This window comes from Leptobacterium flavescens, assembly GCF_010671605.1.
Taxonomy (GTDB): domain Bacteria; phylum Bacteroidota; class Bacteroidia; order Flavobacteriales; family Flavobacteriaceae; genus Leptobacterium; species Leptobacterium flavescens.
Genome location: NZ_JAABOO010000002.1, coordinates 57,672 through 173,014, shown reverse-complemented (window position 1 = coordinate 173,014; position 115,343 = coordinate 57,672). Strand labels below are relative to the sequence as shown.

Sequence of the window (115,343 nt, the reverse complement as noted above, 5' to 3'; positions counted from 1 at the left end):
TCCTTCAAAAATTACGTCTGGAAGGCGAAATTATTACATGGCGCGAGATGCTATGTGAAGGAAAAACTGTTACAGACGTGGGAAGTGAAACCTTCTGGAAAGTACGTTACGATTACCTTAGTAAAGCCTATAAGGTTACTAAAAGAAAGTTTGTAGACTTCACTCTGAAAGAGTATAGAGATCTTTGTAATCACAAAAAACAACAGGAGATCATCCTGTGGTTTGAATACGATCTCTTTTGTCAGATCAATATGATTGCCGTATTAAGCTGGTTAAAAAAGCACCGGAAAGATGTTAAAGTGTCTTTGGTAAGCAGCGGGAAAGAAGATGATACCGATAAATTATACGGTCTTTCGGAACTCAGCGAGGAAAAACTCCTGGAATTATACAAAAACCGATTGGTTCTGAGCCAGGATGATATAGAATATGCAGATTATATATGGCAGTTGTACTGCAGTGATAATCCGCTTAGATTAGAAACTTTCACCAAATTCAATGCTTCTCAGCTTAAATATCTTCCAAATGCTATAGAAGCGCACATACAAAGATTCCCTACCGTTAAAAACGGACTCAATTACCTCGAGAACAAGGCACTTGATGTTGCGGCAGCACACAAATTCGAATCCAAAGAGAAACTTGTGGGCCATATGCTGAGAGATCAGGGATATTACGGTTTGGGAGATCTGCAGTTCTTTAAGATGTTATACGATATGAAACCTCTTTTCAGGACTTTTAATCCCGTAAACCTCAGTAAACTCGGAAAACGGGTACTGGATAAAAGCGAAAATTTCTATTCACAGATTAAAGACGATACGATGTATTTGGGCGGCACCCAGAAATACGGATTCTTATACCATGAAGAATCGGCCCGCCTGTTAAAACTCTAAAATGAAGATAGCAGAATCTGAATTAATTATAAATCCCGATGGGAGTATTTATCATTTGAATCTACTCCCCGAGGATATAGCAGAAACAATAATATTTGTAGGAGACCCGGACAGGGTCTCTCATGTTTCTAAGCACTTCGATACCATAGAAGTTCAAAAATCCAAGAGAGAATTTGTTACCCATACGGGAACACTGAAAGGAAAACGATTAACGGTCATCTCTACCGGGATCGGAACCGATAATATTGATATTGTCCTCAATGAACTGGATGCCCTGGTAAATATCGACCTGAAAAGCAGAAAGGTCAAGGATCAGTTAACCAGCCTGGAAATTATCAGGATCGGGACTTCCGGATCCCTGCACTCCGATATTAAAGTAGATGAATTCCTGATTAGTGAGTTGGCGGTTGGTTTTGATAACCTCCCCCACTTTTACAAAGATCAATTCACTGAAAACAAAGAGATTGAGGTTTATTTCAAAAAGCATACCGACTGGTATTCTGAAAAATCCTCTCCCTATATCGTCAATGCAGATCCCGGCCTGGTTGAGCGTTTAAGATCGGACGAGACCCATATGGGCTTTACGGCTACTTCCATTGGTTTTTACGGGCCACAGTCCAGAATACTTCGTTTGGAACCTCAGGACAGAGAACTGAACGACAAGCTGGCTTCCTTTAACTATGAGGGTCGGAGAATTACCAATCTGGAAATGGAAACTGCAGGTATTTATGTTATGAGTAAACTCCTGGGGCATAAAGCCATCTCTATGAACTGTATCCTGGCCAACAGGCCGGACGGAGAGTTTTCTAAAACACCGGCTTCCTCGGTTAACCGCCTTATCCGGTATACTCTGGAAAAAATAACGGCTTAAAGCTTATTTAACAGTAATTTAAATTCCCGGAGTACATCTATTAGTATTTTTGAAAAAACGCAAGAAGTGTTATCGGAAAAAGAATTATTTGTTTCAAGAGACCTGAGTTGGCTTTCGTTTAATGAAAGAGTGCTTCAGGAAGCCAAAGATCACAGAAATCCATTATTTGAACGTATAAAGTTCCTGGCCATCTATTCTTCCAATCTGGATGAATTCTTCAAGGTAAAGGTATCTCAGCTCAGGCAGATCAGAAAGATCAGGAAGCCGCTTCGCAAGCGCCTTGTTCTTCAGCCCAACAAAAAACTCAAAGAGATCCACCGGGTAGTAAAAAAGCAACAGGAGGAGTTCGGAAATATCTTTTTTAAGGAGATCATTCCCGAGCTGGTAAAGAACAATATCCATTTAATAGATAAGGATCAGTTCTCTCCTGAGCACAAAGCATTCAGTTCTGAGTTTTTTAAAGAAAAGCTCGCTGCCAAAGTTACCTTGCTAAAGCCTATGAGCAAGGAAAATGTTTTTCTGGAAGACGGTAAACTGTACTTTGCTCTTCTCCTCAGGAATGAAGAAGTCGTATTTGTATCCATTCCCACCGAAGAACCGGGGCGTTTTATAGAGCTTCCGGCATATAATGGCACCTATTATTCCACTTTTGTGGATGAGATCATCAAAGACAATATTTCCGCTATAGTAGCTTCAGAAGAAATATCGGAGGTTTACAGCGTAAAGCTATCCAGGGACGCGGAGCTTTATCTGGACGATGAATATGACGGCGTTCTGGCGCAACAGATATACGAAAGCCTTCCCCAGAGGAAAACAGGGCAGGCAACACGGCTTTTATATGATACCGCAATGCCCAAGCCCATGAGAAAAAAGGTAAAAGAAGCCCTGGGCCTCGGGAAAGTCGATATGGTTCCCGGAGGGAAATACCATAATTTCAGCGATTTCTTTGCTTTTCAGGATCCAACGGCCAATAAGGATCTGCATTTTGAATCTCAGGAACCGGTTACGCATCAAGGATTAAACAGTGCGGAAGACTATTTTAAAATTATAGCGGGGAAAGATCAGCTGGTACATTTTCCCTATCAGTCCTTTGAATATGTACAACAATTTATAGAACTGGCAGCCAATGATCCGAAGGTAAAGACCATTAAGATCTCCTTATACCGGGTAGCCAGGCAATCTCATCTTACGGATGCCCTGCTAAGAGCCGTTGAAAACGGGAAGGAAGTGGTCATTTTTATTGAAGCCCAGGCTCGTTTTGATGAAGAGAATAATATTATATGGGGGCGTACCTTTGAAGAAAAAGGGGCAAGGGTATATTACAGTATCCCCAATATTAAGGTTCATTCCAAAATACTGCTGATAGAACGGGAGGAAGAAAAGAAATTAAAAGCCTACGCCTATATCGGGACCGGGAACTTCAATGCAAAAACCGCCAAAATATATTGCGATCACGGGCTCTTTACGGCAAATAAAGACATTACCAATGATCTGAAAAGCGTTTTTGATTTCCTGGAGCGAAAAGCAGATCATCCGGACACCAAAACACTTCTGGTATCTCCTTTAAACAGCAGGAAGCGGTTTACAGCTCTTATTGACAATGAGATTGAAAATGCTTCTAAAGGTCTCAGAGCAAGGATCACAGCCAAAATGAACTCCCTTCAGGACAAGGAGATGATCTTAAAGCTTTATGAAGCCTCTCAGGCCGGAGTGGAGATCCGTTTGCTTATCAGGGGATTCTGTTGTCTGCGTCCGGGAGTTAAGGATCTCAGTGATAATATTGAGGTCAGCAGTATTGTAGACCGTTATCTGGAACATGGCCGGATCTTTCTTTTTGAAAATAACGGAAATGAGAAAATGTATATGGGATCCGCCGACTGGATGACCCGGAACCTGGATCGCAGGATCGAAGTGATCACCCCTATTCTTGACAAGGATGTCTTTACAGAACTGAGGGGTATCCTTTTTATACAGCTTAACGACACATTTAAATCGCGTATCATTGATGATGAGCAAAGCAATCTGTATATTAGTCCGCTTAAAAAATCACAGGCTTTGCGGTCTCAATACAAGATATTCGATTACCTGAAAGCCCTTTAACAGAACTATATCCAGATGAAGACAGTTAAAATAGCCGGTGTTCCGGAGCATTTTAATTTACCCTGGCATCTTGCCATAGAAGAAGCAGCATTTGAATCCCGTGGAATACAACTGGAATGGACAGATGTCCCGGAAGGAACGGGAAGGATGTGTAATATGCTCAGAGAAGGTGAAACAGATATTGCCATCATCCTCACCGAAGGGATTACAAGGGATATCATTGCCGGGAATCCATCTAAAATAGTACAGGTATACGTAAAATCCCCTCTGGTATGGGGTATCCATGTCGGAGCAGCTTCCCCCTATCAAAGACTGGAGGATGTCGAGGGTCGGAAAGCGGCCATCAGCCGTTTTGGCAGCGGAAGTCACCTTATGGCCTATGTAAATGCCGATAAGCAGAACTGGGATATCGAAAAACTGCAGTTTGAGGTGATCAATAACCTGGATGGTGCAGTAGAAGCCCTTAGTCAGGGAACTGCCGATTACTTTATGTGGGAGCGTTTTACAACCAAGCCTTTGGTCGATGAGGGAGTCTTTCGAAGAATAGCGGATTGCCCTACCCCATGGCCCTGTTTTGTCATTGCGGTTCGTGAAGAGTTTATCCGTAAAGAAAAGGGAAGTCTGAAGCATATATTGGAAATAATCAACACCTATACCTCAGAATTTAAATACATCCCCAGTATAGACCGTTCTCTGGCCAATCGTTACAATCAAAAGCTCGAAGACATCAAAGAATGGCTCGCGATGACCCACTGGTCTCAGGAAAATCTTTCAACGTCAACAATATCAATGGTTCAGCAATATTTAAGTCAGTTAAATCTGATAGAAAAAACAGTAAATTTTGAAGCTATTGTTACCGAATTGTAAGCTCTGTGTTAAAAATTTTAATAAGTAATACCTTTAACGGAAAAACAGTCTCCTTTGTCGAGTATTTTCTTCCGTTCTCGGCTATTTTTTTAGTTTTACCTCGCTATTAATCAATGTACTTATACGAAATAGTGCGAAGTTACCTAACCAATAAAGTAACCAAGCACTATTTTTTTTTACCAACTGATCTCCTTTTTATCCTGTTTTCTTAGAATTTCATTGCACTGGCTAAAGTGTTTATTTCCAAACCACAACCCCCTGTTTGCACTTAAAGGTGACGGATGTCCTGATGTAAGTACATGGTGCTTATTCTTATCTATAACACTCCCTTTCTTTTTGGCATAACCACCCCACAACATAAAGACCACTCCTTCTTTTTGGGTCGAGACCGTTCTGATAACCGCGTCAGTAAAAGTTTCCCATCCTTTATTCTGATGGCTTCCTGCCGTATGTGCCCTCACGGTCAGGGTAGCATTAAGCAAAAGCACTCCCTGGTCTGCCCAGCGCTCCAGATTCCCGCTGCGGGGATACGGAATACTCATGTCACTCTCTATCTCCTTAAAAATATTGATAAGGGAAGGCGGATGCGCTATTCCGTCATTTACAGAAAAACAAAGTCCGTTAGCCTGCCCCGGGCCATGATAAGGGTCCTGCCCTATCACCACAACTTTCAGATCATTAAAATGACAATGATCAAAAGCCGAAAAGATCTGCTTCCCCTTTGGATAGCATTGATACTGTGTGTATTCCTGCCTGACAAAAGCAGCAAGAGATTGAAAATAAGGCTTGTCGAATTCGGTATTCAGATGACTTTTCCAGCTTTCATTTATATTTACATTCATCGGCTCCGGTTATTTCTTTCGTTCTACGTGATTTTATTGAGCAGCGGCAATCAAAAGTTGCTTATTTTTGCATTGCTTAAAACAGATGAGTGACGCTTTATGCGTATAAAGATGAAGCAAAAAATTAGAATGAACAAGATACACGAAAAAACTTTAAACGATCTCGAATTTGCAACGGTCCTCCAGCAGGTTTCGGAGCTGTGCACAACCGAAATGGGAAAGGAAAAGGCATTGGCCATTACTCCTTTTCTCAAGGAGGAGGACATGCATGCATCTCTGAAACAGACCTTCGAGTACCTTTCTTCATTCGAAAATAATAATGCCATCCCCAATCACGGTTTCGACAGTATTGCCAATGAAATTAAACTGCTTAAGGTAGAGAATACTCTCATTGAGGTAAGCGGGTTCCGGAAAATGGCTGCTATCTCAGCCACGGTAAACACGCATATTCTCTTTTACAGGAAGTTCAAAGAATATTATGAGGAATTGCACAAGGCGGCAGATGAAATAGAATTTACCAAAGAGATCATAGAAGCCACCAATAAGATCATAGACCGTTTCGGAGAGATCAAAGACGATGCGTCGGATGTTCTTTCCTCTGTCAGGAGGTCCATAGGTCAGGTAAAGGCAAAGATCAATCAGAGCTTCGGATCTGCCCTTCAGCAGGCACATAGTGCAGGCTATCTGGATGATATCAGGGAGAGTGTAGTGGAGAATCGCAGGGTCCTTGCCGTAAAGGCCATGTACAGGCGTAAAGTAAAAGGAAGCCTGATGGGCAGCTCCAAAACGGGAAGTATCGTTTATATAGAGCCTGAGGCTACGAGACAATACAGCAGGGAGCTCAACAATCTGGAGTTTGAGGAAAAGGAAGAGATCAATCGCATTTTAAAGGAACTGACCAACTTTATGCGCCCCTTTACCCCTCTGCTTACTGATTATCAATCTTTTTTAAGCCTGATCGACACCATTGCTGCCAAGGCAAAGTATGCCGATAAAATGAATGCCGTACTTCCGGAGATCACCGAAGAACGCAAACTGGAGCTTAAAGAAGCTTATCATCCCCTTCTCTATCTGACTAACAAGGAGAAGAAAGAAAAAACATATCCTCAGGACATTGTACTTCATGAAGAGAATCGCATTATTGTGATCTCAGGGCCCAATGCCGGAGGAAAAAGTATTACGCTTAAGACCATCGGTCTTTTACAGCTTATGCTACAGAGCGGAATGCTCATTCCGGTACATCCGAGAAGCAGTTTATGTGTTTTTGACCGGGTGCTGACCGATATAGGTGATAATCAATCTATAGAAAACCACCTGAGTACTTACAGTTACCGGCTTAAGAACATGAATTATTTTCTCAGGAAGTGTAACGACAGGACATTGTTCCTGATAGATGAGTTCGGTACGGGGAGTGACCCTGAACTTGGAGGCGCTCTTGCCGAGACTTTCCTCGAAGAGTTTTATAACAGGCATGCTTTCGGGATCATCACCACTCATTATGCCAACCTGAAAATGCTGGCCAATGAATTACCGCATGCCACCAATGCCAATATGCTGTTCGACAGCAAGACCCTGGAGCCGGTCTTTCAGCTGGTATTAGGCCAGGCAGGTAGTTCCTTTACTTTTGAGGTGGCCCAGAAAAACGGGATCCCATACAGTCTTATCAACAGGGCTAAGAAAAAGATAGAAAGAGGAAAGGTTCGTTTTGATGCTACTATTGCCAAGCTGCAGAAGGAACGCAGTAAGATGGAAAAGACCACTTCGGCCCTTAAGGACAATGAAACAAAGGCTAAAGAAGAAGCCACCCGCCTGGAAGCTCTTAACGAACGGATCAAGAAGAAACTGGAAAATTACCAGCAACTCTTCGATCACAATCAACGTATGATCTACCTCGGAAATAAGATCAACGATATTGCCGAGCGCTATTTTATCGACAAGAAGAAAAGACCTCTTGTTTCGGAATTCCTTCGCATTGTGGAAACCGAGAACAGCAAGCGCAAAAAGAAAACCCCTAAGGAAAGGAAAGAAGAAAAAGCTGTAAAAAAACAGACTTCTCAGGAGGTAGAGAAAAAGGTGGCCGTGATCCGCAGGGAAAAGAAGAAAGAAAAGAAGAAGGCCGAGATCGTCGAGAAGAACAAGCCAAGACCTGTTCTGAAGATCGGAGATCGTGTGCGTATGCTGGACGGAAGAGCGGTCGGGAGTATCGACAGCCTGGAAAAAAACAAAGCTGTGGTTAATTACGGTCTGTTTACGACTAATGTTAGTGTAGAACAACTGGAATTGGTGGAAGCCAAAAAATAAGCCGTATTTTTGTACTACCTATGGAAGAGTTAGAAGAAGGAAAAAAATTAATCTTATTTGACGGAGTGTGCAACCTCTGTAATGGCGCCGTGCAATATATCATTAAACGCGACAGGAAGGATGTATTCCGCTTTGCAGCTCTTCAAAGTGACATAGGGAGGCAGTTTATCGAAGAACGCAATATAGATACTACCAAAGTAGATTCCATAGTACTTGTAGAACCCGGAGTTGCTTATTTTGTAAAATCGACTGCTGCTCTGTATATAGCCTACGAATTCGGAGGTCTGTGGAAAGGCCTGAAATTCTTTGAATGGGTCCTGCCGGTCAGTATCCGTGACGGGATTTACAACTTTGTAGCCAAAAACCGCTATAAGTGGTTTGGGAAAAAGGAATTCTGTATGATCCCCACTCCCGAGCTTAAGGCCAAGTTTATGGATTAGCTCACCCGTAAGCCCTTATAACTCTCTTTACAAGCCCGTTCACTCATTCGTTCTTTATTTTCATTACTGGAGGCCCTAGGTTTGTGCTAAACACATAAAACCTCTATTATGAAAAAGCTAATACTTCTTTTGTTCCTAGTATGTTCAGCCACTTATGCCAACGAAAGGAAAACCGATTCGAAGATAACCGAAGTAACCGTATACCTTCAGGGAGCCAGGATAAGCCGTGAAGCGGTTATAACCCTTAAAAGCGGGATTAACGAAGTGCTTTTAGGAGGGCTTTCTACCCTGATCGATGAGAACAGTATCCAGTTAAACGGGCTCAACACGGTCTCCGTACTGGCAATTAATCACCAGATCAATTATCTCAGTTTAAAACCGGATTCCGAAGAATTCCTGCTTCTGGAAAAGAAGATCAAGGCCCTTGAAAGAGAAATAGCATTGCATAACAACCTGATAAAAGGGCTGCAGGAGGAAGAGTCATTACTTAACAATAACCGCAAACTGGGTACGGAAACCGAAGGGACCACCCTGGAAAAGGTAAAAGAGTTTGCCACTTATTACGGCAACAGGATCCGGCTGATCGGAGATGAGATCTTCGATACAAAACTAAAAATAGAACAGTTTAAGGAGGAAATGAACAGGTATTCAGCAGAGATCCGTAAGCTGAGGAGTTCATCAGAAAAAGAAACAGGAGAGATCGTACTGAAGCTGGAAGCTGCTGAAGCTACCCAGATCAGATTGCAAATAAGCTATAATGTTTCCAATGCGGGCTGGTTTCCCGTCTATGATATTAAAGCCGAAAACACCGATAGTGCTTTATCCCTTCATTACAAAGCTCATGTATATCAGCAAACCGGAGTAAACTGGAACAATTCGAAGATCACGCTTTCCACCGACGATCCTACTATCGATAACAGCAAACCCGACCTGACCTCTTACTATCTGAATTATGTAAATCCTGCCACTTACCGAAACAGAACACAAGCGACAAAGAAGCATAAATTCAAATACAATCCGCTGATAAAAAAGGTCTCCGGTGTTGTTCTGGATAGTTACGGGCAGCCACTACCGGGTGTAAATGTAGTAGTAAAAGGAACTGCGCATGGTGTTCAAACCGATTTTGACGGAAGATATACACTTGATATAACAGAAGGGCAAAACCTGTCTTTTTCCTTCGTTGGCCAGCAAACAAAGGAGGTTCCTATCTATTCCCCCAATATTAATGTTCGCCTGGAGGAAGATGTTGCCAGGCTTGAGGAGGTAGTCGTATCGGCTTATGGAGAAGAAAGCTCTTCCCATAAGGTTAAAATAAGAGGTAATTCGTCTGTCAGAGCCGATCAGGCACCTTTGTATATCGTTGATGGCGTGCCTCAGGAAGATATAGGCCATATTGATCAAAGTGAGATCAAAAGCACACAGATCCTGAAAGGCTCGGACGCAACAACACTCTATGGAAGCAGAGCTGCCAGCGGAGTGGTCCTGATAACCACAAAAGCCTACAAAGAGAAGGAACTGGCCACTACCAAAGAATTCAGTATAAAAAAGAAGTACAGTATTGCTTCTGTAGATGATATTACGGTGATCTATATAGACGATTTTAAGGTAAAGACAGAATATGAGTATTTCAGTGCTCCCGTATTGAATGAAAATGTCTTCCTGACGGCCAAACTCACAGAATGGGAACAATTCGATCTTCTCCCGGGAGAAGCCAATGTATACTTTGGGGGAAGTTATTCAGGGAAAAGCTTTATCGATCCTTATCAGGTGGAAAAGGAATTAACGGTTTCCTTAGGTGTTGACCCTAATATTGTTGTGGAAAGAAAACAGCTTAACAATTTTAAAAGCACCACTTTTATCGGCGGAAGTAAAGTAGTGAATAAAACCTATGAGATAAGCCTTAAGAGCAACAAATCTCAGGATATACAACTGACTCTGATGGACAGGATCCCGATCTCTCAGAATAAAGGAATTAAAGTAGATGATGTGGAGTACGGAGATGCTGAATTCGACAAAAAGAAGAGCCTGCTAAGCTGGAAGATCGATTTGTCTCCGCAAAAGCCGGTTAAAAAGGAATTATCCTATACGATCAAATTCCCCAAATACAAACATATTAACCTTTAAAACATCAACAGGGTATGTCAGTTCTGCGGCATGCCCTGTTCTTTTATAATTTCGTCCAAAGCCTGGTAATAAGCCTCAAATCCCCTGAGGTTGTTATGCCCTCCTCCATCTACAGTATATATTTTTTTGTTCTTTGCCGGAGAAGCTTCAAAGAGTTCTTTACTCATGTCATACGGGATCAGATCATCCTTGTTGCCGTGTAATATAAAAGTATCCGTATTGATGCTTCCGATGTTCTTATCACTCTGAAACGGATATTTTAAAAGAACGCTCGTCGGAAGGAACCAGTATTTCCTATTGATGACTTCTTCAATATTGGTAAAGGTCGATTCGAGTATCAGGCCTCCTACTGTATTTTGTTTTGCCACATGTGTTGCAAAAGCACCTCCGAGAGAACGGCCAAAGACTATAATTTTATCTTCGCTCATCTTACTTTTTGCATAGTCATAAAATAAAAGTCCGTCATCCAACATCTGCTCAAATTCTCTTTTTCCATTACTCTTTCCATAGCCGCGATAATCCCATATGATCACATCGTAATTGTAGCGGGTAGACAATTCTTCGGCCCAACTCCCCCAGTAATTCAGGCTCCTTGCATTTCCGTGAAAATACAAAATTATACCATTTGGTTTATTTTGTTTAAAATGCAATCCATGTAGTTTGGAGTCATCATTTGAGGTTAAAAACAACTCTTCATATTTTTCTTCAAATGAAAACTTATAATTAACTGGTAATGAATCACTTTTAAATAATAATTTTTCTTGAAATCCAAACATAAAAACAGTTATTAAAATCCAGATAAACGCCAGTACGCCTAATACTTTTTTGACCTGTTTCATCTCTTTTTATTTCTTCTGAAATTAAGGCTTGTCGTATCGGGGTCTATCTTTTTTGGCAATCTTGCATGCAGGATCTCATCCAGAAAACGGTGGTACTGGGGAAAGGTATGAAGGTTGTTATGCCCTCCATCGATTACCGGATACAAGCGGGTAAGATCTGCATTTATTTTTGAAAGTTTAATACTCGACTTAAGTGGAATAAGTTTATCGTTGGTACCGTGAATGATCTTAATAGGGCATTCCACATACTTGATCCATTTATAAGTTTTTATCGGAAAACGAAGCACCAGAGACATGGGCATTATAGGCAAATATCTTTTGGTAATATGCTTTAAACTGTAATAGGGAGCATCGAGAATAAGCATACGGGGAGCATTGTTTGAAGCCAGTTTAGTGGCAAATCCGGAACCTAAAGACCTTCCGTATAAAACGATATACTTTTCATCTACCTGTTCCTTAAGCCTGTTATAAACATATTGCAGGTCCTTTTTGATCCCCTCCTCTGTCCTTCGGCCTGTGCTTTTTCCGAAGCCTCTGTAATCTATCATCAGTACATCAAAACCCAGGCGGGTAAAATCGATGGCAAATTTTCCCCATCCCTTAATACTCCTGGAGTTACCTTTAAGATAAAGCACCACTCCCTTGGGTCTTCTTACTTTAAAATGAACCCCATTAATATTGACGCCTTCATCAACCTCTATATTGTACTCGTCGAATACCTGGTTGTCATAAGTAAATTCGAAATCTTCCGGGAGTTTCTCCGGTTTGAAAATAAAGCGTTCCTGCAAAAAATATACCGCTACATTGAGCAGAATGTAGATGATCAGAGCAAAAAGTACGAAGAAGCTCCAATGCATAGCTTTTTACTTTAGATGCCTCAAAATAAAGTCGAGTTTTTCGTTTGTGTTATTATTTTGAGTAAAACTATCTGTAAAATACTTAGAATCTTCTGCCAATCCTAATTTTTGAAGTCTTTCTATAATGTTTTTGTGCTCCAGGGTAACCTTTCCGGTGAGCAATTTGCTGAGATCCTGTCCCGAATGGAAATAGTCGTATACTTTTTTAAGTCCTGTGAGATACAAATGGTCTTTGGTAAAGCCTCCACCTCTGTGCACCCTCATGGTAATCGTAAAAGCATCATCCCTGTTGAGCTTATACTGCCCGTGGATCAGGTTAAAGGTATCGGAAAAGCTGTAACCTTTAATTAAACTGTCAACCGCAATTACCCTATACGCCAGTTCTTTGAGTCTTTTTAAGGTAAGCGCACCACTCATATACTCGCTAAAAACAGCAAGGCCTTCCTGGGTTTCCACATTTTTGGGGAATCCGTTAGAGAATATCTTTAAGGGCTGCGAGAGCCCGTTATAAGTAGTTACCAGATGCACCCCTATCTCATGGTTCGCAAGTGTTTTTAACTGGTTCTGGCTAAACATGCAGTTCTTTTTGATAAGCAGGGACTGAGTGCTGTTGCTCACCATGGCTTCTGCCGCAATATTGTTAGAGAATTTAATATTTAGCGGAAAACCGTATCTGTCTACAAAGTCCACAAAATAATCCCTGGCATCCTCAGCCGTTCTCGTTTTCATCATATCCTCTCCCAGGGGCTCATCTTCCATATGAAGGATAAACTGTGCGTTCTGAACGTCTTTCTCCCTCGGGGTTCCGTAAACACGAAGACTGTTATAATAGAACTCCTTTCCTTCCCCAATCGTCTCTATACACTGGATCATATTGGAGTAGAAGTAAATAATATCCTGGAAAAAGCACCTTATTTCCTCATCCTCGATCCGTTCCAGGCGCTGTGAATAAAAAAGCCGATGAAGTTTATAGGGATCGAATTTCAGTTTTGGATATTTAAACTGCGGATCTTCTGTATATTTTGAAGCAAAAAAGCGTTGTTTCTGCTTTTCAATATTCAATGGGTTTACATAGGCTAAAAGTTCTATTTTCTTTATCAGCCTGTTGAGATTAGCATCAATTTCAAATATCCCTGCATATTGAGATATACTATCTTCTACGATCATTTGCTCAATCTTTTATAAAATTTTAAGGCGTGTTCCTCAATTCTAACCGCCAATTCATTCTTTACCGCCCGTACTACTTCCGGGTAGATTACATAGTCGTATTCGTCGCAATAAACTTTTGCTATTTCGGTAGCCAGGACCAGGGTATTTTTAAAATTTGACGTAATATACTTTAAAAAGTAGCCATTTCCCTGGAAAGTATCGTTGATCTTAGAGGTGGAAACGATCCCGTTGGGCAATTTCATCGCCCCCAGACTCCTGCTCCAATCCTCTACGGCTTCTCCGAAGCGTTCATTATCTATATTGGCAGTTCCCAGGTTCCAGACGGGTACTTCCCTTTCCCATCGTTTCCAGTTATAACTATGCATATCATATACAATGACCTGCCCGAAATCTTTTTCGAGTTTCCCGATAAGGGCATGTACAAGTCTGTAGAAATTGGAGTGCTTGTTTAAACTCTCCTGTTTTTCTTTATCGCTTAGTGGCTTTTTCCACAATTGCTTTCCCCAGGCATCTTCATAAATTGCATTTTCCGGGCCCCTGTTCAGATCGTATTCAAAACGGGAATCACAACCGGCAATTATAATAGGGTATCCGGCTACCATTTCCTTTGTACAGGGATCTTCCTCATACCAGCGATCGTATTCGGAATGAAGGCAGTTCTCCCAAAGGGATTTCCTGAACTGATGCCCGTCGTGAACCGCTCCGCAGACATAAGGAACGTACTTATCTATTTTCAGCGTAAAAGAATAATCATCGGCCACAGCTTCAAAGCTTTCCCCGTTCTCAATAAGGGAAATCATATCGTCTACAGCCAGTTTACGCATCTTCTACTGTTTTTCTGAGTTTAGCTATCCTGTCGAAAGCCCTGGTCTTTTCATGTACCTGGCTCTCTACAAAATCGATTACCTTTTCCTGTAACCTGACCTTGTTTACCTTGTTGATATAGGTAATTCCTCCCGGGCTCATCACATTTACCTCTATGAGCTTTCCGCCTATTACATCTATTCCCACAAAATAAAGGCCGTCCTTTACCAGTTTCGGTCCGATATGTTTACAAAGTTCTTTTTCTTTCCTGGTAAGCGTATGGCGCTGTACCGATCCTCCGGCTGTTACATTCGACCTGTGATCATCATTGCCCGGAACTCTTTTCATGGCCCCAATAGGCTTCCCGTTAAGGATCAGGATACGCACATCGCCCATATCTGCCCCTTCAATATACTCCTGAAGGATCACATAATTGGAAGTACCGTCGGCATTAGCGATATAAAAATCCAGCAGGGAGTTAATACTCGACATAGCCGATTTTTCTATCAGGATCACCCCCGAACCTCCAAAACCGTTTAAAGGTTTCAGGATCATCCGGTCTGATGAAGATTCCTTGATCTGCCTGATAAGATATCTTTTGTTCTTGGAAACATGAGTTACCGGAATAATATCATTATTCGGATCCTCAAAGGCAGCTGTATACAATTTGTTATTTGCTTCCCGCACTCCCTGTAAAGAATTAACAATAAAGACATCATCTTTAACGGAATCCAGGAAATTAAGCATCAACGGATCCAGAGGAGGATTGGCTCGCATAAAGATCACGTCAAAACCTGCCAGAGGAAGCATTTCTTCTCTTAGGGTAGCTTTTTTGTAAAAGGATTTTAACGAACTGGGAACCTTATCCATCTTATTTACAACCGTACAGAATGCATTGGTTATACTGTTTCTGATAGTCAGGTTTGAGGGAGTACATAAAACTACTCCGTGGCCCCGTTTGGCACATTCGTGTATCAGTGCTAATGAAGTATCATTTTCAGGGTCGATCTCCTCCCAGGGATACATTAAAAAACAAATGTTCATTACAAAAAAAGTTTGGTTGGTAATACTTTTTTAAAGTAATACAAAAAATAATATAACTGCAAGTTTATTTTAGCTCTGAGCTATTATTTTACCTCATCGTAGTGATCATCCCATTCTTTTACGTTGGGCTTCCCTAATTTTCCAACACTTTTAGCCACAAGCATAGACACAGTAGCATCTCCCGTAACATTAATAGTGGTCCTCAGCATGTCTAAAGGACGATCTACCGCAAAGATAAGTGCAAGACCTATGGCGAGTTTATCACTTGGAAAACCAACGGCATCCAATACAATAACCAGCATTACCATTCCCGCACCGGGAACCGCTGCAGAACCGATAGATGCAAGTAAAGCAGTAAGGATAATAGTGAGCTGATTACTGAACACCAGACCCTCAGGCCACAATACCTGCATAATAAACACGGCTGCAACTGCCTGATATAAACTGGTACCATCCATATTTATGGTAGCTCCTACGGGTAATACAAAACTGGAAACTTCCTTATCCACACCAATATGCTCTTCTACTCTTTCCATAGTCACCGGAAGCGTAGCTGCACTTGAACTGGTAGAAAAGGCCAGTAATTGAGCAGGGCTTAGTTTTTTAAGGAACCAGAACGGGTTTTTCTTCACCATGGTAGAAACAATAATACTGTAGAATACTACCATCAACAGAAGCCCCAGTACAACATTCAGTGCGTACTTCAATAAAGCCAGAAGAATATCCGGGTCGTCCGAAGACACCACTACATTTGCCAGTAAAGCAAAAACGGCTACAGGTGCAGTAAGCATGATAAGGTCTACCATTTTAAGTACTACATCATTAAGCGAATCGAAAAAACCTTTTAAGGGCTTGGCGTTCTTCTCTCCTATTAAAAGAAGGGAAATACCAAAGATGATGGTAAAGAAGATCACCTGAAGCATATTCCTGTTCTCGGAAGCTGCTGCAAAGAAGTTACTCGGAACCATATCTACCAGGAACTGAAGTGGTCCGCTACTCTGTTGCTGTGAAGCCTGATCCATACGCTCGGCAATTTTCTCATTCCCGGCATAGGTGTCTGTTAATTTCTCAATAGTATCGGGTGAGATCCCGTTACCCGGTTGAAGTGTATTTACGATAAGAAGTCCGATGGAAATGGCTACTACAGTGGTTACGATATAAGTTACAATAGTACGGCCACCTATGGCTTTGAATTTGGATATGTCTTTCAGATCTGAGATCCCTTTGATCAGGGAAGCGATGATAAGAGGAATTGCGATAAGTTTAAGAAGGTTGACAAAAATGTCTCCGAACGGTTTTATCCAATCGATAACAAAACCTTTTCCCCCATCTACATACGTCATGCCAAATCCAAAGAAAAGACCTAACAACATTCCAATAATGATCTGCCAGTGTAGTGCCAGTTTTTTCATAAATACTTTTTTAGTTTATAGTCTGATTACGGGATCTTAATTTACATAGTAGTAGTTCAAATTCCCTTTTATTAACTCAATTTTACAAAATTTCCCTGAGATGACTTTTATTTTTTCCTTTTTAACAGTCAAATAGCCTTTATCATCGATATGCACAAAGCAATAGCCGTTTAATTTGTGGTCATCCGGAAACTCGTAATTCAGCGTACCGTTGTACCATTGTATGTTTGTATTCTTGTTGTTCTCATTTACTTTCATAATATGTGTTGCAAAAGCTTCTTTCCAGTAGAGGAACATAAAGAACAACAGAAAAAGTCCGCCCGGAAGAAAAAAACGGTTCAGGGTCGTCCATCTCCGTATCCGGGTCTCAAAATAGTTAAAAAGCAGGATGGCAATAACACAGGTAACGAATATTCCCAGGGCTACAAAAGTTGCATGCCTGTTTATATTGACAATCTCGTGATCAGGATATCTGCTGATCTCGGTGTCGGGCTGATAAAAAAGTGTCAGTAACCCAAAGGGTACCAAAAGAAACAACCAATATATTCTTTTGAATTTTATGCTTTTAAATCTCATGCGTAAACCGTGGTTTCTACTGCTTGGCCACTTTGTCCAGGAGATGATAGTCTGCCAGTACAAGAGCTGCCATTGCTTCTACTATAGGCACAGCTCTGGGTACCACACAGGGATCATGACGTCCTTTCCCCTGCATTTGCACATATTCTCCTTCTTTATTTATAGTGGTTTGTTCCTGAATTAAAGTAGCTACGGGTTTAAATGCAACATTAAAGTAAATATCCATCCCGTTGCTGATACCTCCCTGGATCCCGCCGGAGTAATTGGTCTTTGTGGTCCCGTCGGCATTATAAAGGTCGTTATGCTCACTTCCTTTCATAGCAGCTCCTTCAAATCCGCTGCCGTATTCAAATCCTTTAACCGCATTAATGGAAAGCATGGCTTTCCCCAATTCTGCATGCAGCTTATCAAAAACCGGCTCTCCCAGGCCTATGGGTACATTTTTAATTACACAGCTCACCACACCACCAACCGTATCTCCCTGCTTGCGGATCTCCTTGATATATTGCTCCATTTTTGCTGCGGTCCCGGTATCCGGGCAACGCACAATATTGCTTTCTATATTCTGAAGGTCGATCTCATTATGGTCCTTATCCAGACTGATCTCTCCCACGGCAGAAACATAAGCCTTTATTTCTATGGTATTGAGTAATTGTTTGGCAATTGCACCGGCTACTACCCTGCTGGCTGTTTCTCTGGCAGAACTTCTTCCGCCACCTCTGTAATCCCTGAAGCCGTATTTCTGATCGTATACATAGTCGGCGTGACTGGGCCTGTAGCTGTTCTCTATATGGGAATAATCTTTGGATTTCTGGTCCTCATTGTGGATTATAAAACCAATCGGGGTTCCCGTGGTCTTTCCTTCGAAGATCCCGCTGAGGAACTGTACGGTATCACTCTCCTTTCGTTGAGTTACTATGGCTGACTGCCCGGGCTTTCTGCGATCCAGGTCCTGTTGCACGGCATCCAGGTCTAACTGAAGGCCTGCAGGACATCCATCTATGATCCCGCCTATTGCTTTCCCGTGGGATTCACCAAAGGTGGTGAGTTTAAAAAGCTTACCAAAAGAATTTCCTGCCATAGTATTTGTTTACATTAAGTCGGGTTTCGAATCACTGGCGAAGGTAAAAAACTTCTTTTAACCTGAAAAGCAAAGCCTTAATTTATATAGCATTTACATCTATGAAAATGCAGGTAGAAAAGTCCGGTTGATGTTTTTTTAACACTCAACTGACACATATTTAATCTGTTCTTAATTATCCGATAATCTTGGCTTATTTATTTTGTAAAAACCTTAATAGTTTGAAAAAACGCAAAATAGAAACGGTTGTAATTTCGGATGTGCATTTGGGTACCTACGGATGTCATGCAGACGAGCTGCTATCCTATCTCAGTAGCATCAATCCGAAAAAACTGATCCTCAACGGCGATATCATCGATATCTGGCAATTCAGAAAAAGGTATTTCCCGAAATCCCATCTCAGGGTCATTAAAAAGATCATAGATCTGTCAACCAAAGGAACGGAAGTGTTCTATATTACCGGGAACCACGATGAGATGCTCCGCAAGTTCAGCGATATTACCATGGGGAATATTCATGTACTTGACAAGCTGGTACTGGAGATGGATGGGAAGAAAGCCTGGTTTTTTCACGGAGATGTTTTTGATGCCTCTGTTCATCATACCAAGTGGATCGCCAAACTGGGCGGATGGGGCTACGACTTTCTGATCCTTCTGAACCGGCTTATTAACTGGTGGCTGGTAAAACTCGGCCGGGAAAAGTATTCTCTTTCCAAAAAAATAAAGAACAGTGTTAAAAAAGCAGTCAAGTACATTAATGATTTTGAAAAAGTAGCGGCCGACCTGGCCATAGAGAATGGTTATAAATATGTGGTCTGCGGACATATTCATCAACCGGAAATGGTACGTAAGGTCAATAAGAACGGAACCTGCTTATATCTGAATAGCGGAGATTGGGTGGAAAACCTCACCTCCCTGGAATATCATAACAAACGCTGGGAACTCTATCATTACAGTGAGGATAAACTAAGTCCTTTCTATTCCGACGAAGACCTGAAGGTAATGGATTATAAAGAATTGCTTGCCGCGATCACCATTACCGGAAAAAAATAACACTCTATTTCAGGGCTTCCTTTAAAATACTTACCGGATGCAGAGCCTTCCTCTTTGTACCATCTTCGATCTGATGCCTGCAACTCGTACCATTGGCAGCAATTACCGTTTCTTCAGATGACTTACGGATTGCAGGAAACAATCGGGTTTCCCCTATCTTCATGCTCACCTCGTAGTGTTCTTTTTCATATCCGAAGGAGCCCGCCATTCCACAGCAGCCCGAATTAATAATAGAAACTTTAAAATTCTCCGGGATATTAAGCATATCGAAAGTGTGCTTCTGATGTGAAAGTGCCTTCTGGTGACAGTGATTATGGATCTTGACTGTTTTGGAACTACTGCTGAACTGAGAAGCAGAAATAACTCCTTTTTCGAATTCCGAAGCCAGGAACTCTTCTATCAGAAGGCTGTGTCCGGCAATATGATTCGCCTCCTCCTTATCTTTACACAGGCGTAAATACTCATCCCTGAAACTCAAAATAGCAGAAGGCTCTATTCCAATTAACGGCCTGTTCTCATCTATCTTTATACTGAGTGCTTCAACATTTTTATCGGCAATTGCTTTTGCTTTATCCAGAAAACCCTTGGAAATAAGGCTACGTCCGCTGTCACCGTAAAAGATCTCCACTTCATAGCCAAGGCCATTGAGCAATTCTATAGCGTCCTTACCTATATCTGTATCCAGATAACGGGTAAATTCATCGATAAATAATATTGGCTTTACTTTAGCGGGATCTGATGGACTTACATTCTTCACCAAAGCTTTAAAATCCGTTTTATTCACTGCAGGAAGCCTCCTTTTCGGGTGGATCCCAAAAGTTTTTTTGATCAGCTTAGAGGTAAGTTCGTTAGTAAAGAGTGCATTGCTTAGGGCCCGAAAGCCGGAAGCTCTTGCATTCCACTTACTGTTATCTGCAAAAAAACGATCCCTGAAAGGAGCTTTATTCGATTTGTGGTACTGATAGAGAAACTCTGCCTTTATGGTAGCCATATCAACATTACTGGGACATTCACTTCCACAGGCTTTACAACTGATACAAAGATCCAATACTTCTTTAAGCTCCGGATGATCAAACCTGTTGCTGCGATCGGAATTCGTCAGGAATTCCCTGAGGGCATTTGCCCTTGCCCGGGTGGTATCTTTTTCATCCTTGGTAGCGTGATAACTGGGACACATGGCTCCGGCAGACACTTCTGTCTTTCGGCAATCCCCGCTTCCGTTACACTTTTCAGCAGCTCTCAGTATTCCCTCGGAATCAGAAAAATCCATTAAGGTCTCTATTTCCGGCTCTTCCCTGTCGGCTTCATATCTCAGAGAAGTATCCATCGGGGCCGTATCGGTAATTTTTCCCCGGTTAAAGATCGCATCCGGATCAAATACGTTCTTGATCTTTTTGAGGATATTGTAATTCTCCTCACCTATCATCATTTCCACAAATTCTCCCCGCACAATACCATCGCCATGCTCTCCGCTCAGAGATCCTTTGTATTTCTTAACCAGTCCGGCTACTTCCGTGGTTATTTTCCTGAAGAGTTGTATATCTTCTTTCTTTTTAAGATTGAGGATAGGTCGTAAATGAAGTTCTCCTGCTCCGGCGTGGGCGTAATAAACGGCTTGTTGATCGTACCTCTCCATCAGGGCACTAAACTCATCGATATAAGGTGACAGGTCTTCCAGGGCCACAGCCGTATCCTCAATACAAGCCACTGCTTTTCTGTCTCCCACTATATTTCCCAGCAAGCCGAGACCGGCTTTGCGCAGCTCCATGGCTTTATTGATATCTTCTCCATATAATGAAGGCCATGCGTAGCTTAGTTCCGACTCTTCCAGGGTCTTTATCAGCGCATCCCGTTTTTCCTCCAGTTCTTTTACACTATCAGCCCTTAATTCCAGCATAAGGATCGCCATGGGATCTCCCTGAATAAAAAAGCGATTGGGTAGTTGAGTCTTGTTGTTTTTAGTACAATCGAGAATTACCTTGTCCATCATCTCGCAGGTGCTCAGATGGTGCTTCATAACCGGAACCACTGCTTTACAGCAATTACTTATACTGTCGAAATGTGCGGCAACCATCACACTGTGCTCCGGAGGTAGGAGGTCCAGTTGCAATTTGATCTTTGTGGTAAACGCCAGGGTTCCTTCACTTCCCGCAAGCAGGGAACAAAGGTTAAGATCCTGACCATCCTGAGAAAAAGGCTGCATCTCCATCAGGCTGTCTAAGGCATAACCCGTGTTTCTCCTGTGGATCCCGCTTTTAGGAAAATGATCTTCTATCTGTTCTCTGACTCCCGTAGCCGATAGTTCTCCGTAAAGTGTTCTGTAAATATCTCCTTCCAACCCCTGTTGCTCCAGCTTTCGGGAAAACTCATCCTGCTTTAGTGATTTAAACAAAACTGTCGAGCCATCACTCAGAACAGCTTCTATTTCCTTTACCTTATCTCTTGTTACCCCGTATTGAATAGAGGTGGTTCCACTGGAATTGTTCCCTACCATCCCTCCTATCATACATCTGTTAGAGGTAGAAGTATTCGGTCCGAAGAACAGGCCAAAGGCTTTGAGATATTGATTGAGTTCATCCCGTATCACTCCCGGTTCTACGGTAATGGTCCTTTCTTTTTCATCGAGATGCAGAATACGGTTAAAGTGTTTGGAGACATCAACTATTATTCCTTCGCCCACACATTGCCCCGCCAGGGATGTTCCTGCGGTTCTCGGAATTATTGAAGTTTTATTCTCCTTTGCAAAGGCGATGATCTTCGCTATATCCTCTGTTGTTTTAGGGTATATAACAGCTGCAGGTATTTTCCTGTAAACCGATGCGTCTGTGGCGTATATGCTTTTATGAAGTGAATCGAAGTATACTTTTCCTTCAATATCCGAGTTTAATTCTATCAGGGACCTTTCGGAAATCATCCAATTATTTTTTGTAAAAATAGCAATTAAATAGCAGGGCATTCGTTATACTCATAATTAAACAGCTTATCATATGAAAAAACTATTTTTATTTATTGTATTAGCGATTGGGGTAACATTTTCTGTTTCAGCACAACAGATATCAAAAAATGCATTGGGACTTCGTCTAGGAGATAGCGATGGCTTCGGTGCAGAGATATCATATCAAAGAGGATTAACCGACAACAACAGGTTGGAATTCGGCCTTGGCTGGAGGGATGGCGATGATTTTAACGCTTTCCGTCTAAGCGGTTTATACCAATGGGTATTTCCTCTGGATGGCAATTTTAACTGGTACGTTGGTGCCGGTGGAGGTATTGGAAACGTTGACTTCGACGACGATTTTATCGGTTCGGACGACAGTGAGACCTTCGTTTTTATTGCCGGAGATATTGGAATAGAATACAATTTTGAAATCCCCTTGTTAATATCGCTGGATTTTAGGCCTGAAATTGGTTTTAGTGACTTTAATGACGATCTCGATTTCGATATTGCATTAGGGATCAGGTATCAATTCTAAGTAAAAATATGGTTGACTAAAAGACCTCCGCTTACCGGCGGGGGTCTTTTTGTTTTGTTAAATCTTGTTATTGTTTGTTATGAATAATTACCTTTGCAGACATTATTACGTAATAAAACATATTTAATGAAACGTTTAGGACTTGTATTAGTTATTTTATCAATACTTATTGGCTGTCAGTCAGAAAAAGGTAACGAGTTTAAGATTTCTGCTTCCTTTGAAGGGGTGGAAAACGGTAATAAAGTTTTTCTTAAGAAAATTGGCGCTAACAATCAGCCGGAAGATATTGATACTACCGAAGTAAACAACGGAAAATTCGCGTTTAGCGGTGTGAGTGAAGCACCGGAACTTCACTATATATTTGTTGAAGGTGTAAGAGGAAGCATTGGTGTTGTATTGGAATCCGGGAATATAAAAGTTAAAGGATATAAAGACAGTATTTCTGCTTCTAAGGTAAGCGGGACGATCTCTAATGATGAGTTCGGGAAATTCCTGGACGGTTCCAGAGAGATCAACAAAAAGATCAATGAGATCAGAAATGAATTCAGACAGGCCGCATCCGAAAATGATACGATAACTGCTAACACATTAAGAGAGGTTTATACAGAAGCTGTTGAGGAGGCACGAAATTTTGAGCCTACATTCGTAGAAGAGAATCCCTCTTCCTATATTTCCCTGCTAATCCTGGAAAGAATGTTCTTTACCAAGGTTAAAACTGCTGAGGAAACTCAGACGTTAATGGCAAATTTCTCTGAAGAAGTTAAAAATACCAAGGCCGGTAAAAATATTACTCAGGCTCTTGAAGATGCTGTCAGAGCTGAAAAAACCCTTTCTGTTGGGAAAATAGCTCCCGATTTTACTGCGCCTACTCCCGATGGAAGAATGGCTCAGTTGGACAAGATAAAAGGAAAAGTAACTATCATCGATTTCTGGGCTTCCTGGTGTAAGCCTTGTAGAGTGGAAAACCCGAGAGTAGTTGCACTTTATAATAAATACCACGAAAAAGGACTTACCATCCTGGGAGTGTCTCTGGACAGAAGAATGGAAGACTGGATGAATGCGGTTCAGCAGGACGGGTTACCTTGGTTACAGGTTTCCAGCTTAAAGCACTGGCAGGAACCGGTTGCTAAGCTTTATAATGTAAATGAGATCCCTGCTACTTATATTCTGGATGAGAACAGGAGAATTGTTGCAAAGAACCTTAGAGGTCCGGAGCTTGAAGCTAAAATAGCAGAGCTTTTAAACTAGTATTACCAAAACACAAACGATATAAAAAAAGATCTTCGAAAGAAGGTCTTTTTTATTTAATTACGGTTCAGGGAGTTATTGCTTAAGCTGTATTTTTTAGCTTTTTTTGACTTGCACAGAAGCAAAACTGTATTATATTTGCATCCGCTTGCCACGGCAAGACGTTCTTTAAAATGGGGAGATACTCAAGCGGCCAACGAGGACAGACTGTAAATCTGTTGGTTTTTACCTTCGCAGGTTCGAATCCTGCTCTCCCCACATAAAAAAGTTTTGAGGACAAACCGTCAAAAGCGAGCTTTTGTAAGGTTTGGACGAAAAACTTTGATGTTCGGGGCCACCCGAACGGATCACGAAGCGTAGCGGAGTAATCCTTTTTTTTATTGAAAAAGGGTAGCCGAATGCAACGAGGTAATCCTGACATTAGAATGATTTTTATCATTTTGGATGTAGGATCACGAAGCGTGCAGCTTGCACAACGAAGCAAATGCGAAGGTGTGAAGTAATCCTGACACTAGAATGATTTTTATCATTTTGGATGTGGGATCACGAAGCGCAGCGGAGTAATCCTTGACAGCAATTAAACTATTTTGTTTATTAAATGGAAAGGATGACTCAGTGCAACGAAGATGCAAGGTGATTTAAAAAAATTAATGCGGGAGTAGCTCAGTTGGTAGAGCGTCAGCCTTCCAAGCTGAATGTCGCGAGTTCGAATCTCGTCTCCCGCTCAAAAAGAAATCCTGACAGTTTTGTCAGGATTTTTTGTTTTTGGTATTATGTGAATTATCTTCTAAACTAGTTCAGTTCAAAAACAATATTTACGGTAGCACTTACGCTCATCTCTCCAATAGCAATTGTCTCCGAAGGCCCCCTAAAATCGGCGGTAGCTTTTAATTCTGCATATTGCGGCCTGGGATAACTCACAGCGCTATTTTCTGAAATGGTAATTGCTTTTCCCACTCCCTGCCCCAGGACACCGGCATAGGCAACTGCTTTTTCCTTGGCATTTTTAACAGCTCTTATACGGGCTTCCGCCTGATGTTTTTCCATTTCCGAAGAAAGGAACTGTATCCCATCTATTCTGTTTATTCCGGAATCGAGCAGCCCCTGCAGCAAGGCTTCGTATTTCTCCAGGTCCTTTAAATGTATATTCAAAGCCTGGTTGGCTGCGTAATTGTACTCTTTTTTCTGATAATCGTAGTTCTTATTAAGATTGATGCGTTCTGTAACCACATCTTTCTTATCTATCTTCATCTGCCTGCAAAACTTAAGCACCTGATCTATTACTTCATCATTTTGTCTTTTTACTTCAATTGCCGACTTACCCGTATGCTCTACTCTGACCCGGATGGAAACTTCATCGGGAACAACTCTTACTACTCCTTTTCCCGTTACGGAAACAGTAGGCTCTATCTTGTTTTGTTGTGCGTGTACAGTACTCATGGCTGTCATTAAAAGAATTAGGATTGTTTTTTTCATCTATTATTTTTTAAAGTTGTTTGACTTTATTCAATAGCTGTGCCAAACTAGATCTTTCCGGCCTTTTCCAAAATAAATAATACCACGATCGGAATGGCAAGCAAAAGCACCATTAGTGTATGGTCCCAAATCAGTGAGGGCCTTAACAGCAGGGTGGCAAAATATCCACCAACCGCACCCCCGAAATGCGCCGTATGTCCAATATTTCCCAATTTGTTCTTCATCCCGTAAATAGAATAAAGTAAATACCCTATTCCGAAAACATATCCGGGAATACCAACAGTCGGAAGGAAAATAAAGTAAAGGTTATTCTCCGGGTGAAGGAGGATAGCCGAATATATGACTCCCATGATCGCCCCGCTGGCTCCAACGGCACTGTAGTGATATTCTTCCTTGTGAAAAAACAGGGCCAGCAGACTTCCTGCGAGAAGACTGATCAGATAGATGATAACAAAATTCTTGGTCCCCATATAATCCACAACCACATCGGCAAAGAGGTAAAGGGAAAACATATTTAACACCAGATGTCCCATATCTACATGGAGAAAACCTGAGGTTACTAATCTGAGTTGTTCCCCTCTTCGGATACTTCCGATATGGAACTTATATTTTTCAAAAAAAGAGAAATCATTAAACCCTTTGAGGGAGATAAGAATATTGGCTACAATAATAACAATAACAACGATGCTTAAATTCATGGTGATCTATAAGGTTTCGTATCAAATATAGCTATATTTGACCAAATTTTGAGATTTAATGCAACTTCTGATTTTCATTTTAGCATACCCTTTTTTATGGTTGGTTTCCAAACTTCCGTTCCGGCTCCTGTACATGGTTTCGGATGCAGTAAGAATACTGGTTTACCACATTTTCGGGTATCGTAAAAAAGTGGTCAGAACTAACTTAAAACTGGCATTTCCGGAGAAGAGTGCATCCGAGCTCAAAGCTATTGAAAAAGAGTTCTATAAGCATATGTGTGATATGTTCCTGGAGATGATCAAAACCATGTCTATTTCCGAAAAGGAGATGCAAAAGCGTTTTAGTTTTACCAACCTCGATCTGATCCTCCAACTGGAAAAAGAAAAGAGCATCCTGCTCATGTTTCCTCATTACGCCAGTTGGGAATGGGTAATTGCCCTCAACAAACATATCGAGTCCAAGGGATATGCAGTCTATAAAAAGATCAGTAATGTTCATTTCGACCGGTTGATGAGAAGTATTCGCGAAAAATTCGGCACTACGCTGATAGAAACCAAAGAAACTCCTGCTACCATTATTTCCAATAAACGGAAAAAGATAAAAAGTATGTACGGCTTTCTAAGCGATCAGTCTCCTTTACCCAGTCGCACGAATTACTGGAGCGATTTTATGAAGATCAAAGTACCTGTACATACGGGCGCGGAAACCCTGGCTAAACGACTGGACCTGGCGGTTGTATTCCTGAAGGTCGAAAAACTTAAAAGAGGGTACTATTCTGCCAGTTTTGAAGTACTTGCAGAACACCCCAAGGAACTTGAGGGTTTTCAGATAACAGATCTGTTCCTCCGCGAAACGGAGAAACAGATAGAAGAAGATCCGGCCTATTATTTCTGGACTCACAGACGATGGAAGCACAGAAATAAAGTGCCGGAAAAGTTCAGGGATTAGATCCCCGCTATTTCTTGTATTTGAGCGATAAAGCTGTCGGCCAGCTTATCTGCTTCCTCCTGAGACGGAGCTTCCGTATAGATCCTGATAATAGGCTCTGTATTCGATTTTCTGAGGTGTACCCAGTTTTCCGGGAAATCTATTTTAACTCCATCTACGGTGCTGATCTGCTCTCCCGCATATTTGTTTTCCATAGATTTCAGTATTCCGTCTACATCCAGCTCCGGAGTAAGTGTTATTTTCTTTTTGCTCATAAAGTAAGAAGGGTAACTATCCCTCAGTTCCCTGGTACTCATTCCTGTTTCCGCAAGATGGGTCAGGAAAAGGGCCACTCCTACAAGAGCATCTCTTCCGTAATGGCTGGCAGGGTAAATAATTCCTCCGTTACCTTCGCCACCGATAATAGCCTCATTCTTTTTCATCAGTTCCACTACATTCACCTCTCCCACGGCACTGGCTTCATAAGTACCGTTATGCTTTACCGCAATATCTCTTAAGGCTCTTGATGAGGACAGGTTAGAAACCGTATTTCCCGGGGTTTTTCCCAGAACATAGTCTGCACAGGCCACCAGGGTGTATTCTTCTCCAAACATCTCTCCGTCATTACAGATAAAAGCCAGTCGGTCTACATCCGGATCCACAACAATCCCCATATCTGCATTTTCCTTTACCACCAATTCCGAAATATCGGTCAAATGTTCTTTAAGAGGCTCCGGGTTATGCGGAAAGTGCCCGGTCGGGTCGCAATACAATTCTATGGCCTCTACTCCCAGCTTCTCCAGCAGTCGCGGAATAGCGATCCCTCCGGTTGAATTCACACCATCTACAACTACCTTAAAACCGGCAGCCTTTATCTTTTCTGCATCTACCAGAGGTAAATTAAGTACCTCCTCGATATGTTTATCGATATAAGTATCGTTTTTGGTAATTTTTCCAAGATCATCAACTTCGGCAAAAGTATAATCGTCGTTCTCGGCGATCTTCAGTATTTCAGCTCCGTCCTTCCCGCTGAGGAACTCTCCTTTGGCGTTAAGGAGCTTAAGGGCGTTCCATTGCTTGGGGTTATGACTTGCCGTTAAAATAATACCTCCGTCTGCCTTTTCAATAGGTACGGCCACCTCTACGGTCGGGGTAGTTGAAAGTCCGAGGTCTATCACATCAATTCCAAGGCCAATCAGACTGGAAGCAACCAGGTTTTGGATCATCTCTCCCGATAATCTGGCATCCCTACCGATAACTACTCTTAGTTTTTGGTTTTCGCTTTGCCCTTTTAGCCAGCTTCCGTAGGCGGAAGCAAATTTTACGGCATCTATGGGAGTAAGATTATCTGATGGCTTCCCTCCTATAGTACCTCGTATTCCTGAAATTGATTTTATTAACGTCATGATTATTTTTTAGATTCCGACAAATATACAACGACAAAATTGTATTTGTTAGTTATGAATTTGTAAATTCGGAAAATGAATTTTTTAGCCCATATCTATCTTTCCGGAGATGACCCACAAATAAAGATCGGCAACTTTATTGCCGACGGAATTCGGGGCAAAAAATATCTTGATTATCCCGAAAAAATAAGAACGGGAATTCTCCTGCACCGGGAGATCGACACCTTTACCGACGCGCATCAGACCGTTAAAAAAAGTACCAAAAGATTACACGAGAATTACGGGCACTATAGCGGAGTGATCGTCGATATTTTTTACGATCACTTCCTGGCCAGGAATTGGTCGTCCTATTCCAACATTCCTCTTGATGAGTATGTAAAAGATTTTTATGAGATCCTGAACGATCATTATGAGATCCTTCCGGACAGGTATAAAAAAATGAGACCCTACCTGATCAGGGAAAACTGGCTCTACAGCTACAGGACACTGGATGGGATCTCGAAAGTGCTGGATGGAATGAACCGAAGAACACAGAACCGTTCTAAAATGAATTTTGCTATTTTAGAACTCGAAAAATACAATAGTGAATTTGAAAAAGAATTCAGTTCGTTTTTTGATGAACTGATCACTTTTTCCAAACATAAATTAAAATCCTTGCTTCATGAATAGAACTTCATTTTCAAAAGCTGCTCTTTTTTCTTTACTGTTATCATTTGTCCTTCTATCCTGTAAAACGAATTCTCCGGAACCCGTAAAGGGGTTGATCACGGAAAAAGCCATGGTGGTCTCTGCCAGGGTGGAAGCTTCCAGAATAGGTAGTGAGATCCTGGAACAGGGCGGAAATGCTTTTGATGCCATGGCAGCTACAGAACTGGCCCTGGCAGTAGCATACCCCTATGCCGGGAATCTTGGTGGTGGTGGTTTTATGGTATATCGCAAAGCAAACGGAGAGATCGGGGCTCTGGACTACAGGGAAAAGGCTCCTTTAAGTGCCGACAGGGACATGTATCTGGATTCGCTGGGGAATATTATTCCGGGAAAAAGCACAGAAGGTGCTACCGCCGTAGGTATTCCGGGAACCATTGCAGGTATTTTTGAAGCTCATCGCAAATTCGGAAGCCTTCCTATATCCGCTATTATCGAGCCTTCTATAAAGCTGGCAAAGCGAGGAGTTATTGTTACAAAGAAACAGGAACAACGCCTTAATACACACCGAAAGAAGATTACGGCTGTAAGCGGGGATAACACTTTATTTTCCAAAGCCTTCGTGGAAGGAGATACCGTTAAGTATAATGCACTGGCAGAAACCCTTCAGCGTATCAAAGACAACGGGAGAGATGAATTTTACAAAGGAGAAACCGCTCAGAAGCTGGTCGATTTCATCCAGGCCAAAGGCGGATACTTCACCATGGAAGATATGGAGAAATACGAAGCGAAATGGAGAGAACCGGTTGTTTTTAATTATAAGGATGTAAAGATCGTTTCCATGAGCCCGCCCTCAAGTGGCGGGATCTGCCTGGCGCAGATAATGACCATGATAGAACCCTACGAACTTTCGTCTTTCGGACATAATACCGCAAAAAGTATCCAACTGATCACTGAAGCAGAACGCAGGGCCTATGCAGACCGAAGCTATTTCCTGGGAGATCCCGATTTTGTACAGATCCCGCAGGAAGAACTTATCAGTGAAAACTACCTGAAAGAAAGAATGGATGACTTTTCTTTTGAACAGGCTTCTTCTTCCGATAATGTAGGATACGGTTCTGTAGAATTTGTCGAGAGCAGTGAGACCACTCACTATTCTATTGTAGATCAGTTCGGAAATGCAGTTTCGGTTACCACTACCCTGAACGGGGCTTACGGTTCCAAACTGTACAGCGATGAACTCGGTTTCTTCCTGAACAACGAAATGGATGACTTCAGTTCCAAACCAGGAGTTCCCAATTCATACGGGCTTATCGGAGCCGAGGCCAACAGTATAGCACCGGAAAAACGTATGCTGAGTTCAATGACTCCAACGATCGTGGAAAAGGACGGTAAATTATGGATGGTTGTGGGTACTCCCGGAGGTTCTACTATTATCACAACCGTACTCCAGACGATCCTTAACGTTCATGAATTTGGTATGGGAATGCAGGAGGCTGTAGATGCACCTCGCTTCCATCATCAGTGGAAACCGGATACTATTACTTTTGAACCGGGGGCTTTTTCTCCCGAGTTATTGGAAAATCTTAAGGCAAAAGGATATAAGATCAACGAAAACACTACCCCTATCATCGGGAAAGTAAGCGCTATTCTGATTACGGAAGATGGTAAACTGGAAGGAGGAGCAGATAAACGGGGAGATGAAACTGCGGTAGGTTTCTAAGTTTTGAAAAAGGGTTCATCAATGAAAAAATATGATATTATCATTCTTACCGACAGAAGGTATTTGGATTTCTCCAATCCGGCTCCTTATGTACAGAATGTATTAAAGGAAGACACCTATATACGGGAAGCCCTGGAAGAAGAAGGTTTAAAAACCGGAAGGTTGTCCTGGGACGATGCAAACTTCGACTGGTCGCAAACCAAAGCCGTACTGTTCAGGACCACCTGGGATTATTTTGATCGCTTTGATGAGTTCTCTGCCTGGCTGGACAAGGTAAGCAAACAGACACGCCTGCTCAATTCAGAGACCATTATTCGCTGGAACCTGGATAAACGCTATTTCCTGGATCTGGAGGCTAAAGGAATTTACTGCACCCCTACCCGCTTTATAGAAAAGAACGAAAAAACCAGCCTGAAAGAATTACATTCTCAGACAGGTTGGGAAGAAACAGTACTTAAGCCTTGTGTTTCGGGGAGTTCAAGAGATACTTTTAAGCTCAATCCGTCTATTATTGAAGATCATGAGGCTGTTTTTAAAGAGCTTATTCAGAAAAAAGCCATGATGCTTCAGCCCTTCCAGCAAAATATCGTTTTAAAAGGCGAGATTTCTATTATGGTAATGGGCGGAGAATTTTCCCATGCGGTGCTTAAGGTAGCAAAAGCCGGGGATTTCAGGGTTCAGGACGATTTTGGCGGAAGTGTTCAGCTCTATCATCCGACTGAGGAAGAGATCGCTTTTGCTGAAAACACCGTAAAGGTTTGTTCTGATGAGCTTCCCTCCTATGCCCGTGTAGATATCTTTACCGACAACGACGGAAACCTGGCCCTTGCAGAGCTCGAGCTCATAGAACCCGAATTGTGGTTTCGTATCTGCCCGAATGCGGCAAAGCTGTTGGCGGCCTATATCAAAAAGACACATTTCTAAAAAAACATAGCCAAAATTCCCGGCTTTGTCATTTTAACATATTATCTAAATCTCTGTAGCAGATCGCTTTACTCTGATCTTAACTTATTTAATGTTTTTTCTTCAATTAATAAGTGAGTTTTCTAACATTTCCCGAGAAGGCTTTTCACTACCTTTAATATCTATTTAGCTAGTTATTAACATCTTAACAAATCAGAGATCATGAAAACACTGCGTAATGTGCGTAATGCATTGCTATTACCTTTTTTGTTTGTATTTGCCATTCAGCTTAATGCGGCAAATAGCGAAGGTTATTTTAAAAGTAACTCTCTTTTAAAAGTAACCGCAAAAGACCTTTCGGGTATTTCCCTGAGTGAAGAACAGAATACGGTTAGCGGAAAGGTCCTGGACGAGAACGGGGCTCCGCTGGCGGGAGCATCTGTAGTCCTTAAGGGAACCACCACGGGAACAACTACCGATTTTGACGGGAATTTCACAATTGAAGCCCCTCGCGGAGCCGTACTGGTCATCTCCTATATCGGTTACGAAACAAAAGAAGTAACCATTAATTCCGATACACTCAGGATCCAGTTAAACGCCGGAGTGGAACTATCGGAAGTGGTTATTGTAGGTTCCCGTAACGCCAACAGGACCCAGACCGAAAGTACGGTTCCTATAGATGTTATTGATATTAAAGAGATCAATGATGTTGCCCCACAGGTAAATCTTAACCAGATCCTGAATTTTGTCGCCCCTTCTTTTACTTCAAACACTCAATCTATTTCTGATGGAACCGATCATATCGATCCTGCCTCCCTTAGAGGCCTGGGACCGGATCAGGTTTTGGTGTTGATCAATGGAAAGAGAAGACATACATCTTCTCTTGTAAACGTTAACGGGACCTTCGGAAGAGGAAATGTGGGGACCGACCTGAATGCAATTCCTGCAGCCGCTATCGAGCGCATTGAAGTTCTAAGGGATGGTGCTGCCGCCCAATACGGGTCGGATGCCATTGCCGGGGTCATCAATATTGTTCTGAACAATAGTGTAAACGAGTTGAACCTCAGGGTGACTTCGGGAGCATTTTTCTCCAAGAACTCCAACAGCCAGACCGGAGGCAGTGACGGAGAGACCACGAATATATCAGCCAACTACGGACTTCCTCTGGGAGATAAAGGCGGATTCCTGACCTTTTCCGGGGATTTCGATGTACGGGAAGATTACAACCGGGCTCGAGAGTTTGAAGGCGATATCTTTAATCTCTATAATACGGTAGAGAGAGTGGCCAGTGAAAGTGGCTTCGACATTACGAATTTACTGGACAGCGATGTTTCCGATGTGATCCAGTTTGCCAATCAGGCGGGAATTAACCTGAACGGAGCCACCACCCAGGATGAATTACGTACCATTCTTTCGGCAGACAATACCGAGGCCGAACTGGCAGCCAGAGGCCTGGAAAGAAGCGATTTTAATATTCGTTTCGGACAATCTGCCTTAAGAGGAGGGCGCTTTTTTGTAAACTTCTCCCTCCCTCTGGATGAAGAAGGCACTGAAATATATTCCTTTGCGGGTATAAGTTCCAGAACGGGAAATTCTGCCGGTTTTTACAGGCTTCCCAACCAGAGCAGGACCTTTACCCCTGCTTTTATCAATGGTTTCCTCCCGGAGATCAATTCCAATATTAACGATCAGTCCGTGTCTCTTGGAATAAAAGGGAAACTGGGCGACTGGAATGTGGATTTCAGTAATACCTACGGAAGGAACTCCTTCGATTTTACCATAGGGAATTCTTCCAATGCGTCTTTACAGAATGCATCACCCAATACCTTTGATGCCGGAGGATTCTCTTTCTCGCAAAACACCACCAATTTTGATGTTACTCAGTACTTTGATGATATCCTCTCCGGGATCCATATTGCTTTCGGGGCAGAATACAGGGTAGAGAATTACGAGATCGTGGCCGGAGAAGAAGAATCCTATGCACAGTACACTGCAGACGGTCAGGTTATTACGCTGGCTTCTCAGCTTCCTGCAGAAGATTTCTTCGGAAATGCCAGGCCCGGAGGATCCCAGGTGTTCCCTGGTTTCAGCCCGGACAATGAGCTTTCGAGAAGTCGCAGCAGTGTTGCGGGTTATTTTGATATAGAGGTGGATTTTTCGGAGAGACTCCTTACTAGTTTTGCCACCCGTTATGAGAACTACAGCGATTTTGGCGGGACCATCAACTTTAAACTGGCCTCCCGTTATAAAGTAAACGACAACTTTAATATAAGAGGTGCATTGAATACCGGTTTCAGGGCTCCTTCCCTGCATCAGATCAACTTTAATTCGACCTCTACTATTTTCGATCAGGATGGAAATCCGCAGGAGGTTGGAACTTTTGCCAACGACAGTCGCCCGGCCCAGTTATTGGGGATCCCTCAGCTTCAGGAAGAGACTTCCAGGAGTGCCAGTCTTGGTTTTACCACACAGATTCCCGGGATCAATCTTACGGTAACCGTAGATGGCTATTTTGTGGCAATCGATGACAGGGTGGTCTTTACCGGGCAGTTTAGCGGCCCCGGAACGGGAACAGAACTCGATAATCTCTTACGCCAGGCCAATGCCACAAGGGCAGCCTTCTTTGCAAATGCCATAGATACCGAATCCAAAGGGTTGGATATTGTACTGACCCACCGTACAGGGCTGTGGGAAAACTGGAGATTAAAATCAGATCTGGCAGCAACCTTTTCGAATACCAGGCAAGTGGGAGATATCAATGCTTCCCAGGTATTGAGAGATGCAGGCCTTGTAGACACTTATTTCCCGGAAGACAGCAGGGTTTATCTGGAAGAAGCCGTGCCGAGAACCAAGATCAACCTGTCTAACAGCTTAAGTTCTGAGAAGTTCGTATTCTTCCTCAGGAATGTTTTCTTTGGGGAAGTAACAGAGGCTACCACTATTGTGGAAAGACAACAGGTTTTCGGATCTAAGATCATCACCGATCTGTCGGTGACCTATAAAATTGCCGAGGCTTTGAGCCTGACGATAGGTGCCAACAATCTTTTTGATATTTTCCCGGACAGGGCTATCGATGATTTCGATCCGGTTACACCGGGAGCTCAGACCAACAGGAGTTCGGGAAGGTTTGATTTTTCAAGGAGATCGGTGCAGTTCGGTTTGGGAGGGCGTTTCCTCTTTGCGAGGGCCAGCTTTAGCCTGAACTGATCTAGGATGCATCATCGGGGGTTTCTTCACGCTGTTCTATATGAGATCTGGTATCGTTAACCATACGATCCTCCTCATAGATCACATTGGAGATCCCTATCATCCAGGCACTTAAGATTATATAGATAAAACGCCTTAACTTCTTTGTAAAGTTCTGGCGTTTTTTTCTGTTTTTCTTTAAATCCGGCATGTTTTTCCGGTATCAATCATCATACCTTCCATAAAAAGAATGTACAATTGTCTTGTTTATCAGCTTATTACGGAATTCCATGACAATATTTCACAATTTTTTATGCTTCTTTTCAAATCCTGCCCTCCTGATAATGCGTAAAATAAAAATGTAAGAGTGTAAAAAATCGGGGCTTTAACGGCTTCATTTTTAAGCTTCAAAATTGTACATTTGTGATTTTGCGCTGTTATGACAAACTACGAAGAAAACATTGAGGTTCGCGGTGCGCGTGTCCACAATCTTAAGAATATAGATGTTACCATTCCCCGCGAAAAACTGGTGGTTGTTACCGGTTTATCGGGTAGTGGAAAATCTTCCCTGGCCTTCGATACTATCTATGCCGAAGGGCAACGAAGATATATAGAGACTTTTTCGGCTTATGCCCGTCAGTTCCTTGGAGGACTGGAGCGTCCGGATGTCGATAAGATAGACGGTTTATCTCCGGTGATCGCCATCGAGCAGAAAACCACTTCCAAGTCGCCGAGATCTACAGTAGGTACGATTACAGAGATCTACGATTTTCTAAGGCTCCTGTATGCCAGGGCCAGTGATGCCTTTAGTTTTAATACGGGCGAAAAGATGGTCAGCTACAGTGATGAGCAGATAAAGGATCTTATCATCAAGGATTTTAATGAAAAAAGGGTAAATATCCTCGCTCCCATAATCAGGTCCAGAAAAGGGCATTACAGGGAGTTGTTCGAACAGATCGCAAAGCAAGGGTTTATCAAGGTAAGGGTAGACGGTGAGATCATGGATATCCAGAAGGGAATGAAACTCGACAGGTATAAGACCCACGATATAGAGATCGTTATTGATCGCCTTAGGGTATCGGAAGATGAGGATAGCGTAAAACGCCTGATGGAAACGATCAATACGGCCATGTACCACGGAGATGACGTTCTGATGGTGATCGAACATGAAAAGGAAGCCACACGCTTCTTTAGCCGGAACCTGATGTGTCCCTCTTCGGGAATATCATATCCCAACCCCGAACCCAATACTTTTTCCTTTAACTCTCCCAAGGGAATGTGCCATGTGTGCAACGGGCTGGGGAGTATTCATCAGGTAAACATAGAAAAGATCATCCCGAATCCCGATATTTCTATCAGGAACGGAGGGATTGCGCCCCTGGGCGAATATAAAAAATCATGGATCTTTAAACAGATAGAGGTCATTGCCGAACGCTATGACTTTAAACTGAACGATCCTATCAAGGTCATTCCTGAAGAAGCCATGCAGGTGATCCTGCACGGGGGGAATGAAAAATTCTCCGTAGCCTCCAAGACCATAGGAGTGACCAGAGATTACAAGATAGATTTTGAAGGGATCATTAATTTTATCAGTAATCAGTTCAAGGAGAACGGTTCTACTTCCATCCGCAGATGGGCAAAAGATTTTATGGATAAGATCAAATGCCCCGAGTGCGGAGGTTCCCGTTTAAAGAGGGAATCCCTTTATTTTAAACTGAACGGTAAGAATATTGCCGAACTGGCCGATCTTGATATTGTGGAGCTGGCAGCCTTATTTAAGGACCTGCCTTCTCAGCTTTCCGAAAAGCAATTCAGAATAGCCGAAGAGATCCTAAAAGAGATCAATGCACGGTTGAGCTTCCTGCTGGATGTAGGTCTGGATTACCTTTCGCTTAACCGCAGTTCCAAATCCCTTTCGGGGGGAGAAGCGCAGCGTATTCGTCTGGCCACCCAGATAGGTTCTCAGCTGGTGGGTGTGCTCTATATCCTTGATGAACCCAGTATCGGTCTTCATCAGCGGGATAATGAACGCCTTATCAGGTCTTTGGAATCTCTCAGGGATATAGGGAATTCTGTTATCGTGGTAGAGCACGATAAGGATATGATAGAACATGCAGATCATGTAATAGATATAGGCCCCAGAGCCGGAAGACATGGGGGAGAGATCATATCGGAGGGGCATCCCGAAACAGTAAGGGAGCATCATACCCTGACCGCAGATTACCTGAACGGCACCAAAAAGATTGAAGTTCCCGGAGAACGTAGAAAAGGAACAGGCAAATCTATCGTGCTTAAAGGATGCTCGGGAAATAACCTGAAAAATGTAGATGCGGAATTCCCGCTCGGAAAGATGATCGGGGTTACAGGAGTTTCCGGAAGCGGAAAATCCACGCTTATTAATGAGACCCTCTATCCTATTCTCAATAAGCACTTTTTTAAAGCCGTTAAAAAACCCATGCCTTATAAGAGCATTAAAGGCCTGGAACATATAGATAAGGTGATCGACATTAACCAGTCGCCTATCGGGAGGACCCCAAGGTCCAATCCTGCCACTTATACGGGAGTATTCAGTGAGATACGCTCGTTATTTACGAAAACCCCGGAAGCCATGATCAGGGGTTATAAACCGGGGCGTTTTAGCTTTAATGTGGTGGGCGGCCGATGTGAGACCTGCCAGGGAGGCGGTCTTCGGGTAATTGAAATGAATTTCCTTCCCGATGTATATGTCGAATGTGAGACCTGCCATGGAAAACGTTTTAACCGGGAAACCCTGGAGATACGCTACAAAGGGAAATCTATTGCCGATGTTTTGAATATGACCATCAATGAAGCCGTGGAATTCTTCGAGAATATCCCGAAAATATACCGTAAGCTCAAGACCATTAAAGATGTAGGGCTCGGATATATTACGCTCGGGCAACAGTCCACTACCCTTTCGGGAGGTGAGGCCCAGCGTATAAAACTGGCTACGGAGCTTTCCAAAAAAGACACGGGAAATACCTTTTATATTCTTGATGAACCGACCACCGGCCTTCATTTTGAAGACATAAGGGTACTAATGGATGTACTCAACACCCTGGTGAACAAAGGAAATACCGTTCTGATCATAGAACACAATATGGATGTGATAAAAGCGGTAGACCATATCATAGACATAGGGTATGAAGGCGGAAAAGGCGGAGGCCAGGTAGTTGCTACCGGGAGCCCGGAAGAGATCGCAAAAGATAAAAAAAGTTATACGGCAAGGTTTCTTAAAAAAGAACTACATTAGCATTTGCTCTAAATTAAATAAACAACTGAAACAATGAGAAAAGAACAGCATGTAAAGGGGTGGAATGAAATAAAGACCAATGATTCGTGGGCAATATTCAAGATCATGGGAGAATTCGTTAACGGATTCGAAAAGATGAGTCAGATAGGTCCCTGTGTATCTATTTTCGGATCGGCACGAACCGGGGAAGATCACGAATACTATAAACTGACGGAGCGGGTGGCTCAGAAGATCGTCGAAGCCGGATACGGAGTTATTACCGGAGGTGGCCCCGGAATTATGGAGGCCGGAAACAAAGGTGCACATACCGGAGGAGGTACTTCGGTAGGGCTGAATATCGATCTTCCCTTTGAGCAACATGACAATCCATATATAGATAAGGACAAGAACCTGAACTTCGATTATTTCTTTGTGAGAAAGGTAATGTTCGTAAAATATTCTCAGGGATTTGTAGTAATGCCCGGAGGATTCGGAACCCTGGATGAGCTTTTCGAAGCGATTACCCTTATCCAGACCAAAAAGATCGCCAAGTTCCCTATTATCCTGGTTGGAAAGGAATTCTGGGGAGGGCTTTTCGATTGGGTTAAACAGACCCTTTTAGGCAGATTTGGTAACATAAGTCCGGAGGATCTCGACCTAATCAAAATCGTAGATAATGAAGAAGAAGTGATAACTGTCTTGGATAGTTTCTATAAAAAATATAATTTGAGTCCCAATTTTTAACCGACTTTGATATGGTCAGTAAATTTTGCGCTTAGGTTTTCCTGATCTCGGCAGGATTTTAAAGATAGTTTAACATTGCTGAGATGATTTTGAATGAAAGTGGCAATATTATTGATTAATGAATACAGCTTCTAATAAATAAACTATTTGGCTAAATCGGAGTCAAAATACCGGATCATCAATTATAACGGCAACAAAACAAATAAAAAAAGAAAGAAAAGATAAGTCTGGATGTGTTCATCCGCACTTTTCAGGTTTTGCAATGAAAATTGATAGAGATTAATTTTGAAGCTATACATTAAACATATTCTGTATTCTGCATTTTTATGCCTGTGCTGTACCCTCGGGGCGCAGAACAGTCATAAGATCAATGCTACGCTGCATCAGGAAACCAATTCCATCAACATTCAGCAGGAAGTGGTGTTCTTTAACAGCAGTAAGGATACTTTAAACTCTATCTATCTCACCGACTGGAATAATGCCTATGCAAGTAAGAAGACGGCTTTAGCAAGGCGCTTTGCCGAAGAGTTCGATAAATCCCTTCACCTTGCAAAAGACAAGGAAAGAGGATATACCAATGTTATTTCTATTACCGATCGCAATTTTAATTTCCTGAAATGGGAACGTTTACCGGCCGGCGACCTGATAAGGGTTCAGCTTAATTTCCCTATCTATCCCGGGCAGGAATATACCTTTAAACTCTCTTATACCGTTCAGCTTCCTAGAAGTAAGTTTACCCGCTACGGGCATACCCCGCAGGGGAATTACAATCTGCGCTACTGGTATATCAGCCCTGCGGTATACAGGGACGGGGAATGGAAATTATACAGCAATACCGACCTGGATGATCAGTATACCTATGCATCGGATTATGAACTGGTCTTTAACTATCCTAAAGGTTATAAATTGCATTCCGACCTGAATGTAGCTTCGGGCCAGGAAGTGGAAAACTATATGCAAATTATCCTCAACGGGAAAGACCGGGGCGATCTTAAACTGTTCCTCGAAAGAGACAGGACTTTCGAATACTTCCAGAACGAAAAGCTAACCCTTATTACCAATATTGAAGCCAGGGGGATGCAGGATGTCTTTAAGGCTATCTCGGTAGATAAGGTCATTAATTTTATTCACAGGAACCTGGGAAGTTATCCGCATGAACGTTTGCTGGTTTCCGATCTGGACTATAAAAAGAACCCGCTTTACGGCCTTAACCAGTTGCCTTCTTTTCTCAGGCCCTTTCCGGAGGAGTTCCAGTATGAGCTCAAGCTGCTGAAAACATCACTAAAAAATTGGCTGGAGAATACGGTATATGTAGATCCGAGGGGAGAACGCTGGACCACCGATGCTATTCAGAACTATTTGATGATCAAATATGTGGATGAGTATTATCCGGATATGAAACTCCTGGGGAAGGTGTCCAACCTCTTTATCGTAAGGAGTTTTCATCTGGCCAAACTCAACTTTAACGATCAGTATCCTTTTCTTTCCATGTTGATGGCGAGAAGGAATCAGGATCAGCCTTTATCGACCCCGGCAGATTCGCTGGTAAAGTTTAACGAGAAGATCTCCAATAAATACAAGGCAGGTCTGGGGCTTGTGTACCTGGATAATTACCTTATGCAAAACCATATAGACAACCGTATAAGGACATTTTATAAAGAACAAAGCCTGAAAGACATTAACGCTTCCTATTTTGAAGATTACCTGAAAGAAGGAAGCCCGAAAGATATTGACTGGTTCTTTGACTTTTATATACGTAGCCGGGATCAGATAGATTTTAAGATCAAAAAGGCTAAAAAAGTGGGAGATTCGGTCTATGTGACCATAAAGAACAAAAGCGGGACCAATGTTCCTATCACCCTCTTCGGTTTAAAGAAAGATAGTGTGGTCTCCAAACAGTGGTTTACGGATATTAAGGAAGAAGAGACCTTTAAAATTGCAAGGAATGGCGCCGAACGCCTGGTGCTTAATTACGACAAGACCATTCCGGAGTTTAACCAGCGGGATAACTGGAAATCATTGAACGGTTTCTTTTCCAGCAACAAAAAACTGCAGTTCAAGTTCTTTAAGGATGCGGAGAATCCTTATTACAATCAGATCTTCTTTGTTCCGACCGTTACCTTTAATGTATATGACAAATTAACCCCGGGACTCAGGCTCCATAACAAGACTTTCCTGAGAAGGCCTTTTGTTTTTGACCTGCAGCCGGCATATTCGTCGGGAGAAAGGACACTGGTAGGAAGCGGTTCCATAGCCTATATCCGGGATCTGAGAAAAGACGATCAGAACCTGTTCAGGATCAGTTATTCCCTGAGGGCAAGTACCTTTCATTTTGCACCGGCTTCCCGTTTTATATCGATCACCCCTTCGGTTTCGCTGAGTTTCAGGACCAATGATTTCAGGTCCAATAAACTGGAGCGTTTCCAGGCGCGTTATGTGAATATCATCAGGAACCGTTCTATAGATGTGGAGACCGATCCCGATTACAGTGTGTTTAATGCGCGCTATCGTTATTCGGATAACGGTATCGTTCGTTTCCTGTCCTATTTTGCTGATGTACAGGTAGCTCAGGATTTTGCCAAGATCGCCTTTAGCCTGAACTACAGGAAGCTGTTCCAGAACAACAGGCAGCTTAACCTGAGGTTATTTGCAGGGAAGTTTATATATAACAGCACCAATTCCGATTTCTTTAGCTTTGCGCTCGACAGACCTACGGATTATCTCTTCGACTTTAATTATCTGGGACGTTCTGAAGATTCGGGTATCTTTAGCCAGCAGATCATTATTGCGGAAGGTGGATTTAAATCGCAGTTGGAAGATCCTTTCTCCAACAACTGGCTGGTAACGGGAAATGCGAGTTTTAACCTGTGGAAATGGGTAGAGTTATACGGAGATGTGGGACTGCTGAAGAACCAGACAGGAAACCCCAGGTTTGTATACGATTCGGGGATACGCTTAAATCTGGTAACCGACTATTTTGAGCTTTACTTCCCCCTCTACTCCAACAAAGGTTTTGAGCCTTCACAACCCAATTACGATCAGCAGATACGATTTGTGGTTACCCTTAGCCCAAGAACCCTGCTCGGGCTCTTTACGAGAAAATGGTTCTAATCGATCAGATTTCGTTTAAAAAGTATTTTTATTTTATTGAAGATTTGTCAAAGAAAAATGGATTTTCCTGAAATAATTCAATATTAGACAAAAAAACCTCCTTTTATTTAACATATTATCATTTTTATAACACTTACTAAGGTTGCTAAAATGGAATCTTTTAGCTATTTTTGTGATCCTTACAAAGTACGACTATGCAAACGAAGACGAAAGCCAAAAAAGATATTTCATTCGAAGATTTTAAAAATCAGGTAATAAGCGATTATAAAATTGCGGTGACCAGCCGTGAATGTAGCTTATTAGGACGACGTGAAGTACTGACCGGAAAGGCTAAATTCGGGATCTTCGGAGACGGGAAAGAAGTTCCTCAGCTTGCAATGGCCCGTGCTTTTCAAAACGGTGACTTCAGAAGCGGATACTACAGAGATCAGACCTTTATGATGGCGATCGGAGAAATGACACCTGTTCATTTCTTTGCCGGACTCTATGCACATACCGATATTAAGGAAGAGCCTATGTCTGCCGGAAGACAGATGGGAGGACACTTTGTAACCCACAGTTTAAATGAAGACGGAAGCTGGAAGAACCTTACCCAGCAAAAGAACAGTAGTGCCGATATCTCCCCTACTGCGGGTCAGATGCCGAGACTGCTCGGATTGGCTCAGGCTTCCAAGATATACAGGAATGTAGAGGGAATAGATGCGGAGAAGTTTTCGGTAAACGGGAACGAAGTTGCCTGGGGTACCATCGGTAACGCCAGTACCAGTGAAGGGATCTTTTTTGAGACCATCAATGCAGCCGGAGTTTTACAGGTACCCATGGTAATCAGTGTATGGGATGACGAATACGGGATCTCGGTACACGCCAAATATCAGACCACCAAAGAAAATATATCGGAGATCCTTAAAGGTTTCCAGAGAGATGAGAACGGGAACGGATATGAGATCATCGTTGTAAAAGGATGGAACTATCCGGAACTGGTAGAAGCTTACGAACGTGCTTCGGTAATAGCCAGAGAGGAACACGTACCCGTGTTTATTCATGTGGTGGAGCTGACTCAGCCACAGGGACACTCTACTTCAGGTTCTCACGAAAGATATAAGAATGAAGAGCGCCTTAACTGGGAAAGGGAGAATGACTGTAACCTGAAGATGAGGGAATGGATCATTACCAACGGATTTGCCACGGAAGAGGAACTCGTTGCGCTTGAAAAAGCCATCAAAAAAGAAATAAGGGATGCCAAGAAACAAGCCTGGAATGCTTTTCTTGCCCCGATAAAAGAGAATAAGACCAAAGTTGTTTCCTTACTTGATGCTCTTGCTGCATCCAGCGGAAACAAAACTTTTATCAATAAGCTTAAGAACGATCTTATCTCCATAGAGGAGCCGATCAAAAAGGATATTATTTCCGTAGCACGAAAGGCCCTCAGATATGTGGTGAAGGAATCCTCTCCTGCCAAGCAGGAATTAATTGCCTGGATAGATCAGTACTATGCCGAAGTTCAGCCTAAATTCAGTTCGCACCTGCACAGTGAGACCGAAAGCAAGGCTACCAGTATTAAAGAAGTTTTACCACAGTTTGATGAAAGCGCAGAGCAGGTAGACGGACGTGTGGTACTAAGAGATAATTTTAACGCCATTTTCGAAAAGTACCCGGAATCCCTGGTATTTGGTGAGGATAGCGGAAATATAGGAGATGTTAACCAGGGGCTGGAAGGCCTGCAGGAAAAATACGGAGAGCTAAGGGTATCTGATACCGGGATCCGTGAAGCTACCATTCTCGGACAGGGAATAGGAATGGCCCTGAGAGGTCTGCGCCCGATTGCAGAGATCCAATACCTGGATTATCTGTTGTACGCCCTTCAGATCATGAGTGATGACCTGGCTACCCTTCACTACAGAACGGTAGGAAAGCAAAAGGCGCCACTTATCGTAAGGACCAGAGGGCATCGCCTGGAAGGTATCTGGCACAGTGGTTCCCAGATGGGTGGAATTATCCATCTGTTAAGAGGAATGTATGTACTGGTACCGAGAAACATGACCAAAGCTGCAGGTTTCTACAATACCCTCCTGGAAAGCGATGAACCCGGACTGATCGTAGAAAGCCTGAACGGTTATCGTCTTAAAGAAAAATTACCGACCAACCTGGGAGAGCTTAAAACTCCTATAGGTGTGGTGGAAACAGTAAAAGAAGGAAAAGATATTACCCTGGTTTCTTACGGTTCTACCTTAAGGATCGTAGAGCAGGTAGCCAGAGAGCTTCAGGAAGTCAATATTGATGCTGAAGTGATCGACTGTCAGAGTTTATTGCCTTTCGATATTAATAATGATGTGGCGAAAAGTGTTCAGAAAACCAATCGCCTTCTGGTAATAGATGAAGATGTTCCGGGTGGAGCGTCGGCTTATCTGTTACAGGAGATCGTAGAGAAGCAAGGCGCTTATCAGTATCTGGACAGTGCACCACAAACCCTGGCGGCACAACCTCACCGTCCTGCATACGGTACGGACGGGGATTATTTCTCAAAACCAAATGCAGAGGATATTTTTGAAAAGGTGTACGAGATCATGAGCGAAGCAGATCCGGTAAACTATCCTGTACTTAAATAATATCATCAAGCCGTATGATACCCTCTAAACAAGATGTAGCGGCAGCCCTGGAAAGGGTATCTCCCTATGTCCATAAAACTCCTGTTCTCTCTTCAACCTTGTTAAATGAGATAAGCGGGGCTTCTGTCTTTTTTAAATGCGATAACCTTCAGCGTGGGGGTTCCTTTAAAATACGCGGAGCCACCAATGCTATCCTTCAGCTTAGCGAAGAACAAAGAACCAAAGGTGTGGTGACCCATTCCTCGGGTAACTTTGCACAGGCACTCTCCCTGGCGGCCCGATCGCTTGGAGTAAAGGCCTATATCGTAATGCCCGATACGGCTCCTGAGGTAAAAAAGGCAGCGGTAAGAGATTACGGAGGAGAGATCGTAGAATGCGAAACTGTCCTGAGTGTACGTGAAGCAACAGCAGCCAGGATACAGGAAGAAAAAGGAGCTACTTTTGTACACCCTTCGGATGATACCCAGGTAATTCTCGGGCAGGGAACGGCAGCAATGGAGCTATTGGAAGAACAACCCGACCTGGATTATGTGGTGACTCCCGTGGGTGGCGGCGGACTCGTAGCCGGATCGGCACTTTCGGCTCACTATTTCGGAAAGGATTGCAAAACCATAGCCGGAGAACCCCTGGAAGTTGATGATGCATACCGCTCTATGAAGAGTGGAAAAATAGAAAGCAATATTACGATCAATACTATTGCCGACGGGCTTAAGACACAATTGGGTGAAATGAATTTCCCCATCATCATGAAGCATGTAGATCAGATCATCCGGGTAACGGAAGACGAGATCATCAGTGCCATGAAACTGGTGTATGAGCGTATGAAGATCATCATAGAACCTTCATCGGCAGTAGCATTTGCTGCGGTTTTAAACAAAAAGGACTTATTTAAAGGCAAAAAGGTTGGGATCGTTATTTCCGGTGGAAATGTAGACCTCAGCAAGCTTCCTTTTTAGAGCGCCTACCTCCTTCTCCCCATTATCAGAACATCTATTACGTCGGGACGCGGATTTACATAATCGAGTTTTACCTCTCCCTTTTCCGTAAGGCTGATCCTTGCCGGAATCGTATTCAAAGTTAAATACCAGCCTTCTGGCATAATAACCGTATTGCGGTTCCTTCCGAAGGAGCGGTCCCATACCAGTTCTTCACCATACAGCAAATACCTGTTCGGATCGGTATAGGTCTCTTCAATACGCAGTCTTTTGGAAGCTCCCTGAGTAACGGGGTCAAACCAGATCACCACGGCTTCGGTGGCATCTGTTACATTGTTTATTTCAATCCCTTTGGCGGTTATCTCCTTCCCTCTCAGGGTTTCTACCTTTAGTTCCTCCCCGGTATCCAGGATCTTAGCCGATGGCTTACTGGCCTTGCTTCCCGGCCGTACGATATTTACATACTTATCTATGCCCGGGCGTTTCTCGGTATAGTCGTGGTATAAACGAAAGGAATGGGTTTCCGGCTGCTGCAGGAAATAAACGATCTCCCGGTCCTGGAAAGCCCTTTCGTTAAAAGTGTAATTCAACCGGGCTTTGCTCTTGTCTCTTCCCTGGGGGCTGGGTTTATAGTCCGGCCAGGGGTTCTGCCCCTTTCTGGAGGTTGTTACTCCGTTCTTAAGCGGACGTGCTTTGATCTCCAGCGGAACGGCACCTACCCCATCGTTCAGAAAACTGATCTTGATACGTCCCGAAGCTTCGGTGTTTATCTGCGAAGGATGGTTACAACCGATCACTTCATAGTTCTCCGGCAGTACAATGGCATTCCTTTTTATTCCGAGGGAGCGGTTAAAAACGATCACATCGCCTTCCTTATAGTAACTCTTGGTATCCTTATAGGTCTTGTCTATACGGATGCGGGCCTCACCTCCCTGCGGTACCGGCCTTGCCAGTTCTATCTGAAGATAATCGGTGTCATCACTGGCGTATACATGGCCGTTGGCTTTGGCCGTTTTTCCTTCTACGATCTCCCATTTCAGGGCCTTTCCCGAATAAAGGTCGTAAACGGCATCTACCGTATGTTCGCTTCCTTTTCTCAGGGTATTCCAGTAGTATTTACTTCCAGCCTGGGTGGCACTTACATCGTACACAATGCGGAAGCTCTGGCTTTCCGGCGACAGCAGTTCGTAACGGGTATAGGAATCGGCCTGGGTTTGTTGTGCCCATAAAGGCAGGCTGCATATCGTAAAGACACACAGCCATAAAGTTCTTTTTAAAAGCATTTTATTAAGGTCTATTTTCTTTGTCCGGGATGATAGGTCTCTTCTGCCCTCTTCTCTACATCTTCCTTATAGAAAGCCACATCTTTAAACTCTATATCGGCATAGCGCTGTGCCTGGTCATTAAAGTGAGGAGAGTTTATATCTCCGCTCTGTCCACCGGCCAGCATACTCTTGGCTTTTACCTTATCTCCAAACTCCACTACGGCCACAAAGGAATTCCCCCTGGTTCCGTAGATCTTTTTGGTTTGCTGACGCGAACGCATTCCGTAAGCTGCCAGAGCTCCCCATCTACCGGTGGTTAACCCAACAGGGATACTTGGCTTGTCGTCATCGAATTGCAGGTCTATATCCCCGCTCAGGCGCTGGTATCTGTTGATCTCTCCCCAAGGAGTGTTCCAGCTTCCGAAATCAGTTTCAATTTTATCAAGGGCCTTTGCAAACATTCTCAGGCGCTCATCGGCCGGAGAAGAAGTCCCGAAATAGTTGATCCGTTGCATATCGGTCAGTCCTTCCGGTCTTTCGCCTTCTCTTAAATAACTCATCGCATAGAAATGTGCCAGCGACATTCCCACAGAAGCTACTCCGGTTTTCATATCCCAGTTACGTAGCACTTCTATGGCATCTTTCATGGCCGGGTCCTTAGCCGGGCTTTTATCATAAGCTTCCACCAATCCGGGGATCAGCTTTTCAAAGGCAGGAAGATATGGATCATAAGCGGTCTCTATCAACTTGTCCAGCGTATATCCCTTGCGCTCTGATAACAATTTAATGGCGTGTACCCCTCTGAAGTTCTCGCGGTCTATCGACATATAACGGGGGTAATCTTCTTTTTTCGGGCTGTTCTCTGCTGCCGAAGTAAAGGGTGTGGAATTACAGTTCTGTATCCATCCGTTAGGCGGGTTTACCACTACAATACTTTCTTCTACCGTATGCAGGCCGTTCCAGTCGGTATCCGGATTGCTTCCGTCTACCGGTTTGGTATAATCGTAAGCTACATTTCTCTTCGGGATAAAGTTTCCGTGGTAGTAAGCAATATTCCCTCCGGCATCGGCATAGACCGTATTATTGGAAGAGTTGGTACGTATGTTCATCATCTCCCTGAACTCCTTGTGTCCGTTAAGCTTGGTGCGGGTATAGGACTGCTCCAGTGCCTGAACCGGTTGCCACATCAGGGCAGTAGACACCCACTGATCGTCTATCATATGGGTAACAGGCCCGTGATGGGTCCTGTACATCGGAAAGGTCTTTTCGCTCATTCCGTCACCGTCCTTGTATTTCAGGGTAACTTCCGAAACTTCTACATCTCTCAGTTCCTCTCCGTACTTATATTTTAGCTGATCGCCTTCTTCAACGATCGTCTCCTTAAATTCATCAATTACATCGGTATAGGTAGATGTGTGCATCCATCCGGTCTTTTCGTTAAAGCCCTGATATACGAAAAACTGTCCCCAGGTAACCGCTCCATAGGCATTTAAGCCTTCTTCGCTTACTACATGCACTTCCCCCCTGAAGAAAAAGGAGGTATGTGGATTGATAAGCAACATGGCATTCCCGGATTCGGTAAGATCTCCGGAAATAGCAAATCCGTTAGATCCTTTAGGCTCCTCAAACGGATCCGGATGTGTAAGTCCGTCTTCATAGGCCGTGAGTTTCAGGGCCTCTTCATTCTCGTAAAATGCTTTTATCCTGCGGGTGGAAACACGCTCAATATCCCCACCAATAGATCCCTCACTGAAGTACATGGGCATCCAGGGTTCAAAACGGGTCAGCAGACTGGGTTTTACCTCCGGATGAGTGTATAAATAGTAGTTGACCCCATCAGCAAAGGCAACACATAGTTCCTTGAGCCAGTCGGGAGCTTTTTCGTAATTGGCGATAGCTTCTTCCTTGGTCATAAACAAACGGGCACGCAGATCGCTGTAGATAGCATCTTCTCCCTCAACCTCCGCCAGGCGGCCAATAGCCCAGACATAATTGCGTTCTACTCTTTTAAAATCGTCTTCGCACTGCGCATAGAGCAGACCGAAAACCGCATCGGCATCTGTCTTTCCGTAAATATGCGGAACCCCGAAATCATCACGGATGATGGTGGTATTCTCGGCACGGCTTTCCCATCGGGCCAGTTCTGTATTGGTGTCTTGGTTTTTACAGGCTACAAAAGCTATAAAAAGAAGGAAGAATATTCGTTTCATAAAAGATATGGTTATGATTAGTTATGATCTTTAAAAGACCAAAGCTAAAATAAGAAATTAAGTCAAGTGACTTTGAATCAGTCTTAAAAAACACATAAAAGAAAGTTGCTGTTAAAAATTGATCCCGCACCGAACGCAGAATGACAATTGAATTCTATATTTTTATGATGGTTGATTTATATGGCCCTTCTTTTCCTTCGACTGCGCTCAGGATGACGGAAGGGTACTAAAGTTCCGCCCGTAATGTCATTCCTGCGCAGGCAGGAATCCATTAAGGTAGGTTGGTTGAATATTTGAGAAAGAGATCATCATATAATAACCCCTTCTCCCCGTGGGAGAAGGTCGGCCTACCGACAGGTAGGTTGGGATGAGGGCCGCCCTCACCTTAGTCCTCTCCCAGCGGGAGAGGAGACTTTAGAAACAACATTAAAAAAACACTACCATGTCAGATAAAAACAACAACAGAAGAAACTTTTTAAAGAACTGCGGACTTGCTTCCCTCCCACTGCTGGTACCGGGAGTGGCACTGGCAAATGAGCCGGAAAAGGAAAAGCGGGAAGTAGCCAGGGCCTCGAGGAGTTCGTTTGTAAACTTTGTTAGCGACGGCCTCTTCTTTTCTCCGCAGGATTATATTGAAAAGCTGTCGGATATCAACAGCAATCAGGAGATCCAGCAGGATTTTTACGGGAATGGCGGAGCCACCAAAGAATTGGAACAGGAATTTGCCAAAATAACCGGAAAAGAGAAAGCCATCTTTGTGCCTACGGGAACCATGGCCAATCAGCTAGCTATAAAACTGCTTAACGGGCATAATACCAAGGTCATTGTTCCGGAGAACAGCCATATTTTCCGGGATGAAGCCGATGCCGCCCAGAGTGTTCATGCACAACGGTTGATCCCGGCCGGAAAGGACAAGGCCTATTTTGATCTGCAGGAACTAAAAGACACCATTGCCTATTACGATAAGGGCGAGGTCTTTAAAAGTGGCCTGGGCGTGGTAGCTATCGAAAATCCGATACGCCGTGCCGACGGGACTTCCATTCCCCTGCAAACCTTAAAAGAGATCAGTGCCTATTGTCGTCAGCAGGGCTATAAACTGCATCTGGACGGGGCCAGGATACATCTGGCAGCTGCCTATACGGGTGTTTCCATTGCCGAATATTCCGCGCTTTTCGATACGGTCTATATTTCTCTATATAAATACCTCAACGCGCCTACCGGGGCTATTCTCTGCGGAGATGCCGAGTTGATCGATCAGATGGCGCACCAGATCAAGATATTGGGTGGGACCACCTATCAGACCTGGGGTTCTGCTGCGCTCGCCCTTCATTATTTAAAGGGATTGGATGAACGCTGGAAAGCGACGGTCAATACCGGCAACCAGATCATTTCCGATCTGAATAAAATGAAAGAGATCAGCATTACCAAGATCAAGGAAGGTACTAATATCTATAACCTAAGGTTGGATGCTTCCGTCGATTTTAAAAAACTGGACGACCGCCTGTACGATGAGTTTAAGATCTGGCTAAATAATCCCGATGGTGAGGGGAACATCCGCTTTAGCATCAACGAAAGCCTAAACAGAAAGAAGCCCGAAGCTATTGTCGAGGCTTTTAAAAAAGCGATCCGGTCTGCACGTGCCTAAGGTTTTTACAGGAAATACTGTAACAACTTTGCTTTCCGTACTACCTATAATTTAGAGGCAGTGGTTTTAGCTGCCTTCTTTAATTCTTTAGTATGCACGGAGGTTTAAGTCAGTTTAAGGCATTGGTGGCACGGAGAAAGGAACTTCCTTCTTCCGGGAAAAAGCGTTTTGACTCTTCTAAAGTAAAGCGAACTACCAAAACCGGTATCCAGGAGCCGGTGATTTCTGATTTTGAACTTAAAAAGATAAAGGACCGGATACAAGCCGAATCCCGTACTGAACGTTTACGATATTATACCATAGCCACCCTGGCTCTCCTGCTTTTTTGCGGGATCCTGTACTTCCTTTTGTTTTAAGTATATCCTTTATCTATAGGGTTAGATCTTTATCAAAAGAAACACAAACTTCTGTTTTTCTGATATTTACATGAAAAATCCTTATCTTTAGTAGCCTGAATGGCCTCCTTTCTCTTTTCCGGAATTTAGTCTGCCGTGTTATGCGAATTGATACCCCCGTCGTTATAGTCAATTTCAATACAACCATTTAACCAGCACACGATGAAAACAAGACTAAACTTCGTATTAATTACCCTTGCATTATTATTACTCGCATTTTTGCTGACATACAGATCCGACCGAAGCAATTCGGATGCCTATCCTAAAATGGCGGCCAACTTTATAAAATGTACCTCTCCCAAATTCCTGCTAGAGGATATAGATACCACCCGCCAGATATCTCCGCTTTTCGAAAACCTGGGGAACCATAATTTCAACATAAAAACGAACAGTAAAAAGTCGCAGACCTTCTTTAACCAGGGGTTACGGCTTACCTATGCCTTTAACCATGCCGAGGCCCACCGTTCCTTTATGGAGGCTTCGAGGCTCGATCCGAATTCGGCCATGACCTATTGGGGACAGGCCTATGCCCTGGGGCCGAATATTAACGATCCGTTTCCGGATGACGAACGTAAAAAGAAAGCCTATCAGGCTGGGCAAAAGGCTAAAAAACTGGCTGCGGGATCCTCTGCCAGAGAGCAGGCCCTGATCGGAGCGCTAAGCAAACGTTACCACGCCGATCCGGCTACCGATATTGCCGAGCTCAACACCGCCTATATGGAGGCCATGGCCGAGGTAGCAGCCAACTATCCCAACGATGCCGATATACAGACCCTCTATGCCGCAGCGGTTATGAATACCATGCCGTGGAACTACTGGGACAATGAAGGGAATCCCGCACCCAATACCCCGGCGGCCAAAAAGGCCCTGGAAAAAGCTATCAGCTTAAATCCCGATCATCCGGGGGCGCATCATTACTATATACATATGGTAGAGCTTCCCAAACCCGACCTGGCTGTACCCAGTGCCGAAAGACTGGGAGGGCTTATGCCGGCGGCAGGACACCTGGTGCATATGCCATCGCATATCTTTATCAGGGTGGGGCGCTATAAAGATGCCGTAAAAGCCAATCAGGATGCTATTCTGGCCGATGAGGATTATATCTCTCAATGCTATTCGCAGGGTATGTACCCGTTGGGTTATTATCCGCATAATATACATTTCCTCTGGTCTGCCAGCAGTTTGCTGGGCGACAGTAAGACCGCAATAGAAGCCGCTAAAAAGACGGCAGAAAAGGTACCGATCTCCGAACTGGACGAGCTGCATTTCCTTCAGGATTTTGCTTCCACACCCATGCTGGCCTATACCCGCTTCGGAAAATGGAACCAGATCCTCACTATTCCTTATCCCGGCGATGAGCTAAAGCACCTTAAGCTTATCTGGCACTATGCCCGGGGCATTGCCTTTTTACGGAAAGACAACCTCAAGGAAGCCGAGGAAGAACTAGCGGCCATTATTCAGATGAAAAGCGATCCCGAACTCGAAAATATTATTGCCAATTATACCAACCCCTCCTCCTCTATTGCCAAAGTGGCCCATGAGGTCCTGGCCGGGGAAATAGAAGCCTATAACGGTAACCTGACCACAGCTATTTCCCATCTGGAAAAAGCCATTGCTGCCGAAGACCAGCTCGTATACAGCGAACCAGCAGCATGGCATATTCCGGCCAGACAGACCCTGGGGGCAGTGCTCCTTAAGGCCAAAAAGTTTAAAGAGGCCGAAAAGGTGTATAAGGAGGACCTGGCCGTGATACGCCAGAACGGATGGTCCTTAATGGGCTTGTACCATAGCCTTATGGGGCAGGGAAAGACCGAAGAGGCCAAAAAGATAAAAGCAGAATTTAAAGAAGCCTGGAAACATGCAGATATGGAAATAAACGGCTCTGTCCTCTAAATAAACGTTTATGAGTTTCTATCATTTAAAAAGACCCGTCCTTCTGGGCGGGTTATTCATTCTCCTAATTACAGGTATCCTTTTAAGCCTGTATTTAAACGCATCTCCTACGGAGGACCTGCCTGTTTATAACCCCACAGATCTCGATCCCAGCCTGGTAGATGCCAGCCTGCTCGATAAGAACAAAAACCATACGGTAGCCGACTTTAAACTGGTTAACCAGAATGGCGAGACCATTACTCAGGAAGATTATAAGGACAAGATCTATATTGCCGATTTTATCTTTACCCGCTGCCTGAGTATCTGCCCGGTTATGACCAACAATATGGCACAGTTGCAGGAAGAGTTTAAAACCGAACAGGATATAGCCTTCCTGTCTATGTCGGTCACTCCCGAGATAGACAGCGTTTCGGTGCTACGAGCCTATGCAGACCGGCACGGGGCCATAGACCGTAAATGGAATATTACTACCGGAAACAAAAAGCATATCTACAGCCTGGCTCGGAAAAGCTATTTTGCGGCCCTGGATGAAGGCGATGGCGGCCTGCAGGATTTTATACATACTACCAATTTTGTACTGATCGATAAAAAAAAGCAGATACGCGGTATCTATAACGGTACCGATGATACCGAGATACAACGGTTAATACGGGATATCAGGGTTCTGCAAAATTAGGTAGTTTCTTTATTTTGTATCTTTAAAGCTCAAAATTAAAATTATGGATTCAGCAAAATTAGTTGAGCAATTGGAGGAAAAAGTTACTGAAGGAAAGCTTAAAAAAATAAACGAGCGTAATAGTAATAATGTTGGAGTATTAGATGGTACCAGGAGCTTTAATTGTGCGATTATTATTGATATATACAAAGATCTAGAAGGTAATGACCTTTTTCGTATCGAACATAATATCGATCAAAAAAATAATTATCATACAATTCGTGTTGAAGAATTTAATAATGGCTTCTTTTAATAATGCGTATTAATGAGAAAAGCTTCCCTAAGGAAGCTTTTCATATGCGGAGAGGGTGGGATTCGAACCCACGGAACCCTTTTAAAGGTTCGGCTGTTTATAAGACAGCTGCATTAAGCCACTCTGCCACCTCCGGAAAAAATATTATTTTTTTCGGAAGTGTAGATTGATGCATTAATTCTACTCACTAATTCGTAATTCGTCTTTTTTAAACCCTCCACGTCTTAATTCATTACCATCGAACCAATTACAAGCTACATCATTACGACTAATGTTATAAACCGTCATTTTAGGTCCTCCTGCCTTTGAGACAACTACGTCTCCAATTTTCAATTCATTCATTGACTAAAATTTAATAATTATAACCCTAAAATGTCAAAAGCTGTGCCATACCGAAAAATGAATAATTATAGTGCCATAATGGCATTTTCTTACTTTACAATTACACTTTTTCAACCATTCATCCATTTCTGAACACTCTCCTGGAGTGTGCCTCCCTACACGGCAAATTCCCATAAAAATCGCCCAAAATACAGGCGCTTCCGGTGCATAACCCGCTATTTTTTTAAATGAAAATATGTGTTTAGTTTTAGAAAACAGCGAGTGTTTTTCTTATGCCCCTACAGCTTGATTTTCTGGAAAGAAGAACTCCCGCTTTTTATGTATAACCGGGTTTTCTGCAGAAGGCCCATAAACATTTTTCGTTATGAATATTCCATATTACTTACAGGATCTGCCAATTGGTCCGGAACCCGATCATAAGATCGGGAGGATACAGGTAAGAGGTTCTTTTAGCGAACAGAACCTTTTAGACAGGATGACCCAAAGAGGCACTGGAATTAGCCGCGAAGATATGCAGGCCACTCTGGACCTGTTTACCAAGGTAGTTGTTGATTCCCTGACAGAAGGATGGGCCATTAATACCCGTCTGGCCAATTACAAACCCGGTATTAAAGGGATCTTTAACGGAGCTACCGATCCGTTTGATCCCGGGCGACACCATTTCAGGGCTACCCTAAGCGAAGGTGTAGAGCTTAAAAACAAAATGCGCGTAGCTTCGGGAGAACGGGTAACCGTGCCCCTGCCCGCTCCTTTCCTTATTCAGTACACCGACTACGGCAGCCATACGGTAGATTCTACTCTTACACCTGGTAATATTGGCGAAATAAACGGGCAGGCCTTAAAGTACAACCCGGAAAATGAAAATGAAGGTGTTTTTCTTATCCCCGAAGCCGGTGGCGATGCCACCCGGGTTGAGAGTGTTTCCATACTTACCGAAGGCAGGCTTATGTTTATGGTACCCACTTCCCTGGCTGCTGGCGAGTATATCATGGAAGTAAGAAAGGCCTATACCAATGAAGCAAGTATTCGTACCGGAACGCTTCATCATACCCTTGTAGTGCTCTAAACACCATTATCCCGCCGGGGTTTTAAAAAAATGTCGGCGGGTTATAAAAAAAACACCGACGGTGTCCAACTCTTATCCCGACGATATCCAACTCATACATCGACGGTATTCAACTTTTATATCAACGGTATTTAAAAAATATATCGGCGATAAAATAAAAATATGTCGGCGATGTTTAAAAAAAGTATCGCCGGGATTTTAAAAAAGTCCCGTTATTCCCGGCTTAAACAACCCTTCTTTTTAAGCCAAAAATTTTCTTACGGCCCAATATTTCAATTCGTATATTTGAAACTATGAACGTACGCTTGACCAAAGAACAAAAAATACAGATCCTGAACGGCCAGGATGTATATACGATCATGCAGCAGGTATTGCTGCGGGAAAACAAAATAGGTCGTAACCAGGAGCATTTCTGGGTGGTCGGGCTAAATAACGATAACAAAGTACTCTTTGCAGAGCTTATTGGCCTGGGAGCCGTTAACCGTGTAGATGCCAACCCGCCCGATGTATTTAGGATGGCTATCTATAAACTGGCCGTAAAGCTTATTATGGTACATAACCACCCCAGCGGAAACCTTACCCCCTCTAAAGCTGATAAAGATTTTACAGACCGTATGCTTAAAGTAGGTAAGCTTATTGGTATTGAGGTAATAGACCATTTAATTATCTCCGAAGAAAGCTATACCAGCTTTGCCACCGAAGGCATTATAGAAGAGCTTAAACAGTCCGGCCTTTATGAAGTGGTAGAACGCGAACGTAAAGAAATACAGGAATGGAAATTACGTATGGAACGTGAACGGGCGGAAAAAGAGAAAGCTTTGGAAATCGCTCAGAGGATGAAAGACAAAGGTTTTGATTCCGATACCATAAAAGAAATTACCGGGCTTCGTAGCAAGGATGTAGAGGGGCTGTAGAGGTATTTGAGTATAATTTTCTTTATCTTTTTGGTTTTAATTATTTTATACATCCAAGTTTATAATAAGGTCTAAATAATTCTTCATTACTTGATGACCTTTTAGAACTCTAAATCCGAAATTTACATATAAAAACTATATTTAATTTGAGGTTTTTGTTCATCTTTGATATATTTTAATATCTCTCCAACTTTTCTACTACAATCTATTGTTATTGGGTAACGCCTATCAAATTGTGTATTGTTCCAATTCATTTTGGTAAGAGCTAAAATTTCTTTACAAATTTGCTCTGGGGATTCATCAAAAGTAAAAAGTCTAACTTCAATTGGGTTTGGTATATACCTTCCAGGGTAGGTCCCATAGTAATCAACGAATCCTCTAGTGTATAGTAAATGTGTTGATTCATTTAATGAAAACATTGTTCCTCTTTTTGGAGGATAAAGACCTTCATTGTAAAGTCTCAAGTTGGTAGGCATTATGGTAACTAAATCTAATGAATTAATGTTCATTTCTTTCGTTGCCCTTGTTAAACCATCAATTTCTCCATCTGAATAATTTGAACTTTTGTGAATAACTAAGCGTTGTGGAAAGATTTTCATAGCCTCATAATATTCTTTTAGAGATTTAATCATTAATTCATATGCTTGCTCTTCACTCAAATGAGGTTCTTTATCATTCTTATTTTGCTCAATAGGAGATCCTCTTAATATTACTCCTTTCCCATTTTCATTAAAAATTTGTGTTACACTTGTCTGAATTGTTTTTCTATCTCTACTTCTATAAAAACTAATCCCTGCAAAACATGTTAAAAATTCCGTGTTTTTTTTAACAGACCATGGTACTCCAGCCGCTTTATAGTACAGTGCTGTATAAAAATTCCATCCAATAGTAGCTTCATCTTGCATTTCACCTGAAGGTTTTACTATTCTATCTCTAACGATTTGAATAGGTATATTATACTCCATAGATCGTGCCTTCAACAATCTGCGAAAATTTGTCTCAATATCATCAATTAGGTCATCTGACTTTTCTTCATCGTCATCATTTTCCGTTTTCCTAATAAATTCTTCATTACCATAAATTATTTTAGTGAACTTTTCATCAAGCACACATAAGATAACATCAGGTTTTTTATTTTTAGATAAATATTTGATTTCCGCAATGTATAAATCTACAGCCTTTTCAATCAAATCCTCAATACTAACGGCTGTTTTCATTATTTCTTCAAATGTTGAATTATTTATTTTTCTGATATAAGATTCATCATATTTTATTTCACATTTGAAAGCCAATTTAGGATTAAACCCTGGAAAAGAGGGAAATAAATTTTTCAACTCCAATTTCTTTTTTGGACCTACTACTTTCGTTTGATATCTGTTTAACCAAGTTATTATTTTGCCTATACTTTCACTTTTTCCAATAAAACCAGTTACTATTCTTTCAGGTCTTACTTCACTTAGATCTGAAGTACCATGCAAAAGAATCCCTTGCCTTGGATCAATATGTTCTCCATTTCCAAATTGTAAAACCGGTTCTTCTATTAATCGTATATTCATTTTAAAAATTCTTCTTAAACGTTAAATTCAACTTTATAGCTTTATCAACATTTATGTAAGGATAATCTTTTTCATCTTCTTTTATTTTATTTCTTAAACAATATGTTATGAATTTGAAATGATTATAGACAGTTTGATTTTTATCTAATCTTTTTTGACTATCAATAAATTTACCTGCCTTTCCATGAGTTCTTTTTCCATCATAGGTAATACTATATGTTGGTTTTACTGATAAAAACCAAGTACCATCAATGTAAAAAACATTTAGAGCAAATGCTTGATGCTGGAAAGCAAGTATTCTGTTCTTTTCTTTATTCCAAAGCTCTTTTACAACTGTTCTAGTGGCTGTCTTTTTATTTTTCCATGTAATTTTCCTTGTTACTGATGAACTAAAACGATAAATTTTATCCTTTGGAAGCCAAGCAATATTTTTTAATTTGAGAAGCTCAGTAAATGAAAGATTAACTAATCTTGCAAAAGCAGTTTTATAGTTTTCCCCACTATCAAAAAACTCCTTTACTGTAAAAACTTCAACTGAACCTAATTCGACAAGTTTACTCAACGGTTCTGAAACATCATTTAAATTTTTAAATGTTATTAGGTTATTTTCAAACTCATGCCAATCTACAGATGGCTCTATTCCCAAGTAGTGCATATGACTTTTTATTATCTTTCTTAAGCTTGCAGTAAATTTGAGTTTAAAATCAGTTTCCCAGGAGCGTTTAACAATTTCTTCTCTATTTATATTTAATTTACCTACATAAATGTTCTTGGGTAAAATAATTTTTAAAATATTTGGGTAAATAATTTGAGAGTCTAAAGTGTCTTTATTTTCTAAATAATATTTCCTTCCTTCCTGTGCGTCTGAAGAAAACTGTTCTTCCAATAAATCCTTAAAATCAATAGCTCTTGGGATGGATATCCAGGATTTTATTTCGTTTATAACATCTGAACTGTCTATAATATTTTTGGAAGATTCAAATTCAAATTTTCCATCAATTATATTTTTAAATGTTTTATCACTATATTTCTTTTGCTTTGCAGTGAGTATATATATAAGAACATTATCAAAATCCTCGTAACGTCTATCCTTGAGGTATGTTTTAAGTGTATGCTTAATTTTTTCTCCTGAGGCCGTTGAGGTTACTTGTATTGCAACCCTATTTTCTTTATCAATTAAATCTACTGCTGAAAAATTCTTCTCTTCAAAATTTGCATCCTTCAAATTTAGCCCATAAATAGCATTTAGAAGAGGTATTAAAACTGTTTCCGAATATATATTAATATCAAACAGATTAGCTTTATTATACGTTTCTACTTCAACTCTGAAGTGTGTGTACAATTCAATTATTCTATCAATTATACGTTTTTTATTCATTTTCTATAGCCTAGTGATCAATTACTAATTTTTAGATCGTTTATTAGTTCGAGGAATGAATGCTCTGTAGAAAGTCAATAATTTTTTGTTTTCATTATTCGAATGAGAAGCTAAAAATATTTAAGTATTAAAAGTAATTCTCTACTTTTACTTTTCTTTCTTTACTAGTTTTTCAAAATATCTTTTTCCATTATCCGGAATCTCTGAAATAAATGAAGGAGTAGATAATGGATCATAGAAATTTGCCTCAAGCATCAAAAAATCACTCCTTATTGCATGCCCATCAATAATAATACTAAAACTACCGCCTCCCTTATCAACTATTTCTAATTTTCCTTCTGAAAAAGTAGTTGTATTTGGTAGCTCCTTCTTCCATAAAGTAGCCATTCCCTTGCCACTTACATGAAAAACAATTATCCCATGGTCGTTACCTACGCATCCATGAAATTCTTTTGTTTCCCATGTACCTATAAAATCTTTAACTCCTAACATTTTGTTTATAAATTAGTAAATTCTATATAGGTTAAATATAACTAAATGCAATAAGTATTTTTTGAGGAAAACCCACAATTCCATATAAAGTTTTTAACCGTTTTTCCACTCCCTTACTACCCGTAAAAGAAAAAGCCCGTATCCTAAATTGAATACGAGTTTTATAAAGTGTTAACTTCCTTTCGGTCTTAACCTAAGAGTAATTCTATCTTTTGATTGATAATCAAATAAATGATGATAATTCCCATTAGCTAATTCAGTACGTTGCATGATTTGATAACCCGGAACAGGTTCTCCGTCCTTCCGTATATACAATCTTCTCTCATTAATTTCCCGAGCTATTTCTTCCTGGGATGCCGTATAATTTTCTTTGTTTAAAAGAACCACAGCTATGGCTTCGTGTAAGGTTAATTTCATTTTTACTTTTTTAGATGTGACACAAAGGAAAGAGATTATGGAAAGTATTCTTTACGGGAAACCTTCAATTCTATATACATTTTTTAATCCTTTTCATTCTTCTTCTCACCTGTAAAAATAAAAAGCCCGCATTCTAAAATAAATACGGGCTTCCTTTCGAGTTGACTCAACCAAAAACCACCTGTGGTTGCCTGGAAAAATAGTTAGTTACTTCCGGGTTTATTTTAATAATGAATTAAGCCATTTTTCAAATTTTGGTTTGTCGTAAGGTGTCGTAAAGATAGCATCTGGTTCATAATTATTTGTAAACATTAAAGCATCGATACCTCTTGAACTAATTATAACAACTAAAACTATTGAGCTTTGCCCAAGATTGTTTTTAAGTGCAAAAACAGTTAACTCCTTAATCTCATTTATGTTCTCCCAGCTTTCAGAATCTTCATCATATCTATCTAACATTTTAAAAAAATCTCTTTTGCTGTATCCCGTCTCGTCATAGTAAAGTTCATAAAAGTCATAAAGGTCCAATATTTTACGAGTAGCCTTTTCGATTGACACATATTCAATAGAAGTGCTTTCGAAGTCGATATCCGTTGCTGTTGTCCAAAGGACTTGTTGAGCATTTAATATCTGATTCAGAAATAATAAGCAGGAAACTAAAATTAATTTATTCATAAACTTTTTATTTGCGAGGATTTCCTTTATTACGTCTAGCATAATGTGAATACCGTTTAATAGCCTGTAACTTATTAGTGTACTCGTAGAACATATTGGCTGTCTAATTTCTCCTGGGCACAAAAAAGCGAAGGAGTGACTACACGGAGGTCATTCCTTTTTGATATAAAATAACATTAGACCTCCTATTAAGCATGTTATCACATATAGTATAAACATTATCCTTTTTATTATCGGGCCATCTTTCATTTCTGATTCGATCCATTTTAAAACTGCTTCAATTACCGACCATATTAAAAAGAATACAACGATTGCCGTTATTAGAAAAAATATCCATGCTATTATAGTTACGACAACCATCTTAAATCATAAAATATGTTTTACTCTTATTCATCCAGAGATTTAAAATTAATATCTATAAAACTCCTTTCAGACAATGTTTCATCAAATAAGAATTAATTTCATAAAATACACGCTTAATTATTTAGTTTTAAGAAAGTTAGATAGTTACTAGCGTATTTTTTATTCATAAAAACACAGAAAGTTTTCATAAAATCTACCTATAAAGAGCGGCTTGAAGTAAGGGCCAAATAAAAACTATTTCTTATTTTTAGGCATTAACCAAACTCCCGTAAATTATGAATAACTCCAATCGTATAAACCTGGGCCTGGCCATTCTGCGTATTAGTTTTGCCGTCTTATTACTTACCCACGGTATTCCAAAAGCACAATTATTATTTTCCGGCGGAGAGATCAACTTTCCCGACCCTCTAAGCATTGGCGCTACCTTCTCCCTGATCCTTGCGGTTATTGGCGAGGTGGTTTGTCCTATCCTCCTTATTATTGGCTTTAAGGTTCGCTGGGCAGCCATCCCCCCGGCTATTGTTATGCTGGTAGCAACATTAATTGTTCATGCAGACGATCCTTTTCGTAAAAAGGAATTTGCAATGGTATACCTGTTTGCCTTCATTACCATGGCACTTTTAGGGGCCGGTAAATGGAGTCTGGATGCTATGAGAGGTAAAAAGGCCTGATCTGCATGCTGCTGTCCCCCAAATTTAAACGCAATTTCAGAAGGGTACTTCCGGTAGCCCTTATCTGGCTTATTTTCGGTGCCGTATTTGTACTGATAGAAAAGGGCCTCCTGGCAGATTCTACAGAATATCCCGCCACAGGAACCACCTATGATTTCTGGGCTTCCTTTCCGCGTGTGGTTATAGGAAGTTTTATAGGCGGCCTGCTTATAGGCAGTATAGAGGTGTTCTTTCTGAACCGCCTGTTCAGAAGGCAGCGCTTTGGCGTAAAGCTTATTTTTAAGACCTTTATTTATGTCATTCTTATCTGTACCTTCCTTATATTTCTGGGGCTGGCCATAAACAGTGCTATCCTGGGGCTGCCCATGAACGACCCCAGTGTTAAAAAGAATGTGGCCTATTTTGTTATAGATTTTGCCTTCTGGAGCACCGCTATCTATATCGGGATCATCGTCCTGGTCTCCCTCTTTGTCCTGGAAATGGGCGATAACCTCGGGCAGGGTGTACTTAAGAACTTTATTACCGGTAAATACCATAACCCTATAGAAGAGACCCGTATTTTTATGTTCCTGGATATGAAATCGTCTACCACCATTGCCGAACACCTGGGGCATGTAAAATACTTTAAGCTCCTCCGGGCCTATTATGCCACCATGACCAATGCCGTGGTGCGTTCTTCCGGAGAGGTGTACCAGTATGTGGGCGATGAGATCGTCCTGTCGTGGACCCTCAGGAATGGGCTTCGTAACCAGAATTGTATTCGCTGTTTTTTTAATATTAAAAAGCAGTTCCGTAAACGGGCCGCCTGGTTTGAAAAGAACTTTGGCGTGGTTCCCGATTTTAAGGCAGGCTATCATTTTGGCGATGTGACCACCGGCGAGATAGGCGAGGTAAAAAAGGAGATCCTCTTTACCGGAGATGTGCTGAACACTACCGCCCGTATACAGAGCCTGTGCAATACCTACAATGCAGACCTGCTTATTTCGGAAAAACTCTTATCGCCATTAAAACTTCCGGAAAACCGCTATACGGTTACCAATATGGGAGAGCAGGAATTAAGGGGGAAGGATCTTAAGGTAAGACTCTTCAGCATAGAAGAAAAACGCTCCTGATAGCTTTCGGAATACCTGACAACTTCTGATTTTCTTTTCGTCCACTCCTTCCTTTTAAAGAGAAAAAAACACCGTTCCCCGATTTTAACAAACATGGCTATGTTAAAATTTATTTTATGACGTTAAATTTTAGTTTTGGTAACATTTTTTTCGCCATAAATTGTTTTTTTTTGCATGCTGTGAATAAAGTACACTCCCCCGGTGCTTTTTAAAAAACCGTATTCATTTTATGTTATTGCTGGATAGACCCAATATCTCAAATTTTTTAAAAGACACCATCAAAGAGCACTATCTTCCGGTTATTGCTACCCAGGAGGCCTGGAAACAGATAGACGATATTTCACTGAACTGGGTATCCGAAGCCGATGCCATTAAGGAACTAAAGAGCGGCGACAGCCCTTTACTGTATACCAATTCTGAGAACACCATAAAATGGATACAACAGCACCTTAAGGGAACGGAGCTGCTGCGCAAAGTGCGTTTGTTTAAGAATAAGATCCGTTTTCGGGAGCTGATACGCGATATCTACCCTTTCTATTATTTCCGCGGAATTGATTTTGAGGACCTGGAGCGTATATCGCCTACAGAACTTAAATTTCCGCTGGTATTAAAACCGGCAGTGGGTTCGCTGAGTATGGGGGTTCGCAAGGTGCATACCGCCGGGCAATGGACAGCGGCTGTTAAGGCCGTAAAGGAAGAGATCAATACTTATAAAGGCAGCTTTCCCGATGTGGTGATGAACACCAGTAACTTTATGGTAGAGGAGTTTATTGACGGCGAGGAATACTCTATAGATTGTTATTTTGATGCCGACGGAGAGCCGGTTATCCTGAATATCCTGCAGCATATTTTCCCTTCGGGCGAAGACCGGGGCGAAAGGGTATACACCACTTCCAAAGAGATCATTGCCGGACTTAAGGACCGTATAGAAGCTTTCCTGAGAATACTGGGGCAAAAGACCGCTTTGGCTAATTTTCCGCTTCACCTGGACGTGCGCATTAACGAAAAAGACAATATTATTCCTATTGAAGGGAATCCGCTGCGCTTCGGTGGCCTGTGTACCTCGGCAGACCTGGCACATCACGCCTACGGCTTTAACTCTTATGACTACTATTTAAGAGGAAAGAGACCGGACTGGAACAGCATCCTGAAAGACAGTGACGGACGGAAATACAGTGTAGTGGCCCTGGGTAATAATTCGGGTGTGAAGGGTGAAAACGTCCTCTATTTTGATTACGATTCCCTCCTAAGCGATTTTAGAAGGCCGTTATGCCTGCGGAAGATAGATATTGAAGAATATCCCTTCTTCGGAATGCTTTTCGTAGAGACACGCAAAGGACAGGAAGATGAACTGGAACAGATACTCACCTCCAACTTACTGGAATACATCCGGGAAAAAGACGCTTCCTCTATAAATAATAATTAAGCCATCACCTTTACCAGGAGTTCTTTAAGCAGATCGCCCTGCGGAAGATTGGACGCTCCCACCCCTTTACTTTTTACATCGGCATCGCGCAGAAAGGAAATGACCTTGCTTACCTTTTTCATGGGATAGTTACGTGCCGCCGACTGGTACTCCCCCACAAAATACGGGTTGATCTTTAATGCAGAGGCCACACTTTTCTGGCTGTGGTCTGTCAGGCCGTGATACTGCAACAGTTGGGAAAAGAAATTATGTAAAAGCGCAATGGTTACCACCATAGGATTATCTCTGGGGTTCTGCGCAAAGTAATTAATGATACGCGTGGCCTTGGTCATATCGCGCTCCCCTATGGCCTTTCTCAACTCAAAATTATTGTAATCCTTACTGATCCCAATATTCTCTTCTATAAGCTCGGGAGTGATCTGGCTTCCCTGCGGCAGGATAAGCTGTAGTTTTTCCAGTTCGTTATTTATCTTGCTCAGATCGGTACCCAGGAATTCCACCAGCATCTGGCTGGCCTTGGGAGAAATGCTATATTTCTTTCCGGCCAGTACCCTGCGTATCCACTCTCCTACCTGGTTCTCGTACAGTTTTTTACTCTCATAGATAACTCCGGATCTCTGAACGGCCTTATAGAGTTTCTTACGCTTGTCTATGGTCTTGTATTTATAGCAGAGAACAAGAATGGTTGTTGGCTGAGGGTTCTCGGCATAGGATGCCAGGTTCTCGATGGTTCGGGAAAGCTCCTGTGCTTCCTTTACGATCACCACCTGGTGTTCGGCCATCATAGGATAACGCTTGGCATTGCTTATAATATCGTCTACACTTACATCACGCCCGTAAAGTACCATCTGGTTAAAGCCTTTCTCTTCTTCGGAGAGGATATTCCCCTCAATATAATCGGCTATTCTGTCTATATAGTAAGGCTCGGCCCCCATTAAAAAATAGATGGGTTTCAGGGTGCCATTTCTAATGTCGGTTACCAGCTGTTTTACTTCGTCCATTGAAAAAAAATCCTCATTTTTGTGTGATGCAGCAATTGAACTTTCCTACATATCAGTTCCGTTTCAAAAATAGCGAAAATAAACTCCATATTTTTGATGTTGTCCGTAAAAAATTTGTGTTGCTACAACCGGAAGAATGGGTACGCCAGCATGTGGTTCATTACCTGGTTGAAGAGAAAAAATTTCCGCTCTCCCTCATCAATGTGGAAAAGGAAATTAAGGTAAACGGACTTAATAAACGTTACGACATTGTTGTTTTCCGGCCGGACGGCAGTATCTATATTATTGTAGAATGCAAGGCGCCTTCGGTTGCTATAGATCAGAAAACCTTCGATCAGATAGCACGGTACAACAGCACGGTAAACGCAGAATATCTGATGCTGACCAACGGACTCCGCCATGTGTACTGCAAAATGGATTACAAACTCGAAAAGTATATTTTTTTAGAGGAAATTCCATCCTATATCCGTTAATTTGCAACTTCTATCATGAGATTTGCAATTGTCATATTAAACTGGAACGGAAAGCAATTACTGGAGCAGTTCCTGCCCTCGGTCATAGCGCATTCTGAAGGCGCCGATATTTATGTGGCCGACAATGCCTCTACCGACGATTCTGTGGCATTCATCCGGGAGCAGTATCCGCAGGTAAAAATTGTGCAGAACAAAGAAAACGGAGGTTATGCCAAGGGTTATAACGATGCCCTTCAGCATATAGATACCGATGTGTACTGCCTGCTGAATTCTGATGTGGAAGTTACCGAAGGCTGGCTGGACCCGATAAATACCGCTTTCGAGTCGAATCGTAATATTGCAATTATACAGCCTAAAATATTAGACTATAAAAGAAAGGAGTACTTTGAGTATGCCGGAGCAGCCGGAGGTTTTATAGACCTCTTTGGTTATCCCTTCTGCAGGGGCCGCGTATTCCAGTCGCTGGAAAAGGACGAAGGGCAGTACGACGATACCATCGATATTTTCTGGGCCTCCGGAGCCTGCCTCTTTGTAAGGAGCATTGTTTTCTGGGAATTATGTGGCTTTGATGAGGAATACTTTGCCCATCAGGAAGAAATAGACTTCTGCTGGAGGGTAAAGAACCAGGATTACAAGATCCTTTATGTGGGGAGCTCCAAAGTTTATCATGTGGGCGGGGCCACCCTCAGCAATATGAACCCTCAGAAAACTTTCCTCAATTTCAGGAACTCTTTATTCTCCATAACCAAGAACCTACCGAAGCGGAAAGTGTTCCCTATTCTCTTTGCCAGGCTTGTCCTGGACGGGATAGCCGGACTCCGTTTTATTCTTCAGTTTAAGTTTGGACATTTTTTTGCTATCTTGAAGGCTCATTTCAGCTTCTACCTCAGGCTGAAGAGGATTTTTAAGAAGAGAGGTGTCATCCCCAAACGAAAAAAATATTTCAGTAAAACATCTATAGTCTGGTCCTACTTCGTACTTAATGAAAAGAAATTTAACAATTTAATAAAAGATTAACTCTAAGCGCATAAGCAGAACCTAACATTTTAATAATTTTGAATTATACATTTTAAAAAAACCATTTTAAAGAATTATGAAGAAAATTGTTTTACTCGGTGCCAGTGCCGCCATTTTTTTAACATCATGTGTTTCACAAAAGAAATTCGCTGATTTGGAGGCCAAACAAAAAGAAACACAGGATTTATTAAATTCTGCGACCGTTAAACTAAATTCTTGCGAGACTGAAAAGGCATCATTAGCCGCTACAAATGCAAGTTTGAGAGATCAGGTTGGAGTGCTTAAAGCAAACAACCAGGAACTGATAAATAATGTAGGAAATCTTACCACTTTGACTCAAAAAGGTGCGGAAAACCTTGAAAAATCTTTGGAAAGCCTTCAGGAAAAAGATTTAAGAATTACGCGTTTACAAGACGCTATTACCAGAAAAGATTCTGTAACCCTTGCCTTGGTAACAAGTTTAAAAGGAGTATTAGGAAACTTATCTGACGAAGATATTGAAGTAAATGTTGAAAAAGGAGTGGTATACGTTTCTATTTCAGACAAACTTCTGTTTAAGAGCGGTAGCTACACAGTTACGGCAAGAGCAAAAGAAGTATTAGGTAAAGTTGCAACTGTTGTTAAGAACAAGCCTGACTTCGAATTCTTAGTAGAAGGTCATACAGATAATGTACCGATCAAAAATGACGTATTGTTAGACAACTGGGATCTTAGTGTAAAGAGAGCTACTTCGGTTGTTAGAGTACTTCAAAAAGACTTTGGGGTAAGCCCTCAGCGTATGACTGCTGCCGGAAGAAGTTACTATGTACCTGTTGCATCTAACGACGATGCAGGCGGAAGATCTAAGAACAGAAGAACAAGGATCGTTGTACTTCCTAAACTGGATCAGTTCTATAACCTGATCGATGAAGGAATGAAAGAAGCTGCTGAAAAAGGAAAGTAAAACACCTTATATAATATTAAAAAGTCCTGACCTATTGTCGGGACTTTTTTTATGCCGTATGTTTTAGTTTAAGATATCGGTATCTCCCTTCCCTTCCCTGATAACAATGGGTTCGTCTTCGGAAAGATCGATGACTGTAGAAGCCACATTATCTCCGTACCCCCCGTCGATCACCACATCTACCAGGTTATCCCATTTTTCCAGGATCAGTTCCGGATCTGTAGTATATTCCAGGAGTTCGTCCTCATCGTAGATAGAGGTCGATACGATAGGATTACCCAACTGCTCTACCAGCAGCCTGGCAATGTTGTTATCGGGCACCCTGATCCCCACCGTCTTTTTCTTTTTAAAGTGCTTGGGCAAATTGTTGTTCCCGGGAAGGACAAAAGTATAGGGTCCCGGTAGCGCCCGTTTTAATATTTTAAAGGTAGAAGTGTCTATCTGACGGATATAATCAGACAGATTGCTCAGATCTGCACATACAAAGGAAAAATTGGCTTTGTCGAGCTTTACCCCCTTTATCCTGGCAATTTTCTCCAGGGCCTTGGTATTGGAGATATCACAGCCCAGACCGTAAACCGTATCGGTAGGATAAATGACCAGTCCCCCTTTGCGGAGTACCGCTACCACCTTCTCTATTTCCCTCGGATTAGGGTTCTCTTCATAAATTTTAATCAACTGCGCCATAGGGTCTGATCTGTTTAATTGAGCTCGATGCGATTTGAAAGCACTAAATTAATACTTTTCGTACTGAAAACAGTTAATTTTAGTGCCTTTTGGGGATTATCCGACATATTTAATTCTTTTCCATATCTATATCATAATATTATCTAAAAGTGTGTAACATTTCCCTGTGGTAGAAGTCTATTTTAACATGGGGCCTAAGCATGCTTTTATATTGTTATTTATGATCTTCTCCCGGGGGCTTTTTGCCAATCCTTCGGAGTCTATTGTCTTTACCAAAGCTGAGATCATTAACGAACATACGGCCAGGATCCCCTTTAAGCTTGTAGACCACCTTATTGTGGTAGAGGCCGAACTCTACGATAAAAAGGGCAACTTTATCATAGATACCGGCAGTGAGACCCTTATTCTTAACAAGGTACATTTTCCGGTGTATTCCGAGCTGCAGACCTCCTCCAGAAAAACAAGCGGGGTCATGGAGATCGTAGACAATCCCGTAGAGCGGACCCTGAACAGTTTTTTACTGCATAACCTCAGCCTGAACCGGGTACATTCCAATATCATAAACCTTTCCCATATAGAGAAAAGCAAAAAGATGCACCTGCTTGGGATCATCGGTTTTAGTGTGTTGAAGGATTACGAGGTATTTATAGATCTTTTCCTGAATCAGATCACCTTAACTAAAGTCGATAAAGACGGGAAAAAACTGGATTCTAAAGTATATTTGGAGAAAATTACCGACAGTCTTGATTTCAGATTGGTAAAACATACCATCGTGGTGAACGGCTGGATCGGGGAGCAAAAGGTTAAATTCGGCCTGGACAGCGGAGCGGAGTTCAACCAGATAAATAAGAGCGTCGGTAAAAAGGCCCTGAAGCATTTTACGCCCGAACGAAGGCTGAAACTAATGGGGGCCGGAAACCGGAAGATCGAGGTTCTGGCAGGGAAATTGAGAAGGGTAAAACTAAGTGAGACCGTGTATGTGGGTCCCATGAGGACCATCCTTACCAACCTCCGGAAAATGAATGAAGCGTACGGAACCTCCCTGGACGGGGTTCTGGGATATGAGTTCCTCAAATACAAGAGGACGATCATTAATTATAAAAAGGAAAAACTGTATTTTGTCAAATATCCGATAACGGGACAATGAAAAAGTTAATCGTACATAGCATCTCTGTGATCCTCCTGATCCTTTCGTCTTACGCTTATGCGCAGGACAAAAAGATGAAGGGCTACCGCATTGAAGGAAATGAGGTGGTCTTTGTTTTCGATAAGAGGGATTATACAGAGGTTACCCGCGACCGCCGCAGGGAAAAACGGGATTTTGACGATCTGGATATAGAGAATGTAGTGGTTTCGGGAGAGTTCAACAACTGGTCCAGGGATAAATGGAGAATGGTTAAAATAGATGAGAACCGTTATGAGCTAAGAAAGAGCCTTCACGATTTTAACGATGATTTCTCCTGGGAGTTTAAATTTATCATCAACAATCAGTTCTGGGCAGAGCCGTCCGGGAATATGAATAATGCGGTTCCGGCTACATCCGAAAGCGGGCATCCCCTCTATGTATACAACTTAAAGATGTTTGCTGCTTATCCGGATAAGGACGGGAATGCTACCTTCAGGCTCAGCGGGCACGAAGACGCCCGTAAAGTGGTTTTAAGCGGCTCCTTTAATAAATGGGATGAAAAGTTCTTTGCGATGGATAAGGTTGAAGGCGGATGGGAATTAAAACTTCAGATAAAACCCGGAACCTATGAGTACAAGTTTATTGTAGATGGGGAGTGGATGGAAGACCAGGCCAACCCGCAAAAAGTACGTAACCAATACGGGAGCTACAATTCGGTGATCGATATTAAAAAGGAAGTGACCTTCCATCTTCAGGGCTACGCGGATGCTGAAAAGATCATTCTTTCAGGTTCGTTTAACAACTGGTCTGAAGACGAATGCAGGATGGAAAGAACCGATGACGGATGGAAATATACCATCTGGCTCTCAGCAGGCAAACACCACTATAAGTTTATTGTAGACGACCAATGGATCCTCGATCCTGTAAATCCGGTTAAGGAATACGACAAGGACCACAACGTGAATTCGGTCTGTATGGTCAGGAAATAATTTAGCCTATTATATTCAGCTTGGCAAAGCGCAGCAGCAGCTTTTTAATACCGCCGTTCTCGAACTTGATCTCGGCCTTTTTATCATTACCCACTCCTTCCATTCGCACTATTTCTCCCTTTCCGAAACGGGTGTGTGACACCAGGGTACCCACCGTAAGGTCGCCATCAAACAGGTTGGTGTTCCCCACCGGCTGATCGAGCTCCGGTTTTAGTTTGCGCAGTTTTCTTAACTGGGATTCGGTAGGGCCCTTTTTGCCTGGAGGTGTGCTCGAAACGGGTTTTTTAAGCCTTAGCTTACTCTTATCGACCTCTCCGAAGATATCGGAATCTATCATGGGTTTAAAACGGTAATTCGTCTCTACCGGGGTGATATATTCCAGATACTGATCGTCTATCTCTTCTATAAAGCGACTAGGTTCGGCATCTATCAGTTTCCCCCATCGGTATCTGCTCTGGGTATAGGTAAGGTAGGCCTGTTTCTCTGCCCTTGTCAGTGCCACATAAAACAAGCGTCTTTCCTCTTCCAGTTCACTACGGGTATTCATACTCATTGCCGAAGGGAACAGGTCTTCCTCCATCCCTACGATATACACATAGGGAAATTCAAGTCCCTTAGCCAGGTGAATGGTCATCAGGGCAACCCGGTCGTCATCTCCCGTATCCTTATCCAGGTCGGTAGCCAGGGCTACATCTTCCAGGAATTCAGCCATGGATCCGGTGGCATCTGCCAGCTCCTTCTGCCCTTCCACAAAGTCCTTGATCCCGTTTAACAATTCCTCCACATTCTCCATACGGGCGATCCCCTCGGGGGTTCCGTCCTTTTTAAACTCCTGAAGGATCCCGGTCTTCTTGGCAACCTGCTCTGCCAGGACAAAAGCATCCGAAGCCTGATTGGTGATCTGGAAGCTCTTTATCATGGTCACAAAATCATCCAGTTTCCTTTTGGTACCCGAATTGATCTTAAGGTCTATCTTATCGAGGTTTTCCATCACCTCAAAAATCGCTCTTCCGTAATGATTGGCTGCTACCGTAAGCTTATCCATGGTAGTCTGCCCTATTCCACGGGTCGGGAAATTAATAACCCTTTTCAGGGCTTCCTCATCTTTGGGATTGATCACCAGGCGCAGATAACCCAGTACATCTTTGATCTCCTTCCTCTGATAGAAAGAGAGGCCTCCATAGATCCTGTAGGGAATATCTTTTTTACGCAACGCATCTTCTATGGCCCTGGACTGTGAGTTGGTCCTGTAGAGTACCGCAAAATGACCGTTGGGCAGTTGATGCTGCATTTTATTGTCGAAAATAGAACTGGACACAAAGCGTCCTTCTTCCGCATCGGTTACCGAGCGGTGTACTTTTATCTGCGGGCCATCTTCGTTTTCTGTCCACACCACCTTATCCAGTCTGCTCTTGTTCTTTTCGATAATGGAGTTGGCAGCTTTAACAATGTTCTGTGTAGAGCGGTAATTCTGTTCCAGCCTGTATACTTTTACATTGTCGTAGTCTTTCTGATAGTTCAGGATATTATTGATGTTCGCTCCGCGGAAGGCATATATACTCTGTGCATCATCTCCCACCACACAGATGTTCTGAAAACGATCTGACAATGCACGAACGATCAGGTACTGAGAGTGATTCGTATCCTGGTACTCATCCACCAGGATATATCTGAACCGGTCCTGGTATTTCATCAGTACATCCGGAAAACGGGTAAGCAGTTCATTGGTCTTTAAAAGCAGATCGTCAAAGTCCATGGCTCCTGCCTTAAAACAGCGTTCCACATATTCCTTATAGATATCTCCCATCCTCGGGCGTTTGGCCATGGCATCGGCTTCTACCAGTTCCGGGTTATTAAAATAGGCTTTTACCGTTATCAGGCTGTTTTTATAGGAGGATATCCTGGACTGTACCTGCTTGTATTTATAGACATCCTTATCCAGGCTCATCTCCTTTATAATGGAAGAGATAAGACGCTGGGAATCCTGGGTATCATAGATCGTAAAGTTGCTTGGGTAACCCAGCTTATCTGCTTCAAAGCGAAGGATCTTGGCAAAGACCGAGTGAAAGGTTCCCATCCACAGGTTCTTTGCTTCCGAATTCCCGACAATATCGGCAATACGCTTTTTCATTTCCCGGGCTGCTTTATTGGTAAAGGTCAGGGCCAGGATATTAAAAGCATCCACTCCCTGACTCATCAGGTATGCAATTCTATAGGTAAGAACACGGGTCTTCCCCGAACCGGCACCTGCAATAACCATTAAAGGGCCTTCCTTGTGAAGTACAGGGGCTTTTTGTGCATCATTTAATTCATTAATATACTGTTCCAAGGCACTTCTTCTTATAGCATTAATCAAAGTGTGAATTTAACCATATCCGGAGATATAATTAAGCTATTGAATAAATAGTTATAAACAGCTATTGAAACAATATTTTAATATCTTTAAGGCATAAATGCACAATATGAACTTCAAACATTTCGGGATTTTTTTAGCTCTTATAAATGTATTTTCCATTTTCGGCCAGGAGCAAAAAAGAGAGGCCGGCCCGGTGATTAAAAATTACGGATACGTTTACACCGTTAAAGATGTTGATTTTAAGACCGATACCCAAAATCCGCTACGTGTTGTGTTTGATGTTGACCGTACATTTGAGGCCAATGATAAAACGAATCCGCTTATAGAAACAGCGGCAAGATTCCTGAACCTCCACGCTCAGAACGGAGTAAAAGCCGAAAATATGGAAGTGGCCCTGGTTATTCACGGCAGTGCTTCCCAGGATATCCTCAACAATAAGGAATACCGTCTTAAGTTCGGGATCGATAACCCGAATACTCTTTTGATCAAAGAGCTGGATCAGGCCGGGGTTAAGATCGTACTATGCGGGCAAACAGCTGCCCACAGGGGAATTTCCAAAGAAAAGGCCCTGCCTCAGATACAATTTGCACTTTCTGCCATGACCGCTCTGGTACAATTGCAGAACGAAAATTACAGGCTAATTAAATTTTAAATATAAGATGAGAAAAGTATTAACCATTACAGCCGTACTCTGTATGACGTTCGGTTGGGCGCAAAAAAGTCTTGAAAAGGACATCAAAGCCGTAGAATCCAAAGTCATAGAATGGAGGAGGCATTTTCATCAGAATCCGGAACTCTCCAACAGGGAATTCAATACCGCCAAGAAGATAGAAGCCCACCTAAAAAGCCTGGGCATTGAAACAAAGAGCGGAATTGCAAAAACAGGGGTTGTCGGGATCCTTAAGGGAAAAAGGCCCGGGAAAGTAATCGCCTTAAGGGCCGATATAGATGCCCTTCCTGTAACCGAAAGAACAGACATTCCTTTTAAATCGACGGTAACCACCGAATTTTTAGGGAAACAGACCGGGGTTATGCATGCCTGCGGACACGATACCCATATCGCCATTCTGATGGGTGTGGCGGAAGTACTGTCTAAGAACAACGATTTTGCAGGGACGGTCAAGTTTATCTTCCAGCCTGCTGAAGAAGGAGCGCCTCCGGGAGAAGAAGGCGGAGCGGAGCTTATGGTTAAGGAAGGAGTACTCGATAATCCCAAGGTAGATGCCATCTTCGGCCTTCATATAGGTGCAGGTATAGAAGTAGGTAAAATACAATATAAGCCGGGAGGGGCTATGGCCGCTGCCCAGCGTTTTGAGATCAAAGTAAACGGAAAACAAACGCACGGATCCAGTCCGTGGACAGGAGTTGATCCGATCTATGTTTCAGCCAAAATAATAGACGGGCTGCAGAGTATCATTAGCCGGGAATCTCCCTTAACACAGGAAGCTGCAGTTATATCTGTTGGTAAGATCAGTGGCGGGGTGCGAAACAATATTATTCCGGAAAGTGCCGAAATGGTAGGAACGATCCGTACCCTCGATTACAATATGCAACGCAGGATCAATCAGCGTATGCAGGAAATGGTACCTGCCATTGCCAAAGCTTATAATGCGGAAGCTACGGTAAGTATCGCCAAGGGAACACCTATTACCTTTAACGATCCCGAACTGACCAGCAGAATGGTACCTTCTCTGGAAAAGGCTGCAGGAAAGGAAAATGTTATTCTTAGCAAGGCTATTACCGGAGCTGAGGATTTTTCATTTTTCCAGCAAAAAGTACCCGGATTCTATTTCTTTTTAGGTGGAAGACCTAAAAATGTAAGCCCGGGAGCATCGGCACCTCATCACACTCCCGATTTCTATATTGACGAAAGCGGAATGTTATTAGGGGTAAGATCATTTACACAAATTGTTTACGACTATTTAGGAAAATAATATTAAAATGGAAGCTGTTCTTGATTTTCTGGGGTCTATCCCCTGGTGGGCATGGATATTAATTGCACTTGCCCTGGTTGCTGTAAGAGATGTGTTTTTTCAGAAAAAGCACACGATAAGTCACAACTTCCCGATCATCGGGCATATCAGGTATATGCTGGAGAGTATCGGGCCCGAGTTGAGGCAGTATCTTGTAGCCAACAACCGGGAAGAGCTTCCGTTTAACCGTATAGAACGCGGATGGATATATGCCTCCGCTAAAAATGAGAACAATTACGAAGGTTTTGGTACTGATAAGGATATTTATTCCCATCAGTATTACTTTATCAATAACGCGATGATCCCCTATAAGCTGGAAAAGGGGCATCCGAATATGGAAGACAAGTGTTTCCTCCCTTCTGCCAAGATCATGGGGGCCTATAACAAGAGAAGAAAACCGTACAGGCCGGGCTCCGTGATCAATATCTCTGCGATGAGTTTCGGTTCATTGTCGGCAAAGGCGGTAGAATCTATGAATATAGGAGCACTTAAGGCTGGAGCTTATCACAATACAGGAGAAGGCGGACTCTCTCCCTATCACAGCAATGGTGCCGATGTGGTCTTTCATTTTGGTACCGGTTATTTCGGGGTAAGGGATGAGAACGGGAATTTCTCCATGGAGAAGCTCAAAAAACTGGTAGAGGAAAAACCTTTTATCAAGGCTATTGAAGTTAAACTCTCCCAGGGCGCCAAACCCGGTAAGGGTGGAGTTCTTCCGGGGAAAAAGATCACCAAAGAAATTGCAGAGATCCGGGGAGTGGAAATCGGAAAAGATGTATTGTCTCCCGCCTATCATACCGCTTTCAGTACCATTCCGGAACTGATGGACTTTGTAGAGCGGATTGCAGAAGAAACCGGTTTACCTGTAGGGATCAAGGCCGCCATCGGGAAACTGGACCAGTGGAAGGAACTGGCTGGTCTTATGAAAGAAACCAACCGCGGACCCGATTTTATTACCATAGACGGTGGTGAAGGAGGAACCGGAGCAGCACCTCCAAGTTTTGCAGATCACGTATCCCTGCCATGGGTTTTTGGTTTCAGGGATATTTACAGGGTATTTAAGGATGAAGGCATTTCCGACAGGGTTGTTTTTATTGCCAGCGGAAAGCTGGGCTTCCCGGCCAAAGCGGCGATGGCATTTGCCATGGGGGCAGATTGTATAAATGTGGCCCGAGAGGCCATGATGAGTATAGGATGTATCCAGGCACAGATCTGTCATACCAACCGATGTCCGGCAGGAGTAGCCACTCAGAATAAATGGCTTCAGAGAGGGATCAATATTCCTTTAAAGTCGGATAGGCTGAATCAGTATTTTAAGACCTTCCGCAAGGAGCTCCTGGAAATTACCCATGCCTGCGGATACGAGCATCCCTGCCAGTTAACTATGGATGATGTGGATGTGAGTTTGGGCGATAAGAACCTTACCCAGACCCTGGCACACACCTACGGTTACAATAAGGTAAAAGTTCCTTTCGACAGTATGCAGCATTTACAGGATTGCATATATTTAGGTGGAAAAAACAAAGAATTGATGGAAAAATGTTCCTGATATACAATTTCGGAAAAAAATTACGTTTAACACTAAACCCAAAACCTGACAATAAAACCTGATTTTAATGGAAAACAAGATTCTCGAACTCCTATTTTATGCAATCCCAACGATAATAACCGGTGTAATTGCCTATTTCTTTTTTAGTACCCATACTCAAAATGAGGATAACAGAAGACGTTTCCTTTTACAGAAAGACAGTCAGAAAGATGCATTGCCGATACGTCTGCAGGCCTATGAACGAATGTCGCTATTTCTCGAACGCATCAACCTTCCAAAGTTATTAGTAAGAGTTTCTCCTACCAGTTCGGATAAAGAAAGCTATGAATCTTTACTGATCAAGAATATAGAATCTGAATTCGACCATAACCTATCGCAACAGATCTATCTGAGTGATGAATGCTGGAACGTGATCAAAGCGGCTAAAAATGCCACTATTCAGATGATCAGGAAAACAGCCATGAGTGATAAGGTAGATAGTGCCGATAAATTAAGGGAGACCATGCTCAATGACCTTCTGGACAAACAGACACCTTCCTACGCTGCCCTCTCCTATATTAAAAAGGAAGTAGGGGAACTTTGGTAAGTGTCAGGCAATATCTTTTGTATTCAGCCGCTGTACCTCGTCTTTTACTTTTTTCTCTTTTGCGTATTCAAAGCCTTGTTTCCACCACTGGCTCATGAGCTTTTTATTGAACACCAGTGAGTTTTTGGTTAATCTTGTGGGAGTGTAATACAGATTCAGTTTTACATTCTTATTCTGGGCCGCCAGCTTCCCGATAAGGATATTGTGATGTTCCACCTGATCCAGAAGGTAGCTAAAGAGGTTGACCATGAGTGAAAAAGGATTCCTTCCCAATACATTATGGCGTTCCATATTTTCGGTTTCCAGGATAATGGCGTCTATTTCGGTAGCTCCCCTGCGGATGGCTTCACGGATGGGAACAATGGACCCAAAGCCTCCGTCTGCATATTCATGTTCTTCTTTTTTAACAAGCGACATAAAAGGGATATAGTTACAGGAGATCCAGATCCAATCGCAAAAATCACGATAAGTAGTTTCCTTGATGGATTTGTATTCTATACTGTTCTTGGTAAGATTGGCTACCGTAACCACAACGTCCTTATTGTTATCGAGAATGGCCTGGTATTCCTCCTCGGAAAAGTTACGCTTTATATTTCGTCTCAGGGCCTTACTCTCCCCGAAAGTACGCTTCCCCTTAATGATCTGCCATAATACATTAAGGTGGTTGATGGTTACGTATTCCTTATCGTTCTTCCTTCTTACGATAAAAGGGTTATTACTGAATATTTTACGCTGATTGACAGTCGTGTAAATGCGATGCAGTTTTTCGATCTCATTATTGGCTAAATGAGGTATTAGAAGACTTCCGGTAGAAGTTCCGAGATACAGGTCGTAATCCTTTTTCTCCTCCTGAATAAGGTATTGAGCAACGCCTCCCGCAAAGGCGCCTTTACTTCCACCACCACTAATAACAAGTGCACGCATATTATATTATTTCATTGATTTCTTTATCCTTAAGTTTCGCGTAATTATATCCGCTTTTCCACCATCCGCTCATCTGCTTTTCGTTAAAGATGAGGGAATTTGTCGTAAGTACCACAGGAGTGTAATAAAAATTAATGATCACATCCTGTTTATATTTCGCTGCCAGCTTTCCTATTTTAATATTCTGATGCTCTATCCTGTCTGCCATAAAGTTAAAAATATTAGAGATCAGGGAAAAAGCATTTTTAGAAGGCATCCTGTTCAGGTGGGTGATCTCTGTCTGAAGAATGATCACATCCAGCTCATCAGCTCCTCGTTTTATCGCTTCTTCTATAGGCACCATACACCCCAGTCCTCCATCGGCATACTCACAGCCGTTCTTTTTTACCAGGCTCATAAAAGGTGTAAAATTACAGGAGATCCAGATCCAGTCCATAAACTCATCATAGGAAAAGTCATGTATGGACTTATACTCTACCCTATTAAGGGACAGATTGGAAACGGTAACAATAATATCCTTGGAGCCTGCGCGTAAGGTCTCAAACTCCTCATGGGTGATCTCATTCCTGATCAGCTTTCTCAGATTAGAGCTATCTCCGAATGTTTTGGAACCCCATAAAAAGCTCTTCAGTACATTAAAGTGATTGATAGCAATATTATCTATCCCGTGTTTTCTCTTAATCGTAAAAGGACAGTTCTTAAAAATACTCTGCTGGTTTACCGAAGTATAGATCCCTTTTATCTTTTCTACCTTTTTTAAGGCCAGATGTGAAATTAACAGGCTTCCGGTAGAGGTTCCCAGGTAAAGGTCGTAATCTTTCTGCTGCTCTTCTATAAGATACTGAGCAACCCCGCCTGCAAAGGCGCCTTTACTTCCTCCTCCCGAAATAACTAATGCTTTCACTATTTATTTAATTTATCTTTTATATAAGTCTGATCCTCCGTACTAAGTTCAGAAAAAATCTGCTCTATGCGTTCCCTGTACACCGATTCTTTAAGCAATACATCCAAAAGTTGCCTGGATGCCCTGGAAAACTGCCATACGGGGTGTCTGCAGGCATTGATCAGATCTTTCAGGTTCTCATTGCTCAGCGCTTGTATCTGATAAAGGAACTCAAAAGCGTTCTGCCGGATTTCGTAAGCATAACTCGGAGAAGTGTATCCCGATAATTCCTTGTAGAAATCGGGAGTGCTCCTGGATTCAAACTCAGGGGTGATCAGTGCCAGGGTAAGCCAGAGGATGCGCAGGCGCTTATCATTGCTTCCTGCCTTATCTTTGGTAAGGCCGAGATAGCGTGACTTTTCATTCGGGAAATTCAGCCATAATTTTAAAAGGGCATTCTCTACCGTTATATAACTCTTATCCTCCAGTAAGGATTCGAATTCTGTTTTCAGCTCTGCGGGAATGGTATCCATAGAAACCGCGATGGCCTGACGTACTTTTAACTCCCCGGTCTCAAAAGCTTTTTTATAGAGCTCGAGATAATTCGGGCTTTTCTTCTTTTTCAGGTTAAAGACGATCAGTTGCTTAAGCGGAAAATACCCCGGTCCTTCGAGAAGCTTTCCGCAATCCGTTCCCTGTTCAGAACAATCCAGGTTAAGATAGCTCTTAACAAAACTGCTTTGGTTTAAGGCTTCCCTGGCTTCTGCTGCGGGGAATTCTTTTTGTTCCAGCCATATGCGGTAGAAATCCTTTAGATCCTGTCCGCTTGTGGCTTCCGCCTCCGAGATAAAATTGGCGGTATTGACATTCTTATACCTGTATTTCTCTAAATAGTTCTTTACTGCTTTCCCGAAAGCCTTCTCTCCTATCCTGTTATGGAGCATATAAAGGGCCCAGGCTCCTTTTTCGTAAAAAGTGAGGCTGCTGGCCTTCGGATCCAGTAAACTTTCTCCTTTTCCCTGCCTTGACAGCTCACCCAGCTCTTCCGATGACTGATACAGCTTCCAGTAAAAATAATCCTCTCCATAGATCTCTCTTTCCGCCAGTAAAGCGTAATAGGTGGCAAAACCTTCCTGCAACCAGTGGTGCATCCCGCTCTCTTCGGTTACCAGGTCTCCGAACCACTGATGTGCAAGCTCATGGGCATTGACATTGGTGTAATTCTTATCTTCGAATGCGGTGGAATCTATCACATAAGCATCCGAGAAAATAGTGGTCGTGGTATTCTCCATTCCGGCATAAAGAAAATCTTTTACCGGGATCTGTTTATAATTCTGCCAGGGATAATCAACCCCTATTTTATTTTCCAGGAAATCGAACATCTGTTTGCTATGCCTGTAGGTCGGCTCTGCCTTGTTCTCGTCTTCCGGATAATAGTACATCTCCAGAGGAGTACCTCCGGCAGACAGGAGGCTTTTCTTTTTATATTTTCCGATAGCAATAGCCAGCAAATAGCTGCTCATCGGTTGTTTCATATCGTATTCCCAGACTTTGGTGTTCTTCACTCCTTTCTCACTGATGAGCTTCCCGTTGGCGATGACCTCGTAGTTCTCATCGAAGATAACGGTGAGATCGAACTCTACTTTTTCATTCATATCGTCAAAGCTGGGTAACCAGTGACTGTTGTTCTTTCCCTGTCCCTGTGTCCACACCTGTTTTCTGGCATCGGGAAATTCCCAGCCGATAAAGTACATGGCTTTTTGAGGTTTGGCCGTATAGGAAAGGGAGATCTCATACTCTTTCCCTGCTGTAAAATTATCGAGCAGCCAGAGCTTCTGACCGTCATTATAGAACCGAACCTCCTTCTTGTTCAGGATGATCTTGCTAAAGGACATCGACCTGGCATCAATATAGATGGAATCCGTATTCTTTAATACGAGGAATTTATAATCAATATCGCCCTTCACCTCTTTTTGGAGGGGATCGATACGAAGGGTTGTTTTTGCGGTTTTAAAATCGACTTTTTCTGTTTGTTGGGCATAAAAAAGGGCCGGGATCAACAAGCCGATGAGATAAAGGAATTGCTTCATGTAATCAGGACATCAAATATTTTACCAAAATACCAAATTTAAAACTCATATTAAACGGATTTCTGTTTTTTATATCCTTTTCTGAATATAACAAATCGTTATATTCGTACTATGAATCCGAACATACTCCAAACTCCCATCGATTACCTAAAGGGTGTAGGTCCTAACCGGGCCGATCTGCTTCGTTCGGAGCTGGGGATCCATACGTATCAGGATTTTATCAACCTCTTTCCCAACCGCTATATAGACAAGACCCGCTATTACAAGATCAATGAGTTGCAGCGCAATAATGCCGATGTACAGATCGTGGGGAAGATCGTTCACATAAAGACTGTATCCCAACAAAAAGGAAAGCGTTTGGTAGCCCGTTTTACCGATGGTACCGGAGAAATGGAACTGGTCTGGTTCAGGGGGCAGAAATGGATCAAGGATCATCTTAAACTGAATACGCCTTATGTGATCTTCGGGAAATGCAACTGGATAGGCGGAGTGTTCTCTATGCCCCATCCGGAGATGGAATTAATGCAGGAGCACGAACAGAGCCTGAGAACTGCCATGCAGGCGGTATATCCCTCAACCGAAAAGCTGTCCAACAAAGGGATCACCAACAGGGTGGTCATCAAACTGATGCAGCAGTTGTTTATTGAGACCAAAGGGCAGTTTATCGAAACCCTCTCCCGCCCTGTTCTTTCGGAATTAAAGCTTATTCCAAAAAATGAAGCGCTCTTTAATGTGCATTTTCCCAAAAGCCAGGAAATGCTCGCCAAAGCACAGTACCGCTTAAAATTTGAAGAGCTTTTTTATATACAACTGCAACTGATCACCAAAAACCTGATCAGGAAAAACAAGATAAAGGGCTTTACTTTCGATCAGGTAGGCGATCTTTTTAACGGTTTTTACAAAGATCATCTTCCTTTTAATCTGACCAATGCTCAGAAAAGAGTGATCAAAGAGATCAGGAACGATCTGGGAAGCAATGCACAGATGAACCGTCTGCTACAGGGAGATGTGGGATCGGGAAAGACCATTGTGGCCCTGATGAGCATGTTGCTGGCCATAGACAACGGTTTTCAGGCCTGTATTATGGCCCCAACCGAGATCCTGGCTATTCAGCACTTTAACGGGATCAGTGAACTGGTAAAACCGCTCGATATTAATGTGAAGTTGCTTACGGGTTCTACCAAAACTTCAGAACGGAAAATTATACATGAAGAGCTGGAGAGCGGAGAACTCCACATCCTGATCGGTACCCATGCCGTACTGGAAGATAAGGTACGGTTTAAGAACCTGGGACTGGCCATTATAGATGAGCAACACCGTTTCGGAGTGGCACAACGGGCCAAGCTCTGGCATAAGAACGAGATCCCGCCACATATCCTGGTTATGACGGCTACGCCCATCCCGAGAACCCTGGCTATGAGCCTTTACGGCGATCTGGATATCTCTGTCATAGACGAGCTTCCGCCCGGAAGGAAACCCATTAAAACCGTGCATCGTTACGATACCAACCGCCTCAAGGTGTTTAAGTTTATCAGGGATGAAATTAAAAAGGGAAGGCAGATCTATATCGTGTATCCCCTGATCCAGGAGTCGGAAAAAATGGATTACAAGGACCTGATGGATGGTTATGAGAGTATTGCCCGGGAATTCCCTATGCCGGATTATCAGATCTCCATAGTTCATGGAAAGATGAAGCCGGCCGATAAGGATTATGAAATGAACCGCTTTTTAAAAGGGGAAACCCAGATCATGGTAGCTACTACCGTTATTGAGGTGGGGGTAAATGTTCCCAATGCTTCGGTTATGATCATCGAAAGTGCGGAGCGTTTCGGGCTTTCCCAGTTACATCAGCTTCGCGGACGTGTGGGCCGGGGTGCCGAGCAAAGTTTCTGTATCCTGATGACCAGTCATAAACTGACCAATGATTCCAAGACCCGTTTGGAAACCATGGTAAGGACCAATGACGGTTTTGAGATTGCCGAAGTCGATCTGAAACTAAGAGGGCCGGGAGATATCATGGGAACCCAGCAAAGCGGAGTACTCAATCTTAAGATCGCCGATATTGTCAGGGATAATGAGATCCTGAAAACCGCCCGTTTCTACGCTATGCGTATCCTTAAGGAAGATCCTTCCCTCCAGGAAGAACAGAATAAGATCCTTAGATATGTTTACGCTCAGCTGATCAAATACAAGAATATCTGGAATTATATCAGCTAGATCCCGTCCATAATAAAAAAACCTGTAAAGCGAATACTCTACAGGTTTATTTCAACTAATTAAGATCTGCTATTGAGTTATGTCCTCACCCTTTTGCAGTTTTGCCAAATCTCCGTTTAATCTTCCTTTAAATCTGTCTGGCGCAGATTCAAGAGATTTATTCAGATTTTTGATTGCATTTTTAAAATCGCCATTGGCAGAATATGCTCTGGCTAAAACGTAGTTGGAAGGCCATGCTCCCTTGTTCTTTTTAACATTGTTCTTGGCTACGGTCAAGGCTTTTCCTTTTTCTCCTGCTGTGATCAGCTGGTTACTTAGATTGAACATCTGAGCATTGGTAGCCAGTGGTATCGCTTTATCGATATCGGCTAATGCTTCTGCTTTTTTCCCCTGCTGCATTAAGATCTGAGCTCTTAGCGTAAGGTTGGTATAGGTTTCCTTGCTGAAGAAGTTTCCGCTGATAGATGAGTTAACCCACTCCAGGGCCTTATCCATATTTCCTGCACCCATTGCGTAACGCGCTGCCTGATCCCAGGTATTCTGGTTAAATCCTTTTGGATTACGCAGATCGTTCTCAATACCTTTCATTACGATATCGCTAACAGCCACATCAATTTTAAAAGGGATCTCTTTTTTCTCCCAGAACAAAGAGGCAACCGTAGCTGTTGGGTTTACGGTATTGAACTCGTACGTAAGTAATTCTCTGTGGTCGGCATCTTTAGATTTAACATCTACGCGAAGTGCATCTTCTGCCTGATCGTAGAAAAAGCTTCCCCAGGAAGTGGTATTGTTAGAAAGGACGATAGTTACATCACCATTCTCCTTGGGAGCCATAAATAAAGCGTATTTCCCCGCCTTTACATCTTTTCCTTCCAGTTTTACATCATGGGTAAACTCGATAGTGGTATTGTAATCGGCTCCTGCTCTCCAGGGTGCTGCAGTGGCAGTTCCAAATCCAAGATTGTTAAATCCGTAAGGAACCAAAGCTCCCCAAACCTGTCTTCCTCTTACAGCCGGACGGTTATAGTGGATCGTAATGTCGGTAATTCCCACCCGCTGTGATACCTCTGCTTCCTGGCTCGTAGCCGGCAGCGTAAGCTGTGCATTGGCTTCAGTTGTAAATAAAAAAGCAACTCCCGCAAAAATGGAAAAGATTGCTCTTGTAGTAGAAAATCTCATAGTGAATAATTTTAATATTTAGTTTGTTGTGTAATGAAGTCTACTGCCTTAATAGGCTAATGCAAGATATAGCCAAAGCCGTACGATCTGTGTTATAGGATCGTTAAACTTTGCGGCACAAAAACTAAAATTTCGGCTTATTCACTCCTCAGCATCTCGATAAATGCCTCAAATCCTTTTTTGAATTCAATATACTTTTCTCCGGTAGCGGGTCCGTTAAATCCGGTATGTATCTTTCTTACTTTTCCTTTCTTATCTATGAAAATAGATGTAGGATAGGACAATACGTGATTGAGCATAGGAAGTTTTTCCTGGGCCTTGTCCTTATCTGAAGTACCGAATTGCGCCAGGAGGATCGGATAAGGAACTCCTATTCTCTCCTTTAAACGCCTGATACTGTTAAATGCTTTTTCCTCTGTTTTGGCATATTCGAAGGCCAGGCCTACAAATTCCACATCGTCCTTTTTCAGGTTTTTGTGGTAATCTACATAGTATTTGGTTTCATCCAGGCAATTAGGACACCAGGATCCAAGGATCTGTACCACTACCACTTTATCCTTAAAGCGATCGTCAGTTAAGGAAACTGTATTCCCATCCAGGTCGGGAAAGCTGAATGCCAGCTTCTCATAACCTTCTTTAATAAAGGTCAGCGAATCTGCATCCGGCAATTCATAAAATTCATTTTTCTTTGCTACGAACGGTTCCTGAAAGTGATTTCCGGAATAGAAGGTCCCGGTCATGGTGCTATCGGTTACTTTGGCCGTAAACAAAAAGGCATGGGAACCGTCGAAAGTCGATAATTTAAGCTCATCTCCATCCAGAACACCTTCCAGGTAACGGTAATCTCCGGTAGTGGTCCTGAAAGTTCCGGTAACTATATTTCCCTTCTGTTCAAAAATACCCTTGGCAATGTAACGGTCCTCCTCAACATCCGGACTGAAGACAGCTTCCCAGTTACCCGATATGTCACCGGCGGCCGTATTTTCTACGGAAAAACGATCTGCATCACTGAATTCCGCATGAAAAGGTACGATCCTGTCCAGCGAAGGTTTTATAAATTCTGCATCAATAGAAGTAGCTGTATATGTTCCTGAGATATAGCCCTCAAAAACAGGTACTTTTATCAGGATAGAATCTCCTTTAAGAGAGATCTCATCCACCTCAATAACTTCTTCCGCATTAAATATCTTTAGCTTATTTCCTTCGATCACCTCAAAGTTAAAAGGCAGTTCTTTTTCATCCTGTACCACCATTATACCCCTCCACTTCCCTGTATTCAGGGATACTTCTTTTACTTCACTTTTACAGGAAATAATAAATACAGCTATTAATGATAGGATTAATATTCGCATTGCAATTTTTGTTTTTGTAATAAGTGGCTAAAAATACATCATAAAATTTAAAGTGGCTAATGTTTACAAAGCTGAATCGATATTGTTATCTTTGCGCCTCAATTTGAATGGCGTTCAGCATTTATTTTCGAAGAAATAAAAAAGTAGGTAGATGAAAATATCTTATAACTGGTTAAAGCAGTTTATTAAAATTGATTGGGAAACGGAAAAAACAGCCGAACTACTAACGGATCTGGGTCTGGAAGTTGAGGGTATTGAAAAATACGAATCCATCACCGGAGGACTTGAAGGTGTGGTGGTTGGTCATGTTCTCGAATGCGGAAAACACCCCAATGCCGACAGGCTTAATATTACCAGGGTGGATCTCGGGAACGGAGAACCTGTTCAGATTGTTTGCGGTGCTACCAATGTGGCTAAAGGCCAGAAAGTACCCGTAGCTACCATAGGAACTTCTCTTTACGACGGAGAAGGGAAAGAATGGAAGATCAAGAAAGGAAAAATAAGAGGTGAAGAATCTCACGGAATGATCTGTGCGGAAGATGAATTAGGGCTTGGGAATGGTCATGACGGGATCATGGTACTGGACAGCAACCTGGAACCCGGTACTCCATGCAGTGAGGTCTTTAAAATAGAGAATGATCGTGTTTTCGAAATAGGTCTGACCCCGAACCGGGCAGATGCCATGAGTCATTACGGAGTAGCTCGCGATCTTAAAGCCGGTTTGCTTCAAAAAGAGATCAATCTGGAGCTTATTACCCCTTCGGTAAGTAGTTTTAAGGTTGATAACAGGACTTTAAAGATAGATGTTGATGTTGAGGATAAAGAGCTTTGTCCGCGGTATTGCGGGGTAACCATATCGGGCCTTGAAGTTAAGGAATCTCCCGAGTGGCTGCAGAACAGGCTAAAAGCTATCGGCCTGGCTCCCAAGAACAATGTGGTAGATGTTACCAACTATGTACTTCACGAACTGGGACAGCCTTTACACGCATTTGACGCTTCTAAAATAAAAGGAAATAAGATCATCGTTAAAACAGCTGCTGCAGGAAGTAAGTTCACTACCCTGGATGAAGTTGAACGCAAACTGGATGCAGAGGATCTTATGATCTGTGACGCGGAGAAACCCGTTTGTATTGCCGGGGTATTCGGAGGAACGGACTCAGGAGTTACCGAAGATACAACTGCTATCTTCCTGGAAAGCGCCTATTTTAATCCGGTATCGGTAAGGAAGACTGCCAAAAGGCACGGATTAAATACGGATGCTTCCTTCCGTTTTGAAAGAGGAATAGATATCAATCAGGTAGAATACGCGCTGATGAGAGCAGCCCTATTGATCCAGGAAGTTGCCGGAGGTGAGATCACCAGTGATATCGTTGATATCTTCCCCAAGAAACCGGAAGATTTTCAGGTATTCCTCAGCTACGAAAAGGTAAATAAGCTTATCGGGCAGCAGATCCCTGAAGAAACCATTAAAAGTATCCTTACCTCCCTGGAGATAAAGATCAATAATGTAACCGAAAGCGGGATCGGGCTTACCATACCTTCCTATCGTGTGGATGTACAGAGAGAAGTAGATGTTATTGAGGAGATCCTGAGGGTTTACGGATATAACAATGTGAGCTTTACAGAAAAGTTAAGCGCTTCCATTTCTAATTCCACGAGAACGGAAGATTATAAATTACAGAACCTGATCTCCAATCAGCTGGTGGGTCAGGGCTTCTATGAAACCCTTTCCAATTCGCTTACCACAGATAATTATACAAACTTAAGTGATGACCTCAGAGAGGAACATTCGGTTCATATGCTCAACCCCTTGAGTAATGATCTGGCTGTAATGAGACAATCGTTGTTGTTCTCATCTCTGGAAGCCGTTGCATTCAATATTAACCGCCGCCGTAACGATCTGAAATTATTCGAATTCGGAAAGACTTATCACAACTTTGAAAGCGGGCGTACGGAGAATAAGCACCTAACGCTTACCGTAAGCGGAAACCGCGCCGAAGAAAGCTGGAATACACCGAAGAGCACTACCGATTTCTTTTATCTGAAAGGAGTGGTTTCTTCTATCCTTGAAAGACTGGGGGTCTCAAAATTAAGATCGACTCCAGCCAAAAGTGATGTCTTTGCCGAAGGAATGATCTGGTCCTTTAAAAAGACCAAACTGGTAGAGTTCGGGTTGGTAAAAAAGTCGGTTTTAAAAGCCTTCGACATAAAACAAGCGGTCCTTTTTGCTGATTTTAACTGGGATGCTATCCTGGAGATCGTAAAATCCAATAAAATACAGTTCAGGGAAGTACCGAAATTCCCCGAAGTACGTAGGGATTTTGCCCTGCTTCTGGACGATTCTATAAGATTCGAGGATATTTATGACATTGCCATGCAAAGCGAAAAGAGCCTTTTAAAAGAGGTGAGCCTGTTTGACGTATATCAAGGTAAAAACCTTCCGGAAGGCAAAAAGAGTTATGCAGTGAGCTTTATGCTTCAGGATGAGAGGCAGACGCTTACCGACAAGCAGATAGATAAGATAATGAACAAGCTTCAGCAAAACTTTGAAAAAAAGCTGGGAGCTGAATTGAGATAAAAACAAATTTTCAACCTGTATAAAAATGCTTCTTAACGGAAGCATTTTTTTTGTTTGATTACCACAGCTACCTGCGTTAAAAAATTGCTTTAGAGCCTCTTATTTATTATTTTTATAGAAAGGCTGATGATGTTGTTCAAAAGGGTAAACATAGAGGAGAAATTAAGCCGTGTTCGCAGGACTTCCGATCCGGAGATCCTGAAGCAGGTAGACAAGATACTGGCCGAAGATAATGCCCGCGAGGAGCGTATATTCAATACCCTGGGGTCCGGAAAAGACGGGATTATCAACGATTTTGATATCGACCTACTGGAATCGGACAGGATCTATCACATCAGCCATATAAAAAAGATCTGTATTGATTACAGGTTGCGCTTTCTGGACAGCAGGTACTTTAAGGGAAAGTTCCCTCCTTCTGCCCTCTCGAAGATAAAGGAGCTGGAGAAAAAACACGGGACGGAACTCGCTGGTTTTAAAATGGTGGCCCCTTCCAAACTCTTCAAACTCGAGAATGCCGACGATCCTCTGCTATTTGCTCCTCTGGGCAACGATTATTTTTATCTGATCCATCGCTGGGGTAATGATCTGCATCCCCTGAGAAAATGGATGATGCTTCCTTTCAGGAACCTGTTTAATTTACTCATCTTTATTCTGGCAATTAGCTGGATCTTCACTTCCCTCCTGCCTATGCAGCTGTTTACCAGGGAGAGTTCTACATCAACATTTATGGTTCTATACATGTTTATGTTCAAAGCAATTGCTTCTATTGTCCTGTTTTATGGCTTTGCTCTCGGGAAAAACTTTAATCACGCCATCTGGAACAGCAGGTATTTTAATGCGTAGTGATCCCCGGGTACGGAAAGGTTAAAAGCCCCGATCAAGTAAGAAAACATCTATTTGACCAATGTTACATTTTCTGAGATAGATACAGCCTGAAATCTGATTTTGACAGGGGTAATTTTTCTATTGTTAAAAACAACACATTTTTGTTGAAAAAATATTGGATTTTTCCAGTGTTTTTATTTCTGCCACATACATTTTTATTTTATTTTTGGGGCTAATTCTCAAACCTAACATAAACCGTTACAATTACTTACCCCCTAAACTTGCTATGCACTTGTTTGTGTAGTAACATTATTTTATCCCCACCTCTTAGTGCCCCCTGACAAAACTTTGGTTGTGCTATTTAAACGGCTAAAACGGTAACCAACTAAATGGATCGAATCAAATTGAGTTTGAATAGGATTTTTATAGGCTCCAAAGAAAATATACAACTAATAAAAACCCGGTTGGAAGCATCAGGTATTCATACAGTTGTAAAGGATAATTTGAGGGCCGAGGACCTGATCGCCATACGTAAGGGGCAATCGCCCACTAACTTTGAGTTGTTTGTTCCGGCCGATGAATTTGAAAAAGCAGAAAAAATATTGATCCAGTTCGTTCGCGACAGAGGATTATAAGATTTACAATCAACTCCATAACTTTCTCTACTATAATGAAAAAAGGTCCGTTACCGGACCTTTTTTTTATACATTCACTGCGTACATCTTCTTACGCTGCTCCTTTATGGCATCATCTCTCATATAGTCATCGAAAGTAAGGTATCTGTCAATAACCCCATTCGGTGTCAATTCTATGATCCTGTTAGCCACGGTCTGTGCAAACTCGTGGTCATGTGTGGTAAACAAAGCAGTTCCCTTAAAGTTTTTCAGGGTATTGTTAAAAGCAGTAATACTCTCAAGGTCTAAGTGGTTGGTAGGCTCGTCCAGCATCAGGACATTGGCTCTTAACATCATCATCCGGCTCAACATACATCTTACTTTTTCACCTCCCGAAAGTACTCTTCCTGTTTTCAGGGCTTCTTCTCCGCTAAACAGCATCTTTCCGAGAAAACCTCTCACATATACTTCTTCGCGTTCCTCTTCGGTGGTAGCCCACTGTCGTAACCAGTCTACCAAAGTAAGGTCGTTCTCAAAATACTCCGAGTTGTCCACCGGCAGATAGGATTGGGTAGTAGTGATACCCCATTGGTGTTTTCCGTTTTCTGCTTTTATTTTATCATTGATGATCTCGTAGAAAGCGGTGGTAGCCCTTGAATCTTTGGAAATAACAGCAACCTTATCACCTTTCGCCAGGTTAATATCTACATTCTGGAATAAAAGTTCTCCGTCTATACTCGCCTGCAGGCCTTCAACATTAAGGATCTGGTCTCCGGCTTCTCTTTCCTGCTCAAATATAATTGCAGGATATCTTCTGCTGGAAGGTTTAATGTCTTCAACTTTAAGCTTCTCAAGCATTTTCTTCCTGGAAGTAGCTTGTTTACTTTTTGCTACGTTGGCACTGAAACGCTGAATAAACTCCTGTAATTCCTTTGCTTTCTCCTCGGCTTTCTTATTCTGCTGTGCACGCTGTCTGGCCGCTAACTGACTCGATTCATACCAGAAGGTATAATTTCCGGAATAATGAGATATTTTTCCGAAATCTATATCTGAAATATGCGTACATACCGCATCAAGAAAGTGTCGGTCGTGAGAAACAACTATAACCGTATTATCGTAGTTCGCCAGGAAGTGCTCCAGCCATGAAATGGTTTCGAAATCCAGGTCGTTGGTAGGCTCATCCATGATCAGCACATCGGGATTCCCGAACAGGGCCTGGGCCAAAAGAACCCTTACCTTAAGTTTGGAATCCAGGTCGTTCATAGATGTATAGTGCAGGTCTTCACTGATCCCCAGGTTAGACAAAAGAGCGGCAGCATCGCTGTCTGCATTCCAACCGTTCATCTCTTCAAACTGTACCTGCAGTTCTCCTACTCTTTCTCCGTCTGCATCACTAAAATCGGGCTTGGCATAAATATCGTCCATTTCCTTTTTAATAGCATATAGAGGTTTATTTCCCATGATCACCGCCTCCAGCACGTTAAATTCGTCATAGGCAAAGTGGTCCTGTTCAAGTACAGACATCCTTTTACCCGGTTCGAGAGTTACGTGGCCTGAAGTAGGATCTGTCTTTCCGGATAATATTTTGAGGAAGGTAGATTTCCCGGCACCGTTAGCTCCAATGATCCCATAACAATTCCCCTGGGTGAAAGTAACGTTTACCTCATCAAACAATACTCTTTTACCGAACTGTACAGAAAGATTTGATACTGATAACATTTATTTTATTTTTGATTTTCAAAGTTGGCGCAAAAGTAACAAATTATGCGTTAAATTCAGACCTATAATTACATATATATTAACGTTTTAAAAAGCTATTTTAACGTGGTATTAACACGAGTTCTTTTCCCGCTTTGTTAGATTTGCTATGGACGAAAAGTGTGATTTTACAGAATCACCAGGAATAAAAAAATTATATGAGATACTTACTATTAGCATTTTTTACACTAATAGCTTGTAGTTGCACTTCTGAAAAAACCTCTTCTGTTGCGTATTTTGGAGGGGAGATCATAAATCCTAATGATTCTTATGTTGTTCTTTATAAGAACGATGAAGTTATTGATTCCGTTGAGTTAGATGAAAACAATCGCTTTTTTATTCAACTGGAAGAAGGATACAAAGAAGGGCTTTACCACTTTGTTCACAGGCCGGAAGAACAATATGTCCTAATTGAGAAGGGCGACAGTATCCTGATCAGGCTCAACACCCTTGATTTTGATGAGTCGCTTGTCTTTACAGGTCGCGGAGCGGAAAAGAACAATTTTCTGATCGATATGTTCCTGGTAAACGAGGACGAAGAACAATTGGTACATGATTACTTTGCGCTCGAACCGAAGGAATTCGATAAGAAGATGGATTCTCTAAGGGGAATGAAAATGGAGCAGTATGAGAATCTCGTAAGCAATTTCGAACTTTCCAAAAATGCCAAAGATATAGCCAAAGCCAGTATAAATTTTCCTTACTACGACAACAAGGAAGTCTACCCTCATATGCACAGGAAGACCAAAGGGCTAAAAGAGATCGAAGAAATTCCCGCAGGTTTTTACGATTACAGGAAAGAATTGAATTATAACGATTCCCGTCTCAGCTACTTCAGGCCTTATCTGAATTACCTGAGTATGCATTTCAGCAATATGTCTTATGAAAGTTGTATGGAAAAATGTGCTGAAGAACCTTCAGTCCCGGAAAGATCCCTCCATTTCCACACTCATAAGCTAAAACTGATAGACAGCCTGGTTAAAAAAGAAGAAGTAAGGGACAACCTGCTGAGGAATACCGCTTACACTTATTTACTTCAGGATCACGACAATCCGGCCGGGAGCAAAGAGTTTATAACTACGTTCAACACATTTTCGGAAGAATGTAAGTTTAAAGAGGATGTAAATAACCTCTATACTTCTATTCAAAAACTTCAACCGGGTAACAGCTTACCGGAGATAGCCCTGGTAAAACCCGATAGTTCCCTATCCTCTATTTCTTCGGAATTGAGCGGAGAAAACACCGTATTCTACTTCTGGTCGATCAACCAGAAAAACCATATGAAGAGGATCAACAAAAAGGTTAAGAGTCTCAGAAAAAAATATCCTGAACTGCGTTTTGTGGGGATCAATATCAACGAGAGCCAGGAAAGATGGTTACATTCTTTAAAGATGCTGGGACTTGAAACTGAAAATCAATACAGATGCGCCAACTTTAATGAGATCAGCAGGAAGTTTGTTATCCGCAATCTCAATAAGATCATTATTGTAAATCCGGATGGTACTATTATAGATGCCTTCTCCAATATTTACAGATCGTCCGACTTTAAAAAAGTATTAAAGACCATATAAAAGAAAAGCCGCTTAAAAAGCGGCTTTTTTATTTCTGTTAATTTCTCTGTTCTTAATTTCCTTTCTTGTAATCTGCAAGGAATTTTTCAAGACCTATATCCGTTAACGGGTGTTTTAATAATCCGGTAATAGACGACAGAGGTCCTGTCATAACATCTGCCCCTATTTTGGCACACTCTATAACGTGCATCGTATGACGTACGGAAGCTGCCAGTATTTCGGTCTGAAAAGCATAATTGTCATATACTTCCCTGATATCTGCAATAAGATTCAATCCGTCTGTAGAGATATCATCCAGTCTTCCGATAAAAGGAGATACATAAGTAGCACCTGCCTTAGCAGCCAATAATGCCTGTCCTAAAGAGAACACCAGGGTACAGTTGGTCTTGATCCCGTTATCTGTAAAGTACTTTATGGCTTTAACACCTTCCTGGATCATAGGGATCTTTACAACGATCTGTGGGTGAAGTTCAGCTAATTCCTCCCCTTCCTTTATCATACCTTCAAAATCTGTGGCAATCACTTCCGCAGAAACATCTCCGTCCACTATATTGCAGATATCCACATAGTGTTTCAGGATATTATTTCTACCTGTAATTCCTTCTTTGGCCATAAGTGAAGGGTTGGTGGTAACCCCGTCCAGGATCCCAAGGGATTGCGCTTCTCTGATCTGATCTAAATTAGCTGTATCAATAAAAAATTTCATTTTAAAAAAATATAAATAGTTGTGTTTTAATTTTACTGCAAATCTACAATTTATAATGGTTGCTCAACATCTTCTCATAGGTTTTATCGGGCAGTATTCTCTTTAAAATAATAGAGAACTTTTGCAGGAACGCCCCCACCTTATAATGTATCCTTGGTTTGGGTTTGTTGATGATCTTGTAGATAAGTTTAGCCACATCTCCGGGATCTCCTCCTTCGTCTACATGCGCATCCATCATTTCGAGGGTTTTCTTATAGGGTTTCCTGTAAGGTGAACCCTCCAGTAAAGGAGCATGGTAACGTCCGGAAGCAATATTGGTGGCAAAATCACCGGGAGCTACATTGGTGATCTGAATCCCGAAATCCTTCACCTCCATTCTCATAGCTTCTGTAATAAGTTCCAGGGCACCTTTGGTGGCAGAATAAGCCCCCCGAAAAGGCAATCCCATATATCCGGCTATGGAAGTGACATTTATAATAAGTCCGCCCTTGTTGGTCCTCATTGAAGGAAGCACGGCTTTCATCATATTTATAGGGCCGAAGAAATTGGTATCGAAAGCTTTTTGGACCTCTGTATTGGGTGTTTCCTCTATGGCACCTGTAATTCCGATCCCTGCATTATTGATAAGGACATCTATCTTCCCTTCTTTTGCAATAATCGCATCCACACCTTCTTTTACGGAAGCCTGATCTGTAACATCGAGAGGAATTAATTCGAATGCATTAAAATCGGTTACTTTTTCAGGATTTCTGCTACTGCCGTACACTTTAAAACCCTTTTCATTCAAATACAGGCCGATTGCTTTCCCTATTCCGGAAGATCCACCTGTTATTAAAACGACTTTCGACATGATTCTCAATTAAATACCTTGCAAATAAACGATAAAAAATAACAGTATAAAAGGAAAGTTCAGGCAATAAAAAAAGGCAAGCTACCTACATCGCACCGCTACAACCACATACCCTTGCTGCGTTCCCACCCTGGGGGATTCTGCAGGAGCTGGTCGTGTAGGACTTGCCGGGTGCAAAGATACAACCTTTTAAAGTTTTGCCAAGCATTTTTTAATCTTAATTTAGTTATTTAAATTGCTAAAAATATCAATGCAATTATGAGATATGTTAAGTTGTTAGCACTTAGTTTTTTAGCCGGGATGTTTTTTTCATGTAACGGTGGAAGTCCGGAGAGATTTTCCATCCTGACAGATGGAAATAAGAAACAATTCCGCTTTGGCGAGGAAATTAAAGTGGATATAAGGAACCCGAAGAACGTTAAAATAGAATCTGTGGTTTACAGCATTAACGGAAGGGAGTTGAAACTGACAGACGGAAAGATCAAAATAGACCCGCAACTGCTCGGGAAGCAGGAACTACAGGCAATGGTCCGGTTTGATGGTAAATCCGAGTCGGTGATCAAAAAAATAACGGTCCTTTCAGACACCCCACCTGTGCTTTATACCTATGAGATCATTAATGAATACCCTCACGATATCAGTGCCTACACCCAGGGGCTGGAATTTAACGGAGATACGCTCTATGAAGGAACTGGCCGAAACGGACAGTCTTCTCTGAGAAAACTGGATTACAGGAACGGGAAAGTCCTTAAAAAAGTAGATCTGAACGATACTTATTTCGGAGAAGGTATCACTATTCTGAACAATAAAGTATATCAGCTTACCTGGCAGAACAATACCGGTTATGTGTACGACCTGGAGAGCTTTGAAAAACTCAGCACTTTTGCTTATAATAAAAGTAAAGAAGGATGGGGTCTGTGCAATGACGGAAAGAAACTCTTTAAAAGCGACGGGACCGAAAAGATCTGGATCCTGAATCCTGAGACCCTGGTGGAAGAACGTTATATTCAGACGGTGACCAATTCTTCTATTTTCTCCAAGGCGAACGAACTCGAATACGTAAACGGAAAGATCTATGCGAATTCCTATCAGAAAGACGGGGTTATGATCATTAATCCGAATACGGGAGCCATTGAAGGCGTAGTAGATTTCAGGGGACTCAAAAGCAAGGTAGCCAAACACGACGATCTGGACGTACTGAACGGAATTGCCTATCACAAGGAAAGACAGAGCTTTTTTGTAACCGGAAAGAACTGGAATAAGTTATTTGAGGTAAGGATCATCAAAAAATAAACTGTTGGTTTCATTCGAGAAATATATCAGAGTGGTCAGGGATGACCTGGACGATATGGAGCATGTAAATAATGTTCGCTATCTGCAATGGGTGCAGGATATCGCAAAGGAGCACTGGCAGGAACTCGCCTCTCCCGCTCTCCGGCAGAAATACGCCTGGGTGGTGCTAAGCCATCATATAGAATACAAGGCTGCTGCCCTTCTGGACGATGAGATCCGGTTAAAGACCTATGTGGAACGCTCGGGAGGTGTTACCTCTACACGTATCGTGGAAATGTACGCCAAAGACACTTCCAAAATGATCGTTAAGGCAGAGACCAACTGGTGCCTCCTGGATATGGAAAGCAAAAAACCGACAAGAATTCCCGAGGAAATTCTAAATATCTTTCATCATTAACAGATTTTATACTATTTCCCTAATTCTAAAGTTATATTTTTACTAAAAAACACGAACCATAATGAAGAGAGGGCTTACTTCTATCCTACTGCTTGCTTTGATCATTCTCTGGAGTTCCTGTCGTAAGGACTTTGAAACCGTGCTAAGCTCAGGGAATCTTGAATTTTCCAGGGACACTGTATATCTCGATACGGTATTCACCAATATAGGATCCAGTACCTTCAATTTAAAAGTATTTAACAGAAGTAGCCAGGATATCCGTATTCCCAGTGTTCGCCTGGGCGACGGAGAAGATTCCAGATATCGCTTAAATGTAGATGGAGTTGCAGGTAAAGTGTTTGAAGATGTGGAGATCCTTGCGAGGGACAGCATCTTTATTTTTATAGAAACGACCGTAGATATTCAGGATTTTGTGAATAATGAAACACAATTCCTCTATACGGATGCCATAGAATTCGATTCGGGAAGCAATCAGCAGGATGTAGAGCTGGTAACCCTGGTACAGGATGCTATTTTTCTCTTCCCTCAACGCTTTGACGATGGAACCACCGAATCTATTCTGCTCGGGATAGACGATGAAGGCAACGAAACCCGCCTGGAAGGCTTTTTCCTGGAAGATGACGAACTTAACTTTACCAATGAAAAACCATATGTCATATACGGTTATGCGGGAGTTGGTAACGGACAAACCCTGCAGATCGATGCAGGAGCCCGGGTACATTTCCATGAAAACTCAGGGATCATTGTCGCTAACGGAGGGACCCTTGAGGTAAACGGAAGCCTGAGTACCGATCAGGAGTTGCTGGAAAATGAGGTGATCTTTGAAGGCGATCGCCTGGAACCGTCTTTCTCCAATATCCCCGGTCAGTGGGGTACCGTATGGTTAACCGCAGGAAGTACCGGACATTCCATTAATTACCTGACCCTGAAAAATTCGACAGTGGGTATTCTGGTAGACGGTAACGACGGTAGCGGAAGTCCGACACTTAATATCAGCAACAGCCAGATACACAATGCTTCTAATGTGGGGCTTTGGGGAAGGACCGCTTTTATTGACGCCGAAAACCTGGTGATCGGAAATGCAGGCCAGGCCTCGCTATACTGTAATATCGGAGGGAATTACAACTTCAGGCATTGTACTTTTGCCAATTTCTGGAGGAACAGTTTCCGTGACTTCCCGGCAGTACTTATAGATAATTTTGTAAATAATGGCGACGGGACTGCTTTTGCAGCCGATCTGGAAGCGGCCAATTTCAGTAATTCCATCGTTACCGGAAACAACAATATAGAGCTCTTCCTCACTGCGGTGAATGAAGCAACCTTTAACTTTAATTTTGCCGATTGCCTGATCCAGTTCGAGGATTTTAATCAGCAATTCACAGATAACCCCCTACTCGATTTCACTAATAACAGCCTTTATCAGAATATAGTACTCAATATGGATGCGGCATTCAGCAATCCGGATCTAAACGATTTCAGGATAGGAGAAAACTCTTCCGCCAACGGCATTGGGAATGTCGGAACAGCTCAGCTTGTACCCCTCGATATTCTTGGAGTTGACAGAACAGCTTCACCCGATCTGGGAGCTTATCAGAGTACTGTACTGGACAATAACTAATCAATATTTATGGAATTCAGAGAATTACTGGATCTTTCTAATCATTATCTGGAGAAAAAGATAAACGGATCAGATTACAAAGATATCAGACAAGAACTTCTGAGGAAAAATTTCTCAGAAGAAGATATCAATAAGATCATTCACCGAGTACAAAGAATGGAATTACGTCATATAAAGAAAAAGGATTCCAATACTGGTTTTCTTAATCAAGCTGCCGGCGGCCTGATCATTATGCTTATCGGTCTTGGTGTTACTCTTTTTACCTTCTTCAGTGGTTCTACACATTATATTCTTGCTTATGGAGCGATTGCTTCGGGAGCAGGTGTTATGATCTACGGGTTAACTCGTTATCGAAAATAAAAAACCCCGGCATTTCTGCCAGGGTTTACTATGTTTATGCTATTACGTTCTCTTAATTAATAAGCAAACAGTGGTTTTCCGTTCATCATTTCAAAAACTTCCTCTCCAACACTTTCCAGGATCTCATCGTTCTCGAAATTCACAATTACCTTATCGATAAGGTCTACAATAGCTTCCATTTCGTTCTCTTTCAGTCCTCTGGAAGTAATAGCTGAAGTTCCTATTCTGATACCGCTCGTTACAAAAGGAGATTTATCATCAAAAGGAACCATATTCTTGTTCACGGTGATCTCTGCTTTACCAAGAGCTTCTTCCGCTTCTTTTCCGGAAATATTCTTATTTCTAAGATCTATCAGCATCATATGGTTATCCGTACCTCCGCTTATCACTTTATATCCTCTGTCTATAAAGGCCTGTGCCATGGTTCTGGCATTTTTCTGTACCTGAATAATATAATGAAGGAATTCATCGGTAAGTGCTTCCCCGAAAGCAATTGCTTTGGCGGCAATAATATGCTCTAACGGTCCTCCCTGGTTACCTGGGAAAACTGCACTGTCCAGCAAAGAAGACATCTTTCTTACCTTTCCGCTCTTTAAAGTGATCCCGAAAGGATTTTCAAAATCTTTCCCCATCATGATCATTCCTCCTCTGGGCCCTCTCAGTGTCTTGTGAGTGGTAGTACTTACAATATGACAATGAGGTATAGGATCGTTCAGGATCCCCTTGGCAATAAGTCCGGCCGGGTGTGAGATATCTGCAAAAAGAATAGCTCCCACGCTGTCTGCTATTTCCCTGAAACGTTTAAAGTCGATGTCACGCGAATAAGCCGAGGCACCCGCAATGATCAGTTTAGGTCTTTCTTTTTCCGCTATCTGCTGGATCTTATCGTAGTTCAGAGTTCCTGTCTCTTCGTCCACTCCGTAAAATACCGGGTTGTATAATTTACCGGAAAAGTTTACGGGAGAACCATGAGTCAGGTGTCCTCCGTGTGAAAGATCAAATCCTAATATTTTGTCGCCGGGTTTCAGGCAGGTAGCATAAACTGCCGTATTGGCCTGAGATCCGCTGTGAGGCTGTACATTTACCCATTCTGCACCAAAAAGTGCCTTAGCCCTGTCTATAGCCAGGGTCTCTACTTCATCAACAACCTCGCAACCTCCGTAATATCGTTTCCCCGGATATCCTTCAGCATATTTGTTAGTTAAAATAGATCCGGCAGCCTCCATCACCTGGTCACTGACAAAGTTCTCGGATGCGATCAGTTCGATGCCATTAAGCTGACGTTCCTTCTCAGCCTGGATCAATTCGAATATTTGTTCGTCACGTTGCATTATTGATTCTAATTTGTTACGTATTAAGCTAAATGCGAAATTATGAAAAAACACTCGATAGACGAGTGTTAAAGGCCAAATATACTAACAAGTTTTTCACATAAATGAATATTGGGTAATCTCTAATAAAAATTGGGCAAAATGTTATAATCAATAGCATTTTATTTATAATATTGTTAGTCCAAATTAAAAACGATAGAACATGCCAGATACAACCAATAATCCAAATAGAAGATCGTGGATAGAAGTCAACTCTAATTCCGACTTCCCTATTCAGAATATCCCTTTCGGGGTATTTTTAACGAGAGATGATGTCATTACAATAGGAACCAGGATCGGAGACTATGCTATAGATCTGGGTGCCCTGCACCAATTGGGGTATTTTGACGGTATTCCGTTAACCGATGATATTTTTCTTCAGGACAGTTTAAACGATTTTATTTCAGACGGGAAAAAGACCTGGAGACTGGTAAGGAACCGTATAGGAGATATTTTCGATATCGATAATCCGACGCTACGGGAAAATGCAGAACACAAAAAGATCGTGCTTTTTACCCTGGATGAGATTGAAATGCAGCTTCCGGTACGAATAGGTGATTATACCGATTTTTATTCGAGCAAAGAACACGCAACCAATGTGGGTACTATGTTCAGAGGGGCCGATAATGCCCTAATGCCTAACTGGCTGCATATTCCGGTAGGTTACCACGGAAGAAGTTCTTCTATTATTCCTTCCGGGATCCCTGTACACAGGCCCAAAGGGCAAACCCTTCCTGCCGGAGAGGATCAACCTGTATTCGGACCGTCAAAACTGGTAGATTTTGAACTGGAGATGGCTTTTATTACTACAGATGCCAATCTGTTGGGAGAGCCTATTCCTGTAGATGAAGCAGAAGATTATATATTTGGAATGGTATTGTTTAACGACTGGAGTGCCAGAGATATCCAGAAATGGGAATACGTTCCCCTGGGACCCTTCCTGGCCAAGAATTTTGCCTCTTCCATCTCTCCGTGGATAGTTACTATGGATGCTCTTCTCCCATTTAGGGTAGATGGCCCAAAACAGGATCCGGAACCTCTTCCGTATCTGAAATTCAACGGACAGAAAAGTTATGATATCCACCTGGAAGTAGATATTACCCCTAAAGGAAGTGAGGCAACGACCGTTACCCACTCTAATTTTAAGTATATGTACTGGAATATGGCCCAGCAGCTGGCACATCATACCATTAACGGATGTAATGTGAACAGCGGGGATATGATGGGAAGCGGAACCATTTCCGGCCCTACTCCCGATTCCTATGGCTCTATGCTGGAGCTTACCTGGAGAGGTGAAAAGCCCATCAAAATGAAAGATGGAAGCGAACGTAAATTTATTAATGATCACGATACGGTAACCATACGGGGCTACTGTAAAAATGATAAAATACGAATTGGTTTCGGGGAAGTTTCTTCTGAGCTCCTCCCTCCTTTCGAAACAAAAAAGAAATAAATGAAGGCTCCTTAACGGGAGCTTTTTTTTATGGCCTGAAGGTCAAGTTAATGGGGCTTTATAGCCATTGTTACTCCAAAAAATAATATTTTTGGCATCAGAATTGATTATGTAGCTCCGTAAACCAAACTTAACTGATATGAAAAAATTACTACTCTTATTTCTTTTAGGAAGTTTTGCAATTTCCTGTAGCAGTGTAAAAAAATCCCAAAAAGCACTCAACATAGGAGATTATGATCAGGCAATAGATATTGCGCTGAACAAACTGAGAAACAACAAGAACAGGAAAGGGAACCAGCCGCTTATTTACCAGCTGGAGGAAGCTTATAAAAGAGTGACCGAAAGAGATCTGGAACAAATAAGTTTTCTTAAAAAGGACGGTAATCCTGCAAACCTGGAGATCATTTATAACACTTATCTGAAGTTAGACAGAAGGCAGCAGCTTATAAAGCCCCTTTTACCGCTCTATATGGTTGAAGAGAACAGGAATGCCCGGTTTAAGTTCGAAAATTATTCTAATGACATCATAAGCACTAAGAACGAACTGTCTGAGCATTTATACGCCCAGGCATCGGAAGTACTTCAACAAAGCAGAAGAAAGTACGATTACAGGAAAGCTTATGATGATTTTAAATACCTGGATCAGATAAATCCTGGGTATAGGGATATAAATGCTAAAATGGAGGAGGCTCATTTTAAAGGAACCGATTTTGTTAAGGTGGCCCTGTATAACGATACGGATAAAGTGATCCCAAGGCGACTTGAAAGCGAAATGCTCAACTTCAACACTTATGGGATCAATGATATGTGGACCGTTTATCACAGCAATCCGCAGGACAAGATAAAATACGACTACGAGATGGAGCTGGCTTTTAAGCAGATCAATATCTCACCGGAACAGATCAGGGAAAAAGAGATCATTAAGGAAAAGAGAATTAAGGACGGATGGAAGTATCTCTATGACGATGACGGAAATGCAGTTAAAGACAGTCTTGGGAACAAGATAAAAGTAGATAAGTTCAGAAAAGTAAAATGTATCCTGTATCAGTTCACTCAGTTCAAAGCGGTACAGGTAAACGGAAACGTGGCTTTTAAAGACCTGAACACAAAACAGGTGGTGAATTCATATCCCCTGAGCAGCGAGTTTGTCTTTGAACATATCTATGCCGACTACGACGGCGATAAAAGGGCACTGGAGGATTCTTACCTTAAACTGATAAAAGTAAGGGAAGTTCCGTTTCCTTCAAGCGAGCAGATGATCTACGATGCCGGAGAAGATCTCAAGCAGCGTCTTAAAAATATTATCAGCAGGCACAAGTTTAATTAAATGAGTTTACTTGATAAACTCATTTAATTTCCCTGCCTCGATATTTCCGTGGGAGGTGTGATATATTATTTTACCGTCTCTGAATACCAATAGCTGCGGACTCTCGTGCCATACGTTAAAACGGTTTGCGATCTCGTTGGAGATATTCCTGAAATTAAGAATGTCCAGGAAGTACATTTTTATTTCCTCACCGTTATAATCGTAATCTCTTTCAAAACCGCTTAACACCATACGGCTTATACCGCAACGGGTACTGTGCTTAAAGATAGCCACGGTTTGCTTTTTGCTTTCCTGAACGATCTCATCAATCTGTGCAACATCATTTAAAGCTGCCCAATCGATATTTGAATCGTTGTTTTCGTTATTTCCCCCTAAAAGTCTGTTAAAAAACCCCATACGTCTTTATTACTTTAGTTTTCGCTCGGATTCATTGATCGGAAGGTCATTGATACTTGCATAGCGCTTTTTCATCAGGCCGTTGTCATCAAAATCCCAGTTCTCATTTCCGTATGCCCTGTACCATTGCCCCGAATCGTCACGCCATTCATATTCAAAACGAACCGCGATCTTATTATCCGAATGCGCCCAATATTCTTTTTTTAATTTATAATCTAATTCTTTATTCCATTTTCGCTCCAAAAATGTCCTTACTTCTTCCCTCCCGTTAATAAACTCTGCCCTGTTTCTCCATTCGGTGTCAGGAGTATAAGCCATAGAAACTTTGGCTGGATTTTTTGTGTTCCAGGCATCTTCTGCTGCTTGTACTTTTTGCTTTGCTGTTTCTTCCGTAAACGGTGGAAAAGGTGGTTTTTGTTCCATAGTCAAAATCGTCGCTAAAATAAATTAATTTTCTGTTACCCAACATGGTAGCTCGCTACCATTTCGATTGCCGTTCAATATTGTCGTTATAATGCACATTTGTTTAACATATCTGTGCTCACGGCTATCTGAAAATATGTAGTCGAACAAATATTTTGGAGCTTACAGCCGAAATTAACCGGTCAAAATGTCGGTGAGAATTAAGAAAAATCGGTCATTTTGTCCTGAGTGATGGAATGGAATAACAATTGAAATACACTTAGCATCAAAACAATAATATTACTATGAATTTTAATAATTTCACTATAAAATCACAGGAGGCCATACAACAGGCGCAGCAGATAGCGCAGGGTTATGGTCACCAGCAAATTGAGAACGAACATATTTTCAAGGCCATAAGCGAGGTTGATGAGAATGTGTTGCCCTTTTTGCTGAAAAAGCTGAATGTCAACGAAGGCCTTTTGCAGCAGATCCTCGACAGTACACTGGACAGTTTCCCCAAAGTATCGGGCGGACAGATCATGCTGTCAAGAGAAGCAGGTACAAGCCTGAATGAAGCCGGGGTGATTGCCAAGAAGATGAAGGATGAATTCGTTTCTATAGAGCACCTTATCCTGGCCGTTTTTAAATCCAAGAGCAAGATCGCACAGATCCTCAAAGATCAGGGTGTTACCCAAAAGGAACTGCAATCGGCGATCGAAGAGCTTCGCAAAGGAGACCGGGTTACCTCTGCCAGTGCGGAAGAGACCTATAATTCCTTAAGCAAATATGCCAAAGATCTGAATCAGCTGGCTAATGATGGAAAACTCGATCCGGTGATCGGACGGGATGAAGAGATCAGGCGGATTCTTCAGATACTATCGAGAAGAACCAAAAACAACCCTATGCTTGTTGGGGAACCCGGGGTCGGGAAAACAGCAATTGCCGAAGGCCTGGCACACAGGATCGTTCAGGGCGATGTTCCGGAAAACCTTAAAAACAAACAGGTTTTTTCCCTGGATATGGGAGCCCTTATTGCGGGAGCTAAATACAAAGGGGAGTTCGAAGAGCGTTTAAAAGCCGTTATTAAAGAAGTTACTTCTTCAGACGGGGATATCGTTCTGTTTATAGACGAGATCCATACCCTGGTTGGCGCGGGAGGCGGACAAGGTGCCATGGACGCTGCCAATATCCTTAAGCCTGCTCTGGCAAGAGGTGAATTAAGAGCTATTGGTGCCACTACCCTGGATGAATATCAGAAGTATTTCGAAAAAGACAAGGCCCTGGAGCGCAGGTTCCAGAAGGTAATAGTAAACGAACCCGATACCGAAAGTGCTATTTCCATCCTCAGAGGGATCAAGGAAAAATACGAGACCCATCATAAGGTAAGGATCAAGGACGAGGCAATTATAGCTGCCGTAGAACTTTCTCAGCGCTATATTACCAATCGCTTTTTACCGGATAAGGCCATCGACCTTATGGATGAGGCTGCTTCCAAGCTACGGATGGAGATCAATTCCAAACCGGAAGAGCTGGATGTACTGGACAGGAAGATCATGCAGCTGGAGATAGAGATAGAAGCCATCAAACGGGAGCAGGATAAAAATAAACTTAAACTGCTTAACTCGGAACTGGCCAACCTCAAGGAAGACCGCAATGAGATCTTTGCCAAATGGCAGAGTGAAAAGGAACTGGTAGATAAGATCCAGAATACCAAGGAAGCTATCGAAGCCTATAAACTGGAAGCCGATAAAGCGGAGCGTGAAGGTGATTACGGAAAGGTAGCCGAGCTGCGTTACGGAAAGATCAAGGAATCTCAGGAAAAGCTGGATGAATTGCAGAAAGAACTGGCTGTACAAAATGAGACGGCCCTGATCAAAGAAGAAGTAACCAATGACGATATCGCCGAAGTAGTAGCCAAATGGACCGGGATCCCGGTAACCAAGATGCTGCAAAGCGAGCGGGAGAAACTCCTTAAACTGGAGGAAGAACTCCACAAGCGTGTAGTTGGGCAGGAAGAAGCAATAGAAGCGGTATCCAACGCTATCAGAAGAAGCCGGGCAGGCTTACAGGACGAAAAACGTCCCATAGGGTCCTTCCTCTTCCTGGGAACAACGGGAGTCGGTAAGACCGAATTGGCAAAAGCCCTGGCTAATTACCTCTTCGATGATGACAATGCCATCACCCGTATAGATATGAGTGAATATCAGGAAAGGCATTCGGTAAGCAGATTGGTGGGAGCGCCTCCAGGATATGTAGGTTATGATGAAGGAGGCCAGCTCACAGAAGCGGTAAGGAGAAAACCCTATTCCGTAGTGTTGCTGGATGAAATTGAAAAGGCTCACCCCGACACCTTTAATATCCTTTTACAGGTGCTGGACGAAGGAAGGTTGACCGATAATAAGGGGCGACTGGCAGATTTTAAGAATACCATCATCATTATGACCAGTAATATGGGAAGTCATATTATACAGGAGAAATTCGAGGCGGTCAACGATATATACAGCGCCATGGAAGCTGCCAAAACAGAAGTTCTCGGTTTACTGAAACAAACCGTAAGGCCGGAGTTCCTGAACCGTATTGACGATATTGTGATGTTCAGTCCGCTGACCGAAAGCAATATTAAAGAGATCGTTCGTCTGCAATTAAAGAATGTTATTAAAATGGTTGCAAAGCAGCATATTACCCTGGATGCGACGGAGGAGGCTATCAGCTATCTGTCCAAAAAAGGATTTGATCCTCAGTTCGGGGCACGCCCTGTTAAGAGAGTTATCCAAAGGGAAGTACTCAATCAGTTATCCAAAGAGATATTGAGCGGAAAAGTAACTACCGACAGCATTATTCTTTTGGATGAATTTGATGATGTGCTGGTGTTCAGGAACCAAAGCGACCTGGTTAAAGAATAAATTTCATATTGTATTTTCTAAATCCCGGAAAGCCGCAGATAGTTTTCAGTAATGATTTCTACCTGCGGTTTTCTCTTTGTAAATCCCTCTGTTTTCAGAGTTTAAAGAGATTAAAAATGCTAACTAACTCAAAATAAAAAAGTTAAAATCAATATACCATTCAGTATTTTTCCTTATATTTGAGGAAATTATCCCGATAATATGCTTACAAAAGCCGAAAGAACCAGTCAGTTTATCATAGAAACGGTTGCACCCATTTTTAACCGAAAGGGATATGCAGCAACCAGTTTAAGCGATCTGACCGAGGCTACCGGCATGACAAAAGGAGCTATTTACGGGAATTTCAAGAATAAGGAAGAACTGGCACTGGCTGCTTTAAATCACAACATCCGGAAGCTGGTCAAAAAGGTAGAAGATCAAATCAGTACTACCCAGTCTCCGGTTCAGAAACTGTTTATCATTACCAACTTTTACAGATTCTATAACGATTACACCCGCGATTTTGGCGGATGCCCCGTACTCAATATCGGAATAGACGCCAGTAATCAACATGAAATATTGATGGAGCGTGTACGCTATGTGATCTCTAAATTGCAGAAGAGCATCAGCGATATTATAGATGATGGAAAAGCCAGGAACGAGATCAAACCTACCGTAAACTCAGAAGCATATGCAAGACGGATCTTTGCCATGATAGAAGGTGCAGCATTCGTCAGTCACACAATGCAGGACAATCAATATATGAAGGAAATGATGAATCATATAGATCAGATGATCCTGCAGGAATTGAAGAAATAATTTTTTTAACTATAAATATACCGATTGGTATTTTAAACATTATCAACAATGAGCAACTTACCCAAAATTATGAAAAGCACAGCCACAGTGCGGTTTCAGGACTGTGATCCCTTTAATCACCTCAACAATTCCAAGTACATAGATTATATGGTAAACGCCCGTGAAGATCAGATCATGGAGCACTACGGCTTAAATATTTATCAATACGCACAGGAAACCGGAATGAGCTGGGTGGTTGGCTCCAATCAGATAGCTTATTTAAAACCGGCCCTTCTGATGGAAAAGGTCCTTATAGAATCCCAGCTACTCTCCTATTCTGAAAAAGAGTTACGGGTGGAGGTGCGAATGTTGAACACCGACGGGACCCAATTAAAAGCTTTGATGTGGATCTCTTTTATTGCCTTTAATATTGCCACTGCCAGAATAGCAGAGCATGAAGACAGAATGATGCAACTCTTCGAAGCCGTTGTACATCCTATTGACAATATTTCCAATTTTGAATCCCGCATCGCCCAGATACGGGCTTCCCAGAAAAAAATTAAATAAGTAAACGTGTTCTGTTTCTTATTTAATAATTAGTAATTTGACATCGGGCCCGGGCTTTGTTCCGGGTTCTTTTTTTTGTGGTTGTTGCTCCTTCGTCAAGACTTCGGAGCACGTTGGTGGTTGTTCGTTGTTAGTTGGTGGTTGTTAGCTATTAGCTTGAATGTTGAATGCTATGCATTTAAAATTTAAACCTCAACATTTACAATTTCCAAGTTTGGAATTTGGTCATTGATCATTGGTTATTGAAGATCAGTATTGTCCCCTTGAGGGGACTTTAGGGGTGTGCTTTGATTAAGTACTGAGTACAAAGTATCGAGTAATGAAAGGAATGTCATCGCGAGTGGAGCGAAGCGATCCTCTCGTAATGATCTAAACGAACATTATCTCTCGACTGCGCTCGAGATGACATTTGGAATTTGGAATTTGATACTCCTTCGTCAAGACTTCGGAGTATAAAAATTTAAACATCAATCCTTCCTCACCCACATGATCCAGGTTTCGCCATCATACCTGCCTCCGTAGTTGTTGGCTCTGGCGGCTTCTACCTCCTCCAGTTCGTCATATCGTTCCAGGTAAACGTAAGTGTATTTGTTTTGCGGATTATAGAAATACTCGGGATCGAAACCGTCTTTTCTCAATTTCTCCATAAAAAGGTTAAAGTACTTCTGTGTGGCATATACATTCACCACCAGGTAAAAGCCTTTTTTCACCCCATCGATCCTGTCAACCACCAGGTAGCGGTTGTTCTTTTCTCCGGGCTTGAAGAATTTAGCATAGGGATCTTCCGGAATAGTGTCCGTAACCACTTCTTCGGGAACTTCCACTACTTCTTCCACTACGGGTTCGGGTTTCGGCTCCGGTTTCTTTTTCTTTACAGGTCCGGCAAAGGATTTTCTTCGACCTCCGTCCTTCCCGATAAATTCCCATGCAAAGGTAAATTCGAAGGTAGGTCCGAGATCTATATCACTATTGGCATTTCCAAGCTCTGCCAGTACCCCTATTCCGATAGATTTGAACAATTTGGCGCCCAGTCCCACGGACGGACCGTAAAAACTGTTATAACCGGCCTGCATCCAGCCACTGTTTATATCCAGTAAAAGGTGTCCCCCTACCTGTGTCTCAAAATCGGGAATATGCTTCACATAAAATGTGGGACGCAGTGTTCCTTCTTCCAGGAAGGTTCCTGCAGAGGAGGTGAAATTAATATCGAAACTCGTATGCCCTATATAGATCTTATCGCTGAAATCGGTTTCTGTAGACGAAGTGGAAAAATTATAATCCAGAAAATTCTCGGAAGCAAAGCCCAGGTTGAAATTCCCGAAGGTAAAGTTAAAACCAGGGAAAAGGCTCACAAAGAAATCGTTTCTTCCTTCCGTCGATAGCATGGCCAGTTCATCATCCGTAAAATTATTCCGGTCTATGGTCCTCTTGGTTCCCAATACGTTCACCCCCAGGGTAAGCCAGGAATTCTCGCCCAACTGGAAAGCTCTGGCGTAATTCCCCATAAAACTGATATTGGTAAATATCCCTGCATCGTGGTGTGCCGCTCCAACGGCTATACCTGTGTACTCTCCTATCCTACTGCTGTAGTTGGTAAAATAGGTGGAGGGGGAATTATCTAATTCTGTCCATTGCATTCTTCCCCAGGCTGCGAACTTAGGGTTTTCATTGCCGACAAACGAAAAGACCGGGCTAAAGAGCACCGTATTGTAAGCGCTTAAATTATGTTGTCTGAAGTCCAGGGATGCAACTGTCTCCTGTGCAGAGATTACGTAAAAAAACAAGAAGATTATTAAAGATAATCGTAATTTTTTGATCATTTAGCAATAAAATTATTAGAGGGCCTATTTGCGACTAATATACCGATTTTTTAATATTAGAAAAGTCGTATCCTAACTTTGTTTTATTAACTCTCTGAAAACTAGCCTTATCAGGGTGTTATTTTTTATAAAAAAGTTGATTTTTTAACAAAAGGGGTTATTCCCTGACCCAGAGGATCCAGGTTTCTCCGTCATAGCGCCCGTTATAGTTACTCTCACGGGCAGCTTCTATCTCTTCTAGTGTATCATACTTCTTGAGATAGACATAGCGGTACTTGTTTTTATTGTTGTAGAAATATTTAGGTGCCAGTCCTCTTTCGTTTAAATGCTTCATAAATAATCTGAAGTACTTCATGGTAGCGTATACATTCACCACAAGGTAGAAGCCGTAATCCACTCCGTCTATACCTTCAACTACCATATAGCGATCGTTCTCCTCTCCCGGGCCATAGAACTTCTTTAAAAGCTTTTTCTCGTTCTCTTTGAGGTATACCGTATCTCTGATATAAACGGTATCCCTGGCTTGTTTTATAGGGAAGAGTTCTATGTTGATCTCATTAATATTGATCTCTTTTTTCTCCTCTTTAGGCGGAGCTGCTTTTTTCTTCTTTTTCTTCTTCTTAGGTCCGGCAAATCCATTCCTGTCTCTGGAGCGTCCGAATTCTATGGCAGCAACAAATTCATAGGTAGGTCCCAGGCCTTCACTATTATCGGAATTCCCCAATTCTATAAGACCTCCTACCGCCAGTGTTTTAAACAGCTTTGCTCCGAGTCCTACAGAAGGGCCAAAGAAACTGTTATATCCTGCCTGTATCCAGCCACTGTTGAGATCCAGCATCAGGTTTCCTCCGAATTGAGCATCTTCATTCGGAATAGTTTTTCCGTATACAGTCGTTCTCAGAAGTCCGTTATGCAGAAAGGTTCCCCTGCCGGTATTGAATTTAAAGTCATAACTGGCATGTCCGAAAATGATCTTATCTGCTTCGGTCTCCAGTTCGGATTGGGTGAGATTGTAATCTATAAGGTTTTCCGAAGAAACCCCAATGGTAAATTTCCCCAGGGTAAGGCTTATTCCCGGCATTGCGATAAGGGATATATCATTCCTTCCCGCCATAGGGAGCATATTGAATTCATCTGCTGTAAAATCGTCACGGTCTATAGTTCTTTTAGATCCGATTACATTTATTCCCAGGGTTATCCAGGACTCATCTCCTATTCTGAAGCCTCTGGCATAATTAGCTATAACTCCTATATTGGTAAAAATACCTACATCGTGCTGAAAGACTCCCAGTCCTACCCCGTTCTTCTCTCCCAGCCTACCACTGTAATTGGTAAAGTAAGTTGTTGGAGACCTGTCCAGCTCTGACCATTGTATTCTTCCCCATGTTGCCAGCTTGGGGTTCTCATTTCGTACAAAGGAAAATACGGGGTTCAGTAAACTGGCATTATAACGGGTGAGATTATGCTGTCTGAAATCAGCCGGATTAACAACATCAACACTTCCCTGAGAGAAGGTGGTATTGCAAAAAAGTAATAAAATTAAGAGGGCCCCAAATCTTAACATATAACAAAAAAATCAAAAAAAAAGCCTAATGCAAAAGCAAAAGGCACTTTTTTATTAACTCATTTATTTCTATTTATGTTAACATTATTTATAAATAACTGAATTACAGTTAATTATAAAAAAGAAAAATATTACATTTTAGTAATCATTTTATAACATTAATTGTTCCTGACCCAGAGAATCCAGGTTTCTCCGCTATATCGGCCATTGTATTTCGTCCTTCTGTCACGCTCCACCTCAGACAATTTATCGTACTTTCTCAGGTACACATAGTAGTAATCATTGTCGTTATTATAGAAGTATTTTGGCTCCAGTCCCTGAGCGGTCAAAAGGCGCATAAACAGATCGAAATATTTCTTCTGAGAGAAGACATTTACCACCAGGTAGAAGCCATAATCCACACCTTCAATACGATCTACTGCCTTATATCTGGGGTTCCTATTCTCTACCTTGAATATTTCCTTCAATGCGGTCGAATCTGAATCTCTGTTAATGTTCCTGAGTTTTTCCAGATCTACATTTTCGATATTCTTATAATCGAGCTTTTCATCATTTTCCTTAGCCTGAGGATCCTTCTTTGCTCCTGCTTTATTTGTCGGATCTGTTTCCGTCTTTTTATTCGCAGCGGTGAGCTTATCAGCTTCCGTATTGGTTTGCTGAGTTTTCTCAATGGCATCCAGTTCGTTCTGCTCGTCTGCTCTGTCCTCAATTTCCTTTTTAGGTTTGGGGCCTTCTTTAAAGGAAATAGGTTTATCGGATCTGCTTCCCTTCCCGAATTCTATGGCGGCAGTAACTTCATAGGTTGCTCCGAATGCTCTGTTAGTGGCACTGGTCCCGGTTTCTACAACCATTCCCACCACAATACCGTCAGACACTTTAACTCCCAATCCTCCGGAAACTCCGTAAAAATTGTTATATCCTGCCTGCAGCCATCCGTATTTAGGTACGTCCATCAGGGTCTGAACCCCGTATTGTGTATCCTGATCGGGGATGGATTTCCCATAAACGGTTGTTCTGAAAATTGCATCTTTCCAGGCAGCACTTCCGGCATTCTTCATCCTGAAGTCATAGCTCATATACCCGAGGAATATCTTATCTGAAAAATCGGTTTGCTGATCTGATATGGTAAAGTTGTAATCGAAGAGATTCTCCGAGCTAAGTCCGATATTAAAATTATTGATCGTCAGGTTAAAACCCGGCATTACGGTCAGTATAAAATCGTCGTCATTATCCAGAAGTACCGGATCGGGTTCCGGGGTAATAAAATTTGCCTGGTTGAGTCCGCGCCTCAAACCTATAACGTTCACTCCAAAAGTAAGCCAGGATTCCCTGGCCAGCTGTATTCCCCTGGCATAGTTGACCATCAGGCCGGAATCGGTAAAGAGACCGATATTGTGTTGAAAGAGTGCAAGACCGGCTCCGGTTTTCTTACCAAACCGTCCGTTATAATTTACCAGATAAGTTTTGGGAGAGTCTTCGATCCCTATCCATTGCAAACGCCCCCAAATACTAAAATTCCTCGATTCATTACGAACAAAGGACAGGGCAGGGTTAAAAACATTGGCGTTATACTTGGTAAGATTGTGCTGCCTCCAATCAACAGGTAAAGTAGTGCGTTGCGACCACACTACTTTACCGAAGAAAATACATACTATGACGAGAGTATATCGTTTTATCATAGGCAAATGCGCTATTTTATCTGTTCACTACTGTAATTGAGCCTTTTTTAACGGCCTTTCCATTCTTTTGGATAAAATAATAATATATAGAGGCCTCACTTTTATCTGCTGTTGAGTTTTCAGGCCAGTTATTCTGATATGCTTTTGTTTTAAGTACCGGTTTTCCATAGGTATCACAAATAGTTACTTCTACATCCGGATCATTCGCAAACTGTGCCGGCAATACCCATTTGTCATTAATATTATCCTGATTAGGGCTGATAATATTTGGTACTTCTACCACTTCCGAGATCTCTACGGTAATTTCCTTGATCACTTCACAACCGTCTTTTATGGCTACCAGGTAGTAAGTACCCTCTTCGGAAGCATTAAAACTGTCGGAAGATGATAGTACCAGACCATCTGTATTTTTCCACAGATAAGAATCTCCTCCGCTGGCAGAAACCAGTTTACCGGCGTTTGCAGTAATAATTATGTGTTGAGACGGGAAAACCGAGATAAGCTCCTCACCAAAAGTTTCTATGCTCACTTCATTTGAAGCAGATGAACATCCGTCTATCATAAGTTCGGCTGTAAAAACACCACTTTGGTTTACGGTCACCGTCGGAGCATCTCCGCTCTGAAACAACTGTCCGTCCCTGTACCAGTTATAGGTAGCGTTCTCAAATACCATTGCACTTAGTGTAGCTTCACCATTATTGGAACACATCACATCGGTGTCTGAAGTCAGTTCAAACTCAGGAAGTCCCAGTTTGATCTGCATTGCGTTGGATGTGAATTCTATTCCGTTCATTTCTCCTTTTAAACTATAAGCTCCGTTTTGACTGTAGTTCTCAACGATCTGCTTAGGCTGGTTATTGTTCAGGGCTTCCTCATTTTTATACCAGTTAAAGCTAAAGAGGTTAAACTGAGCAGCATCTATTTCGTGCTCTAATCCGTTATTGGCAGTTGCGATTAAGCTGGAAATTCCAAGAGTGGTTCTTATGGTAGAACAGGCATCGTAATTATTAAGGTGATCTATCTCAGCTGTAAAAGAAACAGGTTCAAATACCTTAAAGGAAGGCGATTCTACTACTCCCATGCACGATCCGGGAGCAGAAACCATGGCACGATACGTACCAATTTCACTCACTTCCAGTTCCAGGGAATTTCCGTTAACGATCATTTCTTCATCCTTAAACCAGCTTACGCGCGGATCTGTGGTATTGGTCTCAATACGAAGTACTAAAGAGTTTCCTTCTATAAGGATACTTTCGAGAGGAGAAACCGCTGTAACACTAGCTTCTATTGAAGGCTGTCTGATCTCTATCTCCTGAGAAAAGGCTTCACATCCACCTTCATTTACCAGAGAGAGCTTGTATACCCCATATGTTTCGGCAGACATGGCAATATCCAGAACCGGTAAATAGTTTGGCAATTCGGTAAGTTCCACATCATCTTTAAACCATTTGTAATCGAGGAACTCATTATCCGTTACTGCCTTTAACTGATGTGTAGTACCCGGACAAACCTCAACTACGGGTTCGCTGTCTATTCTGGCATTGATCTCTTCCCCAAAATTTACGATAACAATATTTGAATGCAATGCACCGGTACAATCCCCATAAAAACCTTCAGCATAATACTCTCCCGAAGAAGTAATTTCCAGACTGCTACCCCCTTCCTGGAAAAAAACTCCATTTTTATACCATAGATAGGTTGGCGCCACATCTAAGTTGAGACTGATAGTTGCTGATTGCCCTCCGCAAATAGCAACATCCTGGTAATCGTTAAGTACAAGATTAACATTGGGCACGTAATAGGCATTAAAAGGAGTGGTAGCCGCACTGATCTTCTCAGGGGAAGTAGAACGGACTCTGATCCTGTAGTTCTCTCCCGCTACATTTTCAGGCAGCGAAAAAGAAGTTTCAAAATCGAAGGAAAAGTTCTCACCTGTAATACTCTTTAATAAGGAAGGGTTGTCAAAACTTCCTGAAGCATCGGACATCTCAAGATGAAAAACATTATCGGAATTAAAAGGATTGTTCTCATAGCTGATAATAGCATTAAATGTATTAAAGCTATCAGATACACACGCATACGAAAAAGATAATTCGGGTGTGTTCAATGTTTGTGCATTGCTTATTTCAAATATCGTTAAGGCTAGGCAGCAAAGTAACCACCTTACTGTTTGGGGTAATTTTTGTCTCATGGTAATATTTTTTGGGGTAAAAAATAAATATGGTATTAAACCACTTGTCTTTAATCTGTCTGAAGGAGTATTTTTATGTCATAGGCATCTTTTTAATTGTATATTGCTGAACTAAACTACTCAAAAATTGTATAACGACCAACATTTTGCCTTCCTTTTTTAAAGAAAAAATATAGATTTTATGTATTTCAACGTGAAAAAGTGTTATTTAATCGATGTTTTGAGTGAAATGTTAAAATTTTAGAAAACAACAAACATGAATGTAAATTCTTACATAGATCATACCCTTCTGAAAGCTTTTGCAACCAAAAATGACATTGAACAGTTATGTAAAGAGGCAGAAAAATATCAGTTTTATGCCGTTTGCATCCACAGTAGTCATCTTCCCTTTGCAGGTAAGTTACTAAAAAACAGTTCCGTAAAACTGTGTACGGTTATCGGTTTTCCTTTGGGAGCTTCCTCCAGTGCAGTTAAAATTGAAGAAGCAAAACAGGCAGTAAAGGACGGAGCGGATGAAGTAGATATGGTACTTAATATAGGATGGATGAAAGAAGGGAATTTCAATGCCGTTCAGGAAGAGATATCGGCT

Annotated in this window: 94 protein-coding genes, 3 tRNA genes and 1 other RNA gene (2 of these 98 cut by a window edge); 56 read left to right on the top strand and 42 right to left on the bottom strand. The window is 42.2% G+C overall.

All coding sequences use genetic code 11. The features are described from left to right. The 4 genes from GWK08_RS08265 to GWK08_RS08250 form a co-directional block, all read left to right on the top strand. Window positions 1-887, top strand: partial view of a DUF1835 domain-containing protein gene (locus GWK08_RS08265; protein ID WP_163606466.1) — the 3' portion only. The gene continues 46 nt to the left of window position 1, outside the view; only the last 887 of its 933 coding nucleotides appear in the window; its start codon lies off the left edge, out of view; its stop codon occupies window positions 885-887. Window position 888: 1 nt separating this feature from the next. Then, on the top strand, window positions 889-1,758 hold the full coding sequence (locus tag GWK08_RS08260; protein ID WP_163606465.1) for a nucleoside phosphorylase: 870 nt from the start codon (window positions 889-891) through the stop codon (window positions 1,756-1,758). A 66-nt stretch (window positions 1,759-1,824) separates the two neighbouring features. After that, complete coding sequence (ppk1, locus tag GWK08_RS08255) at window positions 1,825-3,858, top strand: polyphosphate kinase 1 (RefSeq protein WP_163606464.1); 2,034 nt, start codon at window positions 1,825-1,827, stop codon at window positions 3,856-3,858. A gap of 15 nt (window positions 3,859-3,873) precedes the next feature. Beyond that, entirely contained in the window at window positions 3,874-4,725 is an 852-nt protein-coding gene (locus GWK08_RS08250) for a substrate-binding domain-containing protein (RefSeq protein ID WP_163606463.1), read from the top strand. A gap of 176 nt (window positions 4,726-4,901) precedes the next feature. Here GWK08_RS08250 and ung read toward each other — a convergent pair whose 3' ends face one another. Further along, window positions 4,902-5,567 carry a uracil-DNA glycosylase gene (gene ung / locus GWK08_RS08245; protein ID WP_163606462.1) on the bottom strand — a complete coding sequence of 222 codons (666 nt, stop codon included), beginning with the start codon at window positions 5,565-5,567 and terminating at the stop codon, window positions 4,902-4,904. A 129-nt stretch (window positions 5,568-5,696) separates the two neighbouring features. Here ung and GWK08_RS08240 point away from each other — a divergent pair, with 129 nt between their 5' ends. The 3 genes from GWK08_RS08240 (at window position 5,697) to GWK08_RS08230 (ending at window position 10,432) form a co-directional block, all read left to right on the top strand. Further along, window positions 5,697-7,868 (top strand): endonuclease MutS2, encoded by a 2,172-nt coding sequence (locus GWK08_RS08240; RefSeq protein WP_163606461.1) that lies wholly within the window; start codon window positions 5,697-5,699, stop codon window positions 7,866-7,868. Between the two features lie 20 nt (window positions 7,869-7,888). Next, window positions 7,889-8,308: a thiol-disulfide oxidoreductase DCC family protein gene (locus GWK08_RS08235; RefSeq protein WP_163606460.1), complete on the top strand. Its 420-nt coding sequence runs from the start codon at window positions 7,889-7,891 to the stop codon at window positions 8,306-8,308. Window positions 8,309-8,416: 108 nt separating this feature from the next. Further along, entirely contained in the window at window positions 8,417-10,432 is a 2,016-nt protein-coding gene (locus GWK08_RS08230; RefSeq protein WP_163606459.1) for a DUF4139 domain-containing protein, read from the top strand. A 17-nt stretch (window positions 10,433-10,449) separates the two neighbouring features. Here GWK08_RS08230 and GWK08_RS08225 read toward each other — a convergent pair whose 3' ends face one another. From GWK08_RS08225 to aroC, 8 genes are all read right to left on the bottom strand, one after another. Next, window positions 10,450-11,208 (bottom strand): alpha/beta hydrolase, encoded by a 759-nt coding sequence (locus GWK08_RS08225; protein ID WP_262887800.1) that lies wholly within the window; start codon window positions 11,206-11,208, stop codon window positions 10,450-10,452. 59 nt (window positions 11,209-11,267) lie between these two features. Further along, complete coding sequence (locus GWK08_RS08220; RefSeq protein WP_163606457.1) at window positions 11,268-12,128, bottom strand: alpha/beta hydrolase; 861 nt, start codon at window positions 12,126-12,128, stop codon at window positions 11,268-11,270. A gap of 6 nt (window positions 12,129-12,134) precedes the next feature. Beyond that, the gene (locus tag GWK08_RS08215) at window positions 12,135-13,295 is read right to left on the bottom strand and encodes a flavohemoglobin expression-modulating QEGLA motif protein (protein ID WP_163606456.1); all 1,161 of its coding nucleotides are present in this window, start codon (window positions 13,293-13,295) and stop codon (window positions 12,135-12,137) included. Next, entirely contained in the window at window positions 13,292-14,122 is an 831-nt protein-coding gene (locus tag GWK08_RS08210; RefSeq protein WP_163606455.1) for an N-formylglutamate amidohydrolase, read from the bottom strand. Before GWK08_RS08210 ends, GWK08_RS08215 begins: the two co-directional genes overlap by 4 nt. Further along, on the bottom strand, window positions 14,115-15,146 hold the full coding sequence (gene gshB / locus GWK08_RS08205; RefSeq protein ID WP_163606454.1) for a glutathione synthase: 1,032 nt from the start codon (window positions 15,144-15,146) through the stop codon (window positions 14,115-14,117). Before gshB ends, GWK08_RS08210 begins: the two co-directional genes overlap by 8 nt. Window positions 15,147-15,229: 83 nt before the next feature. Then, window positions 15,230-16,558 (bottom strand): dicarboxylate/amino acid:cation symporter, encoded by a 1,329-nt coding sequence (locus tag GWK08_RS08200; RefSeq protein WP_163606453.1) that lies wholly within the window; start codon window positions 16,556-16,558, stop codon window positions 15,230-15,232. A gap of 36 nt (window positions 16,559-16,594) precedes the next feature. Beyond that, on the bottom strand, window positions 16,595-17,134 hold the full coding sequence (locus GWK08_RS08195) for a hypothetical protein (protein ID WP_163606452.1): 540 nt from the start codon (window positions 17,132-17,134) through the stop codon (window positions 16,595-16,597). Between the two features lie 16 nt (window positions 17,135-17,150). Beyond that, the gene (gene aroC, locus GWK08_RS08190; RefSeq protein WP_163606451.1) at window positions 17,151-18,215 is read right to left on the bottom strand and encodes a chorismate synthase; all 1,065 of its coding nucleotides are present in this window, start codon (window positions 18,213-18,215) and stop codon (window positions 17,151-17,153) included. A 221-nt stretch (window positions 18,216-18,436) separates the two neighbouring features. Between aroC and GWK08_RS08185 the strand changes: the two genes are divergently transcribed. Beyond that, window positions 18,437-19,267, top strand: coding sequence for a UDP-2,3-diacylglucosamine diphosphatase (locus tag GWK08_RS08185; RefSeq protein ID WP_163606450.1), 831 nt, complete (start codon window positions 18,437-18,439; stop codon window positions 19,265-19,267). A 4-nt stretch (window positions 19,268-19,271) separates the two neighbouring features. On the opposite strand, the gene GWK08_RS08180 is transcribed toward GWK08_RS08185, so the two are convergent. Continuing rightward, entirely contained in the window at window positions 19,272-22,181 is a 2,910-nt protein-coding gene (locus GWK08_RS08180) for an FAD-binding and (Fe-S)-binding domain-containing protein (protein ID WP_163606449.1), read from the bottom strand. A gap of 73 nt (window positions 22,182-22,254) precedes the next feature. Between GWK08_RS08180 and GWK08_RS08175 the strand changes: the two genes are divergently transcribed. The 4 genes from GWK08_RS08175 to GWK08_RS08160 all read left to right on the top strand — a co-directional run bounded on the left by GWK08_RS08175 (window position 22,255) and on the right by GWK08_RS08160 (window position 24,713). Beyond that, window positions 22,255-22,740, top strand: a complete 486-nt coding sequence (locus tag GWK08_RS08175; RefSeq protein ID WP_163606448.1) for an outer membrane beta-barrel protein — start codon at window positions 22,255-22,257, stop codon at window positions 22,738-22,740. 126 nt (window positions 22,741-22,866) lie between these two features. Beyond that, entirely contained in the window at window positions 22,867-23,988 is a 1,122-nt protein-coding gene (locus GWK08_RS08170; protein WP_163606447.1) for a TlpA disulfide reductase family protein, read from the top strand. Window positions 23,989-24,163: 175 nt separating this feature from the next. Then, window positions 24,164-24,246: transfer RNA gene (locus GWK08_RS08165), tRNA-Tyr, on the top strand. Window positions 24,247-24,640: 394 nt separating this feature from the next. Further along, window positions 24,641-24,713 (top strand) — tRNA-Gly (locus GWK08_RS08160). Window positions 24,714-24,780: 67 nt separating this feature from the next. On the opposite strand, the gene GWK08_RS08155 is transcribed toward GWK08_RS08160, so the two are convergent. Both GWK08_RS08155 and GWK08_RS08150 read right to left on the bottom strand, forming a co-directional pair. Further along, complete coding sequence (locus GWK08_RS08155; protein ID WP_163606446.1) at window positions 24,781-25,464, bottom strand: SIMPL domain-containing protein; 684 nt, start codon at window positions 25,462-25,464, stop codon at window positions 24,781-24,783. Window positions 25,465-25,511: 47 nt separating this feature from the next. Continuing rightward, window positions 25,512-26,162, bottom strand: coding sequence for a rhomboid family intramembrane serine protease (locus GWK08_RS08150; RefSeq protein WP_163606445.1), 651 nt, complete (start codon window positions 26,160-26,162; stop codon window positions 25,512-25,514). Window positions 26,163-26,220: 58 nt separating this feature from the next. On the opposite strand from GWK08_RS08150, the gene GWK08_RS08145 reads away from it, so the two are divergent. After that, entirely contained in the window at window positions 26,221-27,111 is an 891-nt protein-coding gene (locus GWK08_RS08145) for a lysophospholipid acyltransferase family protein (RefSeq protein WP_163606444.1), read from the top strand. On the opposite strand, the gene glmM is transcribed toward GWK08_RS08145, so the two are convergent. Next, a complete protein-coding gene (gene glmM / locus GWK08_RS08140; RefSeq protein ID WP_163606443.1) occupies window positions 27,108-28,496 on the bottom strand; it encodes a phosphoglucosamine mutase in 1,389 nt (462 codons plus the stop codon). The genes GWK08_RS08145 and glmM overlap by 4 nt on opposite strands. Before the next feature lie 75 nt (window positions 28,497-28,571). On the opposite strand from glmM, the gene GWK08_RS08135 reads away from it, so the two are divergent. The 4 genes from GWK08_RS08135 (at window position 28,572) to GWK08_RS08120 (ending at window position 34,974) form a co-directional block, all read left to right on the top strand. Beyond that, on the top strand, window positions 28,572-29,165 hold the full coding sequence (locus GWK08_RS08135) for an acyl carrier protein phosphodiesterase (protein WP_163606442.1): 594 nt from the start codon (window positions 28,572-28,574) through the stop codon (window positions 29,163-29,165). Next, window positions 29,158-30,864 carry a gamma-glutamyltransferase gene (gene ggt, locus GWK08_RS08130; protein WP_163606441.1) on the top strand — a complete coding sequence of 569 codons (1,707 nt, stop codon included), beginning with the start codon at window positions 29,158-29,160 and terminating at the stop codon, window positions 30,862-30,864. The genes GWK08_RS08135 and ggt overlap by 8 nt, the downstream gene beginning before the upstream one ends. 21 nt (window positions 30,865-30,885) lie before the next feature. Further along, window positions 30,886-31,788, top strand: a complete 903-nt coding sequence (locus tag GWK08_RS08125) for an ATP-grasp domain-containing protein (RefSeq protein ID WP_163606440.1) — start codon at window positions 30,886-30,888, stop codon at window positions 31,786-31,788. Between the two features lie 201 nt (window positions 31,789-31,989). After that, window positions 31,990-34,974: a TonB-dependent receptor gene (locus GWK08_RS08120; RefSeq protein WP_163606439.1), complete on the top strand. Its 2,985-nt coding sequence runs from the start codon at window positions 31,990-31,992 to the stop codon at window positions 34,972-34,974. A 1-nt stretch (window position 34,975) separates the two neighbouring features. On the opposite strand, the gene GWK08_RS08115 is transcribed toward GWK08_RS08120, so the two are convergent. Then, a complete protein-coding gene (locus GWK08_RS08115) occupies window positions 34,976-35,164 on the bottom strand; it encodes a hypothetical protein (protein ID WP_163606438.1) in 189 nt (62 codons plus the stop codon). 228 nt (window positions 35,165-35,392) lie between these two features. Between GWK08_RS08115 and uvrA the strand changes: the two genes are divergently transcribed. From uvrA to GWK08_RS08090, 5 genes are all read left to right on the top strand, one after another. Beyond that, on the top strand, window positions 35,393-38,224 hold the full coding sequence (gene uvrA / locus GWK08_RS08110; protein ID WP_163606437.1) for an excinuclease ABC subunit UvrA: 2,832 nt from the start codon (window positions 35,393-35,395) through the stop codon (window positions 38,222-38,224). Window positions 38,225-38,257: 33 nt separating this feature from the next. Further along, window positions 38,258-38,947: an LOG family protein gene (locus GWK08_RS08105; RefSeq protein ID WP_163606436.1), complete on the top strand. Its 690-nt coding sequence runs from the start codon at window positions 38,258-38,260 to the stop codon at window positions 38,945-38,947. A gap of 285 nt (window positions 38,948-39,232) precedes the next feature. Further along, window positions 39,233-42,058 (top strand): gluzincin family metallopeptidase, encoded by a 2,826-nt coding sequence (locus GWK08_RS08100; RefSeq protein ID WP_239524887.1) that lies wholly within the window; start codon window positions 39,233-39,235, stop codon window positions 42,056-42,058. A gap of 194 nt (window positions 42,059-42,252) precedes the next feature. Then, window positions 42,253-44,664, top strand: coding sequence for an alpha-ketoacid dehydrogenase subunit alpha/beta (locus GWK08_RS08095; RefSeq protein WP_163606435.1), 2,412 nt, complete (start codon window positions 42,253-42,255; stop codon window positions 44,662-44,664). A gap of 14 nt (window positions 44,665-44,678) precedes the next feature. Then, complete coding sequence (locus GWK08_RS08090) at window positions 44,679-45,620, top strand: threonine ammonia-lyase (protein WP_163606434.1); 942 nt, start codon at window positions 44,679-44,681, stop codon at window positions 45,618-45,620. Between the two features lie 5 nt (window positions 45,621-45,625). Here GWK08_RS08090 and GWK08_RS08085 read toward each other — a convergent pair whose 3' ends face one another. Continuing rightward, complete coding sequence (locus GWK08_RS08085) at window positions 45,626-46,882, bottom strand: hypothetical protein (RefSeq protein WP_163606433.1); 1,257 nt, start codon at window positions 46,880-46,882, stop codon at window positions 45,626-45,628. An 11-nt stretch (window positions 46,883-46,893) separates the two neighbouring features. Beyond that, window positions 46,894-49,074 carry an acylase gene (locus tag GWK08_RS08080; protein ID WP_163606432.1) on the bottom strand — a complete coding sequence of 727 codons (2,181 nt, stop codon included), beginning with the start codon at window positions 49,072-49,074 and terminating at the stop codon, window positions 46,894-46,896. A 442-nt stretch (window positions 49,075-49,516) separates the two neighbouring features. Here GWK08_RS08080 and GWK08_RS08075 point away from each other — a divergent pair, with 442 nt between their 5' ends. The 5 genes from GWK08_RS08075 (at window position 49,517) to GWK08_RS08055 (ending at window position 53,975) form a co-directional block, all read left to right on the top strand. After that, a complete protein-coding gene (locus GWK08_RS08075; protein WP_163606431.1) occupies window positions 49,517-50,719 on the top strand; it encodes a threonine aldolase family protein in 1,203 nt (400 codons plus the stop codon). A gap of 92 nt (window positions 50,720-50,811) precedes the next feature. Beyond that, entirely contained in the window at window positions 50,812-51,075 is a 264-nt protein-coding gene (locus GWK08_RS08070; RefSeq protein ID WP_163606430.1) for a hypothetical protein, read from the top strand. 201 nt (window positions 51,076-51,276) lie between these two features. Then, window positions 51,277-53,007, top strand: a complete 1,731-nt coding sequence (locus tag GWK08_RS08065; RefSeq protein WP_163606429.1) for a tetratricopeptide repeat protein — start codon at window positions 51,277-51,279, stop codon at window positions 53,005-53,007. Window positions 53,008-53,017: 10 nt separating this feature from the next. Continuing rightward, a complete protein-coding gene (locus tag GWK08_RS08060; protein WP_163606428.1) occupies window positions 53,018-53,683 on the top strand; it encodes an SCO family protein in 666 nt (221 codons plus the stop codon). A 43-nt stretch (window positions 53,684-53,726) separates the two neighbouring features. Beyond that, the gene (locus GWK08_RS08055; protein ID WP_163606427.1) at window positions 53,727-53,975 is read left to right on the top strand and encodes a hypothetical protein; all 249 of its coding nucleotides are present in this window, start codon (window positions 53,727-53,729) and stop codon (window positions 53,973-53,975) included. 47 nt (window positions 53,976-54,022) lie between these two features. On the opposite strand, the gene GWK08_RS08050 is transcribed toward GWK08_RS08055, so the two are convergent. Beyond that, window positions 54,023-54,109: transfer RNA gene (locus tag GWK08_RS08050), tRNA-Ile, on the bottom strand. A gap of 46 nt (window positions 54,110-54,155) precedes the next feature. Continuing rightward, window positions 54,156-54,317, bottom strand: coding sequence for a YodC family protein (locus tag GWK08_RS19425; RefSeq protein WP_163606426.1), 162 nt, complete (start codon window positions 54,315-54,317; stop codon window positions 54,156-54,158). A 364-nt stretch (window positions 54,318-54,681) separates the two neighbouring features. On the opposite strand from GWK08_RS19425, the gene GWK08_RS08040 reads away from it, so the two are divergent. Together GWK08_RS08040 and GWK08_RS08035 are read left to right on the top strand one after the other, a co-directional pair. Then, a complete protein-coding gene (locus GWK08_RS08040; RefSeq protein WP_163606425.1) occupies window positions 54,682-55,383 on the top strand; it encodes a DNA-binding domain-containing protein in 702 nt (233 codons plus the stop codon). Between the two features lie 293 nt (window positions 55,384-55,676). Beyond that, window positions 55,677-56,297 (top strand): JAB domain-containing protein, encoded by a 621-nt coding sequence (locus GWK08_RS08035; RefSeq protein ID WP_163606424.1) that lies wholly within the window; start codon window positions 55,677-55,679, stop codon window positions 56,295-56,297. Window positions 56,298-56,419: 122 nt separating this feature from the next. Here GWK08_RS08035 and GWK08_RS08030 read toward each other — a convergent pair whose 3' ends face one another. The 5 genes from GWK08_RS08030 to GWK08_RS08010 all read right to left on the bottom strand — a co-directional run bounded on the left by GWK08_RS08030 (window position 56,420) and on the right by GWK08_RS08010 (window position 60,857). Next, a complete protein-coding gene (locus GWK08_RS08030; protein ID WP_163606423.1) occupies window positions 56,420-57,853 on the bottom strand; it encodes an argonaute/piwi family protein in 1,434 nt (477 codons plus the stop codon). A 1-nt stretch (window position 57,854) separates the two neighbouring features. Beyond that, window positions 57,855-59,231 (bottom strand): SMEK domain-containing protein, encoded by a 1,377-nt coding sequence (locus GWK08_RS08025; RefSeq protein WP_163606422.1) that lies wholly within the window; start codon window positions 59,229-59,231, stop codon window positions 57,855-57,857. Between the two features lie 147 nt (window positions 59,232-59,378). Then, window positions 59,379-59,723 carry a hypothetical protein gene (locus GWK08_RS08020; RefSeq protein WP_163606421.1) on the bottom strand — a complete coding sequence of 115 codons (345 nt, stop codon included), beginning with the start codon at window positions 59,721-59,723 and terminating at the stop codon, window positions 59,379-59,381. A 171-nt stretch (window positions 59,724-59,894) separates the two neighbouring features. After that, complete coding sequence (locus GWK08_RS08015; protein WP_163606420.1) at window positions 59,895-60,140, bottom strand: hypothetical protein; 246 nt, start codon at window positions 60,138-60,140, stop codon at window positions 59,895-59,897. 219 nt (window positions 60,141-60,359) lie between these two features. After that, window positions 60,360-60,857: a hypothetical protein gene (locus tag GWK08_RS08010; RefSeq protein ID WP_163606419.1), complete on the bottom strand. Its 498-nt coding sequence runs from the start codon at window positions 60,855-60,857 to the stop codon at window positions 60,360-60,362. 596 nt (window positions 60,858-61,453) lie between these two features. Here GWK08_RS08010 and GWK08_RS08005 point away from each other — a divergent pair. The 3 genes from GWK08_RS08005 to GWK08_RS07995 all read left to right on the top strand — a co-directional run bounded on the left by GWK08_RS08005 (window position 61,454) and on the right by GWK08_RS07995 (window position 64,387). After that, a complete protein-coding gene (locus GWK08_RS08005; protein WP_163606418.1) occupies window positions 61,454-61,849 on the top strand; it encodes a DoxX family protein in 396 nt (131 codons plus the stop codon). 5 nt (window positions 61,850-61,854) lie between these two features. Further along, window positions 61,855-62,961 (top strand): adenylate/guanylate cyclase domain-containing protein, encoded by a 1,107-nt coding sequence (locus tag GWK08_RS08000; RefSeq protein ID WP_163606417.1) that lies wholly within the window; start codon window positions 61,855-61,857, stop codon window positions 62,959-62,961. Between the two features lie 229 nt (window positions 62,962-63,190). Beyond that, on the top strand, window positions 63,191-64,387 hold the full coding sequence (locus GWK08_RS07995) for an ATP-grasp domain-containing protein (protein WP_163606416.1): 1,197 nt from the start codon (window positions 63,191-63,193) through the stop codon (window positions 64,385-64,387). Here GWK08_RS07995 and holA read toward each other — a convergent pair. Then, the gene (gene holA / locus GWK08_RS07990; protein WP_163606415.1) at window positions 64,384-65,388 is read right to left on the bottom strand and encodes a DNA polymerase III subunit delta; all 1,005 of its coding nucleotides are present in this window, start codon (window positions 65,386-65,388) and stop codon (window positions 64,384-64,386) included. The genes GWK08_RS07995 and holA overlap by 4 nt on opposite strands. Before the next feature lie 26 nt (window positions 65,389-65,414). On the opposite strand from holA, the gene GWK08_RS07985 reads away from it, so the two are divergent. The 3 genes from GWK08_RS07985 (at window position 65,415) to GWK08_RS07975 (ending at window position 67,821) form a co-directional block, all read left to right on the top strand. Then, the gene (locus tag GWK08_RS07985; RefSeq protein ID WP_163607463.1) at window positions 65,415-65,861 is read left to right on the top strand and encodes a type I restriction enzyme HsdR N-terminal domain-containing protein; all 447 of its coding nucleotides are present in this window, start codon (window positions 65,415-65,417) and stop codon (window positions 65,859-65,861) included. Window positions 65,862-65,876: 15 nt separating this feature from the next. After that, window positions 65,877-66,878 (top strand): glycosyltransferase family 2 protein, encoded by a 1,002-nt coding sequence (locus GWK08_RS07980; RefSeq protein WP_163606414.1) that lies wholly within the window; start codon window positions 65,877-65,879, stop codon window positions 66,876-66,878. Window positions 66,879-66,954: 76 nt separating this feature from the next. Beyond that, window positions 66,955-67,821, top strand: coding sequence for an OmpA/MotB family protein (locus tag GWK08_RS07975; protein ID WP_163606413.1), 867 nt, complete (start codon window positions 66,955-66,957; stop codon window positions 67,819-67,821). 63 nt (window positions 67,822-67,884) lie between these two features. Here GWK08_RS07975 and GWK08_RS07970 read toward each other — a convergent pair whose 3' ends face one another. Next, window positions 67,885-68,508, bottom strand: a complete 624-nt coding sequence (locus tag GWK08_RS07970; protein ID WP_163606412.1) for an L-threonylcarbamoyladenylate synthase — start codon at window positions 68,506-68,508, stop codon at window positions 67,885-67,887. A gap of 187 nt (window positions 68,509-68,695) precedes the next feature. On the opposite strand from GWK08_RS07970, the gene GWK08_RS07965 reads away from it, so the two are divergent. Beyond that, the gene (locus GWK08_RS07965; protein ID WP_163606411.1) at window positions 68,696-69,655 is read left to right on the top strand and encodes a retropepsin-like aspartic protease; all 960 of its coding nucleotides are present in this window, start codon (window positions 68,696-68,698) and stop codon (window positions 69,653-69,655) included. Further along, window positions 69,652-70,623 carry a hypothetical protein gene (locus GWK08_RS07960; RefSeq protein ID WP_163606410.1) on the top strand — a complete coding sequence of 324 codons (972 nt, stop codon included), beginning with the start codon at window positions 69,652-69,654 and terminating at the stop codon, window positions 70,621-70,623. The genes GWK08_RS07965 and GWK08_RS07960 overlap by 4 nt, the downstream gene beginning before the upstream one ends. A gap of 1 nt (window position 70,624) precedes the next feature. On the opposite strand, the gene GWK08_RS07955 is transcribed toward GWK08_RS07960, so the two are convergent. Beyond that, window positions 70,625-72,952, bottom strand: coding sequence for an ATP-dependent helicase (locus GWK08_RS07955; protein ID WP_163606409.1), 2,328 nt, complete (start codon window positions 72,950-72,952; stop codon window positions 70,625-70,627). Window positions 72,953-73,085: 133 nt separating this feature from the next. Here GWK08_RS07955 and GWK08_RS07950 point away from each other — a divergent pair, with 133 nt between their 5' ends. The 4 genes from GWK08_RS07950 (at window position 73,086) to GWK08_RS07935 (ending at window position 77,087) form a co-directional block, all read left to right on the top strand. After that, window positions 73,086-73,631 carry a DsrE family protein gene (locus tag GWK08_RS07950; RefSeq protein ID WP_163606408.1) on the top strand — a complete coding sequence of 182 codons (546 nt, stop codon included), beginning with the start codon at window positions 73,086-73,088 and terminating at the stop codon, window positions 73,629-73,631. A 7-nt stretch (window positions 73,632-73,638) separates the two neighbouring features. Next, window positions 73,639-74,913, top strand: coding sequence for an amidohydrolase (locus GWK08_RS07945; protein ID WP_163606407.1), 1,275 nt, complete (start codon window positions 73,639-73,641; stop codon window positions 74,911-74,913). A gap of 7 nt (window positions 74,914-74,920) precedes the next feature. Further along, the gene (locus GWK08_RS07940) at window positions 74,921-76,501 is read left to right on the top strand and encodes an FMN-binding glutamate synthase family protein (protein ID WP_163606406.1); all 1,581 of its coding nucleotides are present in this window, start codon (window positions 74,921-74,923) and stop codon (window positions 76,499-76,501) included. A gap of 67 nt (window positions 76,502-76,568) precedes the next feature. Continuing rightward, window positions 76,569-77,087, top strand: coding sequence for a DUF7935 family protein (locus GWK08_RS07935; protein WP_163606405.1), 519 nt, complete (start codon window positions 76,569-76,571; stop codon window positions 77,085-77,087). Between the two features lie 3 nt (window positions 77,088-77,090). Here GWK08_RS07935 and GWK08_RS07930 read toward each other — a convergent pair whose 3' ends face one another. The 3 genes from GWK08_RS07930 to GWK08_RS07920 are packed head-to-tail and all read right to left on the bottom strand — an operon-like array spanning window position 77,091 to window position 80,984. Beyond that, entirely contained in the window at window positions 77,091-78,011 is a 921-nt protein-coding gene (locus GWK08_RS07930) for a patatin-like phospholipase family protein (protein ID WP_163606404.1), read from the bottom strand. Between the two features lies 1 nt (window position 78,012). Continuing rightward, window positions 78,013-78,915, bottom strand: coding sequence for a patatin-like phospholipase family protein (locus GWK08_RS07925; RefSeq protein ID WP_163606403.1), 903 nt, complete (start codon window positions 78,913-78,915; stop codon window positions 78,013-78,015). Then, the gene (locus GWK08_RS07920; RefSeq protein WP_163606402.1) at window positions 78,915-80,984 is read right to left on the bottom strand and encodes a M1 family metallopeptidase; all 2,070 of its coding nucleotides are present in this window, start codon (window positions 80,982-80,984) and stop codon (window positions 78,915-78,917) included. The genes GWK08_RS07925 and GWK08_RS07920 overlap by 1 nt, the downstream gene beginning before the upstream one ends. A 111-nt stretch (window positions 80,985-81,095) precedes the next feature. On the opposite strand from GWK08_RS07920, the gene recG reads away from it, so the two are divergent. Then, window positions 81,096-83,201: an ATP-dependent DNA helicase RecG gene (recG, locus tag GWK08_RS07915; RefSeq protein WP_163606401.1), complete on the top strand. Its 2,106-nt coding sequence runs from the start codon at window positions 81,096-81,098 to the stop codon at window positions 83,199-83,201. Window positions 83,202-83,270: 69 nt separating this feature from the next. On the opposite strand, the gene GWK08_RS07910 is transcribed toward recG, so the two are convergent. Continuing rightward, entirely contained in the window at window positions 83,271-84,380 is a 1,110-nt protein-coding gene (locus GWK08_RS07910; protein WP_163606400.1) for a DUF2911 domain-containing protein, read from the bottom strand. A gap of 137 nt (window positions 84,381-84,517) precedes the next feature. Then, a complete protein-coding gene (locus GWK08_RS07905) occupies window positions 84,518-85,732 on the bottom strand; it encodes a peroxiredoxin family protein (protein ID WP_163606399.1) in 1,215 nt (404 codons plus the stop codon). A gap of 151 nt (window positions 85,733-85,883) precedes the next feature. Between GWK08_RS07905 and pheT the strand changes: the two genes are divergently transcribed. The 3 genes from pheT to GWK08_RS07890 all read left to right on the top strand — a co-directional run bounded on the left by pheT (window position 85,884) and on the right by GWK08_RS07890 (window position 89,770). After that, window positions 85,884-88,310, top strand: a complete 2,427-nt coding sequence (pheT, locus tag GWK08_RS07900) for a phenylalanine--tRNA ligase subunit beta (protein ID WP_163606398.1) — start codon at window positions 85,884-85,886, stop codon at window positions 88,308-88,310. A gap of 126 nt (window positions 88,311-88,436) precedes the next feature. Beyond that, window positions 88,437-89,153: a hypothetical protein gene (locus GWK08_RS07895; protein ID WP_317168144.1), complete on the top strand. Its 717-nt coding sequence runs from the start codon at window positions 88,437-88,439 to the stop codon at window positions 89,151-89,153. A 371-nt stretch (window positions 89,154-89,524) separates the two neighbouring features. Continuing rightward, window positions 89,525-89,770: a putative signal transducing protein gene (locus tag GWK08_RS07890; RefSeq protein WP_163606397.1), complete on the top strand. Its 246-nt coding sequence runs from the start codon at window positions 89,525-89,527 to the stop codon at window positions 89,768-89,770. A gap of 66 nt (window positions 89,771-89,836) precedes the next feature. Here GWK08_RS07890 and GWK08_RS07885 read toward each other — a convergent pair whose 3' ends face one another. Further along, a complete protein-coding gene (locus tag GWK08_RS07885) occupies window positions 89,837-91,468 on the bottom strand; it encodes an ABC-F family ATP-binding cassette domain-containing protein (protein WP_163606396.1) in 1,632 nt (543 codons plus the stop codon). Window positions 91,469-91,665: 197 nt separating this feature from the next. Between GWK08_RS07885 and GWK08_RS07880 the strand changes: the two genes are divergently transcribed. Further along, window positions 91,666-93,078, top strand: coding sequence for a TlpA family protein disulfide reductase (locus GWK08_RS07880; protein WP_163606395.1), 1,413 nt, complete (start codon window positions 91,666-91,668; stop codon window positions 93,076-93,078). Between the two features lie 52 nt (window positions 93,079-93,130). Here the strand turns inward: GWK08_RS07880 and fsa are convergent, their stop codons facing one another. From fsa to ffs, 3 genes are all read right to left on the bottom strand, one after another. Further along, window positions 93,131-93,784 (bottom strand): fructose-6-phosphate aldolase, encoded by a 654-nt coding sequence (fsa, locus tag GWK08_RS07875; protein WP_163606394.1) that lies wholly within the window; start codon window positions 93,782-93,784, stop codon window positions 93,131-93,133. 43 nt (window positions 93,785-93,827) lie between these two features. Then, window positions 93,828-94,634 carry an SDR family oxidoreductase gene (locus GWK08_RS07870; protein WP_163606393.1) on the bottom strand — a complete coding sequence of 269 codons (807 nt, stop codon included), beginning with the start codon at window positions 94,632-94,634 and terminating at the stop codon, window positions 93,828-93,830. Window positions 94,635-94,705: 71 nt separating this feature from the next. Then, window positions 94,706-94,804: signal recognition particle sRNA small type (gene ffs / locus GWK08_RS07865), an RNA gene on the bottom strand. Window positions 94,805-94,892: 88 nt separating this feature from the next. Between ffs and GWK08_RS07860 the strand changes: the two genes are divergently transcribed. From GWK08_RS07860 to GWK08_RS07845, 4 genes are all read left to right on the top strand, one after another. After that, complete coding sequence (locus GWK08_RS07860; RefSeq protein ID WP_163606392.1) at window positions 94,893-95,927, top strand: glutaminyl-peptide cyclotransferase; 1,035 nt, start codon at window positions 94,893-94,895, stop codon at window positions 95,925-95,927. Between the two features lie 4 nt (window positions 95,928-95,931). Further along, window positions 95,932-96,324 carry an acyl-CoA thioesterase gene (locus GWK08_RS07855; RefSeq protein ID WP_163606391.1) on the top strand — a complete coding sequence of 131 codons (393 nt, stop codon included), beginning with the start codon at window positions 95,932-95,934 and terminating at the stop codon, window positions 96,322-96,324. 61 nt (window positions 96,325-96,385) lie between these two features. Continuing rightward, window positions 96,386-97,942, top strand: a complete 1,557-nt coding sequence (locus GWK08_RS07850; RefSeq protein ID WP_163606390.1) for a hypothetical protein — start codon at window positions 96,386-96,388, stop codon at window positions 97,940-97,942. A gap of 9 nt (window positions 97,943-97,951) precedes the next feature. Then, a complete protein-coding gene (locus GWK08_RS07845) occupies window positions 97,952-98,302 on the top strand; it encodes a hypothetical protein (RefSeq protein ID WP_163606389.1) in 351 nt (116 codons plus the stop codon). Between the two features lie 56 nt (window positions 98,303-98,358). On the opposite strand, the gene glyA is transcribed toward GWK08_RS07845, so the two are convergent. Continuing rightward, entirely contained in the window at window positions 98,359-99,633 is a 1,275-nt protein-coding gene (gene glyA, locus GWK08_RS07840) for a serine hydroxymethyltransferase (protein ID WP_163606388.1), read from the bottom strand. Between the two features lie 202 nt (window positions 99,634-99,835). Here glyA and fahA point away from each other — a divergent pair, with 202 nt between their 5' ends. Both fahA and GWK08_RS07830 read left to right on the top strand, forming a co-directional pair. After that, window positions 99,836-101,125: a fumarylacetoacetase gene (gene fahA / locus GWK08_RS07835; RefSeq protein WP_163606387.1), complete on the top strand. Its 1,290-nt coding sequence runs from the start codon at window positions 99,836-99,838 to the stop codon at window positions 101,123-101,125. Window positions 101,126-101,264: 139 nt separating this feature from the next. Continuing rightward, window positions 101,265-102,452, top strand: a complete 1,188-nt coding sequence (locus tag GWK08_RS07830) for a hypothetical protein (protein WP_163606386.1) — start codon at window positions 101,265-101,267, stop codon at window positions 102,450-102,452. 6 nt (window positions 102,453-102,458) lie between these two features. Here the strand turns inward: GWK08_RS07830 and ytxJ are convergent, their stop codons facing one another. Together ytxJ and GWK08_RS07820 are read right to left on the bottom strand one after the other, a co-directional pair. Further along, complete coding sequence (ytxJ, locus tag GWK08_RS07825) at window positions 102,459-102,848, bottom strand: bacillithiol system redox-active protein YtxJ (protein ID WP_163606385.1); 390 nt, start codon at window positions 102,846-102,848, stop codon at window positions 102,459-102,461. A gap of 9 nt (window positions 102,849-102,857) precedes the next feature. Continuing rightward, window positions 102,858-103,271 (bottom strand): nuclear transport factor 2 family protein, encoded by a 414-nt coding sequence (locus GWK08_RS07820; protein WP_163606384.1) that lies wholly within the window; start codon window positions 103,269-103,271, stop codon window positions 102,858-102,860. 284 nt (window positions 103,272-103,555) lie between these two features. On the opposite strand from GWK08_RS07820, the gene clpB reads away from it, so the two are divergent. The 3 genes from clpB to GWK08_RS07805 all read left to right on the top strand — a co-directional run bounded on the left by clpB (window position 103,556) and on the right by GWK08_RS07805 (window position 107,500). Further along, the gene (gene clpB, locus GWK08_RS07815) at window positions 103,556-106,156 is read left to right on the top strand and encodes an ATP-dependent chaperone ClpB (protein ID WP_163606383.1); all 2,601 of its coding nucleotides are present in this window, start codon (window positions 103,556-103,558) and stop codon (window positions 106,154-106,156) included. A gap of 201 nt (window positions 106,157-106,357) precedes the next feature. Beyond that, a complete protein-coding gene (locus GWK08_RS07810; RefSeq protein WP_163606382.1) occupies window positions 106,358-106,954 on the top strand; it encodes a TetR/AcrR family transcriptional regulator in 597 nt (198 codons plus the stop codon). Between the two features lie 69 nt (window positions 106,955-107,023). Further along, the gene (locus tag GWK08_RS07805) at window positions 107,024-107,500 is read left to right on the top strand and encodes an acyl-CoA thioesterase (RefSeq protein WP_239524886.1); all 477 of its coding nucleotides are present in this window, start codon (window positions 107,024-107,026) and stop codon (window positions 107,498-107,500) included. Window positions 107,501-107,967: 467 nt separating this feature from the next. On the opposite strand, the gene GWK08_RS07800 is transcribed toward GWK08_RS07805, so the two are convergent. From GWK08_RS07800 to GWK08_RS07785, 4 genes are all read right to left on the bottom strand, one after another. Further along, window positions 107,968-109,284 carry a PorP/SprF family type IX secretion system membrane protein gene (locus GWK08_RS07800; protein ID WP_163606380.1) on the bottom strand — a complete coding sequence of 439 codons (1,317 nt, stop codon included), beginning with the start codon at window positions 109,282-109,284 and terminating at the stop codon, window positions 107,968-107,970. A gap of 193 nt (window positions 109,285-109,477) precedes the next feature. Beyond that, complete coding sequence (locus tag GWK08_RS07795; protein WP_163606379.1) at window positions 109,478-110,884, bottom strand: PorP/SprF family type IX secretion system membrane protein; 1,407 nt, start codon at window positions 110,882-110,884, stop codon at window positions 109,478-109,480. A gap of 158 nt (window positions 110,885-111,042) precedes the next feature. Beyond that, a complete protein-coding gene (locus GWK08_RS07790) occupies window positions 111,043-112,563 on the bottom strand; it encodes a PorP/SprF family type IX secretion system membrane protein (protein WP_163606378.1) in 1,521 nt (506 codons plus the stop codon). Between the two features lie 16 nt (window positions 112,564-112,579). Next, a complete protein-coding gene (locus GWK08_RS07785) occupies window positions 112,580-114,754 on the bottom strand; it encodes a T9SS type B sorting domain-containing protein (protein WP_163606377.1) in 2,175 nt (724 codons plus the stop codon). A 256-nt stretch (window positions 114,755-115,010) separates the two neighbouring features. Here GWK08_RS07785 and deoC point away from each other — a divergent pair, with 256 nt between their 5' ends. After that, window positions 115,011-115,343 carry the start of a deoxyribose-phosphate aldolase gene (deoC, locus tag GWK08_RS07780; protein WP_163606376.1) on the top strand. It continues 333 nt past the right edge of the window, so the window shows 333 of its 666 coding nt (coding positions 1-333); its start codon is at window positions 115,011-115,013; its stop codon lies beyond the right edge, outside the window.

Bases quoted from the DNA above. Each gene is read 5' to 3' on its own strand.
- GWK08_RS08260 (WP_163606465.1), top strand. From the start codon at position 889: ATGAAGATAGCAGAATCTGAATTAATTATAAATCCCGATGGGAGTATT.
- GWK08_RS08250 (WP_163606463.1), top strand. From the start codon at position 3,874: ATGAAGACAGTTAAAATAGCCGGTGTTCCGGAGCATTTTAATTTACCC.
- ung (WP_163606462.1), bottom strand. From the start codon at position 5,567: ATGAATGTAAATATAAATGAAAGCTGGAAAAGTCATCTGAATACCGAA.
- GWK08_RS08240 (WP_163606461.1), top strand. From the start codon at position 5,697: ATGAACAAGATACACGAAAAAACTTTAAACGATCTCGAATTTGCAACG.
- GWK08_RS08235 (WP_163606460.1), top strand. From the start codon at position 7,889: ATGGAAGAGTTAGAAGAAGGAAAAAAATTAATCTTATTTGACGGAGTG.
- GWK08_RS08230 (WP_163606459.1), top strand. From the start codon at position 8,417: ATGAAAAAGCTAATACTTCTTTTGTTCCTAGTATGTTCAGCCACTTAT.
- GWK08_RS08225 (WP_262887800.1), bottom strand. From the start codon at position 11,208: ATGTTTGGATTTCAAGAAAAATTATTATTTAAAAGTGATTCATTACCA.
- GWK08_RS08220 (WP_163606457.1), bottom strand. From the start codon at position 12,128: ATGCATTGGAGCTTCTTCGTACTTTTTGCTCTGATCATCTACATTCTG.
- GWK08_RS08215 (WP_163606456.1), bottom strand. From the start codon at position 13,295: ATGATCGTAGAAGATAGTATATCTCAATATGCAGGGATATTTGAAATT.
- GWK08_RS08210 (WP_163606455.1), bottom strand. From the start codon at position 14,122: ATGCGTAAACTGGCTGTAGACGATATGATTTCCCTTATTGAGAACGGG.
- gshB (WP_163606454.1), bottom strand. From the start codon at position 15,146: ATGAACATTTGTTTTTTAATGTATCCCTGGGAGGAGATCGACCCTGAA.
- GWK08_RS08200 (WP_163606453.1), bottom strand. From the start codon at position 16,558: ATGAAAAAACTGGCACTACACTGGCAGATCATTATTGGAATGTTGTTA.
- GWK08_RS08195 (WP_163606452.1), bottom strand. From the start codon at position 17,134: ATGAGATTTAAAAGCATAAAATTCAAAAGAATATATTGGTTGTTTCTT.
- aroC (WP_163606451.1), bottom strand. From the start codon at position 18,215: ATGGCAGGAAATTCTTTTGGTAAGCTTTTTAAACTCACCACCTTTGGT.
- GWK08_RS08180 (WP_163606449.1), bottom strand. From the start codon at position 22,181: ATGATTTCCGAAAGGTCCCTGATAGAATTAAACTCGGATATTGAAGGA.
- GWK08_RS08175 (WP_163606448.1), top strand. From the start codon at position 22,255: ATGAAAAAACTATTTTTATTTATTGTATTAGCGATTGGGGTAACATTT.
- GWK08_RS08170 (WP_163606447.1), top strand. From the start codon at position 22,867: ATGAAACGTTTAGGACTTGTATTAGTTATTTTATCAATACTTATTGGC.
- GWK08_RS08155 (WP_163606446.1), bottom strand. From the start codon at position 25,464: ATGAAAAAAACAATCCTAATTCTTTTAATGACAGCCATGAGTACTGTA.
- GWK08_RS08150 (WP_163606445.1), bottom strand. From the start codon at position 26,162: ATGAATTTAAGCATCGTTGTTATTGTTATTATTGTAGCCAATATTCTT.
- GWK08_RS08145 (WP_163606444.1), top strand. From the start codon at position 26,221: ATGCAACTTCTGATTTTCATTTTAGCATACCCTTTTTTATGGTTGGTT.
- glmM (WP_163606443.1), bottom strand. From the start codon at position 28,496: ATGACGTTAATAAAATCAATTTCAGGAATACGAGGTACTATAGGAGGG.
- GWK08_RS08135 (WP_163606442.1), top strand. From the start codon at position 28,572: ATGAATTTTTTAGCCCATATCTATCTTTCCGGAGATGACCCACAAATA.
- ggt (WP_163606441.1), top strand. From the start codon at position 29,158: ATGAATAGAACTTCATTTTCAAAAGCTGCTCTTTTTTCTTTACTGTTA.
- GWK08_RS08125 (WP_163606440.1), top strand. From the start codon at position 30,886: ATGAAAAAATATGATATTATCATTCTTACCGACAGAAGGTATTTGGAT.
- GWK08_RS08120 (WP_163606439.1), top strand. From the start codon at position 31,990: ATGAAAACACTGCGTAATGTGCGTAATGCATTGCTATTACCTTTTTTG.
- GWK08_RS08115 (WP_163606438.1), bottom strand. From the start codon at position 35,164: ATGCCGGATTTAAAGAAAAACAGAAAAAAACGCCAGAACTTTACAAAG.
- uvrA (WP_163606437.1), top strand. From the start codon at position 35,393: ATGACAAACTACGAAGAAAACATTGAGGTTCGCGGTGCGCGTGTCCAC.
- GWK08_RS08105 (WP_163606436.1), top strand. From the start codon at position 38,258: ATGAGAAAAGAACAGCATGTAAAGGGGTGGAATGAAATAAAGACCAAT.
- GWK08_RS08095 (WP_163606435.1), top strand. From the start codon at position 42,253: ATGCAAACGAAGACGAAAGCCAAAAAAGATATTTCATTCGAAGATTTT.
- GWK08_RS08090 (WP_163606434.1), top strand. From the start codon at position 44,679: ATGATACCCTCTAAACAAGATGTAGCGGCAGCCCTGGAAAGGGTATCT.
- GWK08_RS08085 (WP_163606433.1), bottom strand. From the start codon at position 46,882: ATGCTTTTAAAAAGAACTTTATGGCTGTGTGTCTTTACGATATGCAGC.
- GWK08_RS08080 (WP_163606432.1), bottom strand. From the start codon at position 49,074: ATGAAACGAATATTCTTCCTTCTTTTTATAGCTTTTGTAGCCTGTAAA.
- GWK08_RS08075 (WP_163606431.1), top strand. From the start codon at position 49,517: ATGTCAGATAAAAACAACAACAGAAGAAACTTTTTAAAGAACTGCGGA.
- GWK08_RS08070 (WP_163606430.1), top strand. From the start codon at position 50,812: ATGCACGGAGGTTTAAGTCAGTTTAAGGCATTGGTGGCACGGAGAAAG.
- GWK08_RS08065 (WP_163606429.1), top strand. From the start codon at position 51,277: ATGAAAACAAGACTAAACTTCGTATTAATTACCCTTGCATTATTATTA.
- GWK08_RS08060 (WP_163606428.1), top strand. From the start codon at position 53,018: ATGAGTTTCTATCATTTAAAAAGACCCGTCCTTCTGGGCGGGTTATTC.
- GWK08_RS08055 (WP_163606427.1), top strand. From the start codon at position 53,727: ATGGATTCAGCAAAATTAGTTGAGCAATTGGAGGAAAAAGTTACTGAA.
- GWK08_RS19425 (WP_163606426.1), bottom strand. From the start codon at position 54,317: ATGAATGAATTGAAAATTGGAGACGTAGTTGTCTCAAAGGCAGGAGGA.
- GWK08_RS08040 (WP_163606425.1), top strand. From the start codon at position 54,682: ATGAATATTCCATATTACTTACAGGATCTGCCAATTGGTCCGGAACCC.
- GWK08_RS08035 (WP_163606424.1), top strand. From the start codon at position 55,677: ATGAACGTACGCTTGACCAAAGAACAAAAAATACAGATCCTGAACGGC.
- GWK08_RS08030 (WP_163606423.1), bottom strand. From the start codon at position 57,853: ATGAATATACGATTAATAGAAGAACCGGTTTTACAATTTGGAAATGGA.
- GWK08_RS08025 (WP_163606422.1), bottom strand. From the start codon at position 59,231: ATGAATAAAAAACGTATAATTGATAGAATAATTGAATTGTACACACAC.
- GWK08_RS08020 (WP_163606421.1), bottom strand. From the start codon at position 59,723: ATGTTAGGAGTTAAAGATTTTATAGGTACATGGGAAACAAAAGAATTT.
- GWK08_RS08015 (WP_163606420.1), bottom strand. From the start codon at position 60,140: ATGAAATTAACCTTACACGAAGCCATAGCTGTGGTTCTTTTAAACAAA.
- GWK08_RS08010 (WP_163606419.1), bottom strand. From the start codon at position 60,857: ATGCTAGACGTAATAAAGGAAATCCTCGCAAATAAAAAGTTTATGAAT.
- GWK08_RS08005 (WP_163606418.1), top strand. From the start codon at position 61,454: ATGAATAACTCCAATCGTATAAACCTGGGCCTGGCCATTCTGCGTATT.
- GWK08_RS08000 (WP_163606417.1), top strand. From the start codon at position 61,855: ATGCTGCTGTCCCCCAAATTTAAACGCAATTTCAGAAGGGTACTTCCG.
- GWK08_RS07995 (WP_163606416.1), top strand. From the start codon at position 63,191: ATGTTATTGCTGGATAGACCCAATATCTCAAATTTTTTAAAAGACACC.
- holA (WP_163606415.1), bottom strand. From the start codon at position 65,388: ATGGACGAAGTAAAACAGCTGGTAACCGACATTAGAAATGGCACCCTG.
- GWK08_RS07985 (WP_163607463.1), top strand. From the start codon at position 65,415: ATGCAGCAATTGAACTTTCCTACATATCAGTTCCGTTTCAAAAATAGC.
- GWK08_RS07980 (WP_163606414.1), top strand. From the start codon at position 65,877: ATGAGATTTGCAATTGTCATATTAAACTGGAACGGAAAGCAATTACTG.
- GWK08_RS07975 (WP_163606413.1), top strand. From the start codon at position 66,955: ATGAAGAAAATTGTTTTACTCGGTGCCAGTGCCGCCATTTTTTTAACA.
- GWK08_RS07970 (WP_163606412.1), bottom strand. From the start codon at position 68,508: ATGGCGCAGTTGATTAAAATTTATGAAGAGAACCCTAATCCGAGGGAA.
- GWK08_RS07965 (WP_163606411.1), top strand. From the start codon at position 68,696: ATGGGGCCTAAGCATGCTTTTATATTGTTATTTATGATCTTCTCCCGG.
- GWK08_RS07960 (WP_163606410.1), top strand. From the start codon at position 69,652: ATGAAAAAGTTAATCGTACATAGCATCTCTGTGATCCTCCTGATCCTT.
- GWK08_RS07950 (WP_163606408.1), top strand. From the start codon at position 73,086: ATGAACTTCAAACATTTCGGGATTTTTTTAGCTCTTATAAATGTATTT.
- GWK08_RS07945 (WP_163606407.1), top strand. From the start codon at position 73,639: ATGAGAAAAGTATTAACCATTACAGCCGTACTCTGTATGACGTTCGGT.
- GWK08_RS07940 (WP_163606406.1), top strand. From the start codon at position 74,921: ATGGAAGCTGTTCTTGATTTTCTGGGGTCTATCCCCTGGTGGGCATGG.
- GWK08_RS07935 (WP_163606405.1), top strand. From the start codon at position 76,569: ATGGAAAACAAGATTCTCGAACTCCTATTTTATGCAATCCCAACGATA.
- GWK08_RS07930 (WP_163606404.1), bottom strand. From the start codon at position 78,011: ATGCGTGCACTTGTTATTAGTGGTGGTGGAAGTAAAGGCGCCTTTGCG.
- GWK08_RS07920 (WP_163606402.1), bottom strand. From the start codon at position 80,984: ATGAAGCAATTCCTTTATCTCATCGGCTTGTTGATCCCGGCCCTTTTT.
- recG (WP_163606401.1), top strand. From the start codon at position 81,096: ATGAATCCGAACATACTCCAAACTCCCATCGATTACCTAAAGGGTGTA.
- GWK08_RS07910 (WP_163606400.1), bottom strand. From the start codon at position 84,380: ATGAGATTTTCTACTACAAGAGCAATCTTTTCCATTTTTGCGGGAGTT.
- GWK08_RS07905 (WP_163606399.1), bottom strand. From the start codon at position 85,732: ATGCGAATATTAATCCTATCATTAATAGCTGTATTTATTATTTCCTGT.
- pheT (WP_163606398.1), top strand. From the start codon at position 85,884: ATGAAAATATCTTATAACTGGTTAAAGCAGTTTATTAAAATTGATTGG.
- GWK08_RS07895 (WP_317168144.1), top strand. From the start codon at position 88,437: ATGATGTTGTTCAAAAGGGTAAACATAGAGGAGAAATTAAGCCGTGTT.
- GWK08_RS07890 (WP_163606397.1), top strand. From the start codon at position 89,525: ATGGATCGAATCAAATTGAGTTTGAATAGGATTTTTATAGGCTCCAAA.
- GWK08_RS07885 (WP_163606396.1), bottom strand. From the start codon at position 91,468: ATGTTATCAGTATCAAATCTTTCTGTACAGTTCGGTAAAAGAGTATTG.
- GWK08_RS07880 (WP_163606395.1), top strand. From the start codon at position 91,666: ATGAGATACTTACTATTAGCATTTTTTACACTAATAGCTTGTAGTTGC.
- fsa (WP_163606394.1), bottom strand. From the start codon at position 93,784: ATGAAATTTTTTATTGATACAGCTAATTTAGATCAGATCAGAGAAGCG.
- GWK08_RS07870 (WP_163606393.1), bottom strand. From the start codon at position 94,634: ATGTCGAAAGTCGTTTTAATAACAGGTGGATCTTCCGGAATAGGGAAA.
- GWK08_RS07860 (WP_163606392.1), top strand. From the start codon at position 94,893: ATGAGATATGTTAAGTTGTTAGCACTTAGTTTTTTAGCCGGGATGTTT.
- GWK08_RS07850 (WP_163606390.1), top strand. From the start codon at position 96,386: ATGAAGAGAGGGCTTACTTCTATCCTACTGCTTGCTTTGATCATTCTC.
- GWK08_RS07845 (WP_163606389.1), top strand. From the start codon at position 97,952: ATGGAATTCAGAGAATTACTGGATCTTTCTAATCATTATCTGGAGAAA.
- glyA (WP_163606388.1), bottom strand. From the start codon at position 99,633: ATGCAACGTGACGAACAAATATTCGAATTGATCCAGGCTGAGAAGGAA.
- fahA (WP_163606387.1), top strand. From the start codon at position 99,836: ATGCCAGATACAACCAATAATCCAAATAGAAGATCGTGGATAGAAGTC.
- GWK08_RS07830 (WP_163606386.1), top strand. From the start codon at position 101,265: ATGAAAAAATTACTACTCTTATTTCTTTTAGGAAGTTTTGCAATTTCC.
- ytxJ (WP_163606385.1), bottom strand. From the start codon at position 102,848: ATGGGGTTTTTTAACAGACTTTTAGGGGGAAATAACGAAAACAACGAT.
- GWK08_RS07820 (WP_163606384.1), bottom strand. From the start codon at position 103,271: ATGGAACAAAAACCACCTTTTCCACCGTTTACGGAAGAAACAGCAAAG.
- clpB (WP_163606383.1), top strand. From the start codon at position 103,556: ATGAATTTTAATAATTTCACTATAAAATCACAGGAGGCCATACAACAG.
- GWK08_RS07810 (WP_163606382.1), top strand. From the start codon at position 106,358: ATGCTTACAAAAGCCGAAAGAACCAGTCAGTTTATCATAGAAACGGTT.
- GWK08_RS07805 (WP_239524886.1), top strand. From the start codon at position 107,024: ATGAAAAGCACAGCCACAGTGCGGTTTCAGGACTGTGATCCCTTTAAT.
- GWK08_RS07795 (WP_163606379.1), bottom strand. From the start codon at position 110,884: ATGTTAAGATTTGGGGCCCTCTTAATTTTATTACTTTTTTGCAATACC.
- GWK08_RS07790 (WP_163606378.1), bottom strand. From the start codon at position 112,563: ATGATAAAACGATATACTCTCGTCATAGTATGTATTTTCTTCGGTAAA.
- GWK08_RS07785 (WP_163606377.1), bottom strand. From the start codon at position 114,754: ATGAGACAAAAATTACCCCAAACAGTAAGGTGGTTACTTTGCTGCCTA.